The 95,623-nt window shown below is 71.7% G+C and carries 83 protein-coding genes, 1 tRNA gene and 3 pseudogenes; 37 read left to right on the top strand and 50 right to left on the bottom strand.

The window, feature by feature from the left end; translation table 11 throughout:
* The 6 genes from O5O46_RS30305 to O5O46_RS30330 all read right to left on the bottom strand — a co-directional run.
* A partial coding sequence (locus O5O46_RS30305) for an ABC transporter permease (protein WP_269858829.1) occupies positions 1-873 on the bottom strand: 873 nt, incomplete at its 3' end.
* A gap of 79 nt (positions 874-952) precedes the next feature.
* The gene (locus tag O5O46_RS30310; protein WP_269858830.1) at positions 953-1,843 is read right to left on the bottom strand and encodes a glycosyltransferase family 2 protein; all 891 of its coding nucleotides are present in this window, start codon (positions 1,841-1,843) and stop codon (positions 953-955) included.
* Positions 1,840-2,619 carry a CDP-alcohol phosphatidyltransferase family protein gene (locus tag O5O46_RS30315; RefSeq protein WP_269858831.1) on the bottom strand — a complete coding sequence of 260 codons (780 nt, stop codon included), beginning with the start codon at positions 2,617-2,619 and terminating at the stop codon, positions 1,840-1,842. The genes O5O46_RS30310 and O5O46_RS30315 overlap by 4 nt, the downstream gene beginning before the upstream one ends.
* Entirely contained in the window at positions 2,597-3,658 is a 1,062-nt protein-coding gene (locus O5O46_RS30320; protein ID WP_269858832.1) for an iron-containing alcohol dehydrogenase family protein, read from the bottom strand. Before O5O46_RS30320 ends, O5O46_RS30315 begins: the two co-directional genes overlap by 23 nt.
* Entirely contained in the window at positions 3,646-4,401 is a 756-nt protein-coding gene (locus O5O46_RS30325) for a phosphocholine cytidylyltransferase family protein (protein WP_269858833.1), read from the bottom strand. Before O5O46_RS30325 ends, O5O46_RS30320 begins: the two co-directional genes overlap by 13 nt.
* Positions 4,398-6,170 carry a DUF5941 domain-containing protein gene (locus O5O46_RS30330; protein ID WP_269858905.1) on the bottom strand — a complete coding sequence of 591 codons (1,773 nt, stop codon included), beginning with the start codon at positions 6,168-6,170 and terminating at the stop codon, positions 4,398-4,400. The genes O5O46_RS30325 and O5O46_RS30330 overlap by 4 nt, the downstream gene beginning before the upstream one ends.
* Positions 6,171-6,542: 372 nt before the next feature.
* Between O5O46_RS30330 and idi the strand changes: the two genes are divergently transcribed.
* On the top strand, positions 6,543-7,172 hold the full coding sequence (idi, locus tag O5O46_RS30335) for an isopentenyl-diphosphate Delta-isomerase (protein ID WP_269858834.1): 630 nt from the start codon (positions 6,543-6,545) through the stop codon (positions 7,170-7,172).
* A gap of 21 nt (positions 7,173-7,193) precedes the next feature.
* On the opposite strand, the gene O5O46_RS30340 is transcribed toward idi, so the two are convergent.
* Positions 7,194-7,670 (bottom strand): ATP-binding protein, encoded by a 477-nt coding sequence (locus O5O46_RS30340; protein ID WP_269858835.1) that lies wholly within the window; start codon positions 7,668-7,670, stop codon positions 7,194-7,196.
* Positions 7,671-8,014: 344 nt separating this feature from the next.
* Between O5O46_RS30340 and O5O46_RS30345 the strand changes: the two genes are divergently transcribed.
* The 3 genes from O5O46_RS30345 to O5O46_RS30355 all read left to right on the top strand — a co-directional run bounded on the left by O5O46_RS30345 (position 8,015) and on the right by O5O46_RS30355 (position 11,317).
* A complete protein-coding gene (locus O5O46_RS30345) occupies positions 8,015-8,851 on the top strand; it encodes an enoyl-CoA hydratase/isomerase family protein (RefSeq protein WP_269858836.1) in 837 nt (278 codons plus the stop codon).
* Between the two features lie 9 nt (positions 8,852-8,860).
* A complete protein-coding gene (locus O5O46_RS30350; protein ID WP_269858837.1) occupies positions 8,861-9,721 on the top strand; it encodes an SCO6745 family protein in 861 nt (286 codons plus the stop codon).
* Positions 9,722-9,808: 87 nt separating this feature from the next.
* The gene (locus O5O46_RS30355) at positions 9,809-11,317 is read left to right on the top strand and encodes a hypothetical protein (RefSeq protein ID WP_269858838.1); all 1,509 of its coding nucleotides are present in this window, start codon (positions 9,809-9,811) and stop codon (positions 11,315-11,317) included.
* 39 nt (positions 11,318-11,356) lie between these two features.
* On the opposite strand, the gene O5O46_RS30360 is transcribed toward O5O46_RS30355, so the two are convergent.
* From O5O46_RS30360 to O5O46_RS30370, 3 genes and pseudogenes are all read right to left on the bottom strand, one after another.
* Positions 11,357-12,265, bottom strand: coding sequence for a DMT family transporter (locus O5O46_RS30360; protein ID WP_269858839.1), 909 nt, complete (start codon positions 12,263-12,265; stop codon positions 11,357-11,359).
* Between the two features lie 171 nt (positions 12,266-12,436).
* Positions 12,437-13,204, bottom strand: a complete 768-nt coding sequence (locus O5O46_RS30365; protein WP_269858840.1) for a TSUP family transporter — start codon at positions 13,202-13,204, stop codon at positions 12,437-12,439.
* A gap of 87 nt (positions 13,205-13,291) precedes the next feature.
* Positions 13,292-14,930, bottom strand: a pseudogene (locus O5O46_RS30370) (ABC-F family ATP-binding cassette domain-containing protein).
* Between the two features lie 32 nt (positions 14,931-14,962).
* Here O5O46_RS30370 and ddaH point away from each other — a divergent pair.
* The 7 genes from ddaH to O5O46_RS30405 all read left to right on the top strand — a co-directional run bounded on the left by ddaH (position 14,963) and on the right by O5O46_RS30405 (position 22,363).
* Positions 14,963-15,739 carry a dimethylargininase gene (gene ddaH, locus O5O46_RS30375; RefSeq protein WP_269858841.1) on the top strand — a complete coding sequence of 259 codons (777 nt, stop codon included), beginning with the start codon at positions 14,963-14,965 and terminating at the stop codon, positions 15,737-15,739.
* Between the two features lie 235 nt (positions 15,740-15,974).
* Entirely contained in the window at positions 15,975-17,564 is a 1,590-nt protein-coding gene (locus O5O46_RS30380) for an acyl-CoA carboxylase subunit beta (protein ID WP_269858842.1), read from the top strand.
* An 11-nt stretch (positions 17,565-17,575) separates the two neighbouring features.
* On the top strand, positions 17,576-19,486 hold the full coding sequence (locus tag O5O46_RS30385; RefSeq protein ID WP_269858843.1) for an acetyl/propionyl/methylcrotonyl-CoA carboxylase subunit alpha: 1,911 nt from the start codon (positions 17,576-17,578) through the stop codon (positions 19,484-19,486).
* Positions 19,483-20,658 carry an acyl-CoA dehydrogenase family protein gene (locus tag O5O46_RS30390; RefSeq protein ID WP_269858844.1) on the top strand — a complete coding sequence of 392 codons (1,176 nt, stop codon included), beginning with the start codon at positions 19,483-19,485 and terminating at the stop codon, positions 20,656-20,658. Before O5O46_RS30385 ends, O5O46_RS30390 begins: the two co-directional genes overlap by 4 nt.
* A gap of 10 nt (positions 20,659-20,668) precedes the next feature.
* Positions 20,669-21,397 (top strand): enoyl-CoA hydratase family protein, encoded by a 729-nt coding sequence (locus O5O46_RS30395; protein ID WP_269858845.1) that lies wholly within the window; start codon positions 20,669-20,671, stop codon positions 21,395-21,397.
* The gene (locus tag O5O46_RS30400; protein WP_269858846.1) at positions 21,385-22,008 is read left to right on the top strand and encodes a TetR/AcrR family transcriptional regulator; all 624 of its coding nucleotides are present in this window, start codon (positions 21,385-21,387) and stop codon (positions 22,006-22,008) included. Before O5O46_RS30395 ends, O5O46_RS30400 begins: the two co-directional genes overlap by 13 nt.
* 55 nt (positions 22,009-22,063) lie before the next feature.
* Positions 22,064-22,363 (top strand): DUF6343 family protein, encoded by a 300-nt coding sequence (locus tag O5O46_RS30405; RefSeq protein WP_269858847.1) that lies wholly within the window; start codon positions 22,064-22,066, stop codon positions 22,361-22,363.
* A gap of 56 nt (positions 22,364-22,419) precedes the next feature.
* On the opposite strand, the gene O5O46_RS30410 is transcribed toward O5O46_RS30405, so the two are convergent.
* The gene (locus O5O46_RS30410) at positions 22,420-23,973 is read right to left on the bottom strand and encodes a multicopper oxidase family protein (protein ID WP_269858848.1); all 1,554 of its coding nucleotides are present in this window, start codon (positions 23,971-23,973) and stop codon (positions 22,420-22,422) included.
* 257 nt (positions 23,974-24,230) lie between these two features.
* On the opposite strand from O5O46_RS30410, the gene O5O46_RS30415 reads away from it, so the two are divergent.
* Together O5O46_RS30415 and O5O46_RS30420 are read left to right on the top strand one after the other, a co-directional pair.
* On the top strand, positions 24,231-27,062 hold the full coding sequence (locus tag O5O46_RS30415) for a helix-turn-helix transcriptional regulator (protein WP_269858849.1): 2,832 nt from the start codon (positions 24,231-24,233) through the stop codon (positions 27,060-27,062).
* A gap of 152 nt (positions 27,063-27,214) precedes the next feature.
* Positions 27,215-28,840, top strand: coding sequence for a S53 family peptidase (locus O5O46_RS30420; RefSeq protein WP_269858850.1), 1,626 nt, complete (start codon positions 27,215-27,217; stop codon positions 28,838-28,840).
* Between the two features lie 50 nt (positions 28,841-28,890).
* Here O5O46_RS30420 and O5O46_RS35710 read toward each other — a convergent pair whose 3' ends face one another.
* Entirely contained in the window at positions 28,891-29,025 is a 135-nt protein-coding gene (locus tag O5O46_RS35710) for a hypothetical protein (protein ID WP_269858851.1), read from the bottom strand.
* 311 nt (positions 29,026-29,336) lie between these two features.
* On the opposite strand from O5O46_RS35710, the gene O5O46_RS30430 reads away from it, so the two are divergent.
* A complete protein-coding gene (locus tag O5O46_RS30430; protein ID WP_269858852.1) occupies positions 29,337-30,074 on the top strand; it encodes a flavodoxin family protein in 738 nt (245 codons plus the stop codon).
* 17 nt (positions 30,075-30,091) lie between these two features.
* Here O5O46_RS30430 and O5O46_RS30435 read toward each other — a convergent pair whose 3' ends face one another.
* Positions 30,092-30,505, bottom strand: a complete 414-nt coding sequence (locus O5O46_RS30435) for a hypothetical protein (protein WP_269858853.1) — start codon at positions 30,503-30,505, stop codon at positions 30,092-30,094.
* A gap of 1,022 nt (positions 30,506-31,527) precedes the next feature.
* Here O5O46_RS30435 and O5O46_RS30440 point away from each other — a divergent pair.
* The 3 genes from O5O46_RS30440 (at position 31,528) to O5O46_RS30450 (ending at position 33,261) form a co-directional block, all read left to right on the top strand.
* Entirely contained in the window at positions 31,528-32,208 is a 681-nt protein-coding gene (locus O5O46_RS30440) for an XRE family transcriptional regulator (RefSeq protein WP_333482436.1), read from the top strand.
* 450 nt (positions 32,209-32,658) lie between these two features.
* Positions 32,659-32,895 (top strand): hypothetical protein, encoded by a 237-nt coding sequence (locus O5O46_RS30445; protein WP_269858854.1) that lies wholly within the window; start codon positions 32,659-32,661, stop codon positions 32,893-32,895.
* A gap of 57 nt (positions 32,896-32,952) precedes the next feature.
* Positions 32,953-33,261, top strand: coding sequence for a DUF7677 family protein (locus tag O5O46_RS30450; protein WP_269858855.1), 309 nt, complete (start codon positions 32,953-32,955; stop codon positions 33,259-33,261).
* A 21-nt stretch (positions 33,262-33,282) separates the two neighbouring features.
* On the opposite strand, the pseudogene O5O46_RS30455 reads toward O5O46_RS30450, so the two are convergent.
* Positions 33,283-34,133: pseudogene (locus O5O46_RS30455) on the bottom strand (IS5 family transposase).
* A 111-nt stretch (positions 34,134-34,244) separates the two neighbouring features.
* Positions 34,245-34,332, bottom strand: a tRNA-Leu gene (locus tag O5O46_RS30460).
* Between the two features lie 301 nt (positions 34,333-34,633).
* Between O5O46_RS30460 and O5O46_RS30465 the strand changes: the two genes are divergently transcribed.
* On the top strand, positions 34,634-34,918 hold the full coding sequence (locus O5O46_RS30465) for a hypothetical protein (protein ID WP_269858907.1): 285 nt from the start codon (positions 34,634-34,636) through the stop codon (positions 34,916-34,918).
* A 3-nt stretch (positions 34,919-34,921) separates the two neighbouring features.
* On the opposite strand, the gene O5O46_RS30470 is transcribed toward O5O46_RS30465, so the two are convergent.
* Positions 34,922-36,463: an aldehyde dehydrogenase family protein gene (locus O5O46_RS30470; protein WP_269858856.1), complete on the bottom strand. Its 1,542-nt coding sequence runs from the start codon at positions 36,461-36,463 to the stop codon at positions 34,922-34,924.
* A 209-nt stretch (positions 36,464-36,672) separates the two neighbouring features.
* Here O5O46_RS30470 and fdhD point away from each other — a divergent pair, with 209 nt between their 5' ends.
* Complete coding sequence (gene fdhD / locus O5O46_RS30475) at positions 36,673-37,521, top strand: formate dehydrogenase accessory sulfurtransferase FdhD (protein WP_269858857.1); 849 nt, start codon at positions 36,673-36,675, stop codon at positions 37,519-37,521.
* Between the two features lie 38 nt (positions 37,522-37,559).
* On the opposite strand, the gene tatA is transcribed toward fdhD, so the two are convergent.
* Both tatA and O5O46_RS30485 read right to left on the bottom strand, forming a co-directional pair.
* Positions 37,560-37,808: a Sec-independent protein translocase subunit TatA gene (gene tatA, locus O5O46_RS30480; RefSeq protein WP_269858858.1), complete on the bottom strand. Its 249-nt coding sequence runs from the start codon at positions 37,806-37,808 to the stop codon at positions 37,560-37,562.
* A 9-nt stretch (positions 37,809-37,817) separates the two neighbouring features.
* Positions 37,818-38,876 (bottom strand): bile acid:sodium symporter family protein, encoded by a 1,059-nt coding sequence (locus O5O46_RS30485; protein ID WP_269858859.1) that lies wholly within the window; start codon positions 38,874-38,876, stop codon positions 37,818-37,820.
* A gap of 168 nt (positions 38,877-39,044) precedes the next feature.
* Here O5O46_RS30485 and O5O46_RS30490 point away from each other — a divergent pair, with 168 nt between their 5' ends.
* On the top strand, positions 39,045-39,914 hold the full coding sequence (locus tag O5O46_RS30490) for a LysR substrate-binding domain-containing protein (RefSeq protein ID WP_269858860.1): 870 nt from the start codon (positions 39,045-39,047) through the stop codon (positions 39,912-39,914).
* A 2-nt stretch (positions 39,915-39,916) separates the two neighbouring features.
* Here the strand turns inward: O5O46_RS30490 and O5O46_RS30495 are convergent, their stop codons facing one another.
* Positions 39,917-40,894 carry an Lrp/AsnC family transcriptional regulator gene (locus O5O46_RS30495; RefSeq protein ID WP_269858861.1) on the bottom strand — a complete coding sequence of 326 codons (978 nt, stop codon included), beginning with the start codon at positions 40,892-40,894 and terminating at the stop codon, positions 39,917-39,919.
* Positions 40,895-41,010: 116 nt separating this feature from the next.
* Between O5O46_RS30495 and O5O46_RS30500 the strand changes: the two genes are divergently transcribed.
* From O5O46_RS30500 to O5O46_RS30515, 4 genes are all read left to right on the top strand, one after another.
* The gene (locus O5O46_RS30500) at positions 41,011-42,525 is read left to right on the top strand and encodes an MFS transporter (protein ID WP_269858862.1); all 1,515 of its coding nucleotides are present in this window, start codon (positions 41,011-41,013) and stop codon (positions 42,523-42,525) included.
* Between the two features lie 335 nt (positions 42,526-42,860).
* Positions 42,861-44,684 (top strand): AMP-dependent synthetase/ligase, encoded by a 1,824-nt coding sequence (locus O5O46_RS30505; RefSeq protein ID WP_269858863.1) that lies wholly within the window; start codon positions 42,861-42,863, stop codon positions 44,682-44,684.
* Positions 44,685-44,800: 116 nt separating this feature from the next.
* Positions 44,801-45,634, top strand: a complete 834-nt coding sequence (locus O5O46_RS30510; RefSeq protein ID WP_269858864.1) for an aldo/keto reductase — start codon at positions 44,801-44,803, stop codon at positions 45,632-45,634.
* Positions 45,635-45,726: 92 nt separating this feature from the next.
* Positions 45,727-46,536 carry a phytanoyl-CoA dioxygenase family protein gene (locus O5O46_RS30515; RefSeq protein ID WP_269858908.1) on the top strand — a complete coding sequence of 270 codons (810 nt, stop codon included), beginning with the start codon at positions 45,727-45,729 and terminating at the stop codon, positions 46,534-46,536.
* Here O5O46_RS30515 and O5O46_RS30520 read toward each other — a convergent pair.
* Positions 46,499-46,972, bottom strand: coding sequence for a hypothetical protein (locus O5O46_RS30520; RefSeq protein ID WP_269858865.1), 474 nt, complete (start codon positions 46,970-46,972; stop codon positions 46,499-46,501). The genes O5O46_RS30515 and O5O46_RS30520 overlap by 38 nt on opposite strands.
* 326 nt (positions 46,973-47,298) lie before the next feature.
* Between O5O46_RS30520 and O5O46_RS30525 the strand changes: the two genes are divergently transcribed.
* On the top strand, positions 47,299-48,096 hold the full coding sequence (locus O5O46_RS30525) for a methyltransferase domain-containing protein (protein WP_269858866.1): 798 nt from the start codon (positions 47,299-47,301) through the stop codon (positions 48,094-48,096).
* Between the two features lie 16 nt (positions 48,097-48,112).
* Here the strand turns inward: O5O46_RS30525 and O5O46_RS30530 are convergent, their stop codons facing one another.
* The 9 genes from O5O46_RS30530 to O5O46_RS30570 form a co-directional block, all read right to left on the bottom strand.
* Positions 48,113-49,453, bottom strand: a complete 1,341-nt coding sequence (locus O5O46_RS30530; RefSeq protein ID WP_269858909.1) for an amino acid permease — start codon at positions 49,451-49,453, stop codon at positions 48,113-48,115.
* A gap of 306 nt (positions 49,454-49,759) precedes the next feature.
* The gene (locus O5O46_RS30535) at positions 49,760-51,640 is read right to left on the bottom strand and encodes a phospholipase C (RefSeq protein ID WP_269858867.1); all 1,881 of its coding nucleotides are present in this window, start codon (positions 51,638-51,640) and stop codon (positions 49,760-49,762) included.
* A gap of 102 nt (positions 51,641-51,742) precedes the next feature.
* The gene (gene efeB, locus O5O46_RS30540; protein WP_269858868.1) at positions 51,743-52,966 is read right to left on the bottom strand and encodes an iron uptake transporter deferrochelatase/peroxidase subunit; all 1,224 of its coding nucleotides are present in this window, start codon (positions 52,964-52,966) and stop codon (positions 51,743-51,745) included.
* Positions 52,963-54,186: an EfeM/EfeO family lipoprotein gene (locus O5O46_RS30545; RefSeq protein WP_269858869.1), complete on the bottom strand. Its 1,224-nt coding sequence runs from the start codon at positions 54,184-54,186 to the stop codon at positions 52,963-52,965. The genes efeB and O5O46_RS30545 overlap by 4 nt, the downstream gene beginning before the upstream one ends.
* Positions 54,187-54,352: 166 nt before the next feature.
* Positions 54,353-54,556 carry a cold-shock protein gene (locus O5O46_RS30550; RefSeq protein WP_269858870.1) on the bottom strand — a complete coding sequence of 68 codons (204 nt, stop codon included), beginning with the start codon at positions 54,554-54,556 and terminating at the stop codon, positions 54,353-54,355.
* A gap of 73 nt (positions 54,557-54,629) precedes the next feature.
* Positions 54,630-55,703 carry an MBL fold metallo-hydrolase gene (locus O5O46_RS30555; RefSeq protein ID WP_269858871.1) on the bottom strand — a complete coding sequence of 358 codons (1,074 nt, stop codon included), beginning with the start codon at positions 55,701-55,703 and terminating at the stop codon, positions 54,630-54,632.
* Positions 55,704-55,776: 73 nt separating this feature from the next.
* Positions 55,777-56,958, bottom strand: coding sequence for an aminotransferase class I/II-fold pyridoxal phosphate-dependent enzyme (locus O5O46_RS30560; RefSeq protein ID WP_269858872.1), 1,182 nt, complete (start codon positions 56,956-56,958; stop codon positions 55,777-55,779).
* 41 nt (positions 56,959-56,999) lie between these two features.
* Positions 57,000-57,239: a DUF6158 family protein gene (locus tag O5O46_RS30565; protein WP_269858873.1), complete on the bottom strand. Its 240-nt coding sequence runs from the start codon at positions 57,237-57,239 to the stop codon at positions 57,000-57,002.
* Positions 57,240-57,415: 176 nt separating this feature from the next.
* A complete protein-coding gene (locus O5O46_RS30570; protein WP_269858874.1) occupies positions 57,416-57,928 on the bottom strand; it encodes a F0F1 ATP synthase subunit B family protein in 513 nt (170 codons plus the stop codon).
* Between the two features lie 175 nt (positions 57,929-58,103).
* Here O5O46_RS30570 and O5O46_RS30575 point away from each other — a divergent pair, with 175 nt between their 5' ends.
* Positions 58,104-58,478: a DUF2795 domain-containing protein gene (locus tag O5O46_RS30575; RefSeq protein ID WP_269858875.1), complete on the top strand. Its 375-nt coding sequence runs from the start codon at positions 58,104-58,106 to the stop codon at positions 58,476-58,478.
* 57 nt (positions 58,479-58,535) lie between these two features.
* Here O5O46_RS30575 and O5O46_RS30580 read toward each other — a convergent pair whose 3' ends face one another.
* The 7 genes from O5O46_RS30580 to O5O46_RS30610 form a co-directional block, all read right to left on the bottom strand.
* Positions 58,536-58,952 (bottom strand): SseB family protein, encoded by a 417-nt coding sequence (locus O5O46_RS30580; RefSeq protein ID WP_269858876.1) that lies wholly within the window; start codon positions 58,950-58,952, stop codon positions 58,536-58,538.
* 123 nt (positions 58,953-59,075) lie between these two features.
* Positions 59,076-60,011, bottom strand: coding sequence for an NADP-dependent oxidoreductase (locus tag O5O46_RS30585; protein WP_269858877.1), 936 nt, complete (start codon positions 60,009-60,011; stop codon positions 59,076-59,078).
* A 64-nt stretch (positions 60,012-60,075) separates the two neighbouring features.
* Positions 60,076-60,870 carry an SGNH/GDSL hydrolase family protein gene (locus O5O46_RS30590; protein ID WP_443072665.1) on the bottom strand — a complete coding sequence of 265 codons (795 nt, stop codon included), beginning with the start codon at positions 60,868-60,870 and terminating at the stop codon, positions 60,076-60,078.
* A 245-nt stretch (positions 60,871-61,115) separates the two neighbouring features.
* Positions 61,116-64,445 carry a lectin gene (locus O5O46_RS30595; protein WP_269858878.1) on the bottom strand — a complete coding sequence of 1,110 codons (3,330 nt, stop codon included), beginning with the start codon at positions 64,443-64,445 and terminating at the stop codon, positions 61,116-61,118.
* 383 nt (positions 64,446-64,828) lie between these two features.
* Positions 64,829-66,832 (bottom strand): DUF5107 domain-containing protein, encoded by a 2,004-nt coding sequence (locus O5O46_RS30600; protein WP_269858879.1) that lies wholly within the window; start codon positions 66,830-66,832, stop codon positions 64,829-64,831.
* A 310-nt stretch (positions 66,833-67,142) separates the two neighbouring features.
* Entirely contained in the window at positions 67,143-68,609 is a 1,467-nt protein-coding gene (locus O5O46_RS30605; protein WP_269858880.1) for a glycoside hydrolase family 47 protein, read from the bottom strand.
* A 134-nt stretch (positions 68,610-68,743) separates the two neighbouring features.
* Entirely contained in the window at positions 68,744-69,409 is a 666-nt protein-coding gene (locus O5O46_RS30610) for a 4'-phosphopantetheinyl transferase family protein (protein ID WP_269858881.1), read from the bottom strand.
* A 163-nt stretch (positions 69,410-69,572) separates the two neighbouring features.
* On the opposite strand from O5O46_RS30610, the gene O5O46_RS30615 reads away from it, so the two are divergent.
* The gene (locus O5O46_RS30615; RefSeq protein ID WP_269858882.1) at positions 69,573-70,145 is read left to right on the top strand and encodes a GNAT family N-acetyltransferase; all 573 of its coding nucleotides are present in this window, start codon (positions 69,573-69,575) and stop codon (positions 70,143-70,145) included.
* On the opposite strand, the gene O5O46_RS30620 is transcribed toward O5O46_RS30615, so the two are convergent.
* The gene (locus O5O46_RS30620) at positions 70,113-71,474 is read right to left on the bottom strand and encodes a glycosyltransferase 87 family protein (RefSeq protein ID WP_269858883.1); all 1,362 of its coding nucleotides are present in this window, start codon (positions 71,472-71,474) and stop codon (positions 70,113-70,115) included. The two genes, O5O46_RS30615 and O5O46_RS30620, sit on opposite strands and share 33 nt — an antisense overlap.
* A gap of 123 nt (positions 71,475-71,597) precedes the next feature.
* Here O5O46_RS30620 and O5O46_RS30625 point away from each other — a divergent pair, with 123 nt between their 5' ends.
* Positions 71,598-72,731 (top strand): molybdopterin-dependent oxidoreductase, encoded by a 1,134-nt coding sequence (locus O5O46_RS30625; RefSeq protein ID WP_269858884.1) that lies wholly within the window; start codon positions 71,598-71,600, stop codon positions 72,729-72,731.
* Positions 72,732-73,114: 383 nt separating this feature from the next.
* Here the strand turns inward: O5O46_RS30625 and O5O46_RS30630 are convergent, their stop codons facing one another.
* The 5 genes from O5O46_RS30630 to O5O46_RS30650 form a co-directional block, all read right to left on the bottom strand.
* Positions 73,115-73,537, bottom strand: a complete 423-nt coding sequence (locus tag O5O46_RS30630; RefSeq protein ID WP_269858885.1) for a hypothetical protein — start codon at positions 73,535-73,537, stop codon at positions 73,115-73,117.
* A 110-nt stretch (positions 73,538-73,647) separates the two neighbouring features.
* Positions 73,648-74,349: a helix-turn-helix transcriptional regulator gene (locus O5O46_RS30635; protein WP_269858886.1), complete on the bottom strand. Its 702-nt coding sequence runs from the start codon at positions 74,347-74,349 to the stop codon at positions 73,648-73,650.
* Between the two features lie 23 nt (positions 74,350-74,372).
* Complete coding sequence (locus tag O5O46_RS30640; RefSeq protein WP_269858887.1) at positions 74,373-75,062, bottom strand: methyltransferase domain-containing protein; 690 nt, start codon at positions 75,060-75,062, stop codon at positions 74,373-74,375.
* On the bottom strand, positions 75,059-75,724 hold the full coding sequence (locus tag O5O46_RS30645) for a TIGR04282 family arsenosugar biosynthesis glycosyltransferase (RefSeq protein ID WP_269858888.1): 666 nt from the start codon (positions 75,722-75,724) through the stop codon (positions 75,059-75,061). The genes O5O46_RS30640 and O5O46_RS30645 overlap by 4 nt, the downstream gene beginning before the upstream one ends.
* Positions 75,721-76,437 carry a glycosyltransferase family 2 protein gene (locus O5O46_RS30650; RefSeq protein ID WP_443072666.1) on the bottom strand — a complete coding sequence of 239 codons (717 nt, stop codon included), beginning with the start codon at positions 76,435-76,437 and terminating at the stop codon, positions 75,721-75,723. The genes O5O46_RS30645 and O5O46_RS30650 overlap by 4 nt, the downstream gene beginning before the upstream one ends.
* A 123-nt stretch (positions 76,438-76,560) precedes the next feature.
* Here O5O46_RS30650 and O5O46_RS30655 point away from each other — a divergent pair, with 123 nt between their 5' ends.
* Positions 76,561-77,346 carry a response regulator transcription factor gene (locus O5O46_RS30655; RefSeq protein WP_269858889.1) on the top strand — a complete coding sequence of 262 codons (786 nt, stop codon included), beginning with the start codon at positions 76,561-76,563 and terminating at the stop codon, positions 77,344-77,346.
* The gene (locus O5O46_RS30660) at positions 77,339-78,460 is read left to right on the top strand and encodes a sensor histidine kinase (RefSeq protein ID WP_269858890.1); all 1,122 of its coding nucleotides are present in this window, start codon (positions 77,339-77,341) and stop codon (positions 78,458-78,460) included. Before O5O46_RS30655 ends, O5O46_RS30660 begins: the two co-directional genes overlap by 8 nt.
* A gap of 87 nt (positions 78,461-78,547) precedes the next feature.
* Here the strand turns inward: O5O46_RS30660 and O5O46_RS30665 are convergent, their stop codons facing one another.
* From O5O46_RS30665 to O5O46_RS30690, 6 genes are all read right to left on the bottom strand, one after another.
* Complete coding sequence (locus tag O5O46_RS30665; protein ID WP_269858891.1) at positions 78,548-79,600, bottom strand: NAD-dependent epimerase/dehydratase family protein; 1,053 nt, start codon at positions 79,598-79,600, stop codon at positions 78,548-78,550.
* 126 nt (positions 79,601-79,726) lie between these two features.
* Positions 79,727-81,718: a prolyl oligopeptidase family serine peptidase gene (locus O5O46_RS30670; protein WP_269858892.1), complete on the bottom strand. Its 1,992-nt coding sequence runs from the start codon at positions 81,716-81,718 to the stop codon at positions 79,727-79,729.
* A gap of 12 nt (positions 81,719-81,730) precedes the next feature.
* The gene (locus O5O46_RS30675) at positions 81,731-83,098 is read right to left on the bottom strand and encodes a M20/M25/M40 family metallo-hydrolase (protein ID WP_269858893.1); all 1,368 of its coding nucleotides are present in this window, start codon (positions 83,096-83,098) and stop codon (positions 81,731-81,733) included.
* Positions 83,091-83,933, bottom strand: coding sequence for a M55 family metallopeptidase (locus O5O46_RS30680; RefSeq protein WP_269858894.1), 843 nt, complete (start codon positions 83,931-83,933; stop codon positions 83,091-83,093). Before O5O46_RS30680 ends, O5O46_RS30675 begins: the two co-directional genes overlap by 8 nt.
* Before the next feature lie 135 nt (positions 83,934-84,068).
* On the bottom strand, positions 84,069-84,788 hold the full coding sequence (locus tag O5O46_RS30685) for a class I SAM-dependent methyltransferase (RefSeq protein WP_269858895.1): 720 nt from the start codon (positions 84,786-84,788) through the stop codon (positions 84,069-84,071).
* Positions 84,789-84,912: 124 nt separating this feature from the next.
* Positions 84,913-87,339 carry an ATP-binding SpoIIE family protein phosphatase gene (locus O5O46_RS30690; RefSeq protein ID WP_269858896.1) on the bottom strand — a complete coding sequence of 809 codons (2,427 nt, stop codon included), beginning with the start codon at positions 87,337-87,339 and terminating at the stop codon, positions 84,913-84,915.
* A gap of 229 nt (positions 87,340-87,568) precedes the next feature.
* Between O5O46_RS30690 and O5O46_RS30695 the strand changes: the two genes are divergently transcribed.
* Complete coding sequence (locus tag O5O46_RS30695; RefSeq protein WP_269858897.1) at positions 87,569-89,212, top strand: MFS transporter; 1,644 nt, start codon at positions 87,569-87,571, stop codon at positions 89,210-89,212.
* A 41-nt stretch (positions 89,213-89,253) separates the two neighbouring features.
* Here the strand turns inward: O5O46_RS30695 and O5O46_RS30700 are convergent, their stop codons facing one another.
* Together O5O46_RS30700 and O5O46_RS30705 are read right to left on the bottom strand one after the other, a co-directional pair.
* The gene (locus O5O46_RS30700; protein WP_443072667.1) at positions 89,254-91,608 is read right to left on the bottom strand and encodes an MFS transporter; all 2,355 of its coding nucleotides are present in this window, start codon (positions 91,606-91,608) and stop codon (positions 89,254-89,256) included.
* A 447-nt stretch (positions 91,609-92,055) separates the two neighbouring features.
* Positions 92,056-92,499: an SRPBCC family protein gene (locus O5O46_RS30705; RefSeq protein WP_269858899.1), complete on the bottom strand. Its 444-nt coding sequence runs from the start codon at positions 92,497-92,499 to the stop codon at positions 92,056-92,058.
* A gap of 220 nt (positions 92,500-92,719) precedes the next feature.
* On the opposite strand from O5O46_RS30705, the pseudogene O5O46_RS30710 reads away from it, so the two are divergent.
* The 6 genes and pseudogenes from O5O46_RS30710 to O5O46_RS30735 all read left to right on the top strand — a co-directional run.
* Positions 92,720-92,926: pseudogene (locus O5O46_RS30710) on the top strand (Rv2578c family radical SAM protein); the annotation flags it as partial.
* Between the two features lie 131 nt (positions 92,927-93,057).
* Positions 93,058-93,555: a hypothetical protein gene (locus O5O46_RS30715; protein WP_269858900.1), complete on the top strand. Its 498-nt coding sequence runs from the start codon at positions 93,058-93,060 to the stop codon at positions 93,553-93,555.
* Entirely contained in the window at positions 93,552-94,349 is a 798-nt protein-coding gene (locus O5O46_RS30720) for an HNH endonuclease signature motif containing protein (RefSeq protein WP_269858901.1), read from the top strand. The genes O5O46_RS30715 and O5O46_RS30720 overlap by 4 nt, the downstream gene beginning before the upstream one ends.
* Positions 94,346-94,600, top strand: coding sequence for a hypothetical protein (locus tag O5O46_RS30725; protein WP_269858902.1), 255 nt, complete (start codon positions 94,346-94,348; stop codon positions 94,598-94,600). The genes O5O46_RS30720 and O5O46_RS30725 overlap by 4 nt, the downstream gene beginning before the upstream one ends.
* The gene (locus O5O46_RS30730) at positions 94,597-95,184 is read left to right on the top strand and encodes a hypothetical protein (protein ID WP_269858903.1); all 588 of its coding nucleotides are present in this window, start codon (positions 94,597-94,599) and stop codon (positions 95,182-95,184) included. The genes O5O46_RS30725 and O5O46_RS30730 overlap by 4 nt, the downstream gene beginning before the upstream one ends.
* Positions 95,181-95,387 (top strand): hypothetical protein, encoded by a 207-nt coding sequence (locus O5O46_RS30735; protein WP_269858904.1) that lies wholly within the window; start codon positions 95,181-95,183, stop codon positions 95,385-95,387. The genes O5O46_RS30730 and O5O46_RS30735 overlap by 4 nt, the downstream gene beginning before the upstream one ends.
* Positions 95,388-95,623: the final 236 nt, after the last annotated feature.

The following is a 95,623-nucleotide window of genomic DNA, read 5'->3' on the forward strand; positions in this document are numbered from 1 at the left end:
GGCGACAACGGCCCATGCCACGGCGGCGATCCACACGTGGTGCGGCAGTTGCGCGGAGGTGAAGCTGTCGATCAGCGCGAAGCGGATCAGGTCGATGTACACGGCGGCCGGGTTCAGGTCCAGCAGCACGCCGACCGCGGTCGGCAGGTGCTTGACGACCTTGTCGATCGCGTAGAACACGCCGGAGACGTACATCCAGGTGCGCAGCAGGAACGGCATCAGCTGGGCGAGGTCGGTGACCTTGCTGCCCAGCCGGGCCACGTACAGCGCGACACCGATGTTGAAGACGGACTGCAGCACCAGCGCGGGCAGCAGCAGGAACCAGGAGAACTGCGGCACCTCGCCGGTCATCAGCACGATGGCGACCAGCACGATCATCGAGTACAGCAGCTGCTGCAGCTGGATGAGGGTGACCGAGATCGGCAGCGCGGCCCGCGGGAAGTGCAGTGCGCGGATCAACCCGAGGTTGTCGGAGATGGCCCGGGTGCCGGCGAGCACCGTGGACTGGGTGAAGTTGAAGACGAAGACGCCGGTGACCAGGTAGGCGATGAAGTTGTCGATGCCGTGGTCGGTCTGCAGCAGCACACCGAAGATCAGGTAGTAGACGGCCGCGTTGAGCAGCGGCGTCATCACGTTCCAGATCTGGCCGAGCCGCGCCTTGGTGTACTGGGCGCTCAGCCGGGCGATGGAGTACGCCACGATGAAGTGCCGACGTCCCCACAACTGGTGTACGTAATCCGGCAGGCTCGGCCGGGCACCGCTCACCGACAGCCCGTACTTGGCCGCCAGCTCGGCCGGTGACAGGCCGCCGTCAGCGGCCGAGACCGGCGGGGTGCTCACGGCGACCGCGCCCTCATGCGTGGTATCGCTCACAGTTGACACTTTCGTCCTCATGGTGCACGGGCCGGGGCGGGATCCCGGTCCGCGCCCGATGCGTTTCCATCCGAGCTTGTCAGATGACGGGTGGTCGTCCCAGTCGGGTCAGCCGCCAAACCGTACGCCACTTCATTGTGTGACGCGGGCCACAGGGAGTGGTCCACCCCTCCTTGAAGCCGCCCACCCAGGCCCGCAGCGCCTGCCGGGACGGGCGCCGGGCGACGGTGAGCAGGATCCAGGTTCCCAGATACAGCGGCACCAGTGGAGCCGGAAGGTTCCTCCGGGCCAGCCAGACCCGGTTGCGGGCCACCATCCTGTGGTAGACGGCATGGCGGCTCGGGGCGGTCGCCGGGTGTTCCAGCACCATGTCGGACCGGTAGTCGATCAGCCAACCGGCGTCCAGCGCCCGCCAGGCCAGGTCGGTCTCCTCATGGGCGTAGAAGAACTCGTCGGGCAGCCCGCCGACCTGCTGGAAGACCTCGGTGCGTGCCGCGCTCGCACCCCCCAGGAAGGTGGTGACCCGGGACGAGCGCATCGGGTCCGAGGCGCGCAGCCGCGGAACATGGCGGCGCTGGGTGGTGCCGGTGGCCGGGTCGGTGATGCGGAAGCTGAGGATGCCCAGCTTCGGGTCGGCGGTGAACGCCTCCCGGACCAGTTCCGCGGTGTCCTCGTTGGGCAGGAAGCCGTCGTCGTCCAGGAACAGGATCGCGTCGACCTCGGACCCGCCGGGCCCGAACGCCTCGATGCCCACGTTGCGTCCGGCCGGGATGCCCAGGTTCTCCGGCAGCTCAACGGTCCTTACCCCGTCGGGGAGTTCGGGAAGCGGTGAGCCGTTGCCCACCACCACCACCTCGACGGGCTCACCGCGCTGCTTGGCGACGGAGTCCAGCAGGGCGCGCAACTCGGCGGGGCGGTTGCCCATGGTGAGCACCACCGCGCCGAGCCTGGTCACCGGGCGGCCCGTCATCGCAACCTGCTCGACGCGAGGATGGACACCAGATGCAGCACCGTCTGCAGCATCGCGATGGCAGCGAGCACGGCGACGCCCAGCCGCGAGAAGAACAGGTCGCCCCTGATCGCGTCCGCGACCGCCAGAGCCAGGATCAGCAGGGACGCCTCGATCCCCAGGACGAGCCGGTGGAACTTCAGGGCCGCGGCGGCCCTGCGGGCCAGCGCCAGACCGGACGAACGCGGCTCGGACGCCGCCTCCTTGACCGGGGGCAACCCGCCCTGGTGGCGGGCGACGCCTACGAGGTCGGTCTCGGCCTTGATCAGGACCGCGCCGAGGGCGGCGAGGGTGCCGAGAAAGGCCCACAGCCAGTCGATCCGCCCGTGGCCCCACAGGTCGGCGGCGCGCAGGCCGAAGCCCACCAGGACCGCTGCGTCGCACAGGTAGGCGCCGACCCGGTCCAGGTACACGCCGCCGAGCGAGAACTGCTTCTTCCAGCGGGCGACCTCGCCGTCGACGCAGTCGAGCAGCAGGTAGAGCTGGGCCATCAGCACACCGAGCACGGCGCCCGGAATGCCGGGCACCAGCAGCGCGGGGCAGGCGAGGACACCGAAGAGGGTCATCAGGTAGGTCAGCTGGTTGGGCGTGACCCGGGTGTTCACCAGGTGCCGGTCCACCCGCAGCGAGATCTCCCGCATGTAGATGCGCCCGGCCCAGTGCTCACCGCTGCGCCGGTCCTTCACCCCGGCGGGGTGAACGACCGGCCGCAGTTCAGCTACCGATGGCTTTGACATAGTCCGCGTACGCATCCCTGATCGCGTCGGTGTCGAGGTCCAGGTGTTCCAGGATGGTGTACCGCCCGGGGCGGGTCTGCGGCGCGTACTCCACCGCGGCCACGAACTCGGCGTCGGAGAAGCCGATTTCGCCCGGGAGCACCGGCAGGCTGTGCCGCCGCAGTACGTCGGCGATGTTGCGGGCCTCGTCGGCCGCGCCGCGCAGGTACATCGCGAACGCCGCACCCATGCCCACCTGTTCGCCATGGGAGGCGGCCCGCTGCGGGTACAGCAGGTCGAAGGCGTGGCTGATCTCGTGGCAGGCGCCGGACGACGGGCGGGTGTCACCGCTGATCGCCATGGCGATGCCTGAGAGCACCAGGCCCTCGGCGAGCGTGGTCAGGAAGTCGTCGTCGGTGATGGTGCCGGGATGCCGCAGCACCGACTCGCCGGCGCTGCGGGCCATCGCGGCGGCCAGGCCGTCGATGGGCTCGGCGGTCTCGCGGTGCGACAGCTCCCAGTCCGCGAGGGCGGACAGGTTGGAGACCGCGTCGCCGATGCCGGAGCGCACGAAGCGAGCCGGGGTCTGCCGGATCACGTCGAGGTCGATGACGAGCGCGATCGGCTGCGGGACGCCGTAGGAGCCGCGGCCGTTGTCGTTGTCCAGGGTGGACACCGGCGAGCAGATGCCGTCGTGCGACAGGTTGGTCGCCACCGCCACCAGGGGCAGCCCGACCCGCGCGGCCGCGTACTTGGCCACGTCGATCACCTTGCCGCCGCCGAGCCCGACCACCGCGTCGTACCGCTTGCCGCGCATGGCGTCGGCCAGCTTGACGGCGGAGTCCAGCGAGCCGCCCGCCACCGAGTACCAGTCGGCGCCCGGCAGTTCGGGGGCGAGCCGCTCCCGCAGCTTCTGGCCGGAGCCGCCGCTGATGGCGACCGCGAGCTTGCCCGAGCTGGAGACGCGCTGGTCGGCGAGGAGGCCGGCCAGGTCGTCCAGCGCTCCGCCGTTGATGTCGACGACGACCGGCGAGGGGATCAGCCGGGTCAGTACAGGCACGCGATCTCCCGGGCCCGCTTGAGGTCGTCGTGGTTGTCGATCTCGACCCAGGAGACCTCGCCGATGGCGGCGGTGTCGACCTGGAAGCCGCGGTTGACCAGCTCCTGGTAGCCGTCCTCGTAGTACAGCTGCGGGTCGCGCTCGTAGGTCGCCTTCAGCGCGTCCGCGAGCGCCGCGGCGGCCTCGGGCTCGATGAGGGTGACGCCGATGTACTCACCGGTGGCCTCGGCCGGGTCCATCAGCTTGGTGATCCGCCGCACGCCCTTGCCGTCGGCGGTGACGACCTTCATCTCCTCGTCGGCGAGCTGCTTGACCGTGTCGAGGGCCAGGATGATCCGCTGGCCGTTGCCGCGGGCGGACAGCAGGGTGCGCTCCACGGAGGCGGGGTGGACGGTGTCGCCGTTGGCCAGGATCACGCCCTCGGTGAGCACGTCACGGGCGCACCACAGGGAGTAGGCGTTGTTCCACTCCTCGGCCTTGTCGTTGTGCACCAGGTGCAGCTTGACGCCGTACTTCTTCTCCAGCTCCGCCTGGCGCTCGATGACGGCCTCGCCGCGGTAGCCGATCACGACGGCCGCGTCGGTCAGACCGACCTCGGCGAAGTTGCCCAGGGTCAGGTCGAGGACCGTGGTGGCAGCCTCCGCCCCACCGGGGCGGCCTACGGGGACCAGGGCCTTCGGCAGGGTGTCGGTGTAGGGGCGAAGACGCCGTCCGGCGCCGGCCGCCAGCACGAGGCCGATCATGTGGGTTCTCCTGTTTCGTCGTGTACCGCGGGTGCACCGGCCGAGACCCAGAAACGGATGGACTCGGTGAGCACCACCAGCGCCAGGTATCCGGCCAGTACTGCTACCGCCGTGGGCCAAGCTGCCGTTTTCAAAGCTGTGGTGTGCGCGAGCAGGGCTGAGGCCACGGTGATCACCAGCAGCCTGCCCTCATGGCCGCCGGTCGCGCGGACCAGGGCCCGGGGAGGCGCACCGGTGCCGCCGCGGATGCGGTACACCGTGTCGTAGTGATGGTAGGCGACGGCCGCCACCAGCCCGAACGCCGCTGGAAGCGCGCCGGGCACGCCGGAGCGCGCGGCGAGCGCCAGGATCACGGTGTACTCGGTGGCGCGCAGGATCGGCGGGACCAGCCAGTCCAGCGCGCCCTTCAGCGGTGCCGCGACCGCCACCGCCGAGGTCAGGCAGTACACACCCGCCCCGAGCACCGGCCACCAGGTGCCGTACGGGGTGAGCAGGGCGGTCGCCAGTGCGGCGGCGCCGCCGACGCCCGCGGTCACCGGCGCCGCGAAGGACGGCAGCACGCGCGCCGCCAGCTCCGCCACCGGCCCGGAGTCCGCCAGATCCGCCAGCGCCTGTGCAGCCCGGTCGGTGCGCCGCGCCTTGCGGGTGACCGAGCGCAGCACCCGGCCCGCGGTGGTGTAGCAGGCGGCGAAGGAGCAGCCGACGAGCAGCGCGTAGAAGACCACCCGCGGCGTGGTGGCCGCGGTCAGCACCGCGATCAGCGCCCACCGCTCGCCGATCGGCAGCACGATCATCCGGCGCACCCACACCGTCCAGCCCACGCCGTCCAGCCGGTCGGAGAGGGAAGCGGTGGGGCTGGTGTTGGCGGTGGCGTCGTGGTTGGACTCGTTGAAGGAGAAGTCCACGACATGGCGGCAGGTCTGCAGCACCATCGCGCCGAGGGCCAGCGCCCACACGTCGTCGCCCGCCCGGGCCGCGCCGAGCGCCAGGCCCGCGTAGTAGGCGTACTCCTTGGCCCGGTCGAAGGTGGCGTCCAGCCAGGCGCCGAGGGTGGAGTACTGCAGGGAGTAGCGGGCCAGCTGGCCGTCGGTGCAGTCCAGGAAGAAGGAGGCCAGCAGCAGCACGCCCGCCGCGACGAACCCGGCCCGGGTTCCGGTGGCCGCGCAACCGGCGGCGATCAGCGCGACCAGCAGCGAGGCGGTGGTCACCTGGTTCGGGGTGAGGCCGCGCCGGGCGCACCAGCGGGCCAGGTAGCGCGAGTACGGGCTGACGCAGAACGTCGTGAAGAAGCCGTCGCGCGACTTCACGGCGGTGCGCAGCCGTACCTCCTCGTCATCGACGGCCGCCACGGCGTCGCGGGCCTCGGCGCGCGCCGCCTCGTCGGCGGGCACCGCGGCGGTCAGTACGCCCAGCTCCGGCCGGTGTACCGGCACGCCGGCGGTGTCCAGTGCGGCGGCCAGTTCGTCGGGGGTGGCCAGGCCGTCGGCGGCGAGGCACAGCCGGTCACGGCCGGCGGGGCTGACGCCGAGCGCGCCGGGGACGGCCCCCGCCGTGAAGCGCGGGTCGGTCAGGGCCAGCCGCAGCGCGTGCCGGTGTCCGATGAAGCGGCGGTCGACCACGGCGACCCTGGTCCCGGCGGGTGCGGCCTTGAGGTGTCCGGCGAGCTCGGCCGGGCTGTCCGCGGCGACCACGTCGAAGCCGAGGAGGCGCAGATCGTCCTCCACGGTCGAGTCCGCGACCGGCGGACCGGTGAGGATGGCGGTCGACAGACGAACTCACTCCCTGATGGGTCAAGGCGACGGCAAGGTCCCGCGTGGCTGCTGCACCTCGTGGCGCCCGGATTCCGGACGCGCCTGCGTCCCGCCACGGCAGTTCGCGGGGCGGGTTCGACGGCTGAGGCTATCGGATCCCCGGAAGGCACCGTTCACCGCACGTTCACTGCCCCCCGGTGGCGGCCTCGGCGCGGCCCTGGACCGGGCTGGTCGCCCGGGCGGGCGGCACAGCAGACACTCCAGCATGGGCGAGGGTCGGGTGTGACGACAAACCGCCGGTGCGCCAGGTGATCGACCGGCGGGGGTGCGGTGGTGTGCGGCAGACTTAGGCATCTCGTACGTCATGAGCGTCAAGAGCGAAGGATGGCCATGCCGATCAGTCCCGCCACCGGCCGGCCCGGCGACCCAGCGAGCACAGGTCCGTCGTCCGCCGGGCCGTCGTCCAACGGCAGCTCCGCACCGATCCTGCTGGAGCTGGTCGACGAGGGCGGTGTGACCATCGGCACCGCGGAGAAGCTGTCCGCGCATCTGGCGCCGGGCAGGCTGCACCGGGCGTTCTCGGTCTTCCTCTTCGACGACGAGGGCCGGCTGCTGATGCAGCGGCGCGCGCTCGGCAAGTACCACTCGCCCGGTGTGTGGTCCAACACATGCTGCGGCCACCCGTACCCGGGCGAGCAGCCGTTCGTCGCCGCCACCCGGCGCACCGCCGAGGAACTGGGCCTCGCGCCCGTGCTGCTGCGCGAGGCGGGAACGGTGCGCTACAACCACCCCGACCCGGCCTCGGGCCTGGTGGAGCAGGAGTACAACCACCTGTTCGTGGGCCTGGTCCGGGCCGAGCCGCGGCCCGATCCGGAAGAGGTGTGCGACACCGCGTTCGTCACCCCGGACGGCCTCGCCGAACTGCGGGAGGGGACCACGCTGTCCGCGTGGTTCGGCACCGTGCTGGACGCCGCGCTGCCCGCGGTACGGGAGCTGACCGGCCCGTCGGCGGGCTGGTGACGGGCCGGTGGGCCGCCGACGTCACAGCAGCGGCATCGTCAGCGGGAGGGCCGCCCAGACCACCTTCCCGCCCGCCGGGGTGTGTTCGACGTCACAGACACCTCCCGCCTCGTCGGTGATCGCCTTCACCAGCAGCAGGCCCCGGCCGCCGGTCTTGGCGTAGTCCGCCTCCAACGCCTTGGGGCGGTACGGGTGGTTGTCGGCCACGCCGACCCTCACCCACTGCGGCCCCACCGCGATCTCCACGGTGATCTGCGGGGAGAGCACGGCGGCGTGCCGTACCGCGTTGGTGACCAGTTCGGAGACGATCAGCAGCAGACCGTCCACGGTCTCGGCCGCGACGGGGACGCCCTGCCGGGCGAGCAGGTCGCGCACCGCGTGCCGCACCTGCGGTACCGAGGAGTCCAGGGCCGGTGCGGTGAACCGCCAGGTGCCCTCGTAGGGGCAGGGGGCGACCCGCTCCGCGCCCGGAACCGCTCGCGCGGTCTCCGGGGGCATGGGTTCGGGCGGGGTTCTCCCGCAGACCGTCATGACAGCACCAGCCCTCGCTGACGTACCCCGCAGTCCCGCCCTGTCCCCACTTGCCGGGGCGACGGGAACCGCCTCATATGTGAAGAGTGTTGGGGCCACAAGGCGCTTGCCGTTGCGCTGACCACAAGTCAGCGTGTCTCGACGGGTCTTGACCGATTCAGACCGTCTACAGTGGGCGGCCAGAGCGGTCTTGCGGCTTTTGCTCGCTAATTTCGGGGGGTTGTCCGAGAGGCAGACATTAGGATCGCCCGAATCGGACCACCGGCCGGACAGCCCGGACGGACCCCCGCACCCCGACTGGAGGAAGCCGCATGGCAGAGCCCGGCCTCTCGCTCGACCATGCCGACGGCGCCGCCACCGCGACCATCACCATCAGCAATCCGGCCAAGCGGAACGCCATGACCCCGGACATGTGGCGGCAGTTGCCGGAGTTGCTCGACCAACTGGCCGCCGACCCCTCGGTACGGGCACTGGTACTCACCGGCGCGGGCGGGACGTTCTGCGCGGGCGCCGACATCGAGGCGCTGCGCGGCCAGCCGGACCCCGGCGCACCGGCGGTGGTCGCGGAGGAGGCGCTGGCGGCCTTCCCCAAGCCGACGATCGCGGCGATCCGCGGGTTCTGCGTGGGCGGCGGCTGCCAACTGGCCGCCGCCTGCGATCTGCGGTTCGCGGCGCGGGGGGCCCGGTTCGGGGTGACACCCGCCAAGCTCGGCATCGTCTATCCGGCGTCGTCCACCCGCAGGCTGGTCGGCCTGGTCGGCCCGGCCGCCGCCAAGTACCTGCTGTTCTCGGCCGAGTTGATCGACGGTGAACGGGCGCTGCGCACCGGGCTGGTGGACGAACTGCTCGCCGACGGGAAGCTGGACGCACGGGTCGCCGAGTTCACCGGGATCCTGGCCGCACGCTCCCAGCTCACCCAGGCGGCGGCCAAGGAGTTCACCGCGATGGCGCTGGGCGCGTCCGGCGCCGCGGATCCCGGCCGGCTGGCGCACTGGGCGGAGCAGGCGCGGGACAGCGCGGACCGCACCGAGGGGGTGGCCGCCTTCCTGGAACGCCGGGTGCCGAAGTTCACCTGGACGGTCGAGACCGCCCATACCGCCCGCCCGCCGCGGCGAGGACACCCCGGCAACGGTTCTACCGACGGGTAACGTGACGCCATGACGACTCTCACCCTGCGCGCGTCACGGCGTTGCTACAACGCCCTCAACCCGCTGCACTCGGCCTTCTACTTCGCGCCAGAGCACGATGACGAGCTGGCCGCGCTCGGACTGGAACGCGGGTCGATGGCGTACTTCGCCGGGCGGGCCGCGCCACTGGGCGCCGTCGGTGCGGGCACGGTCACCGCGACGTTCTACAACTTCCACCCCGACCTGGTCGCCCGGCACATCCCGCGCGCCTGGCACGCCGCGTCGCCGCGGGCCGTGCTGGAGGCCCGGCTGCGCATCACCGACGCCTACCTGCGGCGGCTGCTCGGCCCGGAGGCCATCGGCTCCCGGCAGTTGACCGAGGCCGCCGAACTCGCGCTACGGGCCACCGAGGCCTGCGGCCGCCCCGGCCGCCCGCTGTACTCGGCCAACGCCGACCTGCCGGTGCCCGACGCCCCCCACCTGGCGCTGTGGCACGCCGCCACACTGCTGCGCGAACACCGTGGTGACGGGCATCTGATCGCGCTCTCCGAGGCCGAACTCGACGGCCTGGAGGCCCTGGTGTCGCACACCGCCACCGGCAAGGGCTTCACCCGCTACTTCTCCCAGGCAACCCGCGGCTGGTCGGCCCAGGAGTGGTCGGCGGCCGAGGAGCGGCTGCGGGAGCGCGGGCTGCTGGACCCGGCGGGCGAACTCACCGAAGCCGGTGTGGAACTGCGGCGCACCATCGAGGACGACACCGACCGTCTGGGCTTCGCCCCCTACCGGCACCTGGGCGCGGAGTACGCCGAGCGGCTGACCGAGCTGGTCGCGCCGTTCACCAAGGCGGTGCTGGCGGCCAACGCGCTGCCGGTCAAGCACATGGGCAAGTAGCGGCCGGGCTCCCGTCAGCGGTCGCGGCCCTTGTGTGATGGGGTGGGTCAGCGAAAATGCTGCGAGCGCACCGACCAGGAGATGCCGATGACACTCGCCGGGACAGCAGCGATAGGCGCCCGAACGGCCGGATCAGCGGTCGCCCGCGTCCGCCGTGATCCGCGACTGGCGGTCGTCGCCGCGCTGTACACCGTCGCGCAGCTGGTGTTCGCGGCGCCCGGCCGCTCGCTCGCCTGGGACGAGTCGATCTACTTCTCGCAGGTCGACCCGCGCTCCCCGGCCGCCTTCTTCAGCGCGCCGCGGTCCCGCGGGGTGACCCTGCTCGGCGCGCCGGTGGCGGCCTTCACCTCCGATCCACTGGTGCTGCGCACCTTCCTCGCGGTGCTCTCCGGGCTGGCGCTGTTCGGCGCGTTCGCGGTGTGGCGGCGGATCGTCGGGCCCGGCACCTCGGCGCTGGCGGCGCTGCTGTTCGCGGGGCTGTGGGTCACCGTCGAGTACGGGTCGCAGATGATGCCGAACCTGTGGGTGGCCTTCGGCGCGGTGGCCGCCACCGGCTTCTTCCTGCTCGCGGTGCGGGAGGGGCCGCGACGGCGGTACCTGGTGGGGCTCGCGGTGGCGGTGGGCTGGCCCACGCTGGTGCGCGCCCCGGACGGGGTGTGGCTGGCACTGCCGCTGCTCGCGGGGGTGCTGCTGGTCAGGGCCTGGCGCCGGTGGCGGGTCGCGGCGGCGATCGTCGTGGGGCTGGCGGCCGGGCTGGCCGAGTGGATCGCCGAGGCGTACGCGCGGTTCGGCGGGGTCTGGGAGCGGCTGGCGGACTCCGACGCGATAGAGGGCGGACTGGGCTTGTCCTGGAACGTCGGAAACGCGCTGCGCAGCGCGGACGGTCCGCTGCTGTGCCGCCCGTGCGACGTCGGATACCCGCCGGTGGCGCACATCGCCTGGTGGCCCGCGCTGCCGCTGCTCGCGGTGGTCGGCGTCGTGGTGGCGGCGCGGGCCGGACGGCTGGCCGGCGCGCTGCTGCCGGTGGTGTGCGCGCTGTCGCTCACGGCTTCGTATCTGTTCCTGATCCCGTACGCGGCGCCCCGGTTCCTGCTGCCGGCGTATGCGCTGCTGGCGCTGCCGGTCGCCGGGCTGCTGGCGGCGGGGGCGCGGTGGGTGCGCAGTTCGCCGACGCCGCCGCGGATCGTGGCCGCCGTGCTCGCCGGTGCGCTGCTCGTCGGGCACTGGTACGTGCAGGGGGAGATCCTGCGGCGGCAGATCGGTTCCGCCGAGCGGAACGTCGGCGAGTACCGGGCGCTGGCCGACGCCCTGCGGCGGATCGGGGTACGGCCGCCCTGCCTGGTCGCCGGTGACACGCAGCCCATCGCCTACGACGCGGGCTGCGCGTCGTCGCTGCGCTCCAACCTGCGCAGTGACGCGTCGCAGGCCTCCGGCCCGGAGGTGGTCCGCGCGGCCCGGTCCCGCGCGGTGGCGATCCTGGTCCCGCCCGGGGGCTCCGCCCCCTCGTACGCCCCCGGTTGGCAGCGGCGCGCGCTCACCGGCTCCGCCGCGGTCACCGGTTGGTCCGCGTACGTACCGCCGACCGGGTTGCGCTGACCCCGAACCCGCTGGGAGCTTGGGGTCTTCGCCCCCAGGTCACCCCTCGACCGGGGCACGGGCGGCGTGGTCCGCGGGATGCGGATCACGCACCGCGCAGGGACCTTCCGGCATCGCCGGATGGCGCCCGAGGAGCACGATGCCGATCACGATGGCCAGCAGCCCGGACGCCTGCCAGGCGAGCGCACCGGGCGTCACCCGCAGCCGGTCGCCCAGGAACCCCACCCCGCAGGCGATACCGGCGAGCGGCTGCGCCGCGGTCAGCGCGGGCAGCGAGGACCGCAGCGGCGCGGTCTCGAACGCGCTTTGCACCAGCAGCAACCCGGTCAGCCCGAGCGCCACGATCACGTACGGCTGCCAGTGGACGAACAGCACCGCGACCCCGTCGCTCCTGACGAACTGCCCCGAGATCCGGGTGAGCGCGTCCTGCAACCCGTAGAGCAGCCCCGCGGCCAGTGCCAGCACGGTGGCCTCCAGGGTGGGCCTCAGCCGCTTGGCGAGCCCGGTCAGCAGCATCGCCAGGCCCACGAAGGTGCCGAACAGCACCCAGTGCCGCAGCGGCCCGGCGAGCTGGCCGTCCCCGGACGGGCGGCCGGCCACGATGAACGACGTCACGCCGAGCGCCAGCAACGCCACCCCGGCCCAGCCGCTCCAGCCCAGCGGCTGGCCGGAGAGCCATCTGGACAGGCCCATGGCGAACAGGAGGTTGGTCGCGGTGAGCGGCTCCACCAGGGAGATCTCGCCGTGCGCCAACGCGAGCGCCCCCAGGACCATTCCGGCGACCATCGCCACGATGCCGATGACCCACTCGGGCATCCGCATCAGGTCGAGCAGCAGCCGGAAGGACAGGAAGTCGGAGAGTGGAGCGCGTTGCGCGGCTCTTTGCTGGAGCACGAAGCCGAAGCCGAGGCAGCAGGCGGCGCTGAGCCCGAGTAGGAATACGACCACGACGTTACCCTCTCCGGCTCGAACCGACTTCGGGCGCCGCCTGGGCGCCTGCCTTCGTACAACGGCTGTGCGGTCTCCGCAGTGCCGACGATAGCGCCCGGCGCCGGGGTCAGCGACCGTCTCCCGCCACCGCCCTCAGCCGAGGTTCACCCGCGACGCGGTCACGAGGGGTCAGTGCCACTGGTCATAGCCGAGCTTGGCGACCAGCAGCACGACGACCACGAGCAGCGCGTACCGGACGAACGAGGCGCCCCGCTTGAGCGCCATCCGCGCCCCGAGCGCGCCACCCGTCACGTTGCCGACGGCCATGCCGGCGGCCAGCAGCCACAGCACGTGCCCCTGGACCACGAAGACGATGAGCGCGCCGAGGTTGGTGCCGACGTTCACCACCTTGGCCATGGCCGAGCCGTGCACGAAGTCGGCGCCGAGCACCAGCAGGAAGGTGATGATGAGGAAGGTGCCGGTACCGGAGCCGATCACCCCGTCGTAGAAGCCGATGCCGGCACCGCTGAGCGCGGCCGCGAGCGCCGCGCGGGAGCGGCTGAGCCGTACCGGCGCGTGGGTGCGGCCGAAGTCGGGGCGCAGGGTGACGAACGCGCCGACGGTCAGCAGCGCCGCCATGATCACCGGGCGGAACACACCGCTGGGCAGCGCGGTGGCCACCAGTGCGCCAGCGGACGCCGCGGGCAGTGCGACCGCCGCCGCCAGCCCGACGAATCTCCAGTTGACGTCGGTTTTGCGCAGGAAGGTGATGGTGGCCGAGGTGGTGCCGGTTATCGCCACCGCCTTGTTGGTGCCGAGCACGGTCGCGGTGGGCAGGGTGGGGAACGCCACCAGCATGGCCGGGAGTTGCAGCAGACCGCCGCCGCCCACCACGGCGTCGATCCAACCGGCGGCGACGGCGACGGGTATCAGTTGCAAGGCGTCCAGCGCGGTCATCGGTCCCCACCCTTCGTCCAGGCCACCGATCATGCCGGACGCGGCAGCCGGCGGTTGAGCCGCCCCGGGGTGCGGGTGGCCCGCCGCTCAGGCCTCGACGACCTTGCCGTCCGCCACCTCGATCCGCCGGTTGGTACGCACCGCGCCGAGCATCCGGCGGTCGTGGGTGACCAGCAGCAGCGTGCCGTCGTAGGAGGCCAGCGCGGACTCCAACTGCTCGATGGCGGGCAGGTCAAGGTGGTTGGTGGGCTCGTCGAGCACCAGCAGGTTCACGCCGCGGCCCTGGAGCAGGGCCAGCGCCGCCCGGGTCCGCTCCCCCGGCGACAAGGTGGCGGCCGGGCGCAGCACATGGTCGGCCTTCAGTCCGAACTTGGCCAGAAGCGTGCGGACTTCGGCCGCGGGCATCTCCGGCACGACGGCGCCGAAGGCGTCCAGGAGAGCCTCATCTCCGTAGAAAAGCCCCCGGGCCTGGTCCACCTCGCCGACCACCACGCCGGGCCCGAGCGAGGCCGCGCCCGCGGTCAGCGGGATCCGGCCGAGCAGGGCGCCGAGCAGGGTGGACTTGCCGGAGCCGTTGGCACCGGTGATCGCGATCCGGTCCGCCCAGTCGACCTGGAGGTCCACCGGCCCCAACTGGAAGGTTCCGCGCCGTACTTCGGCGCCGCGCAGGGTGGCCACCACCGCTCCGGCGCGGGGTGCGGCGGCGATGCTCATCCGCAGCTCCCACTCCTTGCGCGGTTCCTCGACCACTTCGAGCCGCTCGATGAGGCGCTCGGTCTGCCGGGCCTTGGCGGCCTGCTTCTCGGTGGTCTCCACCCGGGCGTTGCGGCCGATCTTGTCGTGGTCGGTGGACCTGCGGCGGGCGTTCTTCACGCCCTTCTCCATCCAGGCGCGCTGCATACGGGCCCGGGCCAGCAGGTCGGACCGGTTCTGCGCGTACTCCTCGTACTCCTCGCGGGCGTGCCGCCGGGCGACCGCGCGCTCCTCCAGGTACGCCTCGTAGCCGCCGCCGTAGACGTTCACCTGCTGCTGGGCGAGGTCGAGTTCCACCACGCGGTTCACGGTGCGGGTGAGGAACTCGCGGTCGTGGCTGACCACGACGGTTCCGGCACGCAGTCCGGTGACGAAGGCCTCCAACCGGTCGAGGCCGTCCAGGTCGAGGTCGTTGGTGGGCTCGTCCAGCAGGAAGACGTCGTACCGGCTGAGCAGCAGCGAGGCGAGACCGGCACGCGCGGCCCTGGCCACCGGAGAGCGAGGCCATCGGCTGGTCGAGGTCGACGGTCAGGCCGAGGTCGGCGGCGACCGTCTCCGCGCGGTCCTCCAGGTCGGCCGCGCCGAGCGACAGCCAGCGCTCCAGTGCGGTGGCGTACGCGTCGTCGGCGCCCGGCGCTCCGTCGACCAGGGCCTCGGTGGCGGTGTCGAGTTCACGCTGGACGGCGGCCACACCGGTGCGGCGGGCGAGGAAGGCCCGTACCGTCTCGTCGGACCTGCGCTCCGGCTCCTGCGGCAGATGACCGACCACCGCCGCGGGCGGGCTGAGCCGCAACGTTCCCTGCTCCGGGGCGTCGAGACCGGCGAGCAGCCGCAGTAGCGTGGACTTCCCGGCGCCGTTGGCCCCGACGAGCCCGATGACATCACCGGGTGCGACGACGAGTTCCAGACCGGAGAACAGGATGCGGTCGCCGTGTCCTGCGGCGAGGCCCTTGGCGACGAGAGTGGCACTCATAAGGGAGTAAATCCTAGCTGGAGGTATGTGCCGTGCCCAGTAAGAAGGCCCTCGTCCGCCGCCCCAGCCCGCGCCTCGCGGAGGGTCTGGTCACCCACATCGCACCCGAACCGGTCGACGCGGCGCTGGCCCTGCGGCAGTGGGAGGGCTATGTCGAGACCCTGCGGGCGCACGGCTGGCAGACCGTCGAGGTCGCTGCCGCCGACGAGTGCCCGGACGGGGTGTTCGTCGAGGACACCATGGTCGTCTTCCGCAACGTCGCGCTGATCGGCCGCCCGGGGGCGCAGTCCCGCAGACCGGAGACCGAGGCGGCCGAGCGGGCGGCGTCCGGCCTCGGGATGTCCATCAACCACGTCCGTGAACCGGGAACCCTGGACGGCGGCGATGTGCTCAAGATCGGTGACACGGTGTACGTGGGCCGCGGTGGCCGCACCAACGCGGCCGGAGTACGGCAACTGCGCGCCGCGTTCGCGCCACTGGGCGCCCGAGTGGTGGCCGTGCCGGTCAGCAGGGTGCTGCACCTCAAGTCGGCGGTGACCGCGCTGCCGGACGGTACGGTGATCGGCCATCCGCCGCTGGTGGACGATCCGTCGGTGTTCCCGCACTTCCTGCCGGTGCCGGAGGAGGCCGGGGCGCATGTCGTCCTGCTGGGCGCCGACCGGCTGCTGATGTCGGCTTCCGCCCCGAAGACGGCCGAGCTGCTGGCCGCTCTCGGCTACACCCCGGTCCCGGTCGACCTCACGGAGTTCGAGAAGCGCGAGGGCTGCGTCACCTGCCTCTCGGTTCGTGTGCGCGAGTTGTACGGCTGACGCCTGCCGGGTGGTGGGCGGGAGGTCGCTGCGAGTGCGGCCCCGCCGGGCTCCACCGTCGTGGTCACGCACCGACGCGGCGGGCTTTCTCGGTGTCGGGCCGACTCAGCCCCGGCATCCCGGCCGGAAGGCGAAAAACCATGCAAGCACGCTTGATTGTTCCCTGTCCCGGTGCCAGCCTTCTCCCGTGGCGCAGCCAGACCCGAACTGACACCACGTCAACTGGGAGGCCCGCATGGCCAATACGCTCCTCGCCGGGCCCGAATACCTGGCGAACCGCGAGACCGCCCTCGCACGCCTCGCCGAACTGGACGCCGAACACGCCAAAGCCATCGCCGGAGGCGGCCAGAAGTACGTGGACCGGCACCGAGCACGCGGCAGACTGCTGGCCCGCGAGCGGATCGAGCTGCTGCTCGACCCGGACACACCGTTCCTCGAACTCTCCCCGCTCGCCGCCTGGGGCAGCGACTACCCGGTGGGTGCCTCCATGGTCACCGGCATCGGCGTGATCGAGGGCACCGAGTGCGTGATCACCGCCAACGACCCCACGGTACGCGGCGGCGCGAGCAACCCCTGGACGCTCAAGAAGGCGCTGCGCGCCAACGAGATCGCGTTCGCCAACCGGCTTCCGCTGGTCAGCCTGGTCGAGTCCGGCGGCGCCGACCTGCCCAGCCAGAAGGAGATCTTCGTCCCCGGTGGCGCGCTGTTCCGGGACCTGACCCGGTTGTCCGCCGCCGGAATCCCCACCGTGGCCGTGGTGTTCGGCAACTCCACCGCGGGCGGGGCGTACATACCGGGAATGTCCGACCACGTGATCATGGTGAAGGAGCGTTCCAAGGTCTTCCTCGGCGGGCCGCCGCTGGTGAAGATGGCCACCGGTGAGGAGAGCGACGACGAGTCGCTCGGCGGCGCCGAGATGCACGCCCGTTCCTCCGGCCTCGCCGACTACTTCGCGGTGGACGAACCCGACGCGCTGCGCACCGCCCGACGGGTCGTCGCCCGGCTGTGCTGGCGCAAGTCGGGGCCCGCACCGCGCCCCGACCCGCTGCCGCCGCGCCACGACGAGGAGGAACTGCTGGGCATCGTGCCCGGCGACCTGCGTGTCCCGTTCGACCCGCGCGAGGTGATCGCGAGGGTGGTGGACGACTCGGCGTTCGACGAGTTCAAGCCGCTCTACGGGCCGAGCCTGGCGACCGGTTGGGCCGAACTGCACGGCTATCCGGTGGGCGTACTGGCCAACGCGCGGGGCGTGCTGTTCAGCGCCGAGTCGCAGAAGGCGGCGCAGTTCATCCAACTGGCCAACCAGCGCGACATCCCGCTGCTGTTCCTGCACAACACCACCGGCTACATGGTGGGCAGGGAGTACGAGCAGGGCGGCATCATCAAGCACGGCGCGATGATGATCAACGCGGTGGCGAACTCCAGGGTCCCGCACATCTCCGTGCTGATGGGCGCGAGTTACGGCGCGGGCCACTACGGCATGTGCGGCCGGGCGTACCAGCCGCGCTTCCTGTTCGCCTGGCCGAGCGCCAAGTCGGCGGTGATGGGTCCCGCGCAGCTCGCCGGAGTGCTGTCCATCGTCGCCCGCCAGTCGGCGGCGGCGCAGGGCAGGCCGTACGACGAGGAGGCCGACGCCGCGCTGCGCGAGGCGGTGGAGCGGCAGATCGAGTCGGAGTCACTGCCGATGTTCCTGTCCGGACGGCTCCACGACGACGGTGTGATCGACCCGCGGGACACCCGCACGGTGCTCGGCCTGTGCCTTTCTGCCATCCACAGCGCGCCCGTCGAAGGGGCGCGCGGCGGATTCGGCGTCTTCCGGATGTAGGGGGCTGCTACGTGATCTCTTCCCTGCTGGTGGCGAACCGCGGCGAGATCGCCCGCAGGATCTTCAGGACCTGCCGCGAACTCGGCATCGCCACCGTCGCGGTCTACTCCGACCCGGACGCCGACGCCCCGCACGTACGCGAGGCCGACGCCGCCGTGCGGCTGCCGGGCAGCGCGCCCGGCGACACGTATCTGCGCGGCGAGCTGATCGTGCGGGCCGCGCACACGGCGGGCGCGGACGCGGTGCACCCGGGGTACGGATTCCTCTCGGAGAACGCCGGGTTCGCGCGTGCCGTACTGGACGCCGGGTTGACCTGGATCGGCCCGCCGCCCGAGGCGGTCGAGGCGATGGGGTCGAAGACCCGGGCCAAGACCCTGATGGCGAAGGCCGGTGTGCCGCTGCTGGAACCGGTCGACCCGGCGACCGCCACACCGGACCAACTGCCGCTGCTGGTCAAGGCCGCCGCGGGCGGCGGCGGACGCGGTATGCGCGTCGTCCGCGAACTCGGCCATCTCCAGGGAGAGTTGACCGCGGCGAGGGCCGAGGCGAGCGCCGCGTTCGGGGACGGCGAGGTCTTCGTCGAGCCGTACGTCGAGGACGGCCGCCACATCGAGGTGCAGGTGCTGGCGGACGCGCACGGCACGGTGTGGACGCTCGGCGAGCGGGACTGCTCGGTGCAGCGGCGGCACCAGAAGGTCATCGAGGAGACCCCGGCTCCCGGCATCGGCGACGAACTGCGCCGCACGCTGTACGAGTCGGCCCGCGAGGCGGCACGGACGATCGGCTATGTCGGGGCGGGCACCGTGGAGTTCCTGGTCTCCGGGGACGGCCGCCCGTACTTCCTGGAGATGAACACCCGCCTACAGGTGGAGCACCCGGTCACCGAGTGCGTGACCGGCCTTGATCTGGTGGCCTGGCAGATCCGGGTGGCCGAGGGCGCCCGGCTGCCCGGCGAGCCCGCGCCGCCGAGCGGGCACGCGATCGAGGCCCGGCTCTACGCCGAGGACCCGACCCACGACTGGCAGCCGCGCACCGGCACCGTGCACCGCTTCGCCGTCCGCGCGGCGGACGGCATACGGGTGGACTCCGGCATCGAGGACGGCAGCACGGTCACCGCGCACTACGACCCGCTGCTCGCCAAGGTCATCGCCCACGCGCCGACCCGGCAGCAGGCGCTGCGGCTGCTCGCCCACACGCTGGAACGGGCCCGGATCCACGGCCCGGTCACCAATCGCGACCTGCTGGTGCGGGTGCTGCGCGATCCGCGGTTCGTCGACGGCGGGGTGACCACGGCGTTCCTCGGCCAGCTGCCGCCGACCGCCACCGATCCGGGACCGGTTCGGCTCGCCGCGCTGGCCGCGGCGCTGTGCGACGCCGCGGGCCGTTCGCCGTTCGGCGGCTGGCGCAACGTACCGTCGCAGCCGCAGTCCAAGCGGTACCGCGCCGCGCCGAACGGCGAGGAGCACGAGGTCCGCTACCGGCTGGGCCGCGAGGGGCTGCTGGCCGAGGGCCACCCGGACGTCCGGCTGCTGACCCACACCACGGACCGTGCGGTGTTCGAAGTGGGCGGTGTGCGCCGCGAGTTCGACGTCTCGGTGTACGGGGACCGGGTGTACGTCGACTCGGCGCTCGGCGCGGTCGCGCTCACCGCACTGCCGCGCTTCCCGGAGCCGCACACCCGTACCGCGCCGGGTTCACTGATCGCCCCGATGCCCGGCACGGTGGTACGCGTCGCCGAGGTCGCCGTCGGCGACCGGGTGGCGGCCGGGCAGCCGCTGGTCTGGCTGGAGGCGATGAAGATGGAGCACCAGATCACCGCCCCCGCCTCCGGCACCCTCAGCACGCTCCAGGCCGCCGTCGGCCGTCAGGTCGAGGTCGGCACCGTACTGGCCGTCGTCACGCAGGAGGGCACCACCGAATGAGCGTCACCCTGGACAACGCGTTGCTGGACAGCGAGGAACGCCGCGCACTGCGCTCCGCCGTCACCGCCCTGGGCCGCCGCTACGGCCGCGAGTACCTCACCTCGGTCGTCCGCGAGGGACGGCAGACCGACGAGCTGTGGCGGGAGGCGGCCAAGCTGGGCTATCTGGGCGTCAACCTGCCGCAGGAGTACGGCGGCGGGGGCGGCGGGATCGCCGAACTGTCCATCGTGCTGGAGGAGTTGGGGGCGACCGGCTGCCCGCTGCTGCTGCTCGTGGTCTCCCCCGCCATCTGCGGCACCGTCATCGCCAGGTTCGGCACCGAAACGCAGAGGGCTCGCTGGCTGCCGGGGCTCGCCGACGGCTCGGTGCGGATGGCGTTCGGCATCACCGAGCCCGACGCGGGCTCCAACTCGCACCGGCTGACCACCACCGCCCGCCGGGACGGCGGCGACTGGCTGCTGTCCGGCCGCAAGGTCTTCATCTCCGGCGTGGACATCGCCGACGCGACCCTGATCGTCGGCAGGACCGAGGACGCCAGGACCGGCAAGCTCAAGCCCTGCCTGTTCATCGTCCCGCGCGACGCACCGGGCTTCGAGTTCCGGCCGATACCCATGGAACTGGTCGCGCCCGAGAAGCAGTTCCAGCTGTTCCTGGACGAGGTACGGCTGCCCGCCGACGCGCTCGTCGGCGACGAGGACGCGGGCCTGCTGCAACTGTTCGCCGGACTCAACCCCGAGCGGATCATGACTGCCGCGTTCTCCCTGGGAATGGGCCGCTACGCGCTGGACACGGCTGTGGAGTACGCCCGCACCCGGCGGGTCTGGGACACGCCGATCGGCGCGCACCAGGCGATCGCCCATCCGCTGGCCCAGGTGCGGATCGAGCTGGAACTGGCCCAGTTGATGATGCGCAAAGCGGCGTTCCTGTACGACGCCGGCGAGGACATGGCCGCCGGAGAGGCGGCGAACATGGCCAAGTACGCGGCCGCGGAAGCCGGGGCGCACGCCGTCGACCAGGCCATGCACACCCTCGGCGGCAACGGGCTCACCAAGGAGTACGGCCTGGCGTCGCTGCTGACCGCGTCCCGGGTCGGCCGGATAGCCCCGGTCAGCCGGGAGATGGTGCTCAACTTCATCTGCCACCACACCCTCGGCCTGCCCAAGTCCTACTGAGGAGCCCCGCATGCCCCACCTCCGACAGGACCACGAACGCGGCATCCGGATCGTCACCCTCGACTCGCCGCACAACCGCAACGCCCTGTCCACCGGGCTGGTCGCCGAGTTGCACGAGGCGCTGGCGGCGGCGGACAAGGCCCCGGACACCCGCGCCGTACTGCTCAACCACACCGGAGGCACCTTCTGCGCGGGCGCCGATCTGACCGAGAAGTCCCCCACCGGTCCACGGGCCCTCACCCAACTGCTGCGCACCGTCGTGGAGTCGACCAAGCCGGTGGTGGCCTGCGTAACCGGCCACGTCCGGGCCGGGGGCCTGGGGCTGCTGGCCGCCTGTGACATCGCGGTCGCCGGGCCGAAGGCCACCTTCGCCTTCACCGAGGCACGGCTCGGCCTGGCCCCGGCCGTCATCTCGCTGACCGTGCTGCCACGGATACCGGCCGCGGACGCGGCCCGCTACTACCTCACCGGCGAGGTGTTCGACACCGCCGAGGCGGTGCGGATGGGGCTGGTGAGCGCCGGCCTGGAGGCGCTGGACGGCATCCTCGACGGGCTGCGGGCCGCCTCCCCGCAGGGCCTGGCCGAGTCCAAGCGGCTCACCAGCGCCGCGGTACTGCGCGGCTTCGACCAGGACGCCGTGGCGTACGCCGAGCAGTCCGCCCGGCTGTTCGCCTCGGCGGAGGCGGCCGAAGGCGTCCGCGCCTTCCTCGAACGCCGGGAGCCGCAATGGGTGTTGTGACGCCGCGCACCGCCACCTTCCCCAAGCAGGACCGCAGCCGGGCGACCCGGCGGCGACTGCTGGAGGCTGCGGTGGCCTGCCTCGCCGAGCGCGGCTGGGGCGGCAGCACGGTCGCGGTGGTGGCCGAGCGGGCCGGGGTGTCCCGGGGGGCCGCCCAGCACCACTTCCGCACCCGGGAGGACCTGTTCACCGCGGCCATCGAGCATGTCGCGGAGGAATGGCTGGCGACGCTGCGCGAGCACGCCCGCACCCTGCCGGACAGCGGGGTGCCGCGCACCCGTGCCGTGGTGGAGATGCTGGTCGGCGTCTACACCGGAGCGCTGTTCCGGGCGGCGCTGCACCTGTGGGTGGCCGCCGCCGACGAGGACCAACTAAGGCCGCGGGTCGTGGCGTTGGAGAGCCGCATCGGACGGGAGGCACACCGGCTGGCGGTGGAGTTCCTGGGCGCGGACGAGACCGTGCCGGGGGTACGGGAGACGGTGCAGGCCACCTTGGACATGGCGCGCGGCCTCGGCCTCGCCACTCTGCTGCGCGACGACACCCCGCGGCGCACCGCGATCGTGCGGGAGTGGTCCCGGATCCTGGACTCCGCGCTGCGCCGGGACGGCTGACCGGCGCGCGTACGCTGGGGGTGGGCACACCCACGACGGTGGGAGATGCGTGGCGATGCGTACCGGAAGCGAACCGACACAGGCCCGCAGCGCGCTGCGGCTGCGGTTGGGGCTGACACTGTTCGGCCTCGTCTGGTCACTGGGCGCCATGGCGGGCTTCGCCGTCGCCCGGCAGCCGGGCTGGGCGGGATTCTTCGGCGCCGTCGCACTGGTGGCGGTGGTGGATCTCACCGTGATCGTCCACCACATGCACCAGGGCGCCCACTACCAGCCCGGCCGCGACATCCCGCCCTACTGGCCCGCGGACCGCGCCGCCGACCGCCGCACCCCGTGGTGGCACCGTTTCCGGTTGTGACGGCCGGCGGGGGTGTCGCTGCCCGCCGTCACCCGCGCCCCTCACCGGAACCCGTGCTACCGCGTGACGAAGTCGGCCATCATCGCCATGTCCTCGTGCTCCAGGTTGTGGCAGTGGAACAGGAACCGCCCGGTGTAGTCGGTGAACCGCACGGCGATCTCCGCCGACTGCCCGGGCAGCACGTCCACCGTGTCCTTCCACCCCGCGTCATGGCGTCCCGGCGCCCCTCCGTTACGGGCCACCACCTGGAACGGGTTGAGATGCACATGTATCGGATGGTGGAAGTCGCTGACGATCCGCCACAGCTCGGTCGTCCCCAGCTTCGGCGCCGCGAGCGAGCGCCCCGGCAGGTAGGGCATGCCGTTGATCGTCCAACCGGCCGTCGTCCGGCGGAAGGAGAACGTGCGTACCGCCATGGCGCGGCGCGGGTCGAGCCGTTCGAAGGTGCAGAGCCTGGCTGGCACCGCGGTCTCGTCGACCGGGGCGCGGGTCGCGCCGGAGACGTCGAACCGCATCACCTCCGCCGTGGTACCGCTGCCGAGGCGGTTGACCAGCCGTACGCGGGTGCCGGGCCGGTAACGGGCGAAGTCGACCACGACGTCGAAGCGTTCGGCCGGAGCCATCGGCAACACGTCGTGCGGCACCGGCCGTTCCAGTAGCCCGCCGTCCGCGCCGATCTGCACCAGCGCTTCCCCGCCCGGTGGCGGTGGATCCAACTCCAGCCGGTAGATACGGGAGTTGGAGGCGTTGAGCAGCCGCAGCCGGTACCGCAGCCGCCGTACGTCGAGCACCGGCCAGGGCACGCCGTTGACCAGGATCGTGTCGCCGAGCATCCCTTCCATCCAGTGGTGGGTCACCCCGGGCATCCCCCACTCGGGGTCGAGCGCCGGATAGTGGAAGGACCCGTCGGCGGCGAAGGACCGGTCGGTGATCATCAACGGGATGTCCCGCTCACCGCGCGGCAGCGGCAGCGCCTCCTCCTCGTCGTCGTGCACCAGGTGGAACCCGGCGAGCCCGCGGTAGGCGGACGGACCCGTGAAGCCCATGCGGTGGTCGTGGTACCAGAGCGTGGCGGCCCGCTGGTCCATCGGATAGCTGTACGTGCGCTCGCCCAGCGTTATCCGCCCCACTCCGCTGGTGTCGGCCATGGCGTACCGGTGCCGCCTGCTCCAGCCGACCGGCAGTATCAGGTCGGTGGGGTGGCCGTCGCTGTCGTGCGGGGTGTGGCCGCCGTGCAGATGGACGGCGGCCGGTTGCGGCAGCTCGTTGCGGTGGGTGACCACGGTGCGGCGTCCGGATCTGGAGACCAGCGTCGGCCCCGGATAGCTGCCGTCGTAGGTCCAAGCCTCGGTTTCGAGCCCGGGGAGTATGCGCAGGTGCGCGACCTGCTGGGTGACCTCGTAGAAGTCCGTGGTGGCGTCGGCGCGCAACGGGCGCAGCACCGCGGGTACGGGCAGCGGCACCTGGTACGGACGCGGAAGCGGGGCGGCGCTGCGCAGCGGCATCGGCAGCCCGGGGCGGCCGGGCGCCCGCAGCCGTCCGCCGAACGGGGCACCGGCCGCCAGGCCCGTCCCCGCCGCCGCTGTCAGGAAACGCCGCCGCTTCATCATGCCTCCTCGTCCGCGTCCGCCTCGTGTGCGTCGCTCGCGGTGTTGTCCCCCCACGCTGCGTCCGGCCCGCGGCGCCCGCCACGCGCGTTGCGCCAACAGGGCGACACTCACGGTCACCATGACGGCTCCGCGAAGCGTGATCCGGCGTTCACACGACGCCATTGACAAGCGTTCGCCGGAACGTTGTCATGAGCACACGCATGGGCGTTCGAACGATCCCGCCCATCGTCGTCGGATTCCGGGCGAAGGGTGGGACCGTGCGAGAACCAGCCCTGACCGGCCGCGACGGGCTGCTCGAAACCGCTCGCGACGCGATGGCCGCGCACCGCGCGGTCCTCTTCCACGGCCCCGCCGGAATCGGCCGGTCCAGTCTGCTCGGCACACTCCTGCGCCAACTGCCGCCCGCCGCCCATGTGTTGCGCTGCGCACCCGCGAGCGAGGACGCGGCGCTGCCCTATGTCGGGCTGATCGACCTGCTGGCGGTGGTGCCGCGGGGCGTCCTGGACGGCCTGCCGCCCGAGCCGGGCGCCGCCCTGCGCGCCGCGCTGCTGCGCGGCCGTGAACCGTCCGGTGCGCACAGCAGGCTCGCGGTGCGGATCGCACTGCTCGAAGTGCTGCGCAGGCTGGCCGACGCCGGCGGGGTGCTGCTGGTCGTGGACGACCTCCAGTGGCTGGACGGGCCGAGCGCCGAAGTGCTGGCCTTCGCGATGCGCCGCCTGGACGGCGCGGACGTCCGGATGATCGCGGCCGAGCGGGTACCGGACGGCGAGCAGCCCGAGCGGCTGCGGTGCTGCCCGCCGGGCACCGCCGAACTGCCGGTCCCCCCGCTGCCGACCAGCACCGTCACCCGGCTGCTGCGCGCGGCCACCGGCGCCGACCTGCCGCCCCCGGTGCTGCGCGCCATCCAGCGCACCGCCGCCGGAAACCCGCTGTACGCGCTGGAGTTGGCCCGAGCCGTGCTGCGCGAGGGCGCGCCCGAGTCACCGGACGGCCCGCTACCGGTGCCCCGCAGGCTCCGTACGCCGCTGCTCGACCGGTTCCGCACCCTGCCGGAACCGGTCCGCCGCACCCTCCTGGTGTGCAGCGCGGCGGCCCGGCCCACCCTCACCGTGCTGCACGCCGCGGGCCTGGCCGGGGCGGCGGCACATCTGTCGGCGGCAGAACGCCTCGGGGTGGCCGGTACCGACGGCTCCGGGGCGGTGCGCTTCCGCCATCCGCTGATCCGGGCGGCCGTCTACGCCGACGCCACCGCGCACGCCCGCCGCGAGGCACACGCCGTACTTGCCGCCGCGGTGACCGAACCCGTCGAACAGGCCCGGCACTTGGCGCTGGCGCATCCGCACGAGGACGAGGCGACGGCCGCCACCCTGCTGGCCGCCGCCGCGTCCGCCCGCCGCCGGGGCGCACCGGGCGCGGCGGCCGAACTGGCCGTGCTCGCGGCCCGCCGCACCCCGGCCGACCGCCCGGCGGAACAGGCCGAGCGCTGGCTGGCCGCCGCCGACTACGCGTGTGACGCCGGACAGCGCGCGGAGGCGGACCGGGCGGCACGGATCGTGCTGGAGGGTAGCGACTCGCCCCCGCAACGGGTGCGTGCCCGGCTGGTCCTGCTGCGCAACGCCGGACAGGCACTGGAGGGCACCGGTTCGCTCATCGAGGAGGGGCTGCACGACGCGGCCCAGGACCCGGTCCTCAAGGCCCGGTTGTACCACTGGGCGGCGCTACGCGGCCTGCTTCGCGGGGAGTTGGCGCAGGCCGCGGGGCATGCCGAGCGTGCCGCCGCAGCCGGTGACAGCGCCGACCGGGCCGGAGCACTCACCACCCTCGCCAGGATCCGTTCGCTCGCCGGTCGGGCCGCCGAGGCGGACGCGGCGCTGACGGCGGCGCTCAACCTGCTCGGCGGGGCGGACGGCGGTCCGGAGAGCCGGGCGCTGGTGCGGATGCGCGCGGTGCTGGCGCTGGACTCCGACCGGGTGGCCGAGGCGCACACCCAGATCACCGAACTGCTGCGCACCACCGAGGGGTTGGCGGGAGTGGAGGACCGGCTTGCGGGCCTTGTCGTGCTCACCCGGGTCCAGGTGCGCTCCGGCGACTGCCGTCGCGCGCTGCGCACCGCGGCCCGCTGCACCCGGCTGCTCACCGAGTCCGGCGTGGAGTCGGCGCCCGCGCTGTACGCCGCGGCGCTGGCCGCCACCGCGGGCGGCGCCCCGCAGGAGGCGCGCCGACTGGCGGAGCGCGCGGTCCGGGCCTCCGAGGCGGACGGCGACCGGCTGTTCCTGCTGCGCGCCCTGGCCGTGCTGGGTCAGGCCGCGCTGCTCTCCGGGGACACGCCCGGCGCCGCGGCGGCGGTGGAGGCGCTGCGTCGGGTCAAGGAGATCGGCGCGGCGATGTGCGCCGCCGATCCGCCGCTGCTGCAGTGGTACGGCGATCTGGCCGAGGCGCTGGTGATGCTGGGTGAGACGGACGCGGCGGGGTCGGTGATCCAGGAGGCCCACCGGCTGGCGGCGAACCCGCCCGGCAGTGTGTTCGCCGCCCTGGAGCGGGCCGAGGGGCTGCGCGAGGCGGCGCTGGGCCGGGCGAAGTCGGGCGCGGCACTGCTGCGCCGCTCGGCGGACCGGCTGCGTGAACTGCCGCTTCCGCTGGAGCTGGTGCGTACGCTCATCGCGCTCGGGGCGGTGGAGCGGCGGGGCAGGCACCGCAACGCCGCGCGGGCCGCGCTGACCGAGGCGCTGGAGACCGCCCGGGTGTGCGGGGCGGCACCGCTGGAGGCGCGGTCCGCCGAGGAACTGGCCCGGCTGGACGCCGTGGAGCGCGGCGGCGGTCCCGAACTGACCGCCACCGAGGCCCGGATCGCCGCGTTGGTGGGCGGTGGGGCGACCAACCGCGAGGTCGCCGCCGAGCTGTTCATCAGCGTCAAGACGGTGGAGGGCACGCTGTCCAGGGTTTACCGGAAGTTCGGGGTCCGCTCCCGTACGGCGCTGGCACATGCGATGGCGGTGGGTCCACTCGGCGCCAGCGTCACACCGATCAGCAGCAAACTTCCCTCGGCCAGGCGGGAGTTGGGACCACGCGTCGTCGACATACCGGGTTAACACGACACCGGCAGTTAACACATGACGCAAGGGTTCCCCCGCTTATGCGAGCGTCCCTCCGTTTCTAGCGTGGTGTCAGTTCCGCTCCGCCCCTAGCGCGACCAGAGTGCGCCCAAAGCGCCCTGGCAGCGCGTCCCCCCATGGAGGACCCAGTGACGCCACGTCTGAAACTGCTCGCCCTGGCCGCCGTTCCGGCCCTGCTCGTCGCCGCCGTTCCCGCCGCCTACGCGGCGGCGCCGCAACCGCACGCGGCGAGCGCGGCGCTCACCGGTGACGTGGTCAAGGGCCTCGGCGCGCACGCGGTGCGCACCGGCGCCGTCGCCTCGGGCCATCGCATATCGGTGGCGGTGAGCCTGACTCCCAGAGACGACAAGGCACTTGACACCTTCATCGCCAAGGTGAGCGACCCGCGCTCCAGCTCCTACGGCCACTACCTGACCAAGGCCGAGTTCGCCGCCCGGTTCGGCCGCACCGACGCCGAGGTCAAGCGGGTCCGGGACTACCTGCGGGCCCAGGGCCTCACCGTCACCGCGGTACACCCCGGCAACCTGCTGATCGACGCCAACGGCACCGCCGCCCAGGTGCAGAAGGCCTTCGGCACCAGGCTGTCGACCTGGAAGGACACCCGATCCGGCCACACCTTCTACGCCAACGACACCGCGCCGGCACTCCCCGGTTCCATCGCCTCGATCGTCAGTGACGTGGCGGGCCTGAACAACCGGCTCCAACTGCGCCACCAGGCCCCCTCCGGCGTGACCCCGCACAACGGCCCCGCTGGCGGCTACACCCCGGCCCAGCTCAAGGGCGGCTACAACGTGAAGGGCACCGCCAACGGCAGCGGCCAGAAGATCGCGCTACTGGAGTTCGACGGCTTCCAGCAGTCCAACATCAGTGCCTACGACAGCCACTACGGCCTGAACTCGCCCGCACCGTCGGTACAGCAGGTGGACGGCGGCTCCGGCGCGCTGGGCGACGGCCAGGTCGAGGTCGAGCTGGACATCGAGGTGCTGCACGCGATCGCGCCCAAGGCGAACGTCACCGTCTTCGAGGGTCCCAACTCCGACGCGGGCGAGGTCGACACCTACCAGGCCATCGTCGACAGCGGTATCCCGACCACGTCGATCAGCTGGGGCGCGGCCGAGACCCAGCGCACCAGCACCAACATCACCGCGGTGGACAACATCTTCAAGCAGGGCGCGGCCGAGGGCCTGGGCTTCTACGCGGCCTCGGGTGACAACGGCTCCGACGACGCGGGCGACGGCGGCACCTCGGTGGACTACCCGGCGAGCGACCCGTACGTCACGGGTGTCGGCGGCACACGCCTGACTGTCAGCTCCTCCAACGCCTGGAAGAGCGAGGTGGCCTGGTCCGGTGGCGGCGGCGGGGTCTCCACCAGCTTCTCCATCCCGAGCTGGCAGAAGTCCGTCCAGCAGAGCGCGGGCGGCGGCCACCGCCAGGTGCCGGACGTGTCGGCGCACGCCGACCCGTCTCCCGGTGTCTCCATCTACTCGCAGGGCAGCTGGTCCTCGGTCGGCGGCACCAGCGCCGCCGCCCCGGAGTGGGCCGCCTTCGCCGCCCTGGTCAACCAGCAGGCCGCGGCGGCCGGCAAGCCCAACCTCGGCTTCGCCAACCCGAAGCTGTACGCGGCGAACGGCACCGGCTTCCACGACATCACCAGCGGCAGCAACGGCGCCTACAGCGCGGGCAAGGGCTGGGACTTCGTGAGCGGCTGGGGCTCCTACAACGCGGCGACGCTGGCAGCGAAACTGCTCGGCTGACGCCGTACGGGCTCGGCCCGGGGGCCCAGACCCCCGGGCCGAGCCCATGGTCACGTGGTTGGTAACGCCACGGCCCCGGACTTCGGAGGTCGCGCGCCGGGACAGCCGTACTCCTCGTCCACCAGGACGAGCACGACGAGGGGCACGTGTTCGCGTACGACGGTCTCCAGTTCCTGGGAGTTCATCAGGAACGAGCCGATCGCCCATCATCGCCAGCACCCGCCGCTGCGGGCGGGCGAGCTTGACGGCGATCGCGCCCGGCAGCGCGAACCCCTGGTGGTTTCGATGAGCCGAACGTAGGTGCGGTACACCAGCGAGCCTGCGCCCCATCCGCGTTACTCCGGGCGCGGCGTGACCTGCCCAGGGGTTGTTCGGCTGTCGGGGTGGTCGCCGACAGTTGACTGTGCCGCAGCGACCGCGACGACTGCCGGGCCAGCACGATGTCAGCGTTGCGCCACCGTGAAGGGCATGGTGGCAAGATCCCCGGGAGGGCTCCTTGACCGCCCAGTCGCCGACCGCCGACGCACCGCCTGCTCGCTACGACGACCTGCGGGCCCTCGTCCTCAACTGCACGCTCAAGCGGTCGCCGCTGCGCAGCAACACCCAGGGGCTCATCGACCGCAGCGTGGGCATCATGGAGGGGCAGGGCGTCCACGTCGACGTCGTGCGAGCCATCGATCACGACATTGCCACCGGTGTCTGGCCGGACATGACCGAACACGGCTGGCAGACCGACGCCTGGCCGGGGCTGTACGAAAAGGTCCTGGCGGCCGACATTCTCGTGCTGGCGGGTCCGATCTGGCTGGGTGACAACAGCTCGGTGACCAAGCAGGTGATCGAACGCCTGTACGCCTGCTCCAGCCTCCTCAACGAAGCCGGACAGTACGCCTACTACGGCCGGGTCGGCGGTTGCCTGATCACCGGCAACGAGGACGGCGTCAAGCACTGCGCCATGAACGTCCTCTACAGCCTGCAGCACCTCGGCTACACCATCCCCCCGCAGGCCGACGCCGGCTGGATCGGCGAGGCGGGCCCCGGCCCTTCGTACCTAGACCCGGGGTCAGGCGGCCCGGAGAACGACTTCACCAACCGCAACACCACGTTCATGACCTGGAACCTGCTCCACCTGGCCCGGATACTCAAAGACGCCGGAGGCATCCCCGCCTACGGCAACCAGCGAACCGCCTGGGGCGCTGGCTGCCGCCACGACTACGAGAACCCCGAACACCGGTAATCGGCCGCTTCGCCACCTCACCCCTGACAAAACTCCAGGTCGTTGCGACTGGCCTGCCGGGCCGCCGAGGTCGGGACACGGAAGGCCGCGACGGTGGCGGGGCGGAAGTGACGGAAGATCAGGGCAGCGCCGGAGGTGGTGAGGTAGGCCAGGACGAACAGGCCGCTCGCAGCGAGGTGCGCACGCACGGGCCGGATCGGGTACCGGCGGGAGGTGATTCGGCGATTGGCCTCGGCGTTGAGGACCGTGATCATCAGGAGCGAGATCAGATTGGCCAGCGCGGGCGGCCACCAGCTCCGAAGCGCCCAGTAGAGCATGGCCTGGGCAACCGTGGAAGCGGCGCCGACGGCCAGGAAGCAGCCGACCGCCCAGGTCAGGGGAGAGCGACCGGGTTGACCGCCGCTGTCCGTCCGTGCCGTTCCGCGTCGCACGCCACCATCTTTCATCTTCGGCCAGCGCGGCGGACGTCGCGGATCGCACTCTGTCCGCATGTCGCGGCTGCCAGGAGGCCGTGCTCCACCGTTCGACTGACGGGGGCGGGAGCGTGAGCCCGTCGGCTCTCTCCGGCTGTATCCCCATCGGGGGACTTGCCCGCTCTGGTCGGCCGGAGCGGGGGCTTAGACGGCGATTCCCAGGGCGATTGTCCAGCCCATACAGAACGCGATGCACGCGACGCACAGCAGCGTTCCGCGCCTACTCATCCACGCTGTCAGCCGGTGCACTCTGGCGCCCCTTCCTGATGCAGATGTGGCAGGGAAACGGGCACGGCGGTACGGGCTCACCCTGCGGGATGTAGGTCACGTACGGCATGGATGCATACGGCAGCGCCGACAGGACCACAGCCACGGAATCACGGGCGTTCTCCACTGCTACGCGCTCTGTCTCATCCGGGATCACGGCCGCACCACCGACGCCACACTGTGAACCGTCCGCAGATGGCGCCGAGCCAACACGCGATAGTCGACTTCCCTGCTCGGGTTTCGGTTCAACCGAGCTGCCTGCTCGGCGGACTTCAGCCGCGCGCACTCTTCGCACCCTTCCTGGTACGGCAGTGGCGGAGTCCTCACCGCGCCACCCCCACACCGGAGGGCACGTGCAGCCCCACGGGCGCACTGGTGGACACCGCCAGGGCGGCGCGGCCTGGCGGGCGGAGGGTCAAGAGATCTCGGATACGCCCGACCCAGCGGGCGATAGTCTGTGGCATGTTGACGCTCCAAGCAGCGTTGACCATGCCCCGGGACCGTGCCGTAACGGTCGCCGGGGTCTTGCCTGCAAGACCCGATCCTGTCGGTTCGCAAGAGACGTCTCAGCCCGTAGTCAGCGACAGTTGGCCCGCCCTGGCGGTAGCGTGAAGAACGCCCAAACGTCCGCTGGGGGAGTCTTGAATAGAGCCTTACGATCAGCTATGGAGTCAGCCGGACTGTCGCCCCGTCAACTGGCACTACAGGTGGGGGTGTCCACCAAGACCGTCGAACGGTGGATGGCAGACTCGGAGTTGATCCCTCATGCCAGAAACCGGGAAGACGCCTCGCAGGTGTTGGGAGTTGAGGCTTACATGCTGTGGCCGAAGGCCGTCACAGACAGGTTGAAGATCGGCAACGATCGGGAGATCGTCCACAGTTACCCATACCGGTCAGCGTGCCCGTCAACCGTGTGGGCAGACCTGATCGCCAGCGCCACCCACGAACTGTTCTTCGCAGGCTATACGAACTACTTCCTTTGGACGCAGCAGCCAGCCTTTGCAGCCACGCTTCGGGCCAAGGCTGCAACCGGTTGCCGAATCCGCTTTCTGCTAGGCAATCCCGACTGTGAAGTGACGCGCCAGCGGGAGGAGATTGAGGATGTTCCTCTCACCGTCTCTACCCGCATCAGGATCACTCTCGGTGAACTGGCGAAGATCGGCTCTGTAGATGGAATGGATACGCGATTCTCCGCTACAGAAGACGCGGCATCTCATATCGCGCTCTCCGTATTTCTCTTCGACAGTGAAGCCTTGGTGACACCCCACCTTGCCCGATTGGTTGGCCACGATTCGCCGCTGCTGCATCTCCGACGACACAGCGAGCAGGGTTTGTTTGATCGCTTTGCAGGGCATGCCGAAGAGATTTGGTCCCGCGCAACAACCCCTCGGTGAACAGTGGAGAGCTGTCTACCGTCTGAGGCAGCCAGAACAGCCCTGAGACCCTCACAGCGTGGGGCTATCGTCATTGGGACTCGTCTTCCCGCTGCGCTCTCTTGCGCATCAAGTCTTCAAAGGCAGTAGTCGCCCGCACTCCGGCGGCACCGAGACGCGTTCTGCCCGCTGGAGTGAGCCCCAGAAACGATGCAAGCTCTGCGATTTGCTTCTCACGTGCTGATCACGGCGACGATTGAGTTTGCAACCATTCCGGCCCTGGGTTGGCAATCAATGGTCCATGCTCGTCAATAGTGGCCAGCCAAACGGCTCTGCGGTCCCTGATGGTCGTCTTGAAGCGACAGAAGGAGCGGCAAGAGGCGCAGACCGAGCGCCTTGGGCGCGGCTGGGATACCCAGTTCGAGGCGGACCGAGCAGGGGCCCGCAGGGCCCAGAGAAGGTCTCCGCACGATGGGGACCCTTCGGGCCGGACTGAGCCTGCCGGATGACTTCAGGATCCATGATCTTCGGCATGGCTACGTCACGGACGCTCTGGATGCCGGACAGAACCCTGTGGAGGTCTCGGCGAACGTACGGCACCACTCGCCGGGCTACACGATGGAGCGGTACGGCAAGCGCCGGGCTGCGGGTGCAAAGAAGCTGGCTGCGAGCAACGCCAGCCGAGTAGGTCTGTCGACCCTGGTCTAGGCAGTGTCGTCAAAGTGCGCTTGGCAAGGCGGCCCGACCAGCAGGCATGATGTCCCGGTGGGGCATCTACCTGTCGATCTGCGCGCTTCCCTTCGACTCTTCGCGTTCTACCTGGCCAACGGCACTGTCGACGTTGACCTGCTCGACGGATTTGACTACCGACCCGCTCTCTTCCAGTTCGGTTCGTCGCTGGAGCAGGTCTTCGCGATCTACAGCAACGTGCTGGAGATCGACTCTGACGGCAACGTGTTGAATGACGGGGATGCCCAGTACCGTGCAGCCCAGTGGATCCGCAGCTTCTGTGACCCGACGTACCAGGTTGAGCCGCCGTTCGAGGCCTGGGAGACGGAACTCCACGGGCCATGAACCCCATGGCCCCGTCGAACGTCATGCCCACATCAGTAGCGATGCGATGGTGACGGCCGCCTGGTAGGACTCAGCGGTTTTGTCGTAGCGGGTTGCTATGCCGCGCCACTGCTTCAGCCGGTTGAAGGCCCGTTCGACCACGTTGCGGTGCTTGTAGAGCCGGCGGTCAAAGACCACCGGGCGACCGCCGAGCCGTCCCCGCCGCAGTCGGTTGGCGACCTGGTCGGCCCGCTCCGGGATGGTGTGTGCGATCCCGCGACGCCGCAGCCAGTCGCGGATCGCCTTCGAGCTGTAGCCCTTGTCCCCAAGGACGTGATCGGGACGGACCCGGGGCCGTCCCGGCCCGATCCGGGGCACTCGTATCGCGGCCATGATGGCGGTGAACTGGGTGCAGTCGTTGGTGTTCCCGCCGGTCAGGACCAGGGCAAGCGGCCGGCCCCGACCGTCGACGGCCAGGTGCAGTTTGCTGGTCAGCCCGCCCCGCGAGCGACCGAGCGCCTGGTTCTGGGGCCCCCCTTTCGGGCCCCGGCGGCATGCTGGTGTGCCCGGACGATGGTGGAGTCGACCGACACGAGCCAGTCAATGTCGCCGGCCGCGTCCGCCTTGGCCTGCGCGGCTCGCAGCATCAGGTCGAACGTTCCGTCCCCTGCCCAGCGCCGGAAGCGCGTGTGCAAGGTGGCCCAGGAGCCGTACCTCGGAGGCACGTCCCGCCAGGCCACCCCAGTCCGGAACTTCCACACGATCCCGTTCAGCACCGTCCGGTCGTCCAGCCGCGGACGACCCTTCGTCGGCCTTGGCAGCAGAGGTTCCAACAGCTCCCACTCAGCGTCGGACAGTTCATGACGGCGTATCACCCCGCCATGATCCACCATCCAAGATCACTTTGACGACACTGCCTAGGGGTCGGCTGGGCTGTTGGTCACGTGGTTGGTCACGCCACAGCCCAGAAATGAAGAAAGCCCCTGGTGAGGGGCCTTCCAAGCTGGTGTCCGAGGGGGGACTTGAACCCCCACGCCCGATAAAGGGCACTAGCACCTCAAGCTAGCGCGTCTGCCATTCCGCCACCCGGACTGGGTGTCCGCGGTTTCCCGCGGCGACAGGGATAACGATACCAAGGATTCGGAGTGCGTTTCACCTGCGTATCCCGGCCCAGGCCGGGGCCTGAAGGTCGGCTATGGGCGATACCTGTGATACAGCCGGTACGGCTGGTTCGTCAGCTGTGGGTGGCCGCCGCGGCGTGCGGTGAGCTGAGGCGCGGTCGGGCGGCTTCGGCCGTGTCGCCGTCGCGGGAGCGGCTGCGGGACACCTTCTGGCTCGCGCCCACCGTGTCGCGTAGTCGCGCTCCGACCGCAGCGGCCGGTCGCTGCGGGCGCTGGTCCCGGTGGTGCACGACCCCACCACGGCCGTGCGGCGCCTGGGTCGGATCGTGCAGTTCCTGGCGATGGTGGCGCACCTGCCGCTGGGGGCGGTGCGCCACCACGACCGGGCCGCAGCGCTGCGGCTGGTACGGGACCTGCCCGCCTGGGCGGACCTTGCCGATCCGGAGCGCCGCAAGGCGCTGGCCCGGCACCGTACGCCGCTGGCGCGGGCCGTGCGGCGGACGGTGCCGGACGACGACGAGTTCGCGCTGGTCGCCTACCGTCAGGGCATCGGCTGACCGCTACGGCATCAGGTGGTAGTCCGGGAAGTTGCCCGGGAGCCGCTCGCCGCGCGGGCCGTCCGTGACGGCCCGTACCAGCAGGTCGCCGCCTACGAAGGCGCCGCGCCATGAGGCGCCGAAGCCGCCGAAGAGTTCGTCGCGGTCGCCACGGGAGCGCGGCCTGCCCAGGCCCACCTTGAACGCCCGGATCTGCGGGGCCAGCCGCGCCGCGGTCCGTTCGTCGTCGCAGGAGAGGCTGGCGACCAGCGCACCGTTGCTGGCGTTCATCGCGGCCAGCAGCTCGGCCTCGGTGTCCACCAGCACGATGGTGTCCACCGGACCGAACGGCTCCGCGTGGTGCAGCGGCGACGAGCGCGGCGGGGCCAGCAGGGTGACCGGCGGCATGTAGCCGGAGGTGTCCTGAGCGGGCAGGAAGCGGCCGTCGGCGAGGGTGCCGCGGTGCAGCGGTACGGCACCGCGGTCGATCGCGTCGTCCACCAGCTCGGTCAGCTCCTTGGCCTTGGCCGCGTTGATCACCGGGCCGAAGTCCAGCTCGGGCAGCGGGTCGTCCGGCGACTCCACGGCGAGCGGATGGCCGAAGACCACCGACCGGACCGCCGGAAGGTAGGCGCCCAGGAAACGGTCGAACAGCCGCCGTTGCACCACGAACCGCGGATAGGCGGTGCACCGCTGCTTGGCGTAGTCGAAGGTCTTGCGAATCTGGCCGGAAAGCGTGTCCCAGTCACTGAACTCCCACAACCCCCAGCAGTTGAGCCCCTCCTGCTCCAGGATGTGCCGCTTGCCGAGGTCGGCCACGTCGGAGGCGACCCGGCCGCCCGCGTCCCGGCCGCCGACGAATGAGACGCAGCCGATCTCCGGCGCCCGCACCAGCGCCTCGGACAGTTCCCCGCCGGAGCCGCTGACCAGGGTGATCGGGAGCCCCTCGCGCACCGCCAGCGCGCTGGCGAGCGTGAGGCAGGCCAGGCCGCCGTCGGTCGGGGTCTTGGCGATCACAGCGTTGCCCGCCAGGATCTGCACCAGCATGGCGTGCACCAGGACGCTCATCGGGTAGTTCCAGCTGGCGATGTTGCTCACCGGCCCGGCGAGCGGCGCCCGGCCCTCGACCATGCGGTCGATCTCCTCGACGTACCAGCGCACCCCGTCGATGGCACGGTCCACGTCGGCCTGGGCGAGCCGCCAGGGCTTGCCGATCTCCCAGACCAGCAGCAGCGAGAGCAGCTCCCGGTGCGCGGTGAGCGCGTCGAGAGCCGCGGTCACCCGCGCCTTGCGCTCCGGCAGCGGAACGCCGCGCCAGGCGCGGTGCTGGTCCAGCGAGGCGCGCACGGCATGGTGCGCGCCGTCCGGATCCAGCCGCGGCAGGCCCGCTATCGGGCTGCCGTCGACCGGCGACTGACAGGGCAGCAGTCGCCCGTCGGCATGCCAGCGGCCGTCCCACAGGTTGCGTACGCGGTCTTCGGCGAACGCTTCGGGCGCGGCGTCGAGACACCGCCGCCAGGCGTCCTGCCAGGCGGTTCCGGGCTTGAGGGTGAGGGTTGGTGCCATGTCGGTCTCCGCTCGGTAGTCGGGAGATCTTGGCCAACGGCAAGGCTCGGCAACGGCGAAGTGCCGTCGGAACGGGGGCCTCAAGGTCTACCGGAACGAACGGGCGCGCGGAACAGCGCGAGGCGCGACCCCGGTCGAGAGTGTCAACATCAGATCATGGAGTCGAACATTCTGAGCGGTACGAGCTTCGGAAAGCGGGACTGATCGCCATGGGACGGGTAACCGAGCGCCGACGCGTGCTGCGGGTCAGGGACGGGGCGGTCGGCCATCGCTCGGACACGCTGGTCGCCGAGGAGCCGCTGGAGATCCGGCTGAACGGAAAGCCGCTGGCGATCACCATGCGCACCCCGGGTGACGACTTCGCCCTGGCCGCCGGGTTCTTGGTGAGCGAGGGGGTGCTCGGCGCGGCGGAGGAGCTGGCTTCGATCGTCTACTGCGCGGGCGCGACGGACGACGGGTCGAACACCTACAACGTGGTGGACGTCTCGCTCGCCCCGGGCGTTCCGGTGCCGGACATCACCCTGGAGCGCAACGTCTACACCACGTCGTCGTGCGGTCTGTGCGGCAAGGCGAGCCTGGACGCGGTGGAGACGACGACCCGCTGGCCGCTGTCCGACTCGCCCGAGGTCAGGCTCGACCCCGAGGTGCTGGCGGTGCTACCGGACCGGCTGCGGGCCGCGCAGCGGGTCTTCGACCGAACCGGCGGCCTGCACGCCGCCGCGCTGTTCACCCCGGACGGAGAACTGCTGGACGTTCGGGAGGACGTGGGCCGGCACAACGCGGTCGACAAGCTCGTGGGACGCGCCCTCCAGCAGGGTCTGCTCCCCCTGTCCGGAAGCGTGCTGCTGGTGTCCGGGCGCGCCTCCTTCGAGTTGGCGCAGAAGGCGGTGATGGCCGGGATCCCGGTGCTGGCCGCGGTGTCCGCGCCGTCCTCGCTCGCCGTGGACCTGGCCGTGCGGACCGGGATGACACTGGTCGGCTTCCTGCGCGGCACGTCGATGAACGTCTACGCGGGCGAGCACCGCGTGCTGCTGGAGACGACGGCGGCCGGAGCCTGACCGGGGCTCAGGCCGCAGGACCGGGGAAGAACCGAGCCTCAGCGGGCCTGGGCGGATGCCTGGCGGTCGGCCGTAGCGGTGTTCGCGCCGTCGACCACCTCGCCCGCCACCGTGCGCTGCTCGCCCGCCGGGGTCTCGTCCTTGAGCGCCTTGGTCTCCGCCTTCAGGATGCGCATCGACTTGCCGAGCTGCCGGGCGGTGTCCGGCAGCCGCTTGGCACCGAACAGCACGATCGCCACGACGGCGACGATCAGCAGATGGGTGGGCGTGAACAGGTCGCGGATCACAGCAACTCCTCAAGCGTGGACAGGGCGGGCCTGGGCGTCTGGCGACGACCGTTCCGATGGCAGGCTACCTTCCCCGCCGCCGTCCGCGTCAGTCGAGTCATGGGACCACCGCTTGGCGATCACCGCGCAGACCATGAGTTGCATCTGGTGGAACAGCATCAGCGGCAGGATCATCAGGCCCGCGTGCCCGCCGAACAGCACGCTGGCCATCGGCAGCCCGTTCGCCAGACTCTTCTTGGAGCCGCAGAAGACTATGGCGGTGCGGTCCGCGCGGGAGAAGCCGAGCCTGCGGGAGGCCACCGAGGTGAGGCAGAGCACCAGGCCGAGCAGCACCGCCTCGACCCCGAGCAGCGCCGACAGCCGGGCCGCCGTCACCTGGTGCCAGATGCCGTGCACCATGCCCTCGCTGAACGCCGTGTAGACCACGAACAGGATCGAGCTGCGGTCCACCAGTGAGAGCACCTTCTTGTGGCGGGCGACGAAGCCGCCGATCCAGCGCCGCAGCAACTGCCCGGCCAGGAACGGAGCCAGCAGTTGCAGCGCGATGTCGGCCAGACCGTGCGCGGAGAACCCGGCACCGCTGGAGTGCAGCAGCAGCCCGGCGAGTACCGGTGTGACGACCATGCCGAGCAGCGCGGAGTACGTCCCGGCGCAGATGGCCGCCGAGACGTTGCCGCGCGCGATCGAGGTGAACGCGATCGAGGACTGGATGGTCGAGGGCAGGATGCACAGATAGACGAACCCGGTGTAAAGCTGCGGGGTCAGCACGTACGGGACCAGGCCGCGGGCCGCCAGGCCCAGCAGTGGGAACACGGCGAAGGTGCTGAGCACCACGGTCAGGTGCAGCCGCCAGTGGCTCAGCCCCGCCAGCGCCTCACGGCTGGAGAGCCGGGCGCCGTAGAGGAAGAACAGCAGCGCGATCGCGAAGGTGGACGCCCCGTCGGCGACCGGCGCCGCGGCGCCCTTGGCGGGGAACAGCGCCGCCAGGCCCACGGTGGCGACGAGCGCCACGATGAACGGTTCGATCGGCATCCAGGACGGCCAGGACGGCAGCGTGACGCGGCGCATGTCTTCTCTCAGTCGGCTGTGGGACGGGTCGGTACCAACCAGTGCACGCCTTCGTGGGGACGGGGGCGGTGACCCTGGTCAGCCTGCTCCTCACCAGGCTCATTGTGAACCCCGTTCACCGGACTGATAATCATCACAATTCACGATAACGGGGCTACCATCGGGGACGTGTTCGATCCCACGCAGTTGCGGACCTTCCTCGCGGTGGCGCAGACCCTGAGCTTCACCCAGGCCGCGCACCGGCTGGAGCTGCGGCAGTCGACGGTGAGCCAGCACGTGCGCAAGCTGGAGGAGACCGCCGGGCGGCAGTTGTTCCTGCGCGACACCCATGGCGTGGAGCTGACCGAGGACGGAGAGGCGATGCTCGGCTTCGCCCGCACGATCCTGGAGGCCAACGAGCGGGCCGCGGGCTTCTTCGCGGGCACCCGGTTGCGCGGGCGGCTGCGCTTCGGCGCCTCGGAGGACTTCGTACTGAGCAGGCTGCCGGAGATCCTGGAGCGGTTCCGCCATGACCACCCCGAGGTCGACCTGGAGCTGACCGTCGAACTGTCCGGCACCCTGCACCAGCAACTGGCCGACGGGCGGCTGGACCTGGTACTGGGCAAGCGGGCCGCAGGGGAGACGCACGGGCGGCTGGTGTGGCGGGACCGGCTGGTGTGGATCGGCGGCGAACGGCTGCGGATCGAACCGGACCGCCCGGTGCCGCTGATCCTCTATCCGCCGCCGAGCATCACCCGGGCCCGCGCCCTGGAGGTGCTGGAGCGGGCGGGCCGCTCCTGGCACATCGCCTGCACCAGCGGCAGCCTCAGCGGGGTGCGCGCGGCGGCGCTCGCCGGGCTCGGCGTGGTCCCGCACGCCCAGGGGCTGGTCCCCCCGGGCCTGCGCCCCCTGCCCGCCCGGTCCTGCGGGCTCCCGGAGCTGGGCGGGGTGGACTTCGTGCTGCTGCACGGGCGGCGCGCGACGGCGGCCCAGGAGCCCGCCATGGCGCTGTCCCGGGCGGTGCTCGCCGCGGGCGACCGGCTGCACCGGCCGATGTGACCTCAGCGCGGCCCTTCGTAGGTGAGCTGCTTGACCTGGCGCAGGATGGGCGCGGTCTCGACCTGCTGCACCCCGTCGAGGGCGCCGATCCGCTCGCTCAGATACCGGTACAGGCCCGAGGTGTCCCGGCAGACGGCGACGGCGACCACGTTCGACGGGCCGGTGATGGCCGCGGCGAAGACGATCTCGCGGTGTTCGGCGAGTGCGGCGCCCACCGATGCCAGGGCGGACGGGGTGACGGTCAGCCAGAGGGTGGCCTTGGTCTCGTATCCGATCAGGCCGGAGTCGAACTGGACGTCGACGAACAGCACACCGCTGCGCCGCAGTTGCTCCAGGCGGCGCCGGACCGCCGACTCCGACTGCCCCGTCACCTTCCGCAGTTCGGTGACCGGGGTGCGGCCGTCGCGTTCCAGCGCGGCCAGCAGCAGCTCGTCGGTGGCGTCGAGCACCACCGGGTCGGCTCCCGGCGGATCCACCGGTGGCGGGGCGAGCGCGGCGACCTGCTCGGGCGCGAGTATCCGCGACTTGGTGAACCAGCCGAGCGATCCGCCGTAAAAGGTGTGCAGCAGGCAGTGCGCGCTCACCGCGGTGACCCGCGGGGTGCGCTGAAGCTTGTCGAACAGCAGGCTGTCGCGCTCGTCGCGGCTGCGCGCGACCATCACGCAGAGCACCTCGGTACCGCCGGACGTCAGGCCGACCCAGGAGGTGTCGGGGCGCCGGGCGAGCGCGGTGGCCAGTCCCTCCGCGGCGTCCGGGGTGCAGCTCAGCCGCAGGTACCAGCGGGTGCGGCCGAGCCGGGTCCCGTCGGTGACCCCGATGACCCGCAGGCCGCCGCTGGTGCGCAGTCTGGCGTAGCGGCGGGCGACGGTCTGGTCGGAGACGCCGAGCACGCCGGCGATCCTGCTGAACGCGGCCCGGCCGTCCAGTTGCAGCGCCTGTAGCAGCTGGAGGTCCAGCTCGTCGGCGACGAGGGAATCCACCGCTCCACCGTCCTCGAATGTCGGTTTCCGCCGCCGCTCTCGCTCTGCCTGGCACGTATCGGCGCCGCCCGTTCATCGTACGTACCGCAACCAACGAACGAGGCAAGGGGCTTTCCATGCGCAAGTGGGCACCGCTGATCGCGGTCTGCCTGGGTACGTTCATGCTGCTGCTCGACGTGACGATCGTGACGGTGGCGCTGCCGGACATGGCGGGGGCGCTGCACGCCTCACTGGCCAGCCTGCAGTGGGTGATCGACAGCTACGCCCTGGCTCTGGCCGCGCTGCTGCTGGGCGTGGGATCGGCGGCGGACGTGCTGGGCCGCCGCCGGACGTACGTGGCCGGGACGGTGCTGTTCGCCGCCGCGTCACTGGCCTGCGGGCTCAGCTCTAGCGCGGGGATGCTGGTGGCGATGCGCGGGGTGCAGGGGGTCGGCGGCGCGGCGATGTTCGCGACGACGCTCTCCCTGCTCGGCGCGGAGTACCAGGGCCGCGACCGGGGTGTGGCGTTCGGCGTGTGGGGCGCGGTCTCCGCCGCGGCGGCGGCGCTCGGCCCGGTGCTCGGCGGCCTGCTGACGCAGAACCTGGACTGGCGGTGGATCTTCTACGTCAACCTGCCGGTCAGCGTGGCCGCGGTGGCGCTGACGCTCCGGGTGGTCGGTGAGTCGCGGGGCCGAGCCGGGCAGCGGGTGGACGTGTTCGGCACCCTGTCCTGGACGGTCTTCGCCGGTACCGGGGTCTACGCGGTGGTGCGCGCGGACGCGGTGGGCTGGGGTTCGGCGGCCACGCTGGGCACCCTCGCGGTCTCCGCGGTGGCGCTGCTGGTGTTCCTGTTCGCCCAGTTGCGGGCGGCGGATCCGATGCTGGATCCGCGGCTGTTCCGCGGCGCGTCGTTCAGCGGTGTGATGGCGGCGGCGTTCGCGATCAGCGCGGCGGCGTTCGGCGTACTGCCGTACACCTCGATCTGGCTGCAGACGGTGTTGGGGTTCAGCCCGCTCAAGGGCGGGCTGGTGCTGGTACCGCTGGCCGCCGCGTCATTCGTGGCGGCGGCGGTGGGCGGACGGCTGCTGCACGGTGTCCCCGCCCGGCTGACGGTGGGCGTCGGCATGCTGCTGATCGGCGCCGGGGCTCTGGCGCAGGCCGTGCTGGGCGCCGGCTCCGACTGGCCGTCCCTGCTGCCGGGCCTGGTCGTGGCGGGCGTCGGCGTGGGCGTGGCCACCCCCGCGCTGTCCCAGGCGGCGCTGTCCTCGGTACCGCCGCACCGGGCCGGGATGGCGGGCGGCGCGGTCAACACCTTCCGGCAGCTCGGCTACGCGCTCGGGGTGGCCCTCTTCGGCACCCTGGCCGCCTCCCGGATGACACACGCCCTGACCGGTGAGGCCGCCGACCCGCACGGCACGGCGCAGGCCCTCGCCGGTGGGGCCGCACGGCAGCTGCTGTCCGCCCGGGTGGCCGCCCCGCACGCGCTGCGGGCCGCCTACGCCTCGGGCCTGGACGCCGCCGCGCTGGCCGCGGGTGCGGTGGGGATCGTGGCGGGCGTACTGGTGCTGCTGCTGGTCCGTACCCCGAACGCGCCGGTGCCGGGCCCACGGCGGGCGGCGGAGCAGGTACCGGTGCGGGCCAACGCGGGATGAACGGGAGTCGGCGCCGGCCAGCACCTGTAAGGCGCGGGTGAGTGCCCCGGAAAGATGGCGGAGAGATTCGGTGCAGATCCACGGTCCGTTACATCGCGGAAACCGTAAGGTAGTTCCCGAAGTTTCCGGCATAACGCGACGACACGGGTGATCACCCGGCCGACAAGTCCGGATTCGCCGTATCTGCAGGCCTCTCCCCTGGCGCGACAGGATCAGGTAGCTTACGGGCCCGCCCGGCATCCTTGCCCCACGGGTCCGCTTTACGGCCACTGTTCCCCTCCCGGGCGACAGCACCATCGTCGAAGCGCCGCGCGGGGCGCTCCCGAGGAGCAGAATTGCGCGAGTTCAGTGTCCCGCCACTGGCGACGGCGCCCCAGGTCGGGGGACTGGCCGACGCCGTGTACAGCAACGCCGCGCAGGCGCCCGACCATGTGGTGCTCGGGCGCAAGACGGACGGCGCATGGCGGGACGTGACCGCGGCACGGTTCCGCGACGAGGTGCTGGCGCTGGCCAAGGGACTGCTCGCCACCGGGATCCGGTTCGGCGACCGGGTCGGGATCATGTCCCGCACCCGCTACGAATGGACGCTGTTCGACTTCGCGTTGTGGTCGATCGGCGCCCAGCCGGTGCCGGTCTACCCCACCTCGTCGTCGGAGCAGGTCTACTGGATGCTCCACGACTCCGGCGCGGTGGCCTGCGTGGTCGAGCACGAGGACCACGCGATGACCATCGGCGCGGTGGTCGACCGGCTGCCGCAGCTCACCCGGCTGTGGCAGCTGGACGCCGGTGCGGTCGCGGAGTTGACCGCCGCTGGAGCGCACATCGACGACGACGTGGTCGACCGCCACCGGTTCGCGGTGACGCCCGACGCGGTGGCCACCGTCATCTACACCTCCGGCACCACAGGCCGCCCCAAGGGCTGTGTGCTGACCCACGCCAACTTCATGGCTGAGGCCGACAACGTGGTGGCCCGCTGGGAGCCGGTGTTCCACTCCAGGCCCGGCGACGAGGCGGGCACTTTGCTGTTCCTGCCACTGGCACACGTCTTCGGCCGCATGGTGGAGGTCGCGGCGATCCGCGCCCGGGTGCGGCTGGGCCACCAACCGAGCCTGGCGGCGAGGGACTTGCTCCCCGACCTGGCCGCCTTCCAGCCCACCTTCACGCTCGCGGTGCCGTACGTCTTCGAGAAGGTCTTCCACGCCGCGCGCCGCAAGGCGGAGGCGGATGGCAGGCTCGGCCCGTTCGACAAGGCCGTCGAGGTGGCGGTGCGCTACGCGGAGGCGCAGGAGCACAAGGCGTTCGGCACCGGCCCCGGCCCCAGCGCCGCGCTGCGGATGCAGCACCAGGTGTACGAGAAGCTGGTCTACACCAAGGTGCGCGCGGCGCTCGGCGGCCGGATGCGGCACGGGATGTCCGGCGGCTCGGGGATGGAACGCCGGCTCGGGCTGTTCTTCGCCGGTGCGGGCGTGACCATCTACGAGGGGTACGGGCTGACCGAGTCCACCGCCGCCGCGACCGCCAACCCGCCGGAGCGCACCCGGTTCGGCACAGTGGGCCAGCCGGTGCCGGGCACGACCGTGCACATCGCGGACGACGGGGAGGTGTGGCTGCGCGGCGGCCAGGTCTTCGCCGGGTACCTGAACAACCCCAAGGCGACCGACGAGGTGCTGCACGACGGCTGGCTGGCCACCGGTGACCTGGGCGCGCTGGACGACGACGGCTATCTGACCATCACCGGCCGCAAGAAGGAGATCCTGGTCACCAGCGGTGGCAAGAGCGTCTCACCGGTGCTGCTGGAGGAGCGGGTGCGGGCGCATCCGCTGGTCGCGCAGTGCGTGGTGGTCGGCAACGACCGGCCGTACGTCGCGGCGCTGGTCACCCTGGATCCGGACGGGGTGACCCACTGGCTGTCGATGCGCGGCAAGCCGCCGCTGCCGCCCGCCGAGCTGGTCCGCGACCCGGACCTGGAGACCGAGATCCGGCGGGCTGTGGTCGCCGCCAACACCCTCGTCTCGCAGGCCGAGTCCATCCGTACGTTCCGCATCCTCGCGGCGCAGTTCAGTGAGGAGAAAGGGTTGCTCACCCCCTCACTGAAGTTGAAGCGGAAGGCGATCGAGAAGGCCTACTCGGTGGAGATAGACGCGCTGTACCGGGCCTGAACAGCGGCTTTCGGCCACACGGCACAGCGCCACCCGAACGGAGGGGAATGCCTGGCAGGTGGCTCCTCGTTGGAACAGGGGAGACATCGGAGTCGGAGCTAAGGAAACGACCGCTCGTGAGCAAAGTCCCCGCCATCACCCTGAACAACGGCGTCACGATGCCGCAACTGGGCTACGGCGTCTGGCAGGTTCCGGACGCGCAGGCCACCGACGCGGTGCGCACCGCCCTGGAGGCCGGTTACCGCAGCATCGACACCGCCGCCGCCTATGGCAACGAGGGGGGCGTCGGCCGGGCGATCAGCAGCTCCGCCATTGCGCGTGAGGAAATCTTCGTCACCACGAAGGTGTGGAACAACCACCACGGCTACGACAGCACACTGCGGGCCTTCGACAGCTCGCTGGCCAAGCTGGGGCTGGAGCGGCTCGACCTGTACCTGATCCACTGGCCGGTGCCGTCCCGCGACCTGTACGTGGACACCTGGCGCGCGCTGGAGAAGCTCTACGCCGACGGCCTGGTCCGGGCGATCGGCGTGTGCAACTTCCAGCCCGCGCACCTGCGGCGGCTGCTGGACGAGACCGACGTCGTGCCCGCGGTGAACCAGATCGAGCTGCACCCCCACTTCCAGCAGGCCGAGCTGCGCGCCTTCCACGCCGAGCACGACATCGCCACCGAGGCCTGGTCACCGCTGGGCCAGGGCAAGGGGCTGCTGGACGATCCGACGATCGGCAAGATCGCCGAGAAGCACGGCCGCACCCCGGCCCAGATCGTGCTGCGCTGGCACATCCAGCTCGGCAACGTGGCGATCCCCAAGTCGGTGACCCCGTCCCGCATCGCCGAGAACATCGACGTGTTCGGCTTCGAGCTGGACGGCGACGACCTCGCGGCGCTGGCCGGACTGGACAGCGGCACCCGGCTGGGCCCGGACCCGGACACGTTCGACATGATCTGAGCCCTCGGGCGCCCCGCCGGTGAGGACGGCGGGCACCCGGAAATCCGGATGCGCGCCGTGCCACCGGCCGCGAGTATGGGCCCGTGGACGCCATGAACGACGCGCCAGCGGAGCGCTTCATCCGCGACGGCTTCGTCAGGATCGAGGGCGCGTTCCCCCGGAAGACGGCACTGGCCTGCGCCGAACTGCTGTGGGAGCAGACCGGTATGGCCCCCGACGATCCGTCGACCTGGCGGCAACCGGTCTACCGGGTCGGCGACATGGCACAGCCACCCTTCGCCGCGGCCGCCAACAGCCCGGCCCTGCATGCCGCGTTCGACCTGCTGACCGGCGAGGGCCGGTGGACGCCGCGCCGTTCACTCGGAGGCTTCCCGCTGCGCTTCCCGCATGAGCTGGAGCCGCATGACGCCGGATGGCACATCGACGGCAGCTACCTGCCCGACGGCGCCGACCCCCGGTGGCACCACGTCAACCTGCGCTCCAAGGGGCGCCTGCTGCTGATGCTGTTCCTCTTCTCCGAGGTGGGCGAGGACGACGCGCCCACCCGGATCAGGGTGGGCTCGCATCTGGACGTGCCACCGATCCTGCGGCGGTACGGCGAGCAGGGGGTCTCGATGCTGGCGATCGCGCAGGAGGTGGCGCGGGCTTCGGCACATCGGCCGCTCGCCCACGCCACCGGTTCGCCGGGCGATGTGTACCTGTGCCATCCGTTCCTGGTGCACGCCGCGCAGCCACACCGCGGCAGCCGCCCGCGGTTCATGGCCCAGCCGCCGCTGTACCCCGCGGTCGAGTGCGAGCTGGAGCGCGCGGACGGCGGCTACTCCCCCGTCGAGTTCGCCATCCGCGCCGGCCTGCAGACCGCGGCTACTGCCGCTTGGCCGCCGGGAGCTGCTTCCCGGTAGCGCCGTCCACCAGCTTGCGGTTGTCCAGCGGTGCCTTCAACGTGGTGCTGACCTGGGTGAGTTGGGCGATGTCCGGGCACATCTGCCCCGGCTTCTGGTGCTTGGTCACCTGCACGGTCAAGGTGACGTCCGACGTCGCTTCACTGGCCCGCAGCGCGACGGTCTCGCAGCCCCCGCGTACCGCTTCGGTGCGCAGCGTACGGCCGTCGGAGGCAACGGTGACCTGCTTGGTGATCGGCTGGTCCTTCGGCTGACCGGCGGCCGTGCCCCCGCCGGGGGCGGCGCTCGGGGCGTGTGAGCCGCTCGGGCTGGTGGAGGTCGGGCCGCTGGCCGGGGAGACGGTTTTGTTGCCGCAGCCGGTCAGGGCGGTGGTCGCGGCGATGGCCGCCGCGGCGGTCAGAGCAAGAAGTCGTCCGTTCATGTGGATGTGACGCATGAGGCGCGATCCGGGTTCCGTCCCCGCGGACCACGGATCCGACGCGCCGAGTCCACCCCGTATCGGCCCACGGACGTGGACCGGCAACGGCGACGGACGTACCCTCACCCGTCGCGGATTGGCAATGCCCCATCAACCTCCGGCGCCTCTGCCCAGGCCCGGGGCCAGCGCCTTCAGGGGGAAACGTCGACCGCTCGCCACCGTCGCGGCCACCGAGCCCGCGAAGAGATGTCCATGATGTGGAATGACCTGTCCCGAATTGCGAGATCGGCCTACTCTGCCGCTACCGGACCGAAGGCAGGGAATCTTCCGAAGGGAGCCTCACCATGGCCGCGTACACCCATGGACACCACGAGTCCGTACTGCGCTCGCACCGCTGGCGCACCGCGCGGAACTCCGCGGCGTATCTGATCGGTCATCTGCGGCCCGGCATGCGGCTGTTGGACGTGGGCTGCGGCCCGGGAACGATCACCGCCGACCTGGCCGAGCTGGTCGCCCCCGGACGGGTGAGCGCCGTCGACACGGCGGAGAGTGTGCTGGAGTCGGCCGCCCGGGTCGCCGCGGAACGCGGCCTGGACAACGTCGAGTTCCGCACCGCCGACGTGCACGCGCTGGAGTTCGCCGACGACACCTTCGACGTGGTCCACGCCCACCAGGTGCTCCAGCACGTGGCCGACCCGGTCCAGGCGCTGCGCGAGATGCGCCGGGTGTGCAGGCCCGGCGGCATCGTGGCGGCCCGGGACTCGGACTACCACGGCTTCGTGTGGTATCCCCGACTGCCCGCGCTGGACGAGTGGATGGACCTGTACCAGCGATGTGCCCGGGCCAACGGCGGTGAGCCGAACGCCGGGCGGCGGATGCTGGCCTGGGCCCGCGCCGCCGGGTTCACCGACATCACGCCGAGCACCAGCACCTGGTGCCACGCCGACGACGCGGACCGCGCCCACTGGGGCGGCATGTGGGCCGACCGCATCCTGCACTCGGCCATGGCCGACCAGGCCCGCCGGGACGGCATGGCCACCGAGGACGGCCTGCGCCGCATCTCGGCCGCCTGGCGCACCTGGTCCGCGGACCCCGACGGCTGGCTGAGCGTCCTGCACGGCGAGATCATCTGCCGCGCGTGACCGGCGCGTCGGCGGCTCAACGCCCGGCGCGGCGGCCCTTCATCAGGACGTAGACCAGGACACCGGCGAACAGGAACAGCGTGCCCTGGTACACCGCCGCGTATCCGGCACCGGCGACCAGCCACATGGAGAAGCCGAACGCACCCAGCGCCATGGCCACGTCGCGTGCGAAGCGACCCGGCCGCACCTGCTCGCGGCGGCCGGAGACCAGCCAGTACAACTGGGCGGCGGCGGCCAGCAGATAGGGCACGGTGGCCGAGAACGTGGTGATCAGCACCAGGATGTTGAACACCCCTGTGGCGCCGGTCGTGTAGTTGACGATGGTGAGCAGCGAGGCGAGCACCACGCCGACGAGCACGCCGAAGGTCGGCACACCACGCTGCTTCTTGGTGAACGCGGCCGGGAACAGCCCGTCCTGGGCGGCGGCGTAGGGCGCCTGGGCGCTCATCAGTGTCCAGCCGTTGAGCGCGCCGATGATGGAGATCACCGCGCAGACCGCGATGAGCGTGCCGCCCCACTGGCCGCCGAACATGTTGTTGACCGCGTCGGAGAAGGGGGCGGAGGACTTCACCAGGTCGCGGTGCGACACAGTGCCGAACACCGAGACGGTGCCGAGCAGGTAGACCAGCGCGGCGCCGATGGTGCCCAGCACGCTGGCCCGGCCGACGTTGCGCTCCGGGTCGCGCACCTCGCCCGCGCTCATCGCGGCGGACTCCACGCCCACGTAGGAGTAGAGCAGCAGCGCGGCCGAGGCGGAGATCCCGCCGAGCAGGTTGCCGCCACTGGGATCGAAGGGGCCGAGGTTGTGCGGGTCGAAGAAGAACAGGCCGATGACGGCGACGAACAGCAGCGGCAGGAACTTCAGCACGGTGGAGACGATCTGCACCGCGCCGACCCAGCGGGTGCCCGCGAGGTTCGCCAGGGCGGGCAGCCACAGCGCGGCGAGCGCCACCGCGAGGTGGGTCCACTTGGAGAAGTGGCCGGGGAAGACCACGTCGATGTAGCCGACGGCGGCCACCGCCAGCGCCGCGTTACTGACCCAGGTCATCACCCAGTACGACCATGCGGACAGGAACCCGGCGAAGTCGCCGAACGCCTCCCGGGCGTAGACGTACGGTCCGCCGGTGCGCGGGTTGCGCTGGGCGAGGCGGCCGAAGACCAGGGCGAGGGTGATCGCGCCGACCGTCAGCACCACGAAGGCGAGCAGGCTGAGCGTGCCGAAGGGGGCGACGGAGGACGGCAGCAGGAAGATGCCGCCGCCGATGATGTTTCCCATCACCAAAGCAGTGGCGGTGGGCAGCCCGAAACGCCGCGCGTGATGGGTCCCGTTCTCGGCCGGGTCGGCCGGCGGGGCCATGGTCTCGCTCGCGGTGTCGTGCATGGGTGTACGCGCCTCTCCTGCGTCCCGCCGCCGCACCGCACATCGCCGGGGCCGGTGCGGTCGCACCGGTCCCGGCGATGACACGACGGAAGGTTGTTCTCCTTGTTCGGAGCGTCCCCATGGTGGACCAGTCCGCACACGTCAACAAATCGATTGCGGTTGTTTCGGGCCATGACCCCGCGCACGGTAAATGTTGCGGTCCGGCCGCCGTCGGACCGCAGAAACGCCAAAGGGCGCACGGCCCGGGATTCCGAGCCGTGCGCCCTGTCCGGGCGGGCGGGATCAGGCGGCGTCGCGGCGCCGGCGCAGTCCGAACGCGATGGCCCCGCCAGCGGCGATCACCAGGCCGGCGGCCAGCCCGACGGGCAGGGCCGGGAAGGACGCACCGGTCTCGGCGAGCTGCTGCTGGGCGATGTCGTCGGTGCTGGCGGCGTTACCGGTGTTGTCAGAGATGCTGGAGTCACCGGAGTTGTCGGAGCCGCCGTGCGACGGCGGAATCGGCTTCACCGAGGCGACGGAGCCGTCCGAATTCAGCAGCACCTGCTGGTCGTTGGGGTGCCTGAAGTCGAGCAGCGCCCCTATCGAGGTGGCCCGCTGGTCGAAGGAGCCGTCGCCGATGCGCCGGGTGCCCCAGTTGTCCTCGATGAACTTGGTGATCGAGGTCTGCTCGGTCTGGGTGTGGTCGACCTTGTTCACCTTGCTGAACGGGGAGATCAGCAGCAGCGGCTGCCGGGCGCCCGGTCCGCAGCGGTCCGCGTAGCCACCGGCGGGCGCGGGGCCGGCCTGGCAGGCGGGGTTGTCGACCGCCTTGCCGTCGGAACCCTTGGCGGAGTCCTTCGAGCCGTTCAGCGGCGGCGCGAAGACGTGGTCGTACCAGCCGTCGGAGTCGTCGTAGGCGAGCGCGATCGCGGTGTCGCGCCACTGCGGCGACTTCTGGATCTGGTTGATCTCCTTGACCAGGAAGTGCTGCTCGTCGATCGGGTCGGAGTAACCGGCGTGGCCGTCCTGGTAGGCCGGCGCCTTCAGGAAGCTGACCGAGGGCAGTCTGCCCGCCTTGACCACGGCGTCGAAGTCGCTGAGGTCGTAGTTGTGGTTGGCGCGGCCGTTGTGCCCGATCTCGTTGATCGAGGCGGGCGCGAGGTGGTGCGGGTTCGAGGTGGACTGGTAGTACTCGAACGGGTCGTGGTGCGGGCTGTAGTCCTCCACCGCCGCGCCGCCGACGTTGGTGTGCGTGGTGCCCTTGCACTGGGCGTACGAGCCCTGCCGGCCGTTCCACGGAGTGCTGGGCCGGAAGCCGCCCTGGAACCAGCCCCAGCTGACGCCCTTGGCGTTGAGCCGGTCACCGATGTTCGGGCCGGTCATCTCGGCCAGCGCGTCCTTGGCGGTGTGGTCCTTGTTGGCGCAGTCGTCGAAGGCCGGGTCCGGGTCGTTGATCACGGTGCCGACGCCCTTGGCGTTGGGCGACTGGACCGTGTAGGGGTCGGGCGTCTTGGTCTGCTTGGGGTGCTCGGTGCCGGAGGCCGGGTCCACCGAGACCACGCCGTGCGTCTGCCCGGAGACCAGCTCCAGCGCGCCGGGCGTCGACGGGCCGTAGGCGGAGCCGAACGACTTGTCGTTGAGCGTGTAGTGCTGGGCGTAGTTCCACAGCGCGGTGACGGTGTTGCCGTCGTAGTAGTCCATCGCCAGGCCCGGTTCGCCGAACAGGTTGCCCGAGCACTTGCCCGAGTCGGTGTTCTGCACGAACTGGTCGGCCTTGCCGCCGTCGTACGCGTACTGCTCGGGGCTGTAGTCGTGGTTCTGGTCGCAGGTCATCGCCTGCGACGGGCTCAGCCGCTGCGGGGCGTACTGGTTGGGGTTCTTCGTCAACAGCCCCGCGTTGGCGAGGGTGTTGGTGTCCTTCGGGGTCTTCGGGGACGCGGTGAACTTCGTGCCGTCGCTGTTCGCCGCCTTGGGGTAGGTGGCGAAGTAGTGGTCGAAGGAGATGTTCTCGTCGAAGATCACGACGAGGTGCTTGACCGGCGTGGCGGTGCGCACCGGTCCGCCGTGGGCGGGCGCGGCGATCGCCGGTGCGGTGCCGCTCGCCGCCAGCACAGCTGCTCCGGCCAGTGCTCCCCACCGTGCCGCCCGGCGCCGGGTACCGGCCGGTGTCACTCTGACGGTCATGCCATGCCCTCCGTAAGCTGCGGTATGCCGCGTTCCGACCGGTGATGCTGGTGGCCGGCCGGGGCGGTACGGCGGAACTGCGATGACATCGAAGTGAACAGTTCACGTCAAGAGGGCGCGCCCTAGCCAGTCGTCGCGGTCCCGCACGCCGGGCAGGGCGAAGAAGTAGCCGCCGCCGAACGGTGAGATGTAGTCCACCAGCGGCTCACCCGCCAGCCGCTTCTGCACCGCGGTGAACTGCCGGTCCAGGTCCTGCTGGTAGCACAGGAACACCAACCCCATGTCGAGGTTGCCGTTGGAGTCCATCCCCTTGTCGTAGTTGTACGCGCGGCGCAGTAGCCGCTGGTCGTCGGTGGCCGGTGTGCGGGGGTTGGCCAGCCGGATGTGGCTGTCCAGCGGGATCACGTCGCCCTTGGGGTCCTGGGGGTACTGCGGGATGTCGCTCTCGGCGTCGCCGTCCAGGGGCGCGCCGCTGTCCCTGCGGCGGCCGAACATCCGCTCCTGTTCGCTGATCGAGACCCGGTCCCAGAACTCCACCAGCATCCGGATCAGCCGCACCACCTGGTAGCTGCCGCCCGCGGTCCACGCCGGTTCCCCCGAGCCGCTGGCCGGGACCCACACCAGGCGGTCCATCTCCCGGGTGTTGGAGGTGTCGGGGTTGGCGGTGCCGTCCTTGAACCCCATGTGGTTGCGCGGGGTGCCGGACGGGCGCGGTGCGCTGACGAAGCCGTCGATCCGCCAACGCACCTGTGCCCCGCCGCGGGTGTGCCGGGCGATGTCGCGCAGCGCGTGCAGCACGGTGTCGGTGGAGTCGGCGCACAGTTGCAGGCTCAGGTCGCCGTGGCACCAGGCCGGGTCGAGGTCGTCGTCCGGGAAGGTGTCCATCGCCCGCAGCCTGCGCGGCTTGCGGGCGCCCAGCCCGAACCGGCCGTCGAACAGCGAGGCCCCTGCGCCGACGGTCACGGTCAGCCGGTCGGCGGGCAGTCGTGGGCCGAGGGTGCCGGAGTCGGCGGGCGGCTCGGTGATGCCGAGGGACGGCGGGGTACCTCCCTCGGTCAGGAAGCGGGCCCGCTCGGTGATGGTGCGCAGCAGATCGGTCAGTTCACCCCGGTCGGCCGCGGTCACGTCCAACGCGGCCAGCACGCACTGGCGTTGCGACGCGGTGGTGACGCCCGCCTGGTGGACGCCGTGGAACGGGATGGTGGAGGGCGCGTCGAGCGGCGCGGCCTGCGCGGCGTCGGCCCGCACCAGACCGGTGGTGGCGGCGCCGGTGATCCCCGCGGCCGCGGCGCCGCGCAGGAAGAAGCGGCGGTCCAGCCCGGTCATGACGTCCTCCGTACATCGCATACCGCGGCGACCGCGGCGAGTTGCTCCACGGCGGCGCCGGTGTCGGCGTCGACCCGCTCGCGCTGGGTGCGGCTGAGGGCGTTCAGCGCGGTCCAGTGGCCGTCGGTTTCGAACCCGTCGAGGGTGTGCTGCATCCGGTCCAACGCGGCGTCCACCCGCGGGAGTTGGGGGAGGCGGGCGGCGGTCAGCAGCGGCCGCAGGTAGCCGAGCGCGGTCCTGGTGCCGTCGAGGTTGGCGCGGGCGGTGGCCAGGTTGCTGCCGCTGCCGTAGTCGGTCCGGCCGGTCAGCTCGAACTGAACGGTGTTCTCCAGGATCTCGTGCGCCCGCAGTCCCAGTTGTGCGGGGTCCATCCGCGCCTGCGACCAGCCGGACCGCAGTTGGTCCACGTCCTTGCCCAACTGGTCGGCGGGGCCGCGCAGTTGGTCGGCGCTCTGGCCGTGCCACAGGCCGTACTCGATACGGTGGAAGCCGGTGAAGCGCGGATCCGAGCTGCCCTGCGGCAGTCCGGCGGTGGTGCCGTTGATCGCCTTGTCGGCGTCGCCGAAGGTGCCGTACGCGGCGCCCATCCGCTCGTACACCAGATGCGCGGGCAGCCAGGCGGCGCGCGCGGCGTCGAGGTCCCCGCTGTCGACGGCGTCCTTCAACGCGCCGACCCTGTCGGCGAGCCGGCCCATCTGGCCGCCGATCCACTGCTGGTAGGCGATGGTGGGCGGGATCAGGTCGTGTTGGCTGACCGGTACCGCGGCGGGTCCGGCGGCGGCGTGACCGGCGATCCGGACCGTGGGGCCGGTCACGGCGTCGGCGTCGTCCGGCAGGCACTTGAAGGCGTAGGAGCCGCCGCCGAGGGTGACCTGGAGCGGGCGCGTGGTGCCCGGGGCCAGGCCCTCGACCTCGCCGTAGACCGCACCGGTGCCGGGATCGACCAGATCCACCTCGGCGGGGCCGCTGGAGGCGTTGTGGACGTCGAACACCTGGTCGCCGCCGTGCCCGTCGGTCCAGCCCTGCCCGCAGTCGCCCGCGGACATCGTCACCCGGGTGTGCGGCAACCCGTCCGGGTACGCGGCGCTCTGCCGCGCCGCGGGCCGGCCGGCACCGTCCATCGCGCTCACCAGCACCGCGACCACCACGGCGACCGCCACCAGCCCACCGCCCGCCGACAGCAGCCCACGCCGACCGCGCGGTATTCGTGGGCGGATCACTCGGCGGCTCCAGCGGGCACAGGACGTAAACGGCGTGGGCACCAGTGCGAAGGGCAGGGGTGCCGCCGCTCATCGTAGGGAGCCGGACAGCTCCGCACCTATGCGCGCGGGGCCGGGAAACCGGGAATTCGACGGGATTTCACCTGTCCGGCATGTCCCGGCGGGCCTAGATGGGCATCACGCGGTCCGCCTGCGGTCCCTTCGGCCCCTGGCTGGTCTCGTACTCCACCCGCTGGCCCTCCTCAAGGGAGCGGTAGCCGCTGCCCTCGATGGCCGAGTAGTGGACGAACACGTCCGGGCCGCCCTCGTCCTGTGTGATGAAGCCGAACCCCTTCTCGGCGTTGAACCACTTCACGGTGCCTGTCGCCATCACTCATGGCCTTTCGTGCGCTGCCGCGGCGGCTTCGACACACCGCCCGCGGTCTCGTCAACAGCATCCACGATCAGGTGCCATCCAGCACCCGCGAACCGCCGATCGGCAGATCCCACAGATCCTGTCGGGGACGCCCGCTGGCGACCCACGCCGCCCGGCAACGGGTCAGCGGCTCCAGCGGCGGCTCGGCGGAGAGCAGGAACGTCGCCCAGTGCATCGGGGCCATCACCCGCGCGCCCACGTCGAGGCAGGCCTGGACCGCCTCCTCCGGATCGGTGTGCACCGAGCGCAGCAGCCGCCTGGGCTGGTAGGCGCCGATGGGCAGCAGGGCGATGTCGATGTCCGGGTGGCGGCGGCCGATCTCGCGGAACCAGTGTCCGTACCCGGTGTCCCCGGCGAAGTACAGCCGCTGCCCCGCAGGGTCGCTGAGCACCCAGCCGCCCCACAGCGAACGGCAGGTGTCGGTCAGGGTGCGCTTGCTCCAGTGGTGCGCGGGCACGAACTCGAAGCGCACCCCGCCCAGTTCGGCCGCTTCCCACCAGTCCAGTTCGGTGACCCGGGTGAAGCCGCGGCGGCGGCACCAGCGGGCCAGCCCGGCCGGGACGAACAGCGCGGTGTCGCGCGGCAGCCGCTTGAGGGTGGGGGCGTCCAGGTGGTCGTAGTGGTTGTGGCTGATGACCACCGCGTCCACCGGCGGCAGGTTCGCCCAGGCCACGCCGACCGGGGTGACCCGGGCAGGGGTGCCGAGGATCCTGCGGGACCACACCGGGTCGGTCAGCACGGTCAGGCCGCCGACGCGCACCACCCAACTGGCGTGTCCCACCCAGCTGATGGCCAGCGTCCGGGCGTCCACGTCGGGCAGCCGGGCGGGCCGGACCGGAAGCCTGGGCAGGTCGGCGAGGTCCTCACGGCGGGGGCGCAGACCTCCCTGGCGGCTGGCCCGGAACATCTCCAGGAAACCCGGGAGCGGTTCGGTCATACGGGCGGCGAAGGACCGCGGCCAGACCCGCCGCTCACCGATGGGCCGCGGACGGCTGTCGGTGCCGGGCGCGCCGGTGGGTCGCGGCGCCTCCGGCGCCGTGGGGCCGATATGGGGCCGCTCGGCCTGATCAGGCCGTTCGCTCTGTTCGGTCTGATCGGTCATCAACGCTCCAATCGGTGGGGGCACCTTGCGGCGGCCGGACGGGACCGAGGGCGGGGCGCCCGTTGACGGTATTTCAGGCGGCGGTCAGTTCGCAGAAGGCGGTGCCGAGCGCCGCCAACGCCTCGGCGACCTGCGGCACCCGCAGCGGTTCCGCGGCGTGCAGCGCGGCTTCCCGCTCGGCGGGCGTGCCGCCGTACAGCACCGAGGTCGTGATCCGTACCCGCAGCGCGGCCGGGTCATCGCCGAACCAGGGGCCCGCGACGGCCCCCGGCAGCCGCTCGGCCAGCGCCTCCGGGCCGGTGACGCCGTGCTCGGCGAGAGCCGGGCGCAGCGGGCCGAAGTCGGGGTAGAGCTGGTGTCCGGCCTGCGGCGGCAGGCAGAGCGCGCCCAGTCGGGTGACGGCGCGGTGCGCGGCGGCGGCCACGGCGGCGTGCAGCCGTACGGCGGCGGCGGTGCGCTCCCGTAGCGCGGCGGGCTCGGCCAGGGCGAGTGCGGCGGCCTGGGCGACGGGGGCGGCCGGTACCGCCCGCTGCGCGTCGAGCAGATCGCGTACCGGGCCGAGCAGAGCGCCCGCCGGCTCGCCATGCGGGAACCGCGCGACGGCCGCGGGCCAGGAGGGCGGCAGCAGTGCGCCCGCCAGGTCGGTGAGCACCACGGTCTGCCGGGGGAACGACTCGGCCGGGCTGAGCAGCACGGTGTGCGGGTCGTGCAGCGTGTCGCGGAACGTCTCGTCGCAGGCCACCAGCACTGAGGCGGCGGCCGCCGCCTCGCACACCTCGTGCAGCAGCTCGGGCGGGGCGACGGTGCCGGTGGGGTCGTCGGCGACGGAGACCACCAGCAGCCGCGGCTGCGCTCCGCCCTCCCGGGCCCGGCGCAGGGTCTCCAGCAGCGCCACCGGGTCCGGTAGGCCACCGCACTCGGGCGGGGTCGCGACGGGGTGCACCCGGCGGCCGAGCACCCTCGCCTGCGCGGCGTACCAGGCCGTCGCGGGACTGGGCACCACCAGATCACCGCCGACCGCCGCCAGCAGGGCGAGCAGCAGCGGCGCCGGGCCCGGCGCGAGCAGCACCCGGTCCGGCTCGGTGGCCAGCCCACGCCGCCCCCAGTAGCCGCAGGCCGCGGTGCGCACGGCGACATCGCCGCCGGTCGGCTGCGGCGGCGCGTCCCGGGCCTGGGCGAACCGGTCGGCCAGCTCGGGGGCCGCGGGGAGCCCGGGATCGGGGCGGGAGGGGGAGCCAGCCGCCGTGCGGTGCATCCGTACCTCCATGCGGCGGGCGTCGCGGCCACGGACGGGGCTCAGACGCAGGCGGCGCGGGCGCGGGCGCCTGCCCTGGTACGGCCGGGAGCCGGGCGGCGCTGCGGGTGACGCCGCAGGTACTCGCCCTCCAGCGCGGCCATCCGCGAGCTGTGCGTCCGCAGCGCGTCCGACGATCCGTACAGCAGCGTCTCGTGCCGGGTGCGGTGGATGGCCTCCAGTTCCTTGATCAGCAGGCGGTCGTCCAGCCGCTCGGGTGCCACACCGTTGTAGTCGGCCATGGGCGCGTCCTTCCCGGCTCGGTCCTTCCGGTCCCGCCACGGCGGTCGCCCACGCGAAGCGCGTCCCCGTGGGGAACCGCGGCCAGCCCTGACGCGGCCAGTATCGCAACGGCCACCGGCCCCCGCACGCCCGCTCGCCTGTCCGGCGGACCCGGCGCCGAAGTACGCGGCGCCCGCTAGTCGGTCACGGGTGCCTCGCGCTGTTCCAGTTCCGCGAAGAACCGTTCCACCAACGCGCTGTCGCGGGCCGTCTCGTCAAGCGGTTCGCCGATGACGCGTCCGGCGAGCTGGACGGCGAGCGTCCCCACGTCGTGCCGCAGCTCCGCCTCCGCGAGGGCCCGGTCGGCGGCTACCTTCGCCAGACCGGCCGCCACGGTCTCCTCGCGCTGCCGTACGCCCTCCTCCCGGATCCGGGCGAGCAGTGCGGTGCCCTCCTCGATCCGGCCCTGCCGCTCGCGGGCCGCCTCACGGCGCGCCTCGGCGATGATCTCGCGCCCTTCCGCGGCTGTGCGTTCGGCCTCGGCGGCCTGTTCCTCGGCCTTCGCCAGCCCGCCGTCGATCAACTCCTCGCGCTGTGCGATGACCTTCGCGATGCGCGGCAGGAGCACCAGGCCGAACATCCCGAAGACGACGAAGAACAGGACGAGCCCGAGGACGAGCTCAGTGGTGTCCGGCTTCAACGGTCCCATGGCCTAAGGGTATTGACGCCCCGCGCGGCCGTTCGCGGCGGGGTGGCGGCCCATCGGCACCGTGATCCCGCGCGGCCGCGCCCTGACCTGGGGCGGGCCGGTCCGGCGCTCGACCACGCATACGAAGCCAGGGGGAGGTAAGACGGATAGACAGGACGACACCGGGAGGAACACCATGCAGCGAGGCAGTGACCGGCTCAGCGTCTACCGTGACGACGAGATGAAGCACGAGTTGCAGGGGCTGATCCGCTCCGGACACGCGACGCGGGTGGCGGAGTGGTTCGACCCCGAGCCCCTGGCCGACGACGACCCGGCGGTGGCCGCGCATCCCGTACCGACCGGTATGCGCGGGGAGGACGCGTTGCGCTTCGAGCTGGCACGCCACCTGGGGCGCAAGAAGTTTCCGGCCAAGCGAAGCGCGCTGGTCCGTGAACTGGTCGCCCAGCACGCCCCGGACGCCCTCGTCGACCGGGCGCGGGCACTGCCCGCCGACACCACCTTCCACAACGTGCAGGAAGTGGTGGACGCGCTGCACCGGCGCGCCGCCTGACGGCCGGGCGCCACCTCGCCCACGGCGAGGTGGCGCCCGTACCCGGTCGGCGGGTGGTCAGCCGCCGCCCGTCAGGGTGGCCAGAGCGCGTACACCCCGGCCCTGGACGGTGAGGGTGTCGGGTGACCCCGCGTCGATGGAGAGCGCGAGGTCGTCCGCGGGCCAGCCCTGCCCCAGCAGCGCCAACCGCACCGTGCGGTAGCTGTGGACCTGCGGCAGGGCGAGGGTGAGCCGATCCTCTGAGGTGAAGACCGGTACCAGGCGCAATCCGTCGCTCTGCTCGAACACCGGCAGTTGGAGGCCGCCCGGCTCACCGTCGGGGGATTCGACGTTGTCCGGAACGGGCACCAGCACCTCGCTGGCGGCCAGCGTGCCCAGCGCCACCACATCGTTGCTGTCGGTGGCGAGCTGGTGCAGTGCCTGCTGCGCGGCGTCCCGCGCTTGCGGCGAGTTCGGTTCGTTCTGCTCGGTCATCGCGGCGCTCCTCGGATACGGTCGCCGGCCGCCCGGTGCGCCCGGCGTCGAACCTGCCGCGTACCCGAGGAGGCACAGGACATGCGCCCCGCAGGGCAAAGAAACACGTGACGGACACCGGGTTCAGGACACGGTCAGCACGATCTTGCCGCGGGTGCGCCCCTCGGTACTGGCGCGCCAGGCCTCGGCGGCCTCGGCGAGCGGCAGCTCCCGGTCGATGTGCACGGTCAGCTTTCCCTGATCGGCGAGTTCGCCGAGGGCGGTCAGGTCGGCGGAGTCCGGCCGCACCCAGACGAGGTGCCCGCCCGCCCTGGCCACGCCCTCGGCGTCCACGATCGAGGCGATTCGGCTGCCGTCGCCGTCCACCACGACCTGCTTGGACACGGCGACCGCGTCACCGCCCACGTAGTCCAGAGCCGCGTCCACTCCGTCGGGGGCCAGCGCCCGCACCCGGTCGGCGAGCCCGTCGCCGTAGACGACCGGCTCGGCGCCCAGTGAGCGCAGGAAGTCGTGGTTGCGCTCGCTGGCGGTGCCGATGACCCGGGCACCGGCGGCCACCGCGATCTGCGTGGCCAGGCTGCCGACCCCGCCCGCCGCGGCGTGCACCAGCACGGTCCGGCCCGCGCCGGGACCGCCGACCGCGCGCAGCGACTGGTAGGCGGTGAGCCCGGCCAGCGGCAGCCCGGCCGCCCGCACCCAGTCGAGCGAGGCGGGCTTGCGGGCCAGGGTGCGCAGCGGGACCGAGGCCAGCTCCGCGTACGTGCCGTGCTGCACGTAGTCCATGCGCGCGTAGCCGTACACCTCGTCGCCGGGTGCGAACTCGGTGACGCCGGGGCCGACCCGTTCCACCACGCCCGCCAGGTCCCAGCCCGGGATGAAGGGGAAGTAGACGGTCAGCATCGAGTCGAGGTAGCCCTTGCCGATCTTCCAGTCCACCGGGTTGACCCCGGCGGCCCTGACCCGGACGAGGACGTCATCGGGTCCGACCTTCCGTTCCGGTACCTCGGCGATTTCCAGGTTCTCCGGGCCGCCATAGGCCCGCATCACGATTGCCTTCATGATCGCGAAAACGAGCGGTGGCGAGGGGAGCAATCCCCCCGCCACCCGTTCGGCCGAGCGGAGGTTACAGCGCGGCCTGGAAGGCGGGCAGGTAGCCGCCCGACTGGCCGTCCGCCGTCGGGTGGTACGAGTCGGAGATCGGCCAGGTCACCGCGTGCAGCCACTGCGAGCCGTCGCACAGTTCGTGCCCGGCGAAGTAGCCGCGTACGTCGGCGAAGGTGAAGCCGCTGTACTTGGCGACCTCGGTGGAGATGACGCTGTCCAGCAGGTCGGCGGCCTTGTCGAGGGCGGTGCGCTTGGTGTTGTCGAGCCCGACGCAGCCGCTGGAGCGGGACAGGTCGTAGAACTCGGGATAGCCGAGCACGACGACATGGGCGTTGGGGGCGGCGGAGCGGATGTCCGAGTACAACGTGTCCAGGATGCCGGGGAGTTGGCTCCTGGCCTTGCTCTGCGCGGACGAGATCGCGTTGGTGCAGGTGCTGTCCCCGCCCAGTACGCAGCTCTCCATGACGCTGGAGAATCCGACGTCGTTGCCGCCGTCGGTGAGGCTGACCAGGGTGGTACCGGAGTTGAGGGCGGACAGCTGGCCGCTCTCGATGTCGGCGGCGGTGGCGCCGGTGCACGCCTTGAAGCTGAACGAGCTGGGCGAGTTGGCCTGCTGGTACAGGTACGGGTAGGCGTTGGTGCTCTGGTCACAGCTGTTGAGGTAGTTGTCGGTGGAGCCCACTCCGGAGGAGTAGGAGTCGCCGAGGGCAACGAAGTTGCCCCCGCTGGCGGTTGCGGAGGGGGCGCCGCCGAGGGTCATGGCGGCGGCCGCGGCGAGGCTTACGGCGGCAGCGAGCAGGGATGGTCTGCGCACGGGGTTCCTCCACGGGGTGATGCGGAAGAGTGGGGGTGGTACTCGCGGGTAAGCGCGAGCCCTACCCAGCAGTAAGGCGCAGACGGGGCGGGCGGTACAGAGGCGTGCGCCATGATTCAACCGATATCGCCAAGTTTTCACTTGTCGTGCACACGACCGCCACGTACCCCGCTGTTCACGGCCGGCGGAACGGCCGGTGCCGGACGCCAACCACGCGCCCGGCACCGGCCGTTGACCGAACCGGCTCAGTTCCCGTAGCCGATGGCGAAGATGTGCGCCGAACCGCTGTCCGTCACCGGCAGGGTGATCGAGGCCACCCGTTTGTCCGGATCGATCGGCACCTTGGTGGCGAAGACATAGGTCTTCACCGTGTCCCTGCCCCCATCACCGGTGTCCCGATAGGGCGTACTGACCACCGTGGTGTCACCCGGAATCGGGCTGCTGGCACCGGCGTTGAGCGTCCAGTCCGAGAAGCCGACCGTCGCCTTGGACGTACTGCCGTCGGTGTAGGTGACGGTCAACTGGCCCTTGGCACCGTCCTTCGGGGCGTTGGTCGCCGCGCCCAGCAACCCCAACGACCCGGCACCGGAGGGCGAGGCGGTGGGAATGGTCTGGCCCGCCATGGTGATGTTGTCCAGGGTGCCGGGGGCCACCTCCGGCCAGATGTACGAGACGCCGTCCACTCCGACATCCGAACCCCCGCGAACTCCCGCCTCGTCCAGGGCGTTCTCCGAGTAGGCCGCGCCGTCACCGTCGAACCCGCCGGTGTAGCTGGAACCGTCCGGATACACACCCTCATCCGTGAAGTACGGCCAGACCTCGTCCTGGTGTGCCACCACCGCCCGTAGCACGGCCTCACCGAGCGGGCCGCCGGATGCGTTGGACAGCGCGAACGTCACCGGATACACGCCCTCCTTGTCGTCCGCCGTCACCTTCACCTGCTCCTCGGCCCTGCCGCCCGGTGCGATGGTCACCGAGCCGTGCGCGGGGGCGACGGTCACCCCGGACGGCGCGGTGGCCGACCATGCCACCGTGATCGGGGTCGCGCCGATGTTCGCCAGGTCCAGGGTGCCGGTGCCGTTCTCGCCCGGCGGCACCACCAGCCCGGCGCCCGAGGGACCGGTCGCCGCCAGCACCCCGTGCTCCCCGGTGGCGTCGGACGGCGGCGCCGCGGCGGGCGACGAGGCCCAGCTTGTGTTGGGCGCGGTGCCCAGGGTGTAGTCCAGGTCGGCACCGCGGCTCAGCGCGCCGAAGCCCAGCCAGGCCTTCTGCCAGTCCTGCCCGTTGACCCGCAGCGCCTGCACGTACGGCGCGTCAGGCGCCGCCTGCGGGGCGTTGATCCGTACCGCGTTTCCGTTGCCCAGCCTCAGCTCGGCGCGCGGAAAGACCGGGCTGCCCAGCGCGAGGATGTCCGTGCCTGCGGTCTCCGGATAGAAGCCCAGTTCCGTCCAGACGTACCAGGAGGCCATCTCGCCCAGATCGTCATTGCCGAACGAGCCCACCGGTGCGTTGAACCAGAGCTTCTGCTCCGCCTGCCGCAGCACCTGCTGCGCCTTCCACGGCTGGCCGACGTAGTCGTACTCGTACGGGATCTCGATGCTGGGCTCGTTGCTCAGGTCGGCATTGGTACCGGACGGGTTCGTGATGTTGCCCAGCAGACTGTCCAGGTACGCGCTGTACGCGGCGTTGCCGCCACGGGCGGCCACCAGCGCCCTGATGTTGAACGGCACCATCGGCGTGTACTGGGCCGAGGTGCCCTCCACGAAGCCGTTGGAGGTCGCGGGGGTGAAACCGGCGGCGAACTCTCCGTCCGCCTTCTTCGCCTGCAGATATCCGCTGCTCGGGTTGAACACGTTCTGCCAGTCCTGTGCCCGGGTCGCGAACCTGGTGTACAGGTCCTGGCGGCCCAGCGACCTGCCCAGCCAGGCGACCGCGTAGTCCGCGATGTCGTACTCCTGCTGGGTGGAGACCGGGCCGTAGAAGTTACAGCAGCCCCAGTCCTTGCCGTCGATGGGCAGATACCCCTTGGCGTCCCTGACCGACTCACCGGGACGGATGTTGTTGGGCCTGGTGGCCTCGTGGACCAGCGCGTCCAGGGCGTGCCGGCTGTCGAAGTCACGCGCCCCGAAGGCGTACGCCCCGGCGATGATGCCCGCCGCCGGATCACCGACCATCACATACGTCTCACCGTTGTTCTGCGCCCACTTGGGCAACAGCCCTGTCTGGTCGTAGCCGTTGAGCATCGAGGTGACGACATCGCTTTCGACCCTGGGGTCGACCATGGCCATCAGCTGCGCCTGGGAGCGGTAGATGTCCCAGCCGGAGTAGTTGGCGTACTGGGCCAGTTGGCCTCGGGCGAGGCGGTGCACCTGGTTGTCCATCCCCATGTACTCGCCGTTGACGTCGGAGAACACATTGGGGTGCAGCAGCGCGTGGTACAGCGCCGTGTAGAACTTCACCTGATCGTCATGGCTGCCGCCGCCGACCCGCACCCGGCTCAACACACGGTTCCAGTCCTGGTGGTCGGCCTGCCGGAGCGCGTCGAAGTCCCAGCCGTGGACCTGCGCCACCCGGTTCCTACGGGCGTTGTCGTCGCTGGTGTACGAGATGCCGACGGCCGCCCTCACCGTCTGGTCGGCACTGGTGTCGAACGTCAGGTACATCCCGTTGGCCCCCGTCACCGGCGGGCCGACGGCGCCGCGCCTGCGGGGCGTCGAGGGGCCGTGCGTCGACGGCGAGGGCTTGCCGTGCACCGTGAAGTCCGGTCCCCTGGCCGGGCTCGTCGCGTCGTGCGGGCCGAAGGTCTGCTGCGGACGGCCCTGCTCCAGCGAGGTGGCGTTCTCGTCGATGGTGTCACCGACCCAGGTGCCGGTGCTGGTGAACGGGTGGTCGAACCTGATGTCGAAGTGCAGGGTGTAGGTGTTGTTGGCACCGCAGAAGTGACCGCTTTGCACCGCGCCGACGACCTCGTGGTCACCCACGACCTCGGCCCGGGTGCCGTCCACCTGTGTGGCGCCGCCACTGAGCTTCAGCAGCAGATGGGAGTCCGCGGATCCGGGGAAGGTGAACCGGCCGAGGCCCGCCCGGGTGGCGGTGGTCAGTTCCGTCTTGATGCCGGAGGCGTCGGTCACCCCGTAGTAGCCGATCCCCGTCTGCTCGTCCTCGTGCCGGAAGCTGGCGGAGGTGTCGCTGAGGTTCCCCGACAGCTCGCCGGTGACCGGCAGGATCGGCACGTCGCCGGCGCCCGGACAGCCGGGACCCGACAGATGGGTCAGACTGAAGCCGGAGATCTTGTCGTCCTTGTACTCGTAGCCGCCGCCGTCCGGGCGGTGCGGGGCGGTGTCCGGACTCCACTGGAGCATGCCGAACGGCGCGTCAGGGCCGGGGAAGGTGTCCACGCTGCCCGAGGTGCCGATGAGCGGGTTCACCAGCGAGGCGGGATCCTCCACCAGGGTGGCGGCGGACGCGGGCCCGGCGCCCAGCGTCTGGATTGGCAACGCCGCCAGGGCCAGCACGGCCACGGCGGCGATACGTCTACGGAATCCGGGCGCGCTCACGCGCGGCGGTCTTGCCATCACGTGCCTCCACGGGGCGGTTGGAACTTCACGGATGGACCTGCGGGCGGTGGCGCCACTCGCGCGACGCCACCGATGGCGTCGTCCGGACGGCGCGTCCGAACGGGTGACAACGTTGCCAGCGTGTACGGGGGAAAAGTCAAACGGTCCACTGACGCGGTGTCAACACTGCGGAGACGCTTGCGCTAAGCCTTTCGAGTGACGCCGGGCGGGGTCGCCGGGGCAGTTGTGGCTGCTGGGGGTACGGGGGGCGCCGACCCGCCCGTCCCTTCGCCGGCGCCCGGACGGTGGCGGCAATCGGGCCCGCGCGCCCGATTGCCAGTGCGCCATACGGTGCGGGTACGTGGGCTGGCGTCACGCCCAGCCGCCTGGCGCCCGTCCCCCTACTCCGGCTGAAAGGCGTACGCGTCCGGGACCGGGTGCTGGGCCCGGGCCCGGCTGCGCACCGTCTCCGTGACGGGGCCGGAACCCGCGACAAGCCGTTCCGCCACCGCGAACCACGTCTCGCTCAGCGTCTCCTCACCCTCCGCCAGGTCGTCCACCTCGAACCCGGCGTCGAAGACACCGCGCGCCCCGCTCACGTCCCCAAGCGCCAACAACACCTGCGCCGCCAGCAAGCGGAACCGCCCGCGCCGCCGTACCTCCGGCGACAGCGCCCCGAGCATCGTCTCCGCGTCCTCGGCCCGCCCGGCCGCCAGCAGGGCGGGCACCGCCTCCCGGGCGAGGGCGCCCAGCACGGTGTCCCCCTGCCCCGACTCCACCGCCAGTGCGAAGGCGCGCAGATACCGCTCCGCCGCCCGTTTCGGATGCCCCGACTCCGCGTCCGCGACAGCGAGGCACCGCACCACCCAGCACGACTCCGCCGCCTTGAGCGAACGCTCCCAACTGCGCACCGCCTGCGCCCGGTCACCGGCGTGCCACTGCGCCACCCCGAGGTGGTACTCGACCAGGGCGTCCGCCGGCGCCGTCTCCAGCAGCTCCCGCCAGTGCGCGGCGACCAGCGTCGGCCCGGGCGGCACGTCCAACGAACCCGTTGGCAGGCGGCCGTTGTGCAGCAGTTCCACCCAGGGGCGCTGCTCCTCCCCCAACGTCGCCTCGTCGAACGGCGTACCGGGCAGCTTGAACCGCCCGTGCAGCACTTCCAGCGCGCCCCAACCGGAGCCCGCGGCGAGGATTTCCCTCGGCTCGGTGTCGGCGCTCGCCAGCCAGGCGCGGTACGCCTCCTCGACGTACGACCGCGGCAACGCCGCCTCCAGTCCGCGCGCCACCGCGTCCCGCGCCGCCGTCCAGTCCGTGCCGTGCGCCGCGTCCGGATCCGTCGCGAGCGGACCGTAGGCCTCCAGCCAGGACAGTTCACTGACCGGCTCCATGCGCAGGTGCTCCAACTGCGTTCGGGCCAGCCCCGCTTGGATCTCGATGTACCCGTCCGTGCCGGGCTCGGTGAGCCAGCGCTGCCAGCGCTGCGATGCGGGACCGTTTCCCCACAGGAACAGCTTGCGTCCGCGCAACCGGTCCGTGGAGGTCTGTACGAGCCCGTGCCCCTCGCCGTCCAGCGCGGCGATCCACTTGCGCGCGGAGTCCGGCACCTCGTAGAAGTAGTCGGCGGGGCGTTCGCCGCGCACCGGGTACGTGCGGTCGGCGCCCTGCCACCGCGGCACGGGAACGCGGCGCAGCGAGCGCTCGTATCCGAAGTGCCAGGCCTCCTCGGCGGGGACGATGACCCGGGTGTCCGGGCTCTCGGTGACCGCGGTGTTGGACCACCAGTACACGGGCGCGGGCCGGTGGTGCGGGTTGCGTATGCGGACGCCGACCAGCAGGAACTCGGCGTCCTCCGGCAGCCACAGGTCGATCTGGAACGGCAGGTCGCGCAGCCGCTCCCACTCCCACAGCCGCAGCATCTCGCCCCCGTCGGGCGCGGGCACCCGGGCGGCGTGTACCGGGGCGCAGCACAAGGCGGTGTGACCGGTCGCGCCGATGTTCCATTCGATGCCGCCGGAGAACCAGGCGCCCGCCAGCCCGAAGTCCGCGGGCTGCAACACCGGGTTGCGGTAGAGGAGTTCGCGTCCGGTGGACTTGTGCACCAGGGAGTACACACGTCCGCCGAGGCCGGGCAGCACAGTGGCTCGCAGACGATCGTTCTCGATGACGATGGCGTCGAGGTCGGTGGGCGTGCGGTGGCGGTCGTATCCGTCGAGTCGACGCACCGGCAGCAGGGAGCGCAGCGGCGCGTAGCCGATCTGGCGCGCCATGTCCGCCGGAAGCCCTGCCCGGTCGCGCTCATGGACCTGGTGCGGGTCGGCCGGGGTGCGCAGAGCGGGCAGCGGGTTCTCCTCGCCGAGGTGGGCGGCGGGGAGGGTGATGCTGGTGCGTCGCACGGTGGTGGCCAAGGCTGCCCCTTTCTGACTGGTGGCGGTGCCGCGGGTCCGGTTGGCGGGCGAGGCCCCGCGTTTTCCCATCGAACCCGGTGAGGTCCCGGGGCCACCAGACCTTTTCGCGGACTGGGCGACACCTTGACGTAATTCCGCGGGAGCGGCCGACGGTAATTGAAGCGATCTTTACCGATCCCGCGTTTGGATGCGTGCCACATCCTTAATGCGTCGACGCGGTCAGGACGGCCGAGTCGCCCGCCACCGTGCGGCGTTCACCGAGCGACCCGGCCTGGTCCGGCGGCCGTACGCCGGCCTCGCGGCGGTGGTGCTAGGAGCGCCGCAGGCCCCGCAGAACCTTTCCTTCCGTGGACAGGTAGCCGTTCCGGTAATCGAACCGCCGGGTTCCGGAGAACATCAGGTACAGGTACTTGTAGTTCTCCGCGAACCAGTAAGCGGGCAGCAGATCACCTCGGCCCATTGGTGTCGTCGTCACGTCGGTGGCGATCGTGTAGCCGCCCGGCACCCGGAGATTGTCCCGCATGGCGGTGAAATACCGGTACGCGGTCCGCTTGTAGAAAGCGTCGTGCGTCAACCGCCACAGGTCGAAGGAGGAGTTGGGGTACTCGGGCCGCAGTTGGTTGCCCTTGTCGGTGGCCTCCAGCGTGCGGTAGTCGAGCCCCTCGGGCAGCACCGGGTACCGGTCGAGGGCGGCCGTCCACGAGCGGTAGTACGCCGCGCCGTCCCGTAGGTCGCCGCCCTTGCCCAGCAACCCCGCGTAGAAGGAGGCGAGTTCGGACTGGCTGGTGCCGGTCGGTGCGCCGGTGGCCGGATCGACCTGGCGGAACCACAGGTGGCCGGTGCTGGTGTCGGACTGGTGGCGCAGGATGGCGCGGGTCAGGGTCCGGTACCAGTCGCGCAGCCGGGTGTCGCCGAGGAGCGCGTAACCGCCCCACAGGTACTCGTAGAAGGAGTCCACCGGCGGGTTGGGGGCGGTGGAGTCGGTGTCGGTCCAGCGGCCGGTCTCCGCGTCGATCGAGGTGCCGAGCAGGTCGAGTGAACTGCGCTTGGCGATGACCGCGCGGTACGCGCGCAGGGACGCGTCGTAGTACCGCGAGTCACCGGTGAGCTTGGACAGCAGCCCGAACTCCATGCTGTTCGTGCCCGCTTCGGCGAGCGGGACGTTGGGTCCGCTGACCGCACCGGTGCGCAGGTTGACGTGGGTGTACGGGATGCCGGTGGGCGAGGAGGTGAAGGCGGGCAGCAGGTGGTCGGTGAACTCGCGGCACAGCATGAGCAGTTTGCGCCGCCCGGTGGCGAGGTAGCCCGCGAGCAGGCCGCCGACGAGGCGGATGACGGCCTCGAAGACATGGACGTCGGCGTCCTGGGCCGGATCGAAGTGCTGCTCGATCCAGTCGCAGCAGCGCGCGAGTTCACGGTCCTCGCCCATCAGGAACAGCGTGTCGAGCGCCTCGACTATCGACAGTCCGAAGGTCTTGCCTGCGGCGAAGAAGTCGTTGTGGGTCCCGCTGACCGGGCGCACTTCGTCGTAGCCCCACGCGGTCGAGGTGTAACCGTGCCAGCCGTGCAGGAACTCGGCGTGGACCTGCTGGGTGATGTGGGCGTCGCCGGGAAGTGCGGCCGGGTCACCGGTCATGGATCTGGACCTCCCGGCGGCGAGGGCGGGCAGGGGGGTGAGCGCGGTACCGGCGAGTGCGGTGGCGGCCGCGCCCAGCAGGGTGCGGCGTGACGGGCGCCATGCGGCGGGCTCTTGGGATGCGCGGGAGAGGGGTCGCATGGCCCACGGACACTACTCGTGGGACAGCGCCCGCCCAAGGGGATGCGCGCGACCGGTGCGGGTGCGTGAGCTGATTGCGGCCACTTTCCCGGTTTGGAACAACGACCCATTGACGAAAGCGGGTTGGCTGTCCATCAGCGCGACGTCGTCGCGGTGGCGATCGCCGCGCCGTATCCGTCGTCCACGGGGATGTCGGCCAGCGCCCAGCCCGCCACGGCCGCGGGCTCGGGTCCGGTGCCCACGTACATGCGCTCGGGACCGCCCGCCAGACCCTCGCCGGTGCCCTTGAGGTAGGCCTCCTTGCGGGTCCAGCAGCGGGAGAAGGCGAGGACGCGGTCTGCCGGGGCCAGTGCGGCCAGTTCGGCCTGCTCCAGCGGGTGGAGGGTACGCGCGACGTCGTCGGCCACCGAGAGCGCGGGGATCTCCTCCACGTCGGCGCCGACCGGGTTGGCGGCGACGGCGATCAGGACCAGGTCGCCGCTGTGCGAGAGCGAGAAGTGCGGTGCGCCGCCGCTGACCGCGGGACGGCCGTGCGGGCCGGCGCACAGCGGGCACGACTCGCGTACGAAGACCATCTCACCCGGTGCCGTACCCGTGTACGCGCCCAGCAGCCGCCGCAACCCGACGTGCGCGACCGCGTAGCGATCGCGGTCCTCCGCCCGGACGAACGCCTGGTGGCGCCGGCGCTCCGCCGCGTCCAGCACGTCGATTCCGTCCAGTTCGGCCTTGTAGCTGGAAACCCGCAGCAGCCACACGTGCGCCGGCTCCCGCACCCCGGGCCACTCAAGCCCACCGGTCAACGTCCCGGTACCAAGTACACGCGGCACAATCCGCGCAGGCGGCGTCGGTACGGTCATCTCTCCAGCCCTCGAACGTCCCAGCAGTACCTCCCGATCTTCCCACCACCCGACCCTCCCCAATATCCGCGTGCTCCCGGCCCGCTTCTCCCGCCAGGATGGCTCCATGACGTCGGCGCTGGTGCCTCCCTTCGTCGTCCCCACCCTCCCCGCGGGGGACGCTCTCACGCTGCGTGCCTGGTCGCTGGAGGACCTACCGCTGGTCCGCGAGGCGTCGGCCGACCCGTACATCCCGTCGATCACCACCGTGCCGAGCGTGTACTCGGCGGCGGCGGGCGTCGAGTTCGTCGAACGGCAGTGGCGGCGGGCCGCCGGCGGCGAGAGCTTCTCGTTCGTCATCGTCCGCGACCGCGGTCCTCGTCCCGTCGGTGCGGCCTCGTTCCGACCGCTCGGGGAAGGGCGGGCGTCCCTCGGCTACTGGGTCGCCGCGTCCGCGCGCGGCCAGGGAGCGGCGCTCGACGCGCTGCGGGCGATGACCACTTGGGGCCTGCGAACGCTGCGCCTGCCCCGACTCGAACTCCATGTGGAACCGTGGAACACGGCGTCACTGCGCACCGCCGAGCGCGCCGGATTCCAGCGGGAGGGGCTGCTGCCCGGTGGGCGGTGGATCGCCGGTGAGCCTCGGGACGTGGTGGTGTACGCGCGGCTACGCGGCGGCGGAGGAGCGCCGCCGCAGTAGCGCCCCCGTGACCACCGTCAGGGCCGCCAGGCCGAAGGGCCAGGCCTGTGTCGGGACGCCGCGCAGGCCTTCCGCGCCCTCGACGTAGAGGACCATGCCCGCGGCCGGGATCGAGAGCCATTCCCAGCGGCCGTCCAGGCAGACCAGTGCGACCACCAGTAGTGCGTACCAGTAGTAGCCGGGCGAGGTGACGAGCAGCGCGGTGCCGGTCACCAACAGCGCGCCGCGCCAGGGCCGTTGGGGGTCGCCGAAGCGCAGCACGTACAGCGCGGCCAGCGCGATCAGCGCGACGGCAACCGGCCCGGCCCACGCGTCCGGCAGTACCAGCCGCAGCAGCGCGAACCGGCCGACGCTGCCCGCGTCGTACCCCTCCTCATGCAGATAGCCGGGCAGGTACCCGATCACTCCGGCGCCCGAGACGACCACGTACGGCAGATACGCGAGGGCGATCACCAGTACGGCGGGGACCAGTACCCGGGCGGCCTCGGCGAGCCGGTCCCGCCAGCGCCGGCCGGGAGCCAGCACGCCGGACAGCGCACCGGGCAGTGCGAGCGCGGGCAGGAGTTTGACCGCGATGCCGGCACCAAGCAGCGCCCCACGGCGCACCCCTGGCCCGACCGCGAAGGCGAGCACCATGAACAGCACGCCGAGGGTGTCCACATGCGCGTCGTTGACCGCGCCGAAGGCCACCGCCGGGCACCACGCCCACAGTGCCGCCCGCCAGGGATCGCCGCGCCGCCGCAGCACCAGCAGCAGCGCCCCGGCCGTCGCCACGGCCAGGACCGCGCCCGCGACCTGGAAAGGCTTGTGGCGGCTGCCCGCCGGGGAGACCGCGTGCACGCCCAGGTACCAGCCCTCGGCGACCGGCGGGTAAATGGTGTGCACCGTCGGCCTGTTGATGTGGGTGCACACGCCTCCTGGCGCCGGGTGCAGGTCCCAGGCCCGGCACGCGGTGCCGGACGGGAACAGCCAGGGGTCGCGTAGCCGGGCCAGTTCCGGCGCGGCGGGCGGATAGGCGTACGGCGAGATCCCGGCAGCCTGCACCCGGCCGTCCCACGCGTACCGGTACATGTCGTCACTGGTGCGCGGCGGCGCCGACAGCGCGGCGGCGGCCAGCGCCACCCCGCCGACCAGCACGAGCGCCACCGCCGCCCGGCGCGGAACCTTCCGTACCGCCCAGACGGCCGCGGCGAACAGCGCCCAGCCCACGCCGTACCAGGCCAGCAGGTGGCCGGGGGCGCCGAGGTCGCCGCCGATGCGCACGGTGGCGGCGGTGACCGCGGTCAGGGCGGCGAGCAGGGCGGCGGTGATGACGGTGCGTACTCCCACAGGTGCCACGGTGGCAGCCGAGGCGGCGCAAGGCGATCTTCCCGGGTGCGGTGTCCGCATTCCGTAAGGAGTCACGACCCCCCGTACGCGGCTTTTCCGCTGTGGGATGGAGCCATGAGAGCGATGGGATTCCGACCGCCGCTGCCCGTCTTCCGGGGGCGGTTGCATGACGCGCGGACGGCGACGGTGATCGGCCGGGCGCTGGGCGCCGCCATGTTGACCTGCTTTGTCACCGGAGTTGTCAGCCACTACCTTCAGCAGCCGCCGAGTTGGGCGGTCAACGTGCTGCCGAGCCGTCCGGTGTGGGGGTACCGGCTCACCCAGGGGCTGCATGTGGCGAGCGGCATAGCGGCGGTTCCGCTGCTGCTGGCCAAGTTGTGGACGGTGTATCCCCGGCTGTTCGGATGGCCGCCGGTGCGGTCGGTGCTGCACGCGCTGGAGCGGTTGTCGATCGCCGTGCTGGTGGCCAGTGCGCTGCTGGAGCTGTTCACCGGGCTGTTGGACACGGTGCAGTGGTATCCGTGGCCGTTCCCGTTCCGCCAGGTGCACTTCGCGCTGGCCTGGGTGGCGGTGGGCTCGCTGCTGCTGCACATCGCGGTCAAGGCGCCGGTGATCGCGGCGAGTTGGCGCCGCGTCCGGCCGGACGGGGAGTCGGCGGACGTGGACGGTCCCGACCGGCGGTCGTTCGTCGCGGCGGTGGGCGCCGCGGTGGGCGCGGTGACGCTGACGACGGTGGGGCAGGCGTTCGGTCCGCTCAAGGACCTCGATCTGCTGGGGGCGCGCCAGCCGGACCACGGCCCGCAGGGCCTGCCGGTGAACCGCACGGCCGCCGCGGCGGGCGTCACCGCGGACCTGGTGTCCGACTGGCGGCTGCGTGTGGTGGGTCCACGCCCCTACGAGGTGACGCTCGCCGAACTGCGTTCGCTGGCGCAGCGGTCCGCCGTCCTGCCGATCGCCTGTGTGGAGGGCTGGAGCAGGAACGGGCACTGGACGGGAGTCCCCATACGGGACCTGATCGACCGCGCGGGCGCCCCACCGCACGCCCGGCTCCGGGTGGTGTCACTGGAGCGCGGCGGGAACTACGGGGTGTCGGAGATGGGCGCCTCCTACGCCCGCGATCCGCTGACGCTGCTAGCGCTCTCCCTCAACGGCCGACCGCTGTCGTACGACCACGGCTTCCCCGCCCGGATCATCGCCCCGAACCGCCCGGGTGTACTCCAGACCAAGTGGGTCACCCGGCTGGAGGTGCTGTCGTGAAGACCCGCCTGGTGATCGGCGCGTTGGGGCTGGCGGCCTTGGGCGTCGGCCTGTCCGTCCTGCTCACCGATCCCTATGTGCGCGACCCGTTGGACGTCGCCTGGTGGCTGGCGGGGGCCGTGCTGCTGCACGACGGTGTGCTGGTGCCCGTGGTGCTGGCGGTCGGGGCCGCGCTACGGGTGCCGCGCCGGGTGCGCGGTCCGCTGCGCGGCGGCCTGATCGCGGCGGGATGCGTGACCGCGGTGGCGCTGCCCGCCCTGCTGAGGCCAGGCCCGGTGGCCAACCCCTCCGTGCTTCCCCTGGACTACGGGCGCGGCCTGCTCATCGCCCTGACCGCGGTGGCCGCCGCCACGGTGCTGGCGGCGGCCCGGTCCGGGATCCGGTCACGGCGCGAAGCGACGGGCGCCGGTGACCGACCACACCTCGGCGACGCGGTCGCCGTCCAGGGCCAGCATGTCGATACCGCTCTTGGTGGTGACGTCGCCCACCGCGTCGGGGACGTCAACGGTCCAGCGCGCGGCCACAGTTCGGGTGACCGGGTCCACCGCGGGCGTGCCGTCCACGGCGTAGCGCAGTCCGGGGGCCGGGTACCGGTCCCGGAACTCGCCGATCAAGGAGGCGATGTCGGCGGGTCCGCGGAAGGCGTCGGCGGTGTCGGCGATGGCGGACGCGAAGCGGATGCGGAATCCGGGGGTGAGGATCACCTGGGCGAGCGCTAGGTCGCCGTTCCAGAGCGCCGTCCACTGGTCGAACAGGCGGATGCCGTGGGCGCGGGTGAGGTCAGTGGTCCGGGTGTGCGTGGTCATGCCGAACGCCTTTCGCAGAGGGCCCGTCGAACTCGTCGGGAACGACTCTGGCGGGCTTCGGCGACACCTCCCTGTCGGTGTTTGCGGCCGGATCGCCCATGGCTCTGGCGCTACCTGGCGATCTCGCTCAACCGGGCCTTCTGCCGGCCCAGGGTGTCCAGTTCGCAGAGGTCGACCATGCGCGGTGGAGCGATCTCGTCCAGTTGTTGCGCGTCCTGGACACGGTCGAGGCGGAAGCCGCGCACCGCGTCCCGCAGCCGGCACCACCCGATCAGGTACCACCGCTCACCGCCGAGGAATCCCAGCGGCTCGACCAGCCGCTCGGTCGTCTCGCCCCGCGCGTCCGCGTAGACCAGCCGCAGCACCCGCCGGGCGGACAGCGCCTCCCGTATCACCCGCGGCACCTCGGGCGACGGTGACGGCGGCACCAGCAGCCGCACCCGCGCGGCGAACTCCCCGGCCGCCGCCCGCTCCCGCTCCGGCATCACGGCGAGTACCTTGCGCAGCGCGTCGCGTGCGTCGTCCTCGAAGGGTGTACCGGCGAGCGTGTGCAGGCCGACGGCGAGCGCGGTGGCCTGCGCGGGGGTGATGTTCAGTGGCGGAAGGGTCCGTTCCCGGTCCAGGACGTAGCCTCCCGAGCGGCCCTGTTCCGCGTAGACGGGAACGCCGGACTGCTGAAGGGCGTTGAGGTCGCGTTCGATGGTGCGGGTGCTGACCTCGAAGCGCCCGGCGAGCCAACGGGCGCTGCGGGGGCGGGGCGAGGCGGCGCGCAGCTCCTCGACGAGCGCGTACAGCCGGTCCGTGCGGTTCACGGCGACGACCCTAGCGGGGATCCTCAGAGCTGGTCGGGCGGTGCGCAGCGACGCAGGTCCACGAAGGGGCGGCCGTCGGCCTCCCAGCGCTCCGCCGGGCTCCAGCCGGTGTCGGCCGCCGCCGCGAGCAGGGCGCGGGTGCCCAGCCGGGCCCAGGGGAAGTCGCTGCCGTGCCTGCCGCGGGCGTCCTCCACCCGTACCGTCAACCGCTCGTCGACGTCGTACGGCGCCGCCTCGACCAGCAACCGGCCTGCGGGGGCGAGGAGTTCGCGTATCCGCAGCAGCAGCGCGTGCGGATCACCGCCGATGCCGATGTTGCCGTCCGCCAGCAGCGCGGTGCCCCAACTTCCCTCCGCGGGAAGCCGGTCGAACACCGAGCGGTGCAGTACGGCTCCGCCCGCGCCCCGGGTGCGGGCCACGGCGGCCGGGCTGACGTCGACGCCGAGCGCGCCGTGCCCGTACGCCGTGAGCGCGGCGACCAGGCGGCCAGGTCCGCAGCCGATGTCGAGTACGGGGCCCTGACATCGGCGCAGCAGCGCGGTGTCCGTGGCGTCCGGCGCGGCGCACCAGCGCTCCACGTCCAGTGGCAGCAGCCAGCCGTCGGACCGGCGGAGGAACAGCGGGCCGCGCCCGGTGCGCAGGGCGCGCGCGTACGGGTCGTCCACCCACGGCCGGCGAGTCCCCTGACTCTGCGTCAACTCTGTGATGCTCATGAGACGGTCAACCCCGTGAGCAGGGCGGCGAACCGGGAGCCGGGCGCCTCGGCGGCGACGGCTGCCGCGTCCGCGGCGGTGTCGACGTCCCGTAGCAACGGCAGGTCGCGGACCCGCAGCCCGGCGTCGACCAGCCGCTGCCGCTGCACCGCGCCGGTACGACTGGTGGACATCGGTACGCCGCGCAGCAACGCGGGATCGGGACTGGCGAGCCCCAGCGCCCAGAACCCGCCGTCCGCCGCCGGTCCGAACCACGCGTCACACTCCAGCCATGCCCCCGAACCCAGCGCCGGGGCCAGGAGTTCCGGGCTGAGCTGCGGGGTGTCCATACCGACGAGCAGGGCGGGGCCCTCCATGCAGGCGCCGAAGGCGGCGGCCAGCCGCTCGTCCAGTCCGCCCGCCGCCTGCGGCAGCACTTCGAACCCCGGCGGCAGCCACGCACCGGGCGTGCCGTCCAGCACCAGCACCCGCCGACGGGCGGGCGCCCGCCGCACCGCGTCCAGGGTGTCCACCAGCGCGGCTTCGGCCAGCGCCGCCGCCTGTAGGGGGCTGAACGGCGGGGTGAGCCGGGTCTTGACCCGGCCGGGCACCGGCTCCTTGGCGATCACCAGCAGGGTCGCCGGGCCGGACGGTCCGGCGGGCGTTGGCCGTCCCGCGCTCATCGCGCCACCCCCGCCGGACGGCGCAGCACCGCCCGCATGTCCCGCACCGCGTGCCAGGTGCCCCGCCAGGTGCCGGTGACCTTGGAACGGCCCGTTCGCGGAGCGTACGGAACGTCCAGTTCCAGCACCCGCCAGCCCTCGTCGGCGGCGCGCACCACCATCTCCAGCGGATAGCCGGAGCGACGGTCGGTCAGGTCGAGGGCCAGCAGTCGCTCCCGCCGCGCCGCGCGCATGGGGCCGAGGTCGCGCAGCCGAAGCCCGGTGCGGCGGCGGATCAGCCGGGCCAGTTCGCGGTTGGCGAGGCGGGCGTGCACCGGCCAGGCGTGGCGCGCGGTCGGCCTGCGGCGGCCGAGCACGAGGTCGGCGCGGCCGTCCAGTACGGGCTGCGCGACGGACGGCAGCAGCGAGGGGTCGAGCGAGGCGTCGCAGTCGCAGAAGCACACGACCTCGGCGGTGGCGGCCCGCAGCCCCGCGTGGCAGGCGGAGCCGAAGCCGCGCTCCGGCTCGCGCACCACATGCGCGCCGAGCTTCTCGGCGATCTCGGCCGAGCCGTCGGTCGAACCGTTGTCGACCACGATCGCCCGCCAGCCGGGCGGGATCCGGTCCAGCACCCAGGGCAGCGCCGCCGCCTCGTCGAGGCAGGGCAGGACAACGTCGATCAGCGGGGCGTTTTGTGGACTGCCGTCGTCTGGCGGCGAGGGGTTCTCGGTCACCCTCCTCACCCTACGAAGACAAAAGCCGCATTCCGGATTCTGGATCCTTACGAAACACGGACGTCGCGCCCGGCGGGCGGTCTCGCCCCGACGCGCCGATGCCCCCGGTGCGAGACTCAAGACGTGACCACCGCAGCAGCTCACAACACCGCCCGCCGGATCCTCGTCGTGGACGACGATCCGACCGTCGCCGAGATCGTCGCCGGGTACCTGGACCGTGCCGGATTCGCGGTGGAACGGGCGGCCGACGGCCACACCGCCGTGGCCCGCGCCGCCGCGACACGGCCTGACCTGGTCGTGCTCGACCTGATGCTGCCCGGCATCGACGGCCTTGAGGTCTGCCGCCGGATCCGCGAGCAAGGACCGGTGCCGGTCGTCATGCTGACGGCGCGCGGTGACGAGGACGACCGGATCCTCGGCCTGGAGATCGGCGCGGACGACTACGTCACCAAGCCGTTCAGTCCCCGCGAGCTGGTGCTGCGGGTGGAGTCGGTACTGCGCCGGGTGGGCGCCCCGACGTCACCCGGCCCCTGGCTTCTCTCCGGCCCGCTGGCGCTGGATCCGGCGGCGCGCCGCGCCACCCGGGGCGGCGCCGAACTGGCCCTCACCATCCGCGAGTTCGACCTGCTCGCCTTCTTCCTGCGGCATCCGGGACGGGTCCTGGGCCGCGAGGAACTGATGCACCGCGTGTGGGGCTGGGAGTTCGGCGACCTGTCCACGGTGACGGTCCATGTGCGCCGCCTGCGCGAGAAGATCGAGGACGATCCGGCCCGGCCCAGGCTGATCAGCACCGTGTGGGGGGTCGGGTACCGGTTCGATCCGCCGGACGGTACGTCATCCGGCGGGGAGGCCTCGGGTGAGGGCGGGCCGTCCGGCGATGGCACGGATGGAGCGGTAGCCGATGCATGACCTGCTGGTGATCGCCGCGTACGCCGCGGCAGGCGCCGCCCTCGCGGGCCTGCTGGGCGCGTTCGCCCTACGGCTGCTGCGCAACCGCTCGGTCGCACTGGCGGTGGCCGTCGTGCCCACCGTCTCGGTGGCCGCGATGCTGGCCGGGACGTTGTCGGTGGCGTGGGCGATGTTCCTGTCCTCGCACGACCTGCGGGTCATCATCCTGGTCTGCGCGATGGCGGCCGTGGTCTCCCTCACCGTGGCACTGCTGCTCGGACGGCGGGTCGTGGCGGGCAGCCGGGCACTGGCCTCGGCCACCCGGGCGCTGGGCGACGGCGCCGGACTGACGCCGTTCACCGCCCCGGACGGCGCGCCGACCGCCGAACTCGCCGAGCTGGGCCGGGAACTGGCCGCCACCAGCGCCAAACTCGCGGCCTCCCGGCAGCGCGAACGCGCGTTGGAGGCCTCCCGGCGCGAACTGGTGGCCTGGATCTCCCACGATCTGCGCACCCCACTGGCCGGGTTGCGCGCCATGGCCGAGGCCCTGGAGGACGGCATCGCCGACGACCCCGCGCGGTACCACGCGCAGATCCGCACCGAGGTGGAACGGCTGAGCGCGATGGTGGGCGACCTGTTCGAACTCTCCCGCATCCAGGCGGGCGCACTGCCCCTGTCACCGGCCCGGATCTCCGTGTACGACCTGGTGGGCGACGCCATCGCGGGCGCGGACGCGCTGGCGCGCGAGCACGGCGTACGGCTGATCGGGCACGGCGTCGAACCGGTGCCGGTGGAGGTCGACGGCCGCGAGATGACCCGTGTGCTGGCGAACCTGCTGGTCAACGCGATCCATCGAACCCCGGCAGACGGCACGGTCGCGGTGGCCGCGCACCGGGAGGCCAACTCCGTGGTGCTCTCGGTCACTGACGGCTGCGGCGGCATCCCGCCCGAGGACCTGCCACGGGTCTTCGACACCGGCTGGCGTGGCACCGGTGCCAGAACTCCTCCGGCGGGGGCCGGACTTGGCCTCGCCATCGTCCGCGGCATCGTGGAGGCCCACCACGGCTACGCCGCCGTCCGCAACGTACCCGGCGGCTGCCGATTCGACGTCGTGCTACCGGCGGCACCGAACTGACGGCACTGGTCCGGCAGCTCACGACCGAGCGCGCGGCGCGGCCTCGCCGCGGCCGTACCGGCGGGGCCGAGGCTCGCCGGAAGCGCCCTAGCCGCGCCCGCCGCGCAGCGGCGCCTTCGCGAACTCCGCCATACCCGCGCCGAATCCGACGGTCGCCGTCCAGCCGAGTTCCTCCTGGATCCGCCGTGACGAGGCGGTGATGTGCCGGACGTCGCCCAGCCGGTACTCACCGGTGACCACGGGCGCCGGGCCGCCGTACTCGGTTGCCAGCGCGGTGGCCATCTCCCCCACGGTGTGCGGTGTGCCGCTGCCGACGTTGTACGGCCGCAGCATGCCGGACACCGCCTGCGACCCCAACGCGGCGACGTTCGCCGCGGCGACGTCCCGTACGTGGACGAAGTCCCGCCGCTGACCGCCGTCTTCGAAGACCCTCGGGCTCTCCCCCCTCTCCAGTGCGGAACGGAACAGTGCGGCCACCCCCGCATAGGGCGTGTCGCGTGGCATCCCCGGTCCGTACACGTTGTGGTACCGCAGCGACACCGCCGTGCCGTCGACCGCCCGGGCCCACGCCGCCGCCAGATGCTCCTGGGCCAGCTTCGTGGTGGCGTAGACATTGCGCGGATCGACCGGGGCGTCCTCGTCCACCAGCCCGGACCGCAACGGCTCACCGCAGTGCGGGCAGCGCGGCTCGAAGCGACCGGCGTCCAGGTCGGACACCCTGCGCGGGCCGGGACGGACCATGCCGTGCCGTGCGCAGTCGTACCTCCCCTCGCCGTACACCACCATCGAACCCGCGAGCACCAACCGACGTACCGTGCCCCGGGCCATGGCCGCCAGCAGAACCGCCGTACCCAGGTCGTTGCAGCTCACATAGTCGGGCGCGTCACCGAAGTCCTTGCCGAGTCCGACCATCGCGGCCTGGTGGCACACGGCGTCGACTCCGCGCAGCGCCTCCTCAACGGCGGCCGGGTCACGCACATCGGCGCGTACGAAGTCGACCTCGGGCGCGACGTCCGGCGGCACGGTGTGCGCGGCGGGCAGCAGCGCGTCGAGTACGCGCACTCCGTGCCCGGCTTCGGTGAGTGCGGTGGCGATGTGCGAGCCGATGAAACCCGCGCCTCCGGTGACGAGTACCAGCATGGACCGACCGTACGGGCCGTCCGGCGCCGCTGGTGGCGGCGCGGCCGGTACGTCAGCGATTCGTAAGATCGCTGCTCTCCCCGCGTCACCCCGCCTTGGCGCTTGCCGAGCGGCCTTCGGCCGCCGTCATATGGTCAGCTCCAGGGTAGGCGTGGGCCGCGCCACGAACCCCAAGGCCTGTGCGTACAGGGAGAGTTCGGCCTCCAGACAGCGGGCGATGGTCTCCTGGCGGCGGAAACCATGGCCCTCGCCCTCGAAGGTGAGGTACGCGTGCGGGACGCCGCGTCCGGCGAGGGCCGCCAGGAACCGCTCGCACTGCGCTGGCGGGCAGATGACGTCGTCCAGCCCCTGCAGCAGCAGGAAGGGCACGCGGATCCGGTCGGCGTGGCTGACCGGGGAGCGATCCCGGTACCGCTCGGGGACCTTGGCGATCGGGCCGACCAGCGTTTCCAGGTACTGGGACTCGAAGTCATGGGTCTCACCGCCCTCCGACCAGCCGGTCAGGTCGAGTACCGGGTAGCTGATCGCGCCGCAGGCGAAGGTGGAGCCGGAGGCGAGTGCGGCGGCGGCGGTCCACCCACCCGCGCTTCCCCCGCGGATCGCCAACCGCGCCGGGTCGGCCACGCCCTCCGCGACCAGCACCTCCGCCACCGCCACGCAGTCCTCGACGTCCACCACGCCCCACTGCTCGCGCAACCGGTTGCGGTAGGCACGTCCGTACCCGGTCGATCCGCCGTAGTTGACCTCCGCGATACCGATGCCCCGGGAGGTGAAGTAGGCGATCTCCAGGTCGAGTACGAGCGGTGCCCGGCTGGTGGGACCGCCGTGCGCCCAGATCACATAGGGCGGAAGTTCGCCGTCGGGTGCGGTGAACCCGGGATTGTTCGGTGGGTAGAGCTGGGCGTGGATCTCCCGGCCGTCAGGACCGGTGAAGGTGCGCTCGACGGGGACGGGCAAGTGGTCCGGGTCCACGGCGTCGCTGTGGTGGGCGGCGACCGCGCGGGGGCGGCCGGTGCGGATGTCGACCTCCACGATCTCGTGATCGGTGGTGGCGGTGGCGGCGATCCCGACGACCCGCGTTCCCGACGCGGTGAGCGTGGCGTCCCACTCGCTCCACTTCCCGGGGACATCGGTGAGTTCTCCCGTGGCGGCGTCCAGGATGCCGAGGCGGTGCGCTCCTCGGCCATGGAGGACGGCGACCAGACCGTCGTCCAGCGGGGCGAACCAGCTCAGTCCGATGCGCCACAGCGGTCCCGCGAACTCCTCTTGGCGGGGGCAGAGGTTGACCGCCTCGCCGGTGGCCGGGTCGACCCGGTGGATGTTCCACCAGCCGGTGCGGTCCGTCGCGGCCAGCAGCGTGCTGTCCCGCGCCCAGTCGATCTGTGCGATCGACTCGTCGGGGCCGCCGATGAGGGCGCGCGCCCCGGAGAGTCCGTCATCGGTCACATCGGCGATCCACACCTGCGTGCCGTCCCAGGGCATCCGCGGATGGTCCCAGGCGATCCAGGCGGCATGCGCTCCGTCCGGCGACAGCCGCGGTCCGGTCACGAACCGGTTGGTGTCCTCGGTGAGTTCGCGCACCCGCGTACGGTCCTCGGCCGCCGACCCGTCCAACGGCACCGCGGCCAGGACGCGTCGCACGTCGGTGGGGCGCTGACCGGTGAACTCCTCCAGCACGCACCAGACTTCACCACGGTCGGGGTGTATCTGGAGGTCCACCCAACGCAGTCCGTCCCCGACCGATGAGACCGGCGTGAGAGGACGCGGCCGACTCCCCCGCACATCGGGCTCATAGGCGAACATCCGCTGGTCGGCGAAGTGCACGAAGACGATCAGCGGTCCCCGCCCGGCTGCACGGCCCGTTGCGGCCCACGGGAGGCCGCCGTACTCGATGACACGGCTGCGGACGTTCCAGGGCGGTGGCAGTACGGACTCCTCGGTGCCGTCCGCGTGTCGGCGCATCAGGGCGCGCCGCCCGCCCTCCGCGGGACGGGGGGCGGTCCACCACAGTTCGTCGCCGACGATGCGGGCGAACTCGGGTCGGCCGTCGCGGGACGCTGCCGTCGCCGCGTCGATGGGTGATTCCCAGGTGCCGTACGGGGCGGTGAGGGCGGTCATGCCGGTCATCTCCTAGCGGCTCAGGAAGCGGTCGAGGACTCGGACGCCGAAGTGCAGGGCCTCCACGGGCACCCGCTCGTCAACGCCGTGGAACAGCGCCCCGTAGTCGAAGCCGACTGGCAGCTTCAGCGGCGAGAAGCCGTAGCCGATGACGCCGAGCCGGGAGAACTGCTTGGCGTCCGTACCGCCCGACATGCAGTAGGGCACCACATGCGCACCCGGGTCGAAGTGCAGCAGTGCCTCCCGCATCGCCGCGAAGGTCGGCGAGTCCACCGGCGCCTCCAGTGGCACCTGCCGGTGGTAGAACTCCCAGTCCACCGCGTCACCGGTGAGCTGGTCCAGGGTGCGGATGAACTCCTCTTCGCCGCCCGGCAGCGTTCTGCCGTCCGCATGGGCCGTCGCACTGCCCGGGATCACATTGACCTTGTAACCGGCCGACAGCATGGTCGGGTTGGCGCTGTTGCGCAGTGTCGTGTCCACCAGATCCGATGCCGGGCCGAGTTGGGACAGCAGCCCGGCCACAGCGCGCGGGAGTTCGTCGGGGGATGTGGCGTCAAGGTTGGCTTCGAGGCCGTGCAGGGCGGCGAGTTCGGTGAGTGCGGCCCGTACGGTGGTGGTGAGCCGCAGCGGCCACTGGTGGTCGGCGATGCGGGTGACGGCGGCGGACAGTGCGCTGACGGCGTTGTCGGGGTTGGCCTTGGAGCCGTGCCCGGCCGTGCCGTTCGCGGTGAGTTTGACCCATGCGGTGCCGCGCTCCCCGGCGGCGACCGGGTAGATACGCCGGCCTTCGGCGCCGTGGAAGGTGAACGCCCCGCATTCGCTGATGCCTTCGGTGCAGCCCTCGAACAGGTCAGCGTGCTGCCGGGTGAGGAAGCCCGCCCCGTACTCCGCGCTGTCCTCCTCGTCGGCGGTGAAGGCGAGCACGATGTCCCGCCGCGGCCTGCGCCCTTGGCGTGCCCAGGCCCGGACCGTCGCCAGCACCATCGCGTCCGCGTTCTTCATGTCGATGGCGCCACGGCCCCACAGGACACCGTCCCGTACCTCGCCGGAGAACGGGTGCACGGTCCAGTCGGCGGGCTCCGCGGGCACCACGTCCAGATGGCCGTGGACCAGCAGGGCGTCGGCAGAGGGGTCGGTTCCCTCGATGCGGGCCACCACGTTGGCCCGGCCGGGCGCGGATTCCAGGACCTGGGGTTCGAGCCCCGCGTCGGCCAGTTTCTCGGCGACGTATTCGGCCGCGGGGCGTTCGACGCAGTCGCCGCCACCGCGGTTGGAGGTGTCGATCCGGATCAGGTCCGAGGTGAAGCGGACCACTTCGTCGAAGGCGACTGTGTCGTCCTGAACCGTCCGCGTCACGCTCGCGAGCGTTGTCTCAGCCATATTGCTCCTCCACCGCCGCCGAGACGAGTGTGGTCACGGCCTTGAAGCATCTGATGCCTTCGTACATGGTCGTCGCGGCGTACCGAACGCGGCGTTCGCCACACCGCTCGACCGAGGGCACGACGCAGGCGGCTCCGACGAGGTGCGCGGCGTCGAACTCCACTTCCACGCTGAACGGACCGCCCCGCGCCGGTTCCTGGCGTACGGCCAGCGCCGCCGCCTGCTTGGCCGCGGCTCTGATGTCCTCCGCGGTGCGCGCCGGCGGTCGGCACACGGCGGCGTACCGCGACACGTAGTCCTTCACTCCGACGGTGTAGGCGTCGGGTGCGTAGGTGTGAGCGTCGAGGGCGGTGCGGTCGTCGCCGGTGACCAGGACGACGGGGACTCCGTACTCGGCGGCGACCAGCGCGTTGAGCCGTCCCTCGCTGGCCCGCTCACCGTTGACCCACACGCCGGTGATGGAGTTGGCGAGGTAGGTGTGGGCCAGGACGCCTTCGGTGCCCGCTCCGGTGTGGTACCCGACGAACGCGATGCCGTCGGGTCTGCGGTGGTCTTCGTACTGCACGCCCTCGACCATCGAGAGGTCCTTGTGACGCCCCGTGAGCATCTCGGCTCGCTCGTCGAGTTGTTCCAACAGGAGGTTGCGCATGGTCCAGTGGGCCTCGTTGACCACGACCTCGTCGGCGCCGCCGTCGTAGAAACCGGCGATCGCCGCGTTCACGTCGGAGGTGAACATGCCGCGGCACCGCTGCCATTGCTCGGTGCCCGGAAGCACGTCGGCGGGCCATGTGACGCCGGTGGCGCCCTCCATGTCCGCGCTGATCAGAATTCTCATGGCTCGGACGGTACGCGTCGGTCGACGGCGGCCGCCAGGCCTGTGGATAACTCTAGAGGTCTAGACCTCTAGAGTTATCCACAGGCCTGGCGGCCATGCTTCAGCCACCGGAGACTCGGCGGCATGACATCACTCTCAGCGACCCACCACCAGCCACTGCGCGGGAAGGTCCATGCGCGAGCCGTCCGGGCGGTGCTCCGTCATCACCAACTCGATCCGACCCCGCGCGAGCACCGAAAGCCCAGCGCCGCAGAGCAGTTCGGGCACGGATGCGTCATCCACCTCACCCGGCGTCAACCCATGCGCGAAGACACTGGCCAGCTTCGGCGGCGGCCCACCGTCTCCCTCGGCGGCCTCCCGCAGCACCGACTTCGCCTCCGACAGCAGCTCCACGACGAAGGCCCGCCCACGCCCACCGACCAGTGTGCCCACGGCCTGTGCGACCGCCGGGCGCGCCGCCCCCTCGCACTGATGGATCACCCCACGCATATAGACGTGTGCGTCGCCCAACTCCGTGTGCAGCCGCTGCATGGCCGCCGCGTCGGACGCGTCCAACCGCCTGAACTCCGCGAGGCCGTCCGGATCGCACTGCCTCGCGTACTCGACGGCCGCCGCCGAGAAGTCCACGCCGACCGCGCGCCCGAAGCGCTTCGCGAGGTAGCGGGTCTGAGTACCGCTGCCGCAGCCGAGGTCCACCATGGGCAGCGTCCCCGCGCCAAGGTACGGAGCGAACAGTTCCATGTGCGGCTCGGCGCTCAGCGCGGCGTCGCAGTCCCAGATCGCCGCTCCCGGAGCGACCGGGGTGTCCTTCCAGTACCCCTCCCACGCCTCGGCATAGCGGCTGGATACACCCATATGAACTCCCGACACCCAACGAAAAACCGTCAAGATCCTTGCTATCGGCCCGAGCGACACCACGGCAAGGAGCGCGTTCCGACGTTCCGCATGCATGCGTCCTGTGCGCCTGGCGCGCGGCAGGCTACGCGCGCCTCCCGCAGGGCAGCGGCTGTTCGAACCACACGGTCTTGCCGTGCGCCCTGCGGCTGGTGCCCCACTTCCGGGAGAGCCGGTCCACAAGACGCAGGCCCCGGCCGTACTCGTCGTCGGGACCGGTGCCGAGCAGCACGGGCACCGCCTGGTCGTCGTCGCTCACTTCGCACAGCAGCGCGTCGGCCCTCACCAGCCTCAGTTCAACGCTCTGTGTGCGGGCGTGCCGTACGGCGTTGGTGACGACCTCGCCGACCAGAAACTCCGCGGTTTCGCAGGCCTGTTCCAGGTCCCAGCGGCGCAGCGTTTCACGAGTCAGTTGGCGAGCCCGCGCCACTTCGCCGGCCCGTGGGGCCAGGGTCCAGGTCGCCACGTCCGAGCGCGGGATGCCGTTGAGCCGGGCCATCAACAAGGCCACATCGTCCTTGCGGCCGCCGACGGGATTGAGCGCACGGATGATCGCGTCACACGCGTCGGTCATCGAGGCCGCCGGATGCGCCGCGGTCTCGCACAAGGCGGCCAGCCCGGTGCCGATGTCCTGGCCACGCACCTCGACCAGGCCGTCGGTGCACAACAGCAACCGGTCACCGGGTGCCACGGGTACCCGAACGGTCTCGAACGGCACGCCGCCGACTCCTATCGGCGCGCCGGTCGGCAGTTGCAGCAGTTCACTTCGGCCGTCCTCGGCCCTGACCAGAACAGGTGGAATATGACCAGCGTTGGCAATCAGCAGATCCGACTCGACCGGGTCGTACACCGCGTACAGACAGGTAGCCAGGTAGTGCTCGCCAAGGCGCTGCGCCAGGTCGTCCAGATGGCGAAGCAGTTGCGCCGGTGGCATGTCAAGGGCCGCCATCGTCTGCACGGCGGTCCTCAACTGTCCCATCATGGCAGCCGAGTTGAGGCCGTGCCCCATGACATCCCCCACCACCAGCGCCATCCGGGAACCGGGCAGGCGGATGGTGTCGAACCAGTCGCCGCCGATCCGCCCGAGCCGGGTACCCGGCAGGTAGCGGGTGGCGACGTCGCAGCCCGGCATCCGCGGACTGATCCTCGGCAGCATCCGGTCCTGGAGCGTTTCGGCGACGCTCTCCTGGTGGGTGTACATACGGGCGTTGTCGAGGACCAGCCCCGCACGGGCGGCCATTTCGGCGCCGGTAGCACGGTCCATGTCGTTGAACGCCGAGCGGTCACCGCGCCGCAGCAGCACCATGAAGCCCAGCACCACATGGCGCGCCTTGAGCGGGACGATGAGGATCGACCGTCCATTGATCAGCGGGCGCAGATCGCGCTTCTCGAACTGGGCGGCGATCCTGTCGCCCAACTCATCGCTGATCAGCGGGATGAGTACGGGTTCACCGGTGACCATGCACTGGAAGAACGGAGTGTGCTCGGGAAACGCCATGGCCTCGCCGACCGGGACGGTGTCGTCCCAGCGGCCCGGTTCGTCGTTGTGCTCGACCCACACCCGGTGCCAGATGGTGGTGACGTCCGGCGGCCCGTCGGGGAAGCCCTCGCCCGCGAGCACCTCAGCCCGCAGGTGCGTTCCGGCGAAGTCGGCGAAGCGCGGCACGGCCGCGCTGGTCACCTCGCGGATGGTGCGCTCCAGGTCGAGGGAGGAGCCGATCCGCCCGGAGACCTCGTTGAGGAACTCCAACCGCTCCCGAACAGCGGCGTGTTCGAGGTCCAGGGCATCATCCCGCGATGTCACCGCGGCGGGCACGTCCGGGGTCGCGGCAGGCACCTCATGGCGCTGACGGAGCTTGGCCCGCCGCTCCAGGTATCTGGGCACACCCCAGTCGGGGGTGACGGGCACCCGCTCGTACTGGCTGATCTCCATTACCGGGTAGCCGAGTTCGAGGACCTGGGAAACGATACGGCTGCTGCCCGCGGGTCCCATGTTGGGCAGGATGTCGGGCAACCGCTCGCCCAGCAGGTCCGCGCCGGGGAACTCGGTGTGCAGGGCGAAGCCAGGAGACACGCGTTCCAGCGGCCTGGCGCGTCCGCCGTCCGCGCACTCGTCGACGCCCAGCCGGGCCGCGTCGGCCATCAGCACCAGCAACCGCTCCGGGCCCGGACCCGCCAGTGGATACGCCCACCAGAGCACATCGACGGGGCCGCCCTGGGCATCGGACAGGTGCGCCCGCCCGGCGGTCGGATAGGAGGTCATATCGGAGAGCGAGACGTCCAGTTCCGGCCCGGCCCGGTCGCCGTCCTCCTCCTGAGCGGTCAACGCGCCGGTGACTGGCAGCAGGTCGACACCCGGGCGGCCCACCGCCTCGTCTCGTGCCGTGCCCAGCAGTCGACGCGCGCCACTGCTCCAGTGCGAGACCAGGCCGTCGCCGTCCATGACGACCACGGCCAGCGGGATCCGTCCGGGAGGTGTGCTGGTCGGCTCGGGCGGCATGGGGTGGTCCATCGTCCGCGGGACTCCTTCCCTGTGGGGTCGCGGCCCACGGCCGTCCCCCGCCGCGGTGCAAGATCTGCGACGCCGGTACCACCGTACGGCCCGGTGCGAAGCCGGTGGGCGCAAAGCGAGAATCCGGCGCACGCCAGCACGAGTCACCCGCTACCACGGTCTGAGCGACGTGCGTGTTAGCGTCCCGTTCTTGGTACGGCATCTGGGGAAAGACCGGGAGCAAACACCCATGAGCACGCTCGAACCGGCCCCTCGCGCCGCGCTTCTGCCACGTCTGCCCGCGGCGTCGTGGCTGAGGCATCCCGTTGTCGCGGCGGTGCTGCTGGCAGGTGCGCTCCATGTGGTGTGGGCGCTGTTCCTGGCTGCCGAGGGCGGTGACCTGGCCGCGCAGTACGCATGGACCGAGTTCGCACAGCACAACCCCGACTCCGCGTACAACCTGTCGTGGTACGGCGGTATGCATCCCGTCTCGTACAGCGTGCTGACGCCCTACCTGATGGCGTTCGCGGGGGTCCGCACGACGGCGATAATCGTGGGCACCCTCTCCGCCGCCGTCTTCGCCCAGTTGCTGATCCGCTCGGGGGTTCGGCAACCCATGACACCGGCTCTGTGGGGCGCCTTCTCGCTGTGGTGCGACACGGTGTCGGGACGGGTGACGTTCGCCGTCGGGGTGCTGTTCGGCCTGGCGGCCGTCTGGGCCGCGTACGAGACCTGGGGCAACCGGTTCGTGCGTGGTGGAACGGCGGCGGCGCTGGGTGCGCTGGCCACGCTCTCCAGTCCGGTGGCGGGGCTGTTCGTGGAAGTGGTGGCGGCGGCGCTGATCCTCACCGGGCGACGCAAGGCCGGCTGTGCCATGGCGGCCGGGCCGGTGCTGGTGGTCGCCACGACGACGCTGCTGTTCCCCTTCTACGGGGTGCAGCCGTTCTCGTGGGGCGGTGCGCTGCTGCCGGTGCTGGTCGCGGCGCCGCTGGCGGTGTGCGCTCCGAAGTCCTGGCGGCCGGTGCGGATCGGCGCCGCGGTCTACGTGCTGGGAGTCGTGCTGACCTTGGCGGTCCCGTCGCCGGTGGGCAGCAATGTGGTGCGTCTGGCGCTGCTGTTCGGCGGCCCGCTGCTGCTGGCCGCCATCGCGGCCAGTAGGCAGGTGGACGCCAGGAAGACGGTCGTGCTGGGGCTCGCCTTCGCCGTCGCGTTGGTCTGGCAGATCTTCAAGCCCGTGCAGGACCTGCTCTCCACCGCGCCCGCCGCGGGTTGGTCGGCCTACTCGCGGCCGCTGCTCACCGAGTTGGACCGGCTGGGCGCGGATCGTGGACGGGTGGAGGCGGTCGCCGCGCAGACGCACTGGGAGTCGGCGGGCCTGGCGCCGTACGTCAACCTGGCGCGCGGCTGGAACCGGCAGGTTGACGTCGAGCGGAACCCGCTGTTCTACCACGGCACGCTGACGCCCGAGGCCTACCACGAGTGGCTGCGGCGCTGGGGAGTGAGCCTGGTGGTGCTGCCCAACGCCGAGCCGGACGGAGCCTCGCTCGCGGAGGCGCGCATCGTCGCCGCCGGGCAGCCGTGGCTGCGGCCGGTCTGGAACGACGCGCACTGGCGGGTGTTCCGCGTCACCGACGCGTTGCCATTGGCCGACGTTCCCGCACAGGTGGTGCGGGCGGCGGAGGGCGAGATGTCGGTGCGGGTTCCCAAGCCGGGGGCGGTTCTGGTGCGGGTGACCTGGTCGCCGTGGCTCGGGGTGCTGGGAGGCGGAAACGCCTGTCTGGAGCAGGACGGCGAGTGGACGCGGTTGCGGGCGGCCGAGCCGGGAGTCTTCCGGATCGGCGCTCGCTACCAACTGCCGCGCGGCACACCGTGCCGAACGACGGCGGGGCGCTGAGCGCGGTCGGGCGACCGCGCTCAGCGCCCCGGCAATCCGCGTCAGTCCTCGTGGCCCAGTTGCAGGTCGCGTTCGGTGCGTCCACCGCCCGCGACCTGTAGGACGGTGGCCACCGGCGGGTAGCCCGCCGCGATCACGGTGTACGAACCCGCCGCCAGGTCAACGAAGCGGAAGACGCCGTCGCCGCCAGTGGTGACCGAGTCGACGACGTTGCCCGCCGCGTCCAGCAGGGTCACCCGGGCGTCCTCCACCGGCCGTCCGTCCGGCGACCGGACGGTACCTCGCAGCACTGCGCCACCCGCCAGCTCCACGTCCTGCCTGGTCTCGCGGGCGGCCTGCACGGAGACCGGCAGCGCTGCGGGGCGGAACGCGGGGGCGCTGGCGGCCAGCGTGTACTCGCCCGCGATGAGTTCGGTGAGCACGTAAGAGCCCTCGCGGCTGGTGCGGGTGCTGGCCACCACCTCGCCGCGCACATCGGTCAGGGTCACGATGGCGTCCGGTACCGGCGTGCCGTCGGCGGTCAGGACCGCGCCCGCCAGCCGTCCGGCGCCACCGAGCACCACGTCGAGGTCCACCGGACGTTCCCCGACCGTGACGGTGACCGCCTGCGGCTGGTGGCCGCCCGCGGACGCGATGAGCACATAGCTGCCGTTGCCCGGTGTGCTGAGCGCATACCGCCCGTCGTCACCGGTGGCGCCGCGCCCGATCTGCCGACCGGAGGCGTCGATGAGGGTCAGGGCCGCGCGGGCCACCGTGGTGCCGTCGGAGTGCTGGACCGTACCGCACACGGGGACGCCCGCGCCGGGAGCGGACCGTGCCTCGGGGATGAGCGACTGCGCACCGGTCGCCGGACCGTTCTGGGTCACCGGGAGTTTCTCCTTGAGCAGAAAGGCGAGCAGGAAGCCGAAGACGAGCACCGGCACCAGGTACAGGTAGATCCGCGGCATGGCCTCCGCGTACGCCCGCACATAGCCGTCGCGCAGCGGCGCGGGCAACGCGTGCACCAGCTGCGGGGTGATCGAGTCGGGGTTTGGCAGCCGCGCCGAGTGCGGCAGTCGCACGGCGAGACGGGCGGTGAGCCGGTGGGCGAACAGCGTGCCGAACACCGCCGCGCCCAGTGAACCGCCGATCTGCCGGAAGTAGTTGTTGGCCGAGGTCGCGGTGCCCAGGTCAGTGGGGCGGACGGTGTTCTGCACGGCCAGGACCAGCACCGGCAGGCACAGTCCGATGCCCACGCCGAGCAGGGCCAGCCAACCGCTGTAGACGGTGCGCGGGGTGCTGCCGTCAAGCCGGGACAGCAGCCAGGTGCCGACCGACGCGCACGCACAGCCGAGGATCGGGTAGGCCTTGTAGTGATCGGTGCGGCTGATGAGTTGGCCGGAGACGATGGAGGCGACCACCACGCCGCCGGTCATGGGCAGCGTCAGCAGCCCGGACCGGGTGGCGGAGGCCCCGTCCACCATCTGCAGGAACGTCGGCAGATAGGTTGCCGCGCCGAACAGCGCGACCCCGACGGCGGCGCCGACGAGCCCGCTGACGATGAACACCCGGTCCCGGAAAAGCCGCAGCGGAATGATCGGGTCGACCGCGAACCGCTCGACGACAAGGAAGCCGACGCCGGCGACGAGCGCACCCGCGCCGAGGCCGACGATCACATCCGATCGCCACGCGTACCGGGTACCGCCCCAACTGGTCAGCAGCACAAGGCAGACGGAGAGGACGACGATCAGCAGGGCGCCGAGCACGTCCAGTCGCGGGCGGGCGGTGGGCCTGGGCAGTCTCAGCACCAGGGTGATCACCACGAGGGTGATCAGCCCGAAGGGCACGTTGACGTAGAAGCACCAGCGCCACGAGGCGTGGTCGGTGAGGAAACCGCCGAGCAGCGGTCCCGCCACCGAGGCCAGCCCGAACGCCGCACCGATCAGGCCCATGTAGCGGCCGCGTCGCCGGGGCGGCACGATGTCGGCGATGATCGCCTGGACGCCGATCATGAGACCGCCGCCACCGATTCCCTGGAGGCCACGGAAGACGATGAGTTCGTCCATCGAGTGCGACCAGCCCGCCAGGGCCGAGCCCATGACGAACGTGGCGATCGCGAACTGGAAGACAGGTTTGCGGCCGAAGAGGTCGCCGAGCTTGCCGTAGATCGGCAGGCCCACGGTGGAGGCCAGCAGATAGGCGGTCACCACCCACGACATATGGCCCAGCCCGTGCAACTCCCCCACGATCTTGGGGAGTGCGGTCGCCACGATGGTCTGGTCCAAGGCGGCGAGCAGCAGGGTGAGCATCAGCCCGAGGAAGACCATCCGCACCCGGCGCGCGCTCGGTTGCACCGTGGCGGGCGGCCCCTCGGCGCCCTCGTAAGACTCCTCGGCACCCTCGTACGGCTCCTGCACGCCCTCGCAGGACGCGGGCGCCTGGCGGGCAGGCTCGGCCTCGTACGGCTGCTGCGGAGGCGGAGTGCCCTGATGCGGTACGCGGGTCGCCGCGCCCGGGGCGGCCGTCGCCCAGTCCGGCGCCTTCGGTCGCTTCGCGCCCTGACCCGGCCCGGCGCTGTCGGTCCTCTCGGCCTGTCCGGCCAGTGCGGTCCCGCCCACTGCTGCTCCCCTCGTCACGCTGGGGGCCATTTCTCGCATTACGCGACAGGAACGAGCAAGCGCGACGTTTCTCCTCAGGGGGCAGGGGGAGGGCGGTCAACTACCGCCGCGAAAAACGCACTTGGCACCCCATCAGGGAATTTCGCACTAAGCGGCGCGCGCTAGGCGCGCGCCTCCCTTGCCAAGAAATCCACTCGATTCGGTGAATACGGCCGGTGCCGGTTTTCGCCGCCGTTCCGCAGTTGGTTACTTCTCGACGTGTGCCGCGAGATTGGCGAGGACCTGGTCGTGGATGCGGTTGAGCCCCTTGGGGGCGAAGGTCCGCTCGAAGAAGCCGCCGATGCCGGTCGCACCGCTCCAGGTGGTGGAAACGACCACCTTGGCCTTGCCCTCCCCGGCCGGGGTCACGGTCCAGGTGGTGACCATGGTGGAGTTGCGGTCCTTCTCCACGAGCTGCCCGGGCGACGGCTCGGTCACCTCGAGCAGGCAGTCCCGCACCCGCTTGGAGGTGGCCTGCAGCTTCCAGTGCACCAGGGTGCCCGCACCGGCGCCACCCTCGCGCACCTCGTACTCGCTGTACTGCTCGGGCAGCAGTTCCTTGCGGGCATGGGCGTAGTCCGCGAGGGTGCCGAACGCCGCTTCGGGCGTGGCGGCGACGATCCGCTCGGTGGTGGCCTCTACCTGTGCCATCTGTTCGTCCTCCGGTTCGTGTTCCGGGGGCACCGCCTCCGGAATCGACTCACTTGCTCGGTCAGGGCAGAAGCCAACCACCGTGGGGCCGCCGAACCGAAATCGGGGCCTCATCCGGCCCACACCGGTTAACGCGTGGCCCTGGATCCGACTCGCGCCAAATTCGCTCGCGTGTTCTATTCTGGTTTTCGGGGGGCCGGCGACGCGAGGAGGCAGCAGCATGCGCTGGGACAACCTGGGCCTCAACGGGAGCACGCCCGCACTGTTCGGCACCGAGGTCGTTTCGCGGACGTTCGACACCCCGGAGTTCCGTGGGATCACCTTCCACGAGGTACGGGCCCGCACGATCATCAACCGGGTGCCGGGGGCGTCCCGGATGCCGTTCGAGTGGACGGTCAACCCCTACCGCGGGTGCAGCCACGCCTGCGGGCACTGAAACAGACCACCACTGTTTGACCGGCGGTCCGATCGGCGCCCAGCAATGGGACGGGCCGCCCTGGTGGTAGCACACCAAAGACGGCCCTGACCGACCACCTTGATGCAACCAAGGAGTCGGCTGTGCCGATTACAGCGTTTCTTGCACCCTCGCGTCCATCCCGCACCTCCGCCTCTCCGCGCCGCTTCTTCGCCCGTCTCGCCAACGCGGCCCGCGAGTTCACCCACCGCCCCGCTCCGTCGAAGCCGGCGGCCGTCGCCGCTCCGGAGCCGACTGACCTGTTCACGGCCGACGAGCTGCCGCCGGTCGAGGACATCGAGGCCGCTGCCGAGGCCTACGCCGAGGCCGGCGGCCAGGCCAGGGCCGCGGATCGAGCCAAGCGCAAGTCAAAGAAACTTCTCGACCGTCTGGCGAGCGGCCGGTACGGGGCTTGGAGGATCGAGCGCGTCGAGTCGAGTCGGCAGGTCGCGGATCTGGAGAAGATCGCGCAGATCTTCCGTGACCACGACCTTGGGCCCGTCCCGATGCGGTCTGTGGCTCCGAGCCTCAAGGTCACCCGCGCCGCCGAGCGCGAGCTGCTGCCCACGGCTGCCGAGTTGCTCGCCGAGGTGACGGCATGACCGCCATCACCGAAGCCACCATGCGCCGCTTCTGGGCGAAGGTCGCCATCGACCCGGCCGGCCACCTCCTGTGGACCGCGAACAAGAGCCGTGGCGGTTATGGCCTGTTCCGGGCTGGCGACAGCACTGTCATCGCCCACCGGTTCGCCTACGAGGCGCTCGTCGGCGCCATCCCCGAGGGCATGCAGCTCGACCATCTGTGCCGGATAAGGCACTGCGTGGCGCCGAACTGCCTTGAGCCCGTAACGCCGCGGGAGAACACGCTTCGCAGCGAGGGCCTCGCGGCGCTGAACGCCGTGAAGACGCACTGCCTGAACGGCCACCCGTTCGATGAGAACAACACGTACATCAACTGCCACGGCAACCGGCAGTGCAGGGAGTGTCAGCGCGTATACGACCGCGCGTATCAGGCACAGCGACGTCTGACCCACAAGGACGTGATCAACGCTCAATCCCGGGCTCGCTACGCGACTCGTGACGACGCTTGGAAGGACGCCACCAATGCCGCTGTCCGTGCTCGGCGGGCCGCTCGTAACGCAGCCGCGCCACCGGACCCGCTGGTCGTAGGCATCTTGGCCCTTTTCAAGGCCAACGGCACGGAAGGGCTCACTGCTCCGCAGGTAGCTCGGGCCGTCTTCGAGGCCGAGAGCGTGTCTCGCGCCCAGCTGGAGAAGGTCCGCAGCCGACTCGACAAACTCGCTGGCGACGATCGCCTGATCCGGCACGACGGCCTGGGCAAGACCTCCCCGGCCACGTACTACCCCGGCGCCACCGTGCGGGGTGAGGCGTCATGAGCGCCATCGTGCCCGGCGGCCTGTACGAGCTGCTGCCGGTTCCGGGTTCGGTCCGCACCGTGGACGGAACCGTGACCGTCATCGAGGTGGGGCCGATCGGCCCCACCGAGTGGGCGACGGTCAGCGGCCGTGTCGAGGTGCCGGTCGAGGACCTGGAAGACGGTGAGGTGCCGGGCCTGGTCGAGGAGCAGACCTGGATCACGCTGGCGTCCCGCATCGGCGAGCCGGTCCGGCAGGCGGTGGCCCGATGACACACACGCCTCTGCACATCGCCGTTCAGGTGGCCCGCCGGTTCCTGGCTGAGGCGGACGCCATCGATGTGGGCACCGCCGACCGTGGCGAGGTCTACAGCTCGCACGGGGCGCTCATGCAGTCGATGCGGACGCTGCTCGATGCGGTCGCCGCGGACACGCCGGCGCGCCTCTCCGCGCAGCATGACGCCGAGTTCCGGAACCTGTGCCGGGCCGCGCGGGTGGAGTTGCACGCCGCCAAGGGTGCGTTGCAGCGCCTGGACGGGTTCGAGCAGGCTCTGACCCGCATGGTCTGGCCCGACGAGGACCAGGCCCCAGCCGAACGGCCAGCGGAGCGGTGCCCGGCGGCGCACGCGGAGGACCCGACGCCGTGCGGCGGCCCCGTCGTGGTGACGGTGCTGGATGCCCGCAACGGAGGGGCGGAGGGCTGCGAGCATCACGCGGCCCGCCTGCTGGCCTCGTTGGAGCGCGGCCGTGTGTACGCGCTGCCGGATGCCCCCGAGGGTGCGGCGAGCCGTGTGTTCAGGGCGGCCGGGAACCTGCGGCCGTTCGAATGGCTGCGGCGGGGCGGTGACGGGTCGTGAAGCCGAAGTTCCCGATCCCGCGGCCGACCGAGCACGCCGCGATCGGCAACGCAAGCCTCACGGCCCAGCCGCTGCCGCCGATGCCGGTCCTCTTCGCCGGTCTCCTCACCGCTCAGGCGCTCGACGACCGGCACGGGGAGAACCTCTTCGCCCACGCCATCGCCCGCAGCGGTCAAGGCCCGCACACCGCCCCCACCCGCTGACGGCCTGGGGCCCGGCCCCTCCTCTCACGGGGGCCGGTACCCGCCCGCAAAACCGGCGCCGCCCCGGGGCCGAATCCCGGGGCGGCTGTCGGCCCCACTCCACCACCAAGGAAGAAGGCAGGACCGTGACCATTTTGGATGAACAACCCGCCACAGGTACACGGTGGACCGCCGAGCCGCTGCGCCCCTCCTACGGGCCGACGCTCGTCAACGGCTGGGGCGAGGGCGAGATCCCG

Source organism: Streptomyces sp. RPT161, from assembly GCF_027533845.1.
In the GTDB taxonomy this organism is placed as follows: Bacteria; Actinomycetota; Actinomycetes; order Streptomycetales; family Streptomycetaceae; genus Streptantibioticus_A; species Streptantibioticus_A silvisoli_A.

Excerpts from the sequence above, each read along its gene's own strand:
- O5O46_RS30310 (WP_269858830.1), bottom strand. The coding sequence starts at position 1,843 with ATGACGGGCCGCCCGGTGACCAGGCTCGGCGCGGTGGTGCTCACCATG.
- O5O46_RS30315 (WP_269858831.1), bottom strand. The coding sequence starts at position 2,619 with ATGTCAAAGCCATCGGTAGCTGAACTGCGGCCGGTCGTTCACCCCGCC.
- O5O46_RS30325 (WP_269858833.1), bottom strand. The coding sequence starts at position 4,401 with ATGATCGGCCTCGTGCTGGCGGCCGGCGCCGGACGGCGTCTTCGCCCC.
- idi (WP_269858834.1), top strand. The coding sequence starts at position 6,543 with ATGCCGATCAGTCCCGCCACCGGCCGGCCCGGCGACCCAGCGAGCACA.
- O5O46_RS30340 (WP_269858835.1), bottom strand. The coding sequence starts at position 7,670 with ATGCCCCCGGAGACCGCGCGAGCGGTTCCGGGCGCGGAGCGGGTCGCC.
- O5O46_RS30345 (WP_269858836.1), top strand. The coding sequence starts at position 8,015 with ATGGCAGAGCCCGGCCTCTCGCTCGACCATGCCGACGGCGCCGCCACC.
- O5O46_RS30350 (WP_269858837.1), top strand. The coding sequence starts at position 8,861 with ATGACGACTCTCACCCTGCGCGCGTCACGGCGTTGCTACAACGCCCTC.
- O5O46_RS30355 (WP_269858838.1), top strand. The coding sequence starts at position 9,809 with ATGACACTCGCCGGGACAGCAGCGATAGGCGCCCGAACGGCCGGATCA.
- O5O46_RS30365 (WP_269858840.1), bottom strand. The coding sequence starts at position 13,204 with ATGACCGCGCTGGACGCCTTGCAACTGATACCCGTCGCCGTCGCCGCC.
- O5O46_RS30380 (WP_269858842.1), top strand. The coding sequence starts at position 15,975 with ATGGCCAATACGCTCCTCGCCGGGCCCGAATACCTGGCGAACCGCGAG.
- O5O46_RS30390 (WP_269858844.1), top strand. The coding sequence starts at position 19,483 with ATGAGCGTCACCCTGGACAACGCGTTGCTGGACAGCGAGGAACGCCGC.
- O5O46_RS30395 (WP_269858845.1), top strand. The coding sequence starts at position 20,669 with ATGCCCCACCTCCGACAGGACCACGAACGCGGCATCCGGATCGTCACC.
- O5O46_RS30400 (WP_269858846.1), top strand. The coding sequence starts at position 21,385 with ATGGGTGTTGTGACGCCGCGCACCGCCACCTTCCCCAAGCAGGACCGC.
- O5O46_RS30405 (WP_269858847.1), top strand. The coding sequence starts at position 22,064 with ATGCGTACCGGAAGCGAACCGACACAGGCCCGCAGCGCGCTGCGGCTG.
- O5O46_RS30410 (WP_269858848.1), bottom strand. The coding sequence starts at position 23,973 with ATGATGAAGCGGCGGCGTTTCCTGACAGCGGCGGCGGGGACGGGCCTG.
- O5O46_RS35710 (WP_269858851.1), bottom strand. The coding sequence starts at position 29,025 with ATGAACTCCCAGGAACTGGAGACCGTCGTACGCGAACACGTGCCCCTC.
- O5O46_RS30445 (WP_269858854.1), top strand. The coding sequence starts at position 32,659 with ATGGGGACCCTTCGGGCCGGACTGAGCCTGCCGGATGACTTCAGGATC.
- O5O46_RS30470 (WP_269858856.1), bottom strand. The coding sequence starts at position 36,463 with ATGGCACCAACCCTCACCCTCAAGCCCGGAACCGCCTGGCAGGACGCC.
- fdhD (WP_269858857.1), top strand. The coding sequence starts at position 36,673 with ATGGGACGGGTAACCGAGCGCCGACGCGTGCTGCGGGTCAGGGACGGG.
- O5O46_RS30485 (WP_269858859.1), bottom strand. The coding sequence starts at position 38,876 with ATGCGCCGCGTCACGCTGCCGTCCTGGCCGTCCTGGATGCCGATCGAA.
- O5O46_RS30500 (WP_269858862.1), top strand. The coding sequence starts at position 41,011 with ATGCGCAAGTGGGCACCGCTGATCGCGGTCTGCCTGGGTACGTTCATG.
- O5O46_RS30515 (WP_269858908.1), top strand. The coding sequence starts at position 45,727 with ATGAACGACGCGCCAGCGGAGCGCTTCATCCGCGACGGCTTCGTCAGG.
- O5O46_RS30520 (WP_269858865.1), bottom strand. The coding sequence starts at position 46,972 with ATGCGTCACATCCACATGAACGGACGACTTCTTGCTCTGACCGCCGCG.
- O5O46_RS30525 (WP_269858866.1), top strand. The coding sequence starts at position 47,299 with ATGGCCGCGTACACCCATGGACACCACGAGTCCGTACTGCGCTCGCAC.
- O5O46_RS30530 (WP_269858909.1), bottom strand. The coding sequence starts at position 49,453 with ATGGCCCCGCCGGCCGACCCGGCCGAGAACGGGACCCATCACGCGCGG.
- O5O46_RS30535 (WP_269858867.1), bottom strand. The coding sequence starts at position 51,640 with ATGACCGTCAGAGTGACACCGGCCGGTACCCGGCGCCGGGCGGCACGG.
- efeB (WP_269858868.1), bottom strand. The coding sequence starts at position 52,966 with ATGACCGGGCTGGACCGCCGCTTCTTCCTGCGCGGCGCCGCGGCCGCG.
- O5O46_RS30550 (WP_269858870.1), bottom strand. The coding sequence starts at position 54,556 with ATGGCGACAGGCACCGTGAAGTGGTTCAACGCCGAGAAGGGGTTCGGC.
- O5O46_RS30555 (WP_269858871.1), bottom strand. The coding sequence starts at position 55,703 with ATGACCGATCAGACCGAACAGAGCGAACGGCCTGATCAGGCCGAGCGG.
- O5O46_RS30560 (WP_269858872.1), bottom strand. The coding sequence starts at position 56,958 with ATGCACCGCACGGCGGCTGGCTCCCCCTCCCGCCCCGATCCCGGGCTC.
- O5O46_RS30565 (WP_269858873.1), bottom strand. The coding sequence starts at position 57,239 with ATGGCCGACTACAACGGTGTGGCACCCGAGCGGCTGGACGACCGCCTG.
- O5O46_RS30570 (WP_269858874.1), bottom strand. The coding sequence starts at position 57,928 with ATGGGACCGTTGAAGCCGGACACCACTGAGCTCGTCCTCGGGCTCGTC.
- O5O46_RS30575 (WP_269858875.1), top strand. The coding sequence starts at position 58,104 with ATGCAGCGAGGCAGTGACCGGCTCAGCGTCTACCGTGACGACGAGATG.
- O5O46_RS30580 (WP_269858876.1), bottom strand. The coding sequence starts at position 58,952 with ATGACCGAGCAGAACGAACCGAACTCGCCGCAAGCGCGGGACGCCGCG.
- O5O46_RS30585 (WP_269858877.1), bottom strand. The coding sequence starts at position 60,011 with ATGAAGGCAATCGTGATGCGGGCCTATGGCGGCCCGGAGAACCTGGAA.
- O5O46_RS30595 (WP_269858878.1), bottom strand. The coding sequence starts at position 64,445 with ATGGCAAGACCGCCGCGCGTGAGCGCGCCCGGATTCCGTAGACGTATC.
- O5O46_RS30605 (WP_269858880.1), bottom strand. The coding sequence starts at position 68,609 with ATGCGACCCCTCTCCCGCGCATCCCAAGAGCCCGCCGCATGGCGCCCG.
- O5O46_RS30615 (WP_269858882.1), top strand. The coding sequence starts at position 69,573 with ATGACGTCGGCGCTGGTGCCTCCCTTCGTCGTCCCCACCCTCCCCGCG.
- O5O46_RS30625 (WP_269858884.1), top strand. The coding sequence starts at position 71,598 with ATGGGATTCCGACCGCCGCTGCCCGTCTTCCGGGGGCGGTTGCATGAC.
- O5O46_RS30630 (WP_269858885.1), bottom strand. The coding sequence starts at position 73,537 with ATGACCACGCACACCCGGACCACTGACCTCACCCGCGCCCACGGCATC.
- O5O46_RS30640 (WP_269858887.1), bottom strand. The coding sequence starts at position 75,062 with ATGAGCATCACAGAGTTGACGCAGAGTCAGGGGACTCGCCGGCCGTGG.
- O5O46_RS30645 (WP_269858888.1), bottom strand. The coding sequence starts at position 75,724 with ATGAGCGCGGGACGGCCAACGCCCGCCGGACCGTCCGGCCCGGCGACC.
- O5O46_RS30660 (WP_269858890.1), top strand. The coding sequence starts at position 77,339 with ATGCATGACCTGCTGGTGATCGCCGCGTACGCCGCGGCAGGCGCCGCC.
- O5O46_RS30665 (WP_269858891.1), bottom strand. The coding sequence starts at position 79,600 with ATGCTGGTACTCGTCACCGGAGGCGCGGGTTTCATCGGCTCGCACATC.
- O5O46_RS30670 (WP_269858892.1), bottom strand. The coding sequence starts at position 81,718 with ATGACCGCCCTCACCGCCCCGTACGGCACCTGGGAATCACCCATCGAC.
- O5O46_RS30675 (WP_269858893.1), bottom strand. The coding sequence starts at position 83,098 with ATGGCTGAGACAACGCTCGCGAGCGTGACGCGGACGGTTCAGGACGAC.
- O5O46_RS30680 (WP_269858894.1), bottom strand. The coding sequence starts at position 83,933 with ATGAGAATTCTGATCAGCGCGGACATGGAGGGCGCCACCGGCGTCACA.
- O5O46_RS30685 (WP_269858895.1), bottom strand. The coding sequence starts at position 84,788 with ATGGGTGTATCCAGCCGCTATGCCGAGGCGTGGGAGGGGTACTGGAAG.
- O5O46_RS30690 (WP_269858896.1), bottom strand. The coding sequence starts at position 87,339 with ATGGACCACCCCATGCCGCCCGAGCCGACCAGCACACCTCCCGGACGG.
- O5O46_RS30695 (WP_269858897.1), top strand. The coding sequence starts at position 87,569 with ATGAGCACGCTCGAACCGGCCCCTCGCGCCGCGCTTCTGCCACGTCTG.
- O5O46_RS30705 (WP_269858899.1), bottom strand. The coding sequence starts at position 92,499 with ATGGCACAGGTAGAGGCCACCACCGAGCGGATCGTCGCCGCCACGCCC.
- O5O46_RS30720 (WP_269858901.1), top strand. The coding sequence starts at position 93,552 with ATGACCGCCATCACCGAAGCCACCATGCGCCGCTTCTGGGCGAAGGTC.
- O5O46_RS30725 (WP_269858902.1), top strand. The coding sequence starts at position 94,346 with ATGAGCGCCATCGTGCCCGGCGGCCTGTACGAGCTGCTGCCGGTTCCG.
- O5O46_RS30730 (WP_269858903.1), top strand. The coding sequence starts at position 94,597 with ATGACACACACGCCTCTGCACATCGCCGTTCAGGTGGCCCGCCGGTTC.